The organism is Geodermatophilus sp. FMUSA9-8 (genome assembly GCF_037034165.1).
Taxonomy (GTDB): domain Bacteria; phylum Actinomycetota; class Actinomycetes; order Mycobacteriales; family Geodermatophilaceae; genus Geodermatophilus; species Geodermatophilus nigrescens.
Genome location: NZ_JBAGKE010000003.1, coordinates 339,981 through 450,097, shown reverse-complemented (window position 1 = coordinate 450,097; position 110,117 = coordinate 339,981). Strand labels below are relative to the sequence as shown.

The following is a 110,117-nucleotide window of genomic DNA, read 5'->3' as shown; positions in this document are numbered from 1 at the left end:
TCCTGTCGATGGCGTTCGCGCCGGCCACGCTCGTGTGCGTGGCCTTCGCCTCCGGCTTCGCGTCGGTGTGGGCGGGGACGCGCCGGGCGTGGAGCGTCACGGCTGCCCACACCGCCGTCGTCCTGGGGTGCGTGGCCGCCGCGGCCTGGTTCGTCACCCCCTTCGCCGAGGCGCTGGCCGGATGGCAGCTGGACTGACCGCGGTCAGTTGATGCAGCTCGTGTCGTCGGCGGTGCGGGCGGGCCCGGCGTCCTCCGCGGGCGCGGACGTCGTCGGCTCCGTCGGCTGCCCGATCGCGGTGAAGTCCGCGCCCAGGATGAGCTGCACGGTGCCCGCGGTCGCGTCGTCGGCCACCTCCGTCACCGCCCCCGGCACCTGCGCGGCGAGGGTGGCGGCGAGCGCCTCGTCGCCGGCGGCGTGCCGGATCACCGTGCGGTCGTAGTCGCTGGAGTCGGCGTTGCCGGTGGAGACGACGGGGAAGCCCGCCGCCTCGAGCGCCGCGGTGGCCGACGCGGCCAGCCCGCCGATGCCCGAGCCGTTGTAGACCGCCACCGACACCTCCGACGGCTCCACCGGGTCCGGCGCCGGGGCCTCGCCGGCGGGCGCCTCCGGCTCGGCCGACAGGTCGGCGAAGAAGGCGCGCAGCGTGGCGTCGTCGGCGAGCTCCACGATCGAGCTGCCGTTCTCGTCCCGGGCGTCCGGGTTCTCGATCGGCACGGTCTGGAAGTCGATGCTGCCCGCCGTCACCCCCTGCATCTGCGCGGCGAGGTCCAGCAGGTCGAGGTCCTGGTCGACGGTCAGCGACTCCGACGCCGCCTGCACCAGCCGGCGCTGCGTGCCGAGGTCGAGCAGCACGTCCTGCGACAGGAGCTTGCGCAGCACCCCGCTCAGGAACACCTGCTGGCGCACGATCCGGTCGAGGTCGCCGCGGGGGAGCGCGTCGGTGCCGTCCGGCCGCACGCCGTGCCGCTGCCGGACGAACCGCAGCGCGTCGACACCGGAGATCGTCTGCTCGCCGGCCGGGAACACCGCGCCGGAGTACTGCGAGTCGTCGACGGCGTAGCAGAGGTTCACCTCGACGCCGCCGATCACGCTGGTCAGCTCGAAGAAGCCGAGCAGGTCCACCTCGGCGTAGTGGTCGATGCGCAGCCCGCTGAGCTGGCTGATCGTCTGGATGAGCAGCTGCGCGCCGCCCGCCTGCCGCTCGGCCAGCGGCGCCGACTCGTCGACCTCCGAGTACCCGTACGCATAGGCCGCGTTGAGCTTGTCGGTGCCGTAGCCGGGGATCTCGACGTAGGAGTCGCGGGGGAAGGAGACGAACGACGCGCTCGACCCGTCGGCCGGCAGGTGCACCAGGATCATCGTGTCGGTGTTGACGCCGGAGTCCACGCCGGCGCTGAGCTCCGCGAGCTGCTCGGGCGTCAGGTCCGCGCGGCTGTCGTTGCCCACCAGCAGCAGGTTCATCGCCTCCGGCGCGTCCCCGGAGTCGGCGTTGCCGTCGTCGGGGATGGCGTCGGTGCGGTTGACCCCGGCCTCGGCCACCTGGCCGAGGTACCAGCCCCACCCGCTGCCGGCGAGCAACACCACCGACAGCAGCGCGGCCACCACCCGGGCGACGACGACCCCGCGGTGCGAGCGGACCCGCGGCTGCGCCGGGGAGGCCGGCGCCGCGTGCCGGGCGGAGCGGCCCGCGCGCGGGTCGAGCCGCGGCGGCAGCGGCCGGCCGGAGGGGTCGCCGGGCGGGGTGCGGTCGCTCACGCGCGGCAGGGTAGGGCCGCCCGGCGGCCCGTGGGTGCCGTCGGGACCCGGCTCGCCGAAGGCGGCTCAGCGCACGTAGGTGGTGCCGCCGCCGAGGGCGGTGAGCACGACCATCCCGATGAAGGCGAGTGCGATGAAGAGGACGACGGCGGCGAACAGCAGCCAGCTGCGGTCCTCGATGCCGCGCTTCTCCGCGGGGCGGGGCGGCGGCTCCTGGCCGGCCGGCTGCTCGGTGGGCGGATGGTCGACGGGTGCGGTCATGACGACTCCCGGGGGTGCGCCTGTGCCGCCACGCTAGGGCGGCCGCGGGTGCTCCCGGAGGGTCGGAGGTCCCTGGTCAGGAGGGCAGCGCGCCGGTCGTGCGGGCCTGCTCGGCGCCGCAGGCGAGCAGCAGGTCGACGTCGCCGAGGTCCAGCGGCCGCCAGCGCAGGACCGAGCAGGTCCAGAGCCCGCCGTGCACCGCGAGCCGCAGCCGGGCGCCGGGCACGTCGAGCCGGACGCCGCCGGGCGGGGTCGGCGCGGCGTCGCCCGCGGGGAGCACCAGCGCCGTCCGGCCGGTGTTGAGCCGCGGCACCGGCGCCTCGGTGTGCAGCGCCAGCCGGGTGGTGGGCGGCAGGCCGGGCAGGGCGCCGCGCAGGACCGCGAACGCGGTGCCCGGCACCGGGTTGGCCGGGAAGGCGGCGGTGTAGGCGCGCGGGTCCTCCGGCGTGAGCCGGAAGTGCGCGGTGAGCGCGGCGAGGGCGCCGGCCTGGGCCGCCGGCGGCACGAGCTCGGGCGGCAGGGGCTGTGCGCCCGGAGGCGGCAGCGGCTGCTCGGCCGGCTGCGGTCGGGCCAGCGGGCGGCAGGCGGCGGCCAGCGCGTCGCCGGCGTCGACGGCCATCCGCAGCAGCGCGTCGAGGTCGCGCTCGTCGGTGACGTAGCCGTTGCGCCGCAGCACCACGGTGCCGAAGCGGTAGGCCACCTCGAAGAAGGCGTTGCGGGCGCCGGCGCGCACCACCGCGGGGAGCGGGCCGCGGGCCAGCGCGTCGACGACGCCGTCGGGCAGCGGCCGCTCCGCGTCGAGCACCGCTCCGGTCGAGCCGAGCGGCACCGCCCGCCGCGACGCCGTCCGGGTGCCCGGGCCGCAGCGCACGGTGAACGCCGGCAGCAGCCCGGCCTCCGGCGTCAGCGTGGCCACGCCGGTGCACGGCACGCCGACGTACTGCTCCTCGTCGTCCCCGGTGAACCAGGAGCGGACGCTCGACCGGTACCTCGACACGACGCCGTAGAACGCCCAGGGGCCCAACGGGCCGTCGTCGTCCAGCGGCCACGGGAAGCGCCAGTGCCACAGGACGACGTCCCGGCCGCCGACCGTCCCGCGCACCACGTTCGACTGCAGCTCCGGCTCCATCGGCAGCGCCGCGGCGTACCCGCTGGGGTTCAGGCTGCCCAGCGGCTCGAGCCCGCGAGCGTGCGCGAAGGCGGTGAGGTCGGCGTCCGGTCCGCCCCGCTTCGCGTCGGCGCGGTCGCGCGGGTCGAGGGCGGCGCGCCCGCGCAGGCGCGAGGCGACCGTCGGTCGGGTCACGGGTCCTCCATCCGGGACGGGAGCGCGCGGCACGCTAGCGGCGCGCGGACTCCCGCGGGAGGCCCCGGCGGCTCAGCCGATCGTCAGGCCGAGCGCCTGCGCCAGCACCACCGCCTGCTCGGCGCGGATCCGGGCGCCGTCGAGGGGCACCTCCCGCGGGTCGAAGGCGGCCAGGTCGCTGCCGCGCAGGTCGGCACCCGACCAGCGGCTGCCGTCGAGGGCGGCGGCCGACAGGTCGCAGTCGGTCACCGTGGCGCCGGTGAGGTCGGCGCCACGGAGGTCGGCCTCGCGCAGCCGCACGCCCGTGAACTGAGTGCCCCGCAGGTCGGCGTCGACCAGCGACACGAACGACCAGTCGCCGCCGCTCACCCGCAGCGGCCGCAGCGAGCAGGAGGAGAAGACGCTGCCGAGCACCGCGCAGTCGGTGAACTCGGCGGTGGTGAACGAGCACGCGGTGAACCGGCAGCCGCGGAACGCCGAGGCCTCGTGCCGCCCGGCCGACAGCCGGCAGTCGGTGAACGAGCAGTCCTCGAACGTGGCGCCCACCGACGTCGTCTCCGACAGGTCGACGCCCAGCAGCGTGCAGCGTACGAACGACCGGCCGGAGAGGTCCTCGCCCCACCAGTCCTCGCCGCGCAGGGTCCCGTCCTCCACCGGGGTGGTCACGCCGGCGAACCTAGCCCGGGTGGCGCGGAGCACATCCCCAGGCACACTCGGTCGTTGTGTTGCACGAGCGCCCCCGACGACGCGGGCGCCCGACCGCGAGGAGACGCGACCCGCGATGACGAGGTCCCGACTGCTGGCCGCCCTGACCGCGGCCCTCACCGGCGCCACCGCCGCCGTCCTGCTCGGGAGCGGCACCGCCGGCGCCGCCCCGGCGCCCGCGACCGCCGACACCGGCGCGTTCGCCCCGCTCGACCGGCCCGGGCCGCGGCTGTCGGTGCCGCGCGACGCCCTCAACGCGAGCCTCGACTGCAACGGCCCGCTGCGCGGCGTCACGCAGGACCCGGTCCTGCTGGTGCCCGGCACCACGATGGACCCGCACGTGGGCTTCGACTGGAACTACGCCCGCGCCTTCGATCAGCGTGGTCTGCGGTGGTGCACCGTGACGCTGCCCTTCGACGCCACCGGCGACATCCAGGTGGCCGGCGAGCACGTCGTGCACGCGATCCGCACGATGGCGCAGCAGTCGCGCCGCGACGTCGACGTCGTCGGCTGGAGCCAGGGCGGGATGGTGCCGCGCTGGGCGCTGCGCTTCTGGCCCGACACCCGCGCTCTCGTCGACGACCTCGTCGGCCTCTCGCCGTCCAACCACGGCACCGCGCTGTCGGAGGTGACCTGCGGCGACTGCAACCCGGCCTTCCACCAGCAGGCCGCGGGCTCGGCGTTCCTCGCCGCGCTGAACAGCGGCGCGGAGACCTTCGCCGGCGTCGACTACACCGTGGCCTACACGGCGCTCGACGAGGTCGTCGTCCCCAACACCCCGGGCATCGCGAGCTCCGCGCTGCGCACCGGCGACGGCGCGGTCGCCAACATCGCCACGCAGGAGGTCTGCCCGGCCAACGCGGCCGACCACTTCGCCATCGGCAGCCACGACCCGGTCGGCTACGCGATCGCCCTCGACGCGCTCACCCACGACGGGCCGGCGGTGCGCTCGCGCATCCCGCTCGGCACCTGCCTGCAGCCGTTCCAGCCCGGCGTCGACCCGCTCACCTTCGGGCCCACCTACGCCGGGTTCCTCGCCTACGCCACGAACTCGGACGGCAACGCGCCCGACGTCCCGGAGGAGCCGGCGCTCGCGCCGTACGTGTACCGCTGAGGGAGGGGACGGCCGCCGCCGCTGCCGCCGCGGCGGCCGTCCCCGCCGCGGGTCAGCCGCCGCGCTCGACCTCGGCCTGCACGATCCCGCCGATCGCGGTGCGCAGCGCCTCGTTGCCCATGTCGCCCTCGGCTAGCGCGGCCCGGGCGTCCTCGGGCAGCAGCGCGGGGTCGACGTCGTCGAGCCAGGCCACGTCGTCGCCGTTGCGGCGGCCGATCTGCAGCCCCTCGCCGCCCTGCCGGACCACGTAGGTCTCGCCGTCGATCTGGATCGTCAGGTCGTCGCTCATGCGCGGCCCCTACCCGGCGCGGCCCGCGGCACGCACCCAGGATGGGCCGGTGGACGTCGTCGAGGTGGTGGTCACCGGACCGGACGCCGGCTGGCTGGCCGGCTACACGCGCACCGTGGTCGAGGAGCGGCTCGCCGCCTGCGGGCACCAGCTCGCCGCCATCCGCTCGGTCTACCGCTGGCAGGGCGCGGTGCACGACGAGCCGGAGGCGCGCGTCACCCTGCACACCCGCGCGGCCCTCGTCCCCGAGCTGGTCGCGCGCACCGCGGAGCTGCACCCCTACGACGTCCCGTGCGTGCTCGCGCTGCCGGTGTCCGGCGGCAACGACGACTACCTGCGCTGGGTGGTGGCCGAGACCCGCGAGCCGGGTGGGGTGGCCGCGCGCTGAGTCTCAGCCGGGCTCGCCGCGCAGCTTCCGCCGGGCGACGACGGCCAGGTCCACCAGCGCCACCGCGCCGAGGACGAACAGCAGCACCGCCGGCCACGCGGGCAGGTCGGTGCGCAGCCACAGGACCCCGGACACCACGCAGACGACCAGGCCGAACGCCGCCAGCACCAGCCGCAGGGTCAGCGCCGACTGCGCCGGGGCCGCGCCGAGCAGCCCCGCCGTCGGGTCGTGGTGGTCGGGCAGCCCCCGCTCGTAGTCCTCGCGGGTCAACCTGCGCCGCGGCTCGCTCATGGGAGCGGGGGTACCCGGTGCCGCCCCCGGCCACCCGGCCCGGCCGCTGCGAGGACGGCCGGGTGAGGATGGCCGGATGACGCCGCCCGCCCGCGACTCGACCGCCGTCCTGCGCGACCTCGGCGCCGCCCTCCGGGCCGCCGCGCCGGCCGGCGCCGCCCGGCTGCGCTACCGCGCCGTCGTCGTCGGCGACGTCCGCCGTGACCAGCTCACCGCTGAGCCGGGCACGGGGGAGGAGCTGCCCGTGCCCGCCGCCGTGCGCCGCGCGGCCGAGGAGCTCAAGCGCGCCATGTGGACGCCGGAGCGCGGCACCTGGCTGCAGACCGAGATGGTCCTCGACCTGGCCAGCGGCCGGCTGGTGCCGATCTTCAACGCCGAGGCCGCCCCGCCCGGACCGCCGCTGCCGCCCGGGGCGGTCGCCGCCGAGCTGCGCGCCTACCCGCGCCCGCCCGGCGCCGTGCCCGGCTGGATGGGCGAACCGACCGGCTGACCCCGCGGCGCACTACCCTGGATCGACGTGGCCGCAGACTTCTCCGTCGTCCTCGACGAACTCGACACGACCCTCTCCAGCATCGAGTCCGTCCTCGACGTCGACAAGCTCCGCCGCGAGGTCTCCGAGCTCGAGCAGCAGGCCGCCGCGCCGGACCTGTGGAACGACGTCGAGGCCGCCCAGGCGCTGACCTCGAAGCTGTCCTACCTGCAGGGCGACCTGCGCCGCGTCGAGGAGCTGCGCCGCCGGCTCGACGACGTCGGCGTGCTGCACGAGATGGCGCAGGAGGAGTCCGACGAGGCCACCGCCGCCGAGGCCGAGCGCGAGCTGGCCGCCCTGCGCACCGAGATCGACGAGCTCGAGGTCCGCACGCTGCTCAACGGCGAGTACGACTCCCGCGAGGCGCTGGTGACCATCCGCTCGGAGGCCGGCGGCGTCGACGCGGCCGACTTCGCCGAGATGCTCATGCGGATGTACCTGCGCTGGGCCGAGCGCCACCGCTACCCGATCGAGGTCTACGACACCTCCTACGCCGAGGAGGCCGGCATCAAGTCGGCCACCTTCGCCGTCAAGCAGCCCTACGCCTACGGCACCCTGTCGGTCGAGCAGGGCACCCACCGGCTCGTGCGCATCTCGCCGTTCGACAACCAGGGCCGCCGCCAGACGTCGTTCGCCGGCGTCGAGGTGCTGCCGGTCGTCGAGCAGACCGACCACGTCGACATCCCGGAGAACGAGATCCGCATCGACGTCTTCCGGTCCTCGGGCCCCGGCGGGCAGAGCGTGAACACCACCGACTCCGCCGTCCGGATCACCCACCTGCCCACCGGCATCGTGGTGTCCTGCCAGAACGAGAAGAGCCAGATCCAGAACCGCGCCGCGGCCCTGCGGGTGCTGCAGGCGCGGCTGCTCGCGGTCCGCCAGGCCGAGCAGCGCGCGGAGATGGACGCGCTCAAGGGCGAGGGCTCCAGCTGGGGCAACCAGATGCGCTCCTACGTGCTGCACCCGTACCAGATGGTCAAGGACCTGCGGACCGAGCAGGAGACCGGCAACACGACGGCGGTCCTCGACGGCGACATCGACTCGTTCATCGAGGCCGGCATCCGCTGGCGCCGCCAGCAGGAGAGCGTCCCGGCGTCCTGACGGCGTCGGACCCCGTCACAGTCGACGGGGGTTCGGCGGGCGCACCCCCGGGGTAGTGCGGCGGATTCGCGCAACGCGCCGGGTGCGTCTCGCCGCGAACCGCTCATGGTGCGGTCCCGGGCAGGTACCGTGGCCCCTCGTGATCGAATTGCAACACGTCACCAAGCTCTACCCGGCCAGCGCTCGGCCGGCCCTCGATGACGTGTCGACGGAGATCGACAAGGGCGAGTTCGTCTTCCTGATCGGCTCCTCGGGCTCCGGCAAGTCGACCTTCCTCCGGCTGCTGCTCAAGGAGGACGACCCGACCCGCGGCACGGTGACGGTCAACGGCAAGACCCTCAACGGCATGAGCAAGTGGCAGGTGCCGAAGCTGCGCCGCACGATGGGCTGCGTCTTCCAGGACTTCCGCCTGCTGCGCAACCGCACGGTGGCCGAGAACGTGGCGTTCGCCCTCGAGGTCATCAACAAGCCGCACCGCACCATCAAGCGCGTCGTCCCCGAGGTGCTGGAGATGGTCGGCCTCGACGGCAAGGCCTCCCGCCTGCCCCACGAGCTCTCCGGTGGTGAGCAGCAGCGGGTCGCGATCGCCCGCGCGTTCGTCAACCGGCCGCTGGTGCTGCTCGCCGACGAGCCCACCGGCAACCTCGACCCGGAGACCAGCGAGGGGATCATGCTGCTGCTGGAGCGGATCAACCGCACCGGCACCACGGTGATCATGGCGACCCACGACTACCACATCGTCGACTCGATGCGCCGTCGCGTGATCGAGCTCAACGGGGGCCAGATCACCCGAGACCAGTCGCGCGGCGTCTACGGCGTCGGCCGCTGACGGTCCGAACCCTCACCTGCACCTCACGCAAGGGAACCCATGCGCGTCAACTTCGTCCTCTCCGAGGTGGCCACCGGGCTGCGTCGCAACCTGACCATGACGGTCGCGATGATCCTGACCACGGCCATCTCGCTCGGTCTCATGGGGACCGGCCTGCTCATCGCCGGGATGATCTCCGACATGAAGGAGATCTACTACGACAAGGTGCAGGTCTCCATCTTCCTGGCCGACGACGTCACCGACGAGCAGCGGACCGCGATCGAGACCCAGCTGACCGACTCGCCGGAGGTCGCCACCTTCCTCTACGAGTCGAAGGAGGAGGCCTACGAGCGCTTCCGGCAGCAGTTCTCCCAGCAGCCCGAGCTGGTCGAGAACACCCCGCCGGACGCGCTGCCGGAGAGCTTCCGCGTGGAGCTGGTGAACCCCGAGCGCTACGAGGTCATCGCCGCGGAGTTCCCGAACGGGCAGAACGGCGTCGACCAGGTGCGCGACGAGGGCGACTTCCTCGACCGCCTGTTCAGCCTGCTCAACGGCGCCCGCAACGCCACCATCGCCGTCGCGGTGGTGCAGGCGCTGGCGGCGCTGCTGCTGATCTCCAACACGATCCAGCTGGCGGCGTTCAACCGGCGCAACGAGACGAACATCATGCGGCTGGTCGGCGCCTCGCGCTGGTACACCCAGCTGCCGTTCATCCTCGAGGCGGCGCTGGCCGGCCTGATCGGTGCGCTGCTCGCCGTCGGCGGCCTCGTGCTGGCGAAGGTGCTCTTCGTCGACAAGACGCTGGCCGGCCCGATCAAGGCCGGCATCATCCCGCCGGTCGACTGGGGCGCGATCGCCACGATCAGCCCGATCATCGCCGCGGCCGGCGTCGGCCTGGCCGGCATCGCGGCCTACGTGACGCTGCGCCTCTACGTCCGGCTCTGACATCGTCGGCCTCCCGGCCGACACCGCCACCACGTGCCGTCCCCGGTCGCGTGGAGCCCGCCCGTCGAACCCGTCGAGAGCCCTCCGGGCCCCACGCCGGGTCCGACATCGCCGCGCGCGGCGCGGGAGGCCGGGGTAGGACCGGGGCATGACGACCGACGAGGTGGCCCCGGCAGGCGACGTCGACAGCGGGCGGGCCGACGTCCGTGCCGCCCTGCGCAGGCTGGGCGCGGTGGGCGCCTTCGGCGACGACGGCGAGGACCCGACGACGGGGCTGCTGGCCGCCGTGCGGCTGGTGCGCGAGGTGGCCGCGGTCAGCCTCGCCACCGCCTTCTCGGCCTGGTCGCAGCGCATGGTCGTGGAGTACCTGCGCGCCGCCCGGCTCCCCGACGACGGCCTGTCCGCGGCGCTGCGCACCGCCGAGGTGACCGGCGCGACCGCGCTCGCCCCGGCGATCGCCGACCTCGCCGGCACCGGCACGATCCCGGTCACCGCCACCCGCGACGGCGCCGGCTGGCGGCTCACCGGCACGGTCGCGTGGGCGTCGAACCTCTTCGACGACGCCGTCGTCGTCGCCCCGGCGCGCACGTCCGACGAGGGCCGGCTCGTGGTGCTCTTCCGCCGCACCGACCCCGGCGTCACGCCCGAGGGGCCCTACGACCTGCTCGGCCTCAACGGCACCGGCGCCGGCGGCCTGCACCTCGACGGGGTCGCGGTCGGGCCGGACCGGGTGCTCACCGACGACCTGGCCGCGTTCCTCGGCACCTGCCGCCCGGCGATGCTGCTCATGCAGACCGCGCTCGCCCTCGGCCTGGCCGACGCCGCGCTCGCCGCCGTCGACACCCACCTGGTGCCCGGCGCGCTGCTGCGGCGCGACGCCCAGGACCTCTCCGACCAGCGCGACGACGTCGCCCGGCGCACCGAGGACCTGGCCGGCGACCGGGTGGGCCTCGCGCCCGGCGACCTCGCCCGGCTGCGGCTGGCCGCGATGGACGTGGCCGCCGAGGCGGTGCGGCTGGAGTGCTCGGTGGCCGGGGGAGAGGGCTACCGGGCCGGCAGCGACACCGCCCGCCGGGTGCGCGAGGCGGCCTTCCTGCCGGTGCAGGCGCCCACCGTCGCCCAGCTCCGCCGGGAGATCACGGCCGCCGGGGTGCGGCAGTAACCTGGGGACATGCCGCGGGAACAGGGGCGCAAGTTCATCGCCCAGAACAAGAAGGCGCGGCACGACTACTCGATCCTCGACACGTTCGAGGTCGGCCTGGTGCTCACCGGCACCGAGGTGAAGAGCCTCCGCGCCGGCCGGGCGTCGCTGGTCGACGGCTTCGCCACCGTCGACGACGGCGAGGTGTGGCTCCAGCACGTGCACATCCCCGAGTACACGCAGGGGACCTGGACCAACCACGCCCCGCGGCGCAAGCGCAAGGTGCTCATGCACCGCGAGGAGATCGACAAGCTGATCGGCAAGACCCGCGAGGGCGGCCTGACGCTCGTGCCGCTGGACCTGTACTTCAAGGACGGCAAGGTCAAGGCCACGCTCGCGCTGGCCAAGGGCAAGAAGTCCTACGACAAGCGCCACGACCTCGCCGAGCGCGACTCGCGCCGCGAGATCCAGAAGGCCTTCGGCCGCTACGTGAAGGGACGTCGTTGAGGGGCATGCGGTGAGGGGGATCGCCTACGACCGCTTCGGGGGCTCCGAGGTCCTGGAGCTGCGCGACGACCTCCCCGAGCCGCCCGTCGGGCCGGACACGGTGCTCGTCCGCACCCACGCCGCGGGCGTGAACCCGGTCGACGTCGGCATCCGCGAGGGGCACCTGTCCGGGTTCTTCCCGCACCGCTTCCCGATCGTGCCCGGCTGGGACCTCGCCGGGACCGTGGAGGCGGTCGGCCCGGCGATCCACGACCTCGCGCCCGGCGACGGGGTGTTCGGCTACCTGCGCCGCGACGACGTCCAGTGGGGGACGGCGGCAGAGCTCGTCCCGGCGCCGCAGCGCTGCCTCGCGCGCAAGCCGGAGTCGCTGTCGTTCGCCGAGGCGGGGGCGCTGCCGCTGGCCGGTCTCACCGCCTACCAGGCGCTCACCGAGGCGCTCGACGTCGGCGAGGGCGACCGGGTGCTGGTGCACCGCGCGGCCGGCGGCGTCGGGTTCTTCGCCGTGCAGATCGCCGTCGCGCTCGGCGCGCACGTCATCGGCACCGCGAGCCCGCGCAACCACGGCTTCCTCCGCGACGCCGGCGTCGCCGAGGTGCTCGACTACTCCGCCGGGCCGGTCAGCGCGCAGCTGTCCGAGCCGGTCGACGCCGTCCTCGACCTCAACGGCGGCGACGCGCTCGCCGACGCGCCGCAGCAGGTGCGCGACGTCGCCCGGGTCGCGAGCGTCGTCGACCCGGCGGTCAACGAGATGGGCGGGCGGTACGTGTTCGTCCGGCCCGAGCGGCACGACCTCGAGGAGCTCGGCCGGATGGCCGACGCCGGACAGCTGCGCGTGGCGATCGCCAAGGCCTTCCCGCTGGAGCGCACCGCCGAGGCCCACGACCTGGTCGCCGGCGGGCACGTGCGCGGCAAGGTCGTCGTCACCCTGCGATGAGCAGCGGAGCATGAGCGTCCCGCCGCCGGTCGACGACGACGACGTCCCGCGGTTCTGGCGCGCACTCGGGCTGCCCGGCCTGGTCGACGTCCACGTGCACTTCCTGCCGCCGCGCGTGCAGGCGAAGGTGTGGGCGTACTTCGAGGCGGCGCGGACGCACTACGGCGCCGAGTGGCCGGTGGCGTACCCGCTGCCCGAGGACGAGCGGCTCGCCGTCCTGGCGCGGCTCGGCGTCCGGGCGTTCCCGACGCTGCCGTACCCGCACAAGGCGGGCATGGCGGCGTGGCTCAACGACTGGTCGGCCGGCTTCGCCGCAGCGCACCCGCAGGTGCTGCGCTCGGCTACGTTCTTCCCCGAGCCGGAGGCGCCGCACTACGTCGCCGAGGCGCTCGACGCCGGCGTGCGGGTGTTCAAGGTGCACGTGCAGGTGGGCTCCTTCGACCCGCGCGACGCCCTGCTCGACCCGGTGTGGACGCGGCTGGAGGAGACCGGGACGCCGGTGGTCATCCACTGCGGCTCCGGTCCGCTGCGCGGCGAGCACACCGGGCCGGCGCCCATGGCCGGGCTGCTCGAGCGGCACCCGCGCCTGCAGCTGGTGATCGCCCACCTCGGCATGCCCGAGTACCGGGAGTTCCTCGACCTCGCCGAGCGGTACGAGCGGGTGCACCTGGACACCACGATGTTCGCCACCGACTTCACCGAGCGGCTGATGCCCTTCGACCCCGCGCTGCGGCCGCGGCTGGGCGCGCTGCGGGACAGGGTGCTCCTGGGCAGCGACTTCCCGTCGATCCCGTACCCCTACGCCCACCAGCTCGCCGCGCTCGCCCGGCTCGGCCTCGGCGACGACTGGCTGCGCGCGGTGCTGCACGACAACGGCGCCCGCCTGTTCGGGCTGCCGGCCTGATGCCCGCCGCGCAGGACGACCTGCGGGTGGACACCGCCATCGGCCCGCTGCTGCTGCGCCGCCCGGTGACCGACGACCTCCCCGCGGTGTGGGCCGTCCACGGCGACCCGCGGACCAACCGGCACAACCCGGCCGGCCCGGACGCCGACGTCGCGGCCAGCCGGGACCGGCTGCGGAGTGGCTCGACCACTGGGAGCGGCACGGCTTCGGCTACTCCGCCGTCGAGACCGGCGAGGGGCGCGTCGTCGGCTTCTCCGGCGTCCGGACGTCGGCCTGGGACGGGGTGCCGGTGCTGAACCTCTACTACCGCTTCGCCCCCGAGGTGTGGGGGAGGGGCGTGGCGACGGCGGTCGCGCGCGCGGTGGTGGCCGACGCCCGGCGGCGGCAGCCGGACGTGCCGGTGCTGGCGTTCACCACCGTGGACAACACCGGGTCGCGGCGGACCGCGCTGGCCGCCGGGCTGGTGCGCCGGCCCGACCTCGAGCGGGTGGTCGACGGGCACTGGGCGGTCGTCTTCACCGCGCCGCCGGCCGGGTAGCGGCAGCCCGTGACGATCCGACTCGCCGCCGCCGTCCTGGGCACCCCCGACCCGCGCGGGCTGGCGCGCTTCTACCAGCGGCTGCTCGGCTGGCCGGTCCGCGACGACACCGACGACTGGGCCACGCTGCGTCCCGAGGACGGCGGCACCGGGCTGTCCTTCCAGCTCGAGCCCGACCACGCGCCGCCGGTCTGGCCGCCGGAGCCGGGAACCCAGCAGATGCAGACCCACCTCGACCTGCTGGTCGACGACCTCGAGGCCGCCTGCGCGCTGGCCGAGAAGGCCGGCGCCCGGCGGATCGGCGGGTACGACGACCCGCAGGAGCTGGTGCGGGTCTACGCCGACCCGGCCGGGCACCCGTTCTGCCTGTTCGTCCGGCTCGGAAATGCGTCGCCGGGACCGGAGGGCGCCGCCTAGCCTCGGGTCCCGTGCCCGACCTGCTGCCCACCGACGTGACCGGCGACGTGACCGGCGACGTGACCGGCCTGCCCGAGGGCCTCACCGCCCGCCCGCTCACCCTCGACGACGCCCCCGCCGCGGCCGAGCTGCTCGAAGCGGCCGAGGCCGTCGACGACACCGGCGAGCACGAGGACGCCGCCGACCTGACCGAGTGGTGGGACCGCGAGCTGGTCGAGCTGCCCCGCGACGGCCGGGCCGTGGTCGACGCCGACGGCCGGCTGGTGGCCTGGGCGACGTCGATCGCCCCGCGCGGCGGCCGCGACGCCTTCCGCATCTGGACCGAGGGCCGCGTGCACCCCGACGTCCGCGGCCGCGGCGTCGGCCGGGCGCTGCTGTCCTGGCAGCTGCGGCGCGGCGCCGAGCAGCACGCCGAGTTCGGCCCACCCGGCCTGCCCGCCCGGCTGGTCACCTCCGTCTGGCCGGCGATGACGTCGCTGGAGTCGATGCTGCGGCACGCCGGATTCGAGGTGGAGCGGCTCTTCGCGTCGATGGAGCGCCCGCTCACCGGGCTGCCCGCCGTCGCGCCGCCGCCCGGCGTCGACCTGGTGCCCTTCACCTGGGACCGCGACGACGAGATCCGCCGGGCGCACAACGCCTCCTTCACCGAGCACCACGGCTCCACCGAGCGCGACGAGCAGGCCTGGCGGAACTGGTTCACCGGCCGGCAGTCCTTCCGGCCGGACCTGTCGGTGCTCGCGCTCACCGACGGCGCGGTCGCCGGCTACGTGCTCACCTACGAGTACGAGGCCGACACCCGCGCCACCGGCATCCGGACCGCGCACTTCGGCCAGATCGGCGTGCTGCCGCCCGCCCGCGGCCGCGGCGTCGCCTCGGCCACGATCGCCGCGGCGCTGGCCGCCGCGCAGGAGGCCGGGTACGCGCAGGCCGCCCTCGACGTCGACACCGAGAACACCACCGGCGCCTTCGCCCTCTACGAGCGGGTCGGCTTCCGGGTGGCACGCACCCACCACGCCTGGGCGTACGTCGTCCCGCCGGCCGCGGGGTGACCCGCCCGGCGCGGGAGGACGACCTGCCGCTGGTCGAGGACGCCGAGCGGGCCTACGTCCGCGACGTCGAGCCCGACCAGGAAGCCGGCTGGACGGCGGCGCTCGACCGCAACCGGGCGCTGTGGCGCGAGAACCTCGCGCGCACCACGGTGCTGGAGGACGGCGGCGCGCCGGCCGGGTTCGTCATGTGGACGCCCGACGGCGACGCCGCGCTCATCGTCACCGTGCAGGTGCTCCCGCCGCACCGCCGCCGCGGGCACGGCCGCCGGCTGCTGGAGGTGGTCGCCGCGCAGGCCCGCGCGGCCGGGCTGGCCGAGGTCCGCCTCGGCGTGCACCGCGACAACCCGGCCCGGGCGCTGTACGAGGCCGCCGGCTTCGCGCCGGCGGGGGAGGACGGCGACTACCTGCTGTTCCGCCGCCCGGCCGCCCCGGCCTAGGGTCGCCGGCATGGTCAGCGCCGATCAGCCCGTCCTCGACCCCGCTCTCGTCGCCCGCGCGTACCGCGCCGTCGAGCCCCTGCACAACCACGTGTACTTCGTGCCGGAGACCGACCAGCACCTGACGGCGGCCGGGCTGCGGCCGGGGCGGATGGTCTACTTCGCCGGCCGCGCCGCGCCGATGGGCGCCGTCGGCCCGGGCGTGGTGACGGCGACCTTCTCCAACTTCTCCCCGGCGATCGTCGCGCGGCACGTCCCGCGGGCGTGGACGCTGGCCACCCCCGAGCAGGTGGTGGCCGCGCGGTTCGCCGCCGCCCGCGCCTCGCTCACCCGGCTGCTCGGCGGCGAGGAGGCCGCGGCCGCGCCCGAGGTCGGCGAGCTCGGCGACCTGCTCGTCGAGGCCTGCACGGTGCTCACCGCCGAGGGCCGCCCGCTCTACGCCGGCCACGCCGACCTCGCGTGGCCCGCCGACCCGGTGAGCCGGCTCTGGCACGCCGCCTCGCTGCTGCGCGAGTGGCGCGGCGACGGGCACGTCGCCGTCCTCGTGCGCCACGAGCTGTCGGGCCTGGAGGCGTTGGTCAGCCACACCGCCACCGGCCGCGGCTTCCTGCCCTCCTCGGCCAAGGCCACCCGCGGCTGGAGCGACGAGGAGTGGGACGCCGCCGCCGCGCGGCTGGCCGGCCGCGGCCTGCTCGACGGCGACCGGCTCACCGACGCCGGCCTGCAGCTGCGCGCGGACCTGGAGACCGAGACCGACGCGCTGTCCACCGCGCCCTGGGCGCACCTGGGCCCCGAGCGCACCGCCCGCGTGATCGCCCTGGGCAAGGCGCTGTCGAGCACGCTGGTGGCCAACGGCGCCTACCCGGCCGGCGTCTTCGCCGGCCGGTGACCGCCCGGCTGCCCGAGGCGTCCGGCCAAGGGCCCACCGCCGACCTGCTGCGTGCGCGGCGCGGCGGCACGCTCACCGTGCTGGACCGGCTGCTGCTGCACAGCCCGCCGGTGGCCGAGGGCTGGAACGCGCTGCTCGGCGCCCTGCGCGGCGGCACCACGCTGCCGGCCGACCTGCGCGAGCTCGTCGTCCTGCGGGTCGCCGTGCTCACCGGGGCGGAGTTCGAGTGGACCGCCCACGAGCCGATCGGCCGCCGCGCCGGGTTGACCGACCTGCACCTGCGCCGGCTGCGCGCCGCCGAGCCCGCCGACGAGCCCGCCGCCGAGCCGGTGTGGACGCCCGCGCAGGCCGCCGTCCTCGCCTTCACCGACGCCTCCGCCCGCGCCGTCGACGTCCCCGACGCGGTGTTCGCCGCGGTGCGGGAGCACCTCGACGACCGGCAGGTCGTGGAGCTGTCCGTGCTGGTCGGCGGCTACTGCATGGTGTCGCGGTTCCTCGTGGCGATGCGCGTGCCGCCGTCGGACGGCGAGGTCGCCGGGTAGCGCCGTCGTCCCTATGGTGTGGATCACACCGACGGAGGAGTCGCCATGACGACGATCGACCGGCCGGGACGGTCCGCAGGACGCACCGACGTCGACGCCGCCTTCCGCGGGTCGGCCACCTACCGCAGCCTGGGCGAGCAGCAGCTCAGCCCGGCGGAGGAGCGTTTCGAGAAGGGGCGCCGCACGGTCGGGCTGTTCCTCGCCCCGCTCGTGACGGTCGTCTTCGCGCTGCTCCCGCTGGACCTGCCGCGCGACCAGCACCTGCTCGCGGCGATCCTGCTCGGCGTCATCGTCCTGTGGATCACCGAGCCGGTGCCCATCCCGGTCGGCGGCCTCATCGGCGTCGGCGCGATCGTCGTCCTCGGGGTGGTGCCCGCCGACGACGCGGTCGGCCCGCTCGGGTCGACGACGGTGTTCACCTTCATCGGCGCGTTCATCCTCGCCGCGGCGATGCTCAAGCACGGGGTCGCGCGGCGGTTCGCCATGGCGATCCTGTCGATGCGCTGGGTCGGGGCCTCCACCGCGCGGGTGGTGATCGCCTTCGGGCTGATCACCGCGCTGCTGTCGGCGTTCGTCTCCAACACCGCCACCGTGGCGATGCTGCTGCCCACGGCGATCGGCATCCTGTCGGTGATCGCCAAGCTCATGCAGGACAAGGAGATGGTCGCGCCGGACTTCGACCCGCTGCGGCTGCGGGTCGGCGTCGCGCTGATGCTCATGCTCGCCTACGGCGCGAGCGTCGGCGGGCTGATCACCCCGGTCGGGACGCCGCCGAACCTCATCGGTCGCGGGCTGATCGAGGAGGCGACGGGGGAGCGGATCGGCTTCCTCGACTGGATGCTCATGGCGCTGCCGATCTGCGCGCTGATGTTCGTGGCGCTGGCCGTCGTCCTGCTGCTGCTCAACCGGCCGGAGATCAAGCGCATCGAGGGCGTGCACGAGTACGTGCGGGCCGAGCGGGCGGAGCTCGGCCCGGTCTCGCGGGCGGAGAAGAACACGCTCATCGCCTTCGGCATCACCGTCGCGTGCTGGATCTTCCCCGGCGTCATCGCGCTCACCGCCGGCACCGAGTCCGACCTCTACACGACCATCAGCGACCGGATGGACGAGGGCATCATCGCCGTCCTCGGTGCCTCGCTGCTGTTCCTGCTGCCCACCGACTGGAAGCGGCGGGAGTTCACCCTCAACTGGTCCGACGCCGCGACGATCGACTGGGGCACGATCCTGCTGTTCGGCACCGGGATCATCTTCGGCTCACTGCTCGCCGACACCGGGCTGGCCGAGACCATCGGCAACGGCTCGGCGGACACCCTCGGGCTGACCAGCACCTTCGCCATCACGGTGTTCGCCGTGATCCTGGCGATCGTCATCAGCGAGACGACGTCGAACACCGCCTCGGCCGCCGTCGTCGTGCCGATCATCATCCCGGTGGCCGTGGCGGCCGGGATCAACCCGTTCGTGCCGGCGCTCGCGGCCACGTTCGCGGCGTCGTTCGGGTTCATGCTGCCGGTGTCGACGCCGCAGAACGCGATCGTCTACGGCTCCGGCGTCGTGCCGATCACGAAGATGATCCGGTCGGGCATCTCCTTCGACGTGCTCGGCGCGCTGCTGATCGTCGTCCTGCTCCCGGTGATGGTGGACCTGGTCCTCAGCGTCTGATCCTCCGGGTGAACGGAGAGGGAAGTCTCCGTCTCCGGCGGGCCCGCACGCCCGGCGGCGTGTCACGATGGACGACGGCCCGGACGACGACGGGCGCCGGTCGACGGAGGGAGGGCGAGCGCATGCGCAGCGAACCCCCCAGTCCCAGTCCCGAGGTCCTCCCCGCCTAGCTCCCGGTGCCGTCGCGCGCCCCGGGCCCGCGCGTGGAGGACCTCCGCTGTGTCCTCCGCCCAGCGTCCTCCCGGGAGCCCGTCATGGCCGACCGTCGCCTCGCGCCCCTCACCGCCCTGTCCACCCTGGGCCGCCGCCCGCGGCCGCCGGTGGTGCGCCCCGTCCCGCCGCCGCCCCCGCCCGCGCCGGTGGTGCGGCAGTCCAAGCTCATCGACAACGCCGTCTACGCCGGCGGCCGGCGCGTCGCGACCCCGCCGTCGGCGGCCGAGAGCCACGACTGGCTGACCGAGGGCTTCGACGACCGCCTCGTGTGGCTCGGCCTGTACCGGCCCGAGCCCGCCGAGCTGGGGGAACTCGCCGAGCAGTACGGGCTGCCCGAGCTCGCCGTCGAGGACGCCATCCAGGCCCACCAGCGGCCCAAGTTCGAGCGCTACGGCGACACGCTGTTCGTCGTCCTCAAGGCCGCGCGCTACCTGGACGCGGCGGAGGAGGTCGAGTTCGGCGAGCTGCACCTGTTCCTCGGCCGGCAGTTCGCGATCACCGTCCGGCACGCCGAGTCGCCCGACCTCGCGCGGGTGCGGCGCCGGCTGGAGAGCGAGCCCGACCTGCTCGGCCGGGGCAGCGAGGCGGTGCTCTACGCGATCCTCGACGCCGTCGTCGACGGGTACTCGCCGGTCGTCGCGGGCCTGGCCAACGACATCGACGAGATCGAGACCGAGGTCTTCCGCGGGGACCCGGGTGTCTCCCGGCGCATCTACGAGCTGTCGCAGGAGGTCCTGGAGTTCCAGCGCGCCGCGCAGCCGCTGACCGGCATCCTCGCGGCGATCACCGCCGGCTTCGACAAGTACGGCGTCGACGAGGAGCTGCGCAGCTACCTGCGCGACGTCGCCGACCACGTCACCCAGGTGACCGAGCGCATCGAGGCGTTCCGGCTGCAGCTGCGCGACATCCTCACCGTGAACGCGACCCTGGTGGCGCAGCGGCAGAACGACGAGATCCGCGAGCTCACCGAGGCCTCGATCGCGCAGGGCGAGGAGGTCAAGAAGATCTCCGCGTGGGCGGCCATCCTGTTCGCGCCGACCCTGGTGGGCACGGTCTACGGGATGAACTTCGACGACATGCCCGAGCTGTCGTGGCACCTCGGTTACCCGTTCGCGCTGGTGCTGATGCTGGGCGTGAGCCTGACCCTGTACGCGGTGTTCAAGCGGCGCGACTGGATCTAGGGCCGGCGCGCGCCGCCAACGCGCCGGGACGGCGGGGGAACAACCGGGTGGCCGTCCCGGTTACGATGGGTGCACAACTACACAGGGGGTGAATGGTCTCGACTGCGGTCGGGTGACCAGGGGAAGCGAGCCGAGGAAGCCGACGATGAGCTCGTTAACCACGCGTCGGAAAACACACAAGCGCCGACTCCAGTCAGCGCGAGTTCGCCCTCGCTGCCTAAGTAGCGAGGCGACTCTGTCAGCCCGGGCTCGTCATCGGCCCGGATCCTGGCATCAGCTAGATGACTCACCGTGAGCGCCGGTCGCGGGCGCCCACGGGAAAACAAACAGCGACTGGGCCTGTCATCTCGACGTGTTCGTGCGATCGGGAGGGCCGAGCAGAGGCAGAGCGGACTGCGCTCGGAGAAGCCCTGGTGATGCGTCGCAGGACGCGGGTTCGATTCCCGCCACCTCCACCCCGTGCGAGAGCCCCGGTCGGGTGTCCGACCGGGGCTCTCGTGCGTCCACGGTCAGGCGGGCGACGGGCCGTCCACGTTGACGACGGCCTCGCCCGACCCGGCCCGGAAGACGACGATCGCCGACTGCTCGCCCGCCGGGTTGCCCTCTCGGTGCACCGCGTGCGGCGCGACGTACAGGAAGTCGCCGGCCCGCGCCTCGAGGACCTCCTCGCCGCCGGGGCCGAACTCCATCCGCAGCGCGCCGGAGACGACGTAGATCGTCGACTCGTGGTCGCCGTGGTGGTGCCAGCCCGACGTCACCCCGGCCTCGGTGGTGACGTGCCCGGCCCACAGCCCGCCCGTCGCCACCGCCTGCTCGCGGTGCATGCCCGGTGTGGGGTGCCCCTCCGAGCGGTCCTCCGGGCGCACCAGCCGCACGTCGTCGCTCATCCGTTCCTCCCGGTGGCTCGGGGACCGCAGGTCCCGGCGGCACCTGATCATCCTCGCCGCGGCGGCGGGCGGCACCCCGTGTGGTGGGGGTGTGGGCACAGCACATCCCGGGCGGCCAGAGCGGTGGGCCCGCCACCTGTCGCCGTCGCCCGCCCGGTCCCAGCATGTGACGTGGACCACGGCCGATCGTCGCGCACGGAGGAGCCCTCGTGACACAGCGCAGAACCGTCCCCCTGATCACCCTCGGCATCGCGGCGGCGCTGGCGTTGCAGGCGTCCCCGGCCACGGCCGCTCCGGGCGGGCCGGGCGGCCCGGGCGGCCCGGGCGGCGGACCCCGGCCGTGCGCCGCGGACGACACGGTCGAGGTCCCGGGCGCCGAGCTCAGCGTCACCGCGTGCCTGCCCGACCTGACCACCGCGGGCCTGCAGACCGCCGCCCCGGGCCGCTACACCGACCCCGCCGACTGGACGGGCCTGCACGTGCCGGGCACGCGGAACCCGACCGGGGTGCCGGGCCTGCAGGTCGACGGCTACTTCCCCGACACCTCCACCACCAACACGCTGCACGGGTGGCACCACGACAGCCAGTTCGTCCTGCGCATCCCGGACGACTGGAACGGCGGCCTCGTGGTCAGCGGCGCGCCCGGCACCCGCAAGCAGTACGCCTCGGACTTCCTGATCTCCGACTTCGTCCTGGCCCAGGGCTTCGCCTACGCCTCGACGGACAAGGGCAACAACGGCGTCGACTTCTACCGGGACGGCGTCGCGCCCGGGGACGCCGTCATGGAGTGGCACGACCGGGTCACGCAGCTCGCGGTCGCGGCCAAGGGTGCCATCCGCGAGCACCTCGGCCGGGCGCCGGAGCGGACCTACATGGCCGGCATCAGCAACGGCGGCTACCTGGTGCGGTGGCAGCTGGAGAACCGGGCCCACCTCTACGACGGCGGCGTCGACTGGGAGGGCACCCTGTTCACCCCCGACGGGCCCAACCTGTTCACCTACCTGCCGACCGCCGTGCGGTACACGCTCGGGCAGGCGACCGCGGAGGAGATGTACGCCGCCGGCTTCGCCCGCGGGTCCGAGCCGCTGTGGGAGTACCACCGGACGGTGTACTGGGGGCTGACGCAGAAGACCTACCGGGCCGAGTTCGACCCCGGGTACGACCCGGCCTGCCCCGGGGCCACCGCCGGCACGACCCTGCCCGCGATCCTGGCGCCGTGCCCGAGCGACGCGGGCTACGACGCCTGGTTCGCCGACCCGCGCTCGCAGGCCGCGCACGACGCGCTGGCCCGGGTCAGCCTCACCGGCAAGATCAAGAAGCCGCTGCTCACCCTGCACGGGACCCTGGACACGCTGCTGCCCATCAGCACCGACAGCGACGTCTACGCCGAGATGACCGCCGACCGGAACCGGGACCGGCTGCACCGCTACTACCGCATCGAGGGCGGCAACCACGTCGACAGCCTGGTGCCGCTCGACCCGGCGCACCTGCGGCCGATGCTGCCCTGCTTCCGCACCGCGTTCGACGCGCTGACCGCGTGGGTCGAGGAGGGGGCGCGGCCGCCGGCGAGCACGACGGTCCCGCGCCCGGCCGGGGCCGGGACCGACCCGCTGCTGCTGGACACCTGCTCGCTCGGCTGAGGCCGGCCCCGCGGGGGCCCGGGGGACGTCCTCCGGGTCCCCACGGGTGTCCCGCTCAGCCGCCGGGCCGGACCGCCGCGGTGACCGCGGCCAGCACCGCGGGGTAGGCGTCGCGGGCCAGCCGGCGCAGCTCGTCGTCGGTGCGGTCCTGGATCGGGTGCGGCACGAGCACGTGCGGCACCTCCAGGCCGAGCGCGCGCGACTGGGCGGTCGCGGCGTCGGCGAACTCCGACGAGGCGAGGAAGACCCCCACCACGCCCCGGGCCTCGAGGTCGGCGATGTCGTGCACACTGCACGACGTGCACGAGCCCTAGTCGGCCAGTGCCTCGATGACCACCTCGCAGTGGGTGGCGATCTCGTGCCGCAGGTCCACAGGCGCCGGCCGGGCGAACGTCGGCTTGCGGTAGCGCAGGGTGCGCACGCCGTCGGCCCGCAGGAGTGCCTCCAGCTCCTCGACGACGACGTCGCCGCGGCTCTTGGAGATGTCCAGCAGGCCGACCGTCCGGCCCTCCAGCGACGCCGGCCGCGCGGTCAGCACGCGCTCCGCCGGCCGCCGCTCCGACGTCGGGTCGAGCAGCACCCGTGCCATCACGCCTCCTCGATCGGGACGGTGACCGGCGTGCTGCCGGTCGCGCCGCTGGCCCAGCCGCCGATGACGGCCGAGAACATGCCGGCCGGGCCGCCGGCGTAGGTGAGCAGGAGCCCGCCGGGCCGGAACTTCGGCAGCGGCCGGTCGAGCAGCGCGTCGGGCATCCCCTCGGCGATGCCCAGGGTGCCGCGCCGCAGCTCGTCGGGCTGCAGGACCAGCAGCGGCTCCAGCTCGGCGAGCAGCCGCTCGCGGTCCCACCCGGCCTCCCGGAACACCCGGCCGTGCTCGGGGCCGAGGACGACGAGGGCGTCCATGCCGAGCGCGGCCTTGGGGTGCCCGACGGTGCGCAGGACCAGCGCGAGCGTGCGGGTCAGCGACTCCGGCGTCCGGCTGAGCTGGTCGAGGAACGGGACGAGCCCGGCGCCGGCGAAGACGGTGAGCGCCGAGCCGGGGACGCCGCGGGACTCCGCGAGCGGCGGGAAGGGGCGCAGGCCGTCGTCGGCCTCGGCGAAGCACCAGCCGACCTTGCCGGGGTTGCCGAGGGTGGCGCGGTCGACCTCGCCGGGCCGTCCGCCGCCGACGTTGCGGACGACGAGCTGCAGTGCGCGGCCGATGGTCGCGTTGGCCCGGTCGCCCTGGCCGAGCACGTTGATGCCGGAGTTCATCCGCAGCCGCCGGGTGACCGGGCCGTTGACCACCAGCACCGGCCCCGCCGACCAGGTGGTGGCCAGCACGCCGTGCAGCGCGAACTCGTCGCGGCAGGCCGCCTCGACCGCAGCCAGCACCACCGGCAGGTGCTCGGGCAGGCACCCGGCCAGCACCGCGTTGACAGCGACCTTCTCCACCGTGCACTCGACGAGGTCGGGCGGGACGACGGCGACCACCTCGTCCGGCGACCGGCTCGTGCCGCCGAGCATGCGCAGCACCCGCTCCTCGGTGGGCGGCACGCAGGGCAGGCCGTCGCTCCAGCCGCGCGCGTACACCGCCTCGACGTCGTCCTCCAGGTCGGCGAGCTCGACCCGGCGGGCGGCGAGCACCGATCCGCCGTAGCGGCGGGCCAGCTCCTCCTCGACGCCCCACTCGACGCTGCGCGACCCGCAGCCCGGCCGGTGCTCGGGCAGACCGGGCCCGAGGTCCTCGACGCCGGTGAAGGTCTCCCAGGCGCTGCGCAGCCAGCCCTCGACGCGGCCGGTCTCGGTGCCGCCGTCGACCCGCAGCAGCGTGGGCACCGTCTCGATCCGCAGCCGCCAGCTCACCTCGAGCTCGCGGTCGTCGGTGACGGGCAGCCCGGCGGGGAAGCCCGGGTCGTCCTGGCTGACGACGGTGAGCGGGCCGGCGCCGGCCAGCTGCTGCAGCACGGGCTCGACCAGCGCGCACGTGGGGCAGTCGCGCTTGACGACCGCCACGAGTCCGTCGGGCACCGGTGCCACCGGTCGACTCTGACACGGGTGTCAACCCGCCCCTGGTCAGCGGCCGCCCGGTCGGCCAGAGTGAGCCGGGTCACCCAGACGAGGGGAGCCGTCGTGATCGAGAACGCCTTCTACACGCCCGAGGTGCAGGGCGCCTACGAGCTGCACCCGCTCGGCGGGTTCGACCTCGAGGAGGGCGGGCGCATCCCCGACCTGCGGCTGGCCTACGCCACCTACGGGGAGCTGAGCGCGGCGAAGGACAACGCGATCCTGATCCCCACCTGGTTCAGCGGCACGCACGCCACCTGGGAGCAGACCTACATCGGCCCCGGCCGGGCGCTGGACCCCTCCCGCTGGTTCATCGTCGTGGTGAACCAGATCGGCAACGGGCTGTGCACCTCGCCGCACAACACCGACGGCGAGATCGCCATGTCGCGCTTCCCGCGGGTGCGGATCGGCGACGACGTCCGCGCGCAGCAGCAGCTGGCCGCGGAGCTGTTCGGCATCGAGCGGTGGGCGCTGGTGGTCGGCGGGTCGATGGGCGCCCAGCAGACCTACGAGTGGGCGGTGCGCTTCCCCGACCGGGTGCTGCGCGCCGCGCCCATCGCCGGCACCGCGCAGAACACCCCGCACGACTTCCTGTTCACCCGCTCGCTCATGGACGCCATCACCTCCGACCCCGGCTGGAACGGCGGCGAGTACCGCTCGCACACCGACGTCGCCGACGGCCTGCGCCGGCACGCCGACATCTGGGCCGTGCTCGGCCTGTCCACGGAGTTCTGGAAGACCGAGTACTGGCGGAACATCGAGATCCCCGACGTCACCTGGTCGACGTTCGAGGAGTTCCAGGAGCGGTTCGTGCAGGCCACGTTCCTCGCGATGGACCCCAACGCCCTGCTCACCATGGGCTGGAAGTGGCAGCGCGGCGACGTCACCCGCTTCACCGGCGGCGACCTCGCCGAGGCGCTGGGCCGGATCACGGCGAAGACGTTCGTCATGCCGATCGACGAGGACATGTTCTTCCCCGTCCGCGACTGCGCCGCCGAGCAGGCGCTCATCCCGGGCAGCGAGCTGCGCGTGCTGCCGAGCATCGCGGGCCACTTCGGGCTGTTCGGCTTCGAGAAGACCTACCTCGACGAGGTCGACCGCAACCTCACCGAGCTGCTCGAGGCCCGGGTGTGACGCGCGGGCGGGCGGCGTCCCGGCGCCGCCCGCCCGTCACGGGTCAGGCGGGGACGAGCTCCGACCGGGCCGGCAGGACGGTCGGCCGGCGGAAGCCGCGCGCGATCAGGTACACCGCCAGCGAGATCTCCCACGCGGCCACCGGGACGGCGCCGAGCATGCCCCACACCGAGACCTGCTCGTAGACGCCGAAGAGGACGGCCGTCGACGAGAGGGTCACCAGCGGGCCGCCGACCAGGCCGAGCACGGCCACCGGCCGGGGCGCGAGCCGGCCGCGGTGGACGAGCGTGGCGAGCAGCAGCGTGTTGACGCCGATGACGAGGCCGGGGCCGACGAGGAACGTCGCGTCGTGCAGCGCGACCAGGCCCTGCGCGACGCCCACGAGCGGACCGCCGTCGGTCCCCGCGGCGTCCTGGCGCAGCGTGACCACGGCGAGGACGGCGACGATCCCGACGGTGATGACGGCGGCCTCCAGCAGGCGGCCGGCCACGTAGCCCAGCGCGAGCGCGCGGCCGTGCCGCTCGACCACCGGGAAGGCCGTGACGGCGGTCCCGATGACGGCGGCGACGAGCACCACCTCGAGGAACGCCCCCCACAGCACCCGGGTGTCCGCACCCGGGCCCAGGACGTAGCCCGGGTCGCCCAGCAGCGGCTGGTACAGCGCGAGGGCGACGACCGCGGCGACGGCCGCGACCAGGAAGAACACGCCGGTGACGACGGCGGCTGCGCGGGACTCCCGCATGGACGACCAGCTCCTCTACTCCGCGGTGTACGGCGTACACCAACGCCGGGGACGCTAGGTGTACGGTGTACGCCTGTCAAGGAGGGGAGATCAGGTGGCGCGTGAGCCGCTGTCCCGCGCGCGGGTGCTCCGGGCCGCCGTCGAGCTGGCCGACGGGTCGGGCCTCGACGCGGTGAGCATGCGCGGGCTGGCGCAGGTGCTCGGCGTCGTCCCGATGGCCCTCTACAAGCACGTGGCGAACAAGGACGAGCTGCTCGACGGGATGGTCGACGCCGTCATCGGCGAGTTCGAGGCGCCCGACCCGGCGCTGGACTGGCCCGACGCCGTCCGGGCGCGGCTGCTGTCCGCGCGCCGGGCGGTGCTGCGGCACGCCTGGGCGCGGCGGGCCATCGAGTCGCGCACCCGGCGCACGCCCGCGGTGCTCGGCTACATGGACGCCGTCGCCGGCACCTTCCGCCGCGGCGGCCTCTCGGTCGACCTGACCCACCACGTGATGCACGCGCTGGGCAACCGCATCTGGGGGTTCAGCCCCGAGCTGTTCGACGCGCCGGCCGGCCCGTCGGCGCCGCCTCCTCCGGAGCAGCAGCGGGCGATGGCCGAGGAGTTCGGCCGGCGCTTCCCGCACGTCCTGGAGATCGCCACCGCGGCGACCGGCGGGGACCTGTCCGCCGTCGGCGGCGGGTGCGACGAGCAGTTCGAGTTCGAGTTCGCCCTGGACCTGCTGCTCGACGGCGTCGCACGGCTGCACGGCCGCGGCTGGCGCTCGGCCTGAGCGGCCCGCCGGGCGTCAGCGCGGGCGGTGGTCCTCACGGGCCCGCTCGACCTCGGGCACGGCCTCCTCGAGCACGTCGGCGAGGTCGCGCAGTCGCGCGGCCACCCGGGCGCCGAGCGGCGTGAGCGCGTACTCGACCCGCGGCGGGATGGTGGTGACGACGTCGCGGCTGACCATGCCGTCGCGCTCGAGGGCCTGCAGCGTCTGCGACAGCATCTTCTCGCTCACGCCGTCGACCCGGCGGCGCAGCGCGTTGAACCGGTACCCGCCTTCGTGCAGCGCGATCAGGGTCAGGGACGCCCACTTGGCGGTGACGTCCTCGAACGCCGAGCGGGACGTGCAGTCGCGGGCGAAGACGTCGGCGACCAGCGCGGGGGAGGGGCCCGGCTCGCTCATGCCGCCAGCCTAGGACCACCGACGGAATGGAGGGCACTTTCTCCTGGTTAGTGCCCCCGACCGAGTTCCCGATCGAGGAGTCCCCGCATGACCACCTACGCCGTCACCGGAGCCACCGGCCACCTCGGCCGCCGCGCCGTCCAGGAGCTGCTCGACCGCGGCGTGCCGGCGGGCGACGTCGTCGCCGTCGCCCGCCGTCCCGAGGCCGCGGCCGACCTGGCCGGCCGCGGCGTGCAGGTCCGCCACGGCGACTACTCGCAGCCGGGCACGCTGCCCGCCGCGCTGGCCGGCGTCGACCGGCTGCTGCTGGTCTCCGGCAGCGAGCCGGGGCAGCGGGTCGCCCAGCACACCGCCGTGATCGAGGCGGCCGCGGCGGCCGGCGTGCAGCGGATCGTCTACACCTCGATCGCGCACGCCGACACGTCCACGAACCCGCTGGCCCCCGAGCACCGCGAGACCGAGGCGGTGCTCGCCCGCTCCGGCGTCCCGGCGACGGTGCTGCGCAACAGCTGGTACGCCGAGAACTACGCCGCCCAGGTCGACCAGTACCTGGCCACCGGCGAGGTCCTCGGCGCCGCGGGTGACGGCCGGGTCTCGATCGCCGCGCGCGAGGACTTCGCCGTCGCCGCCGCGGCCGCGCTGCTCGCCGACGGCGACGGTGGCGTCCACGAGGTCGGCGGGCCCGGCGTCACGCTCGCCGACCTCGCCGCCGCCGTCACCGAGGTGACCGGCACGCCGGTCGCCTACCGCGACCTGCCGGTGGACGAGTACGCCGCCGCGCTGCGGTCCGCAGGGCTCGACGAGGGGACGGCGGGCTTCGTCGCCGGCATCGACGCCTCGATCGCCCGCGGCGACCTCGACACCGGCGACGCCGACCTCACCGCCCTGCTCGGCCGCCCTGCCACCCCGCTGGCCGGCGCGCTGCGCGCGGCCCGCGGCTGAGCGCCCCGGTGCCCGCCGGGGCTCACCCGGCGGGCACCGAGTGGTGCTCGTGCACGACCAGCCAGCGCCCCTCCACGAGGCGCAGGCCCACCGTCAGCCGCACCTCGAACCCCTCGGTGCCGGCCGCGCCCACCCGCAGCAGCCCGTACGCGAACGCGACGTCCGGCCCGGCCACCACGGTCAGCCGCGTCAGGTCGAACACGCCCTCGCCCTGGGCGTCCCAGAACAGCCGCCACTGCTCGAGGTAGGCGTCCAGGCCGGTCACGGTCATCGGCGGCACGACGTCGAACAGCACGACGTCGGCGGTGTGCAGGGCGGCCACGGCGTCCACGTCGGCGCGCCGCACGGCCTCCGCCCAGACGTCGAGCGCGGCGCGTACCCGGTCCTCGTCGGTCTCCATGCGGTGCAGACCCCGCCGGGCCCGCGATCTCATCCCCCGGGGTGAGATGCGCCGCCTGACTGGAGCGACCACACCCACCTGCCGATCTCCTGTGCACGGACGACAGGAGGTCCCCCTCATGAACCCCATCGCGTGCCGCGCCGTGGCGCAGGCCGGCCTGGTGGCCGCCACCGCCTCGGCCGACGACGAGCGCCCCTGGCCGCTGCTGCTGGTGGCCGGCTGGCACTCCACCGCGGTCGACCTCGTGCTCGCCGACGGTCTCGTCGCCGAGGCGCTGGCCGAGCTGCCGGTCTGACCGTGTCCCCGCCCGCGCGGGGTCGTTGAGCCGGGCGTGATCCCGACCGGCACGCGCAGCACCGCCCTCCGGCGGGCCGACGACGTGCTGGCCTGGGCGCCGAGCGGCCGGGTCGCCGTCCCGCTCATCGTGGCGCTGGTCGTCGTCGCCGACCTCGTCGGCGTCGGCACCGTCACCCTGCTGCTGCTCGGCGTCTCCGACGACGGGGCGAGCGCCGGCCGCGCGCCGGTGCTGCTCGCCGCGCTCGGCTACCTGCTCCTCGCGCTCCCGCTGGCGACCCTCGCCGGCCTGCGCCGCCAACGCGCCACGACCACCTGGCTGGTCGCCCGCCGCACGCCCACCCCCGCCGAGGCGGCCTCCGCGTTGCGCCTGCCGGTGGACACCGCGCTGATCGCCGGCCTGGTCTGGCTGCTCGGTGCGGTGCTCGTCGGCGTCGTCGCCGCGCTCACGTTCCCCGAACCGCTCGTCGGCCTGCGGGTCGGCGTCGCCACCCTGCTCGGCGGCGCGGCCACCGCCGGTGTCGTCTACCTGCTCGTCGCGCGCGCCGCGCGCGGCGTCACCACCCGCGCGCTGGCCGCGCACCCGCCGTCGGGGCGGCTCGCCCTCGGCGTGCGCCCCCGCCTGGTGCTCACCTGGAGCCTCACCAGCGCCGTGCCGCTGCTCGGCGTGGTCCTGCTGTTCGTCGACCCGAGCAACCCCGGCGGCCCCGGGCGCACCGCGGTGGTCTTCCTCGCCGTCGTCGCGCTGCTGGTCGGCGGGCTGGCCACCGTGCTGCTCGCCCGCGCCGTCGGGGCGCCGCTGCGCGACCTGCGCGAGGCGGTGCAGCGGGTGGGGGACGGCGACTACGCGGCCGCGGTTCCCGTCGACGACGCCGGCGAGATCGGGCTGCTGCAGGCGGGCGTCACCGCGATGGCCGCGGGGCTGGCCGAGCGGGAACGGCTGCGCGACCTGTTCGGCCGGCACGTGGGCACCCCGGTGGCCGCGCGGGCTGGTCGACAAGTTCGAGGGCGACGCGGCGCTGTGCGTGTTCGGCGCGCCCACCGCTCACCCCGACCCGCCGGGCGCCGCGCTGCGGGCGGCCCGGCGGATCTGCGACGCCGTCCGGGCGGCCGGCGAGGTCGACGTCGGGGTGGGGGTGGCGTGCGGGCCGGTGTGGGCGGGGCAGGTCGGCACCGCCAGCCGGCTGGAGTACACGGTGATCGGCGACCCGGTGAACGAGGCCGCGCGGCTCACCGAGCTCGCCAAGGACGACACGGGCCGGGCGGTGGCCAGCGAGGCCGTGGTGCGGGCAGCCGGCGGCGAGGCCGCGCACTGGCGGCCCGCCGCGGAGGTGGAGCTGCGCGGCCGCGGCGAGCCGACCCGCACCTGGGTGCGCCGGGTGGACCGGGCATAGGAAGCGATGCGCACGTCCCGGGCCCCGGGACGTGCGCATCGCTTCCTATGCCTCGCGCCGCGTGCGGGCGAACGCGAACCAGCCGATCCCGCCGAGCAGGAGCAGCTGCAGGACGTAGTCGGCGAGCACCGCGGGCCGGCCCAGCTCCTGCACCGGGACCACCACGAACACCAGCACGTAGGCCAGCCCGGCGACCGGGAACCAGCGCGGGGCGGCCCGCCCGAGGAGGACGCCGACCAGGCCGGCCACCGCGCCGACGGCGATGGTGACCTGGCTCGCGACGATCACCGCGACCAGCGGCCCGAGCGAGTCGTTGAGGGTGTCGACCAGCGCGCGCCCGTCGGCCTCCGGGAGCACGGCCGGGTCGGCGGCGTAGGCGAAGGGCAGCGCCTCGGCGGTGACCGCCAGGCTGAACAGGACGCCCCCCAGCCCGACGAGCAGGGCCCCGGCCAGCGTCCACGGGGCGCCGCGGCCGCGTCCGAGCAGGACCAGCGAGAGGGCGGTGGCGACGAACGACACCGCGTAGGCCGGCCCGCCGAGGAAGAGGTTCACGGGCCAGTAGGCGCCCTCGAGGCCCCGCACGTCGTCGTAGCGGACCGACCCGTCGAACGGCGGCTCCCACAGCGCGAAGACGAGCCGGCCGGCCAGCGCCACGACGAGCAGGGCGAGCAGCACCCCGGCGGCGCCCGCGGGGGAGCGGCGGGTGACGGGGGACGCGGGAGCGGACAGGGCGGAGCCGGGCACGGGGACCTCCGGGAGGGGTGGGCGGTGCCGCAGACCCTCGCTCCGCGCGGCCCTCGAGCACATCGGTGTCAGCACCGATCCCGGGGAACGCGCAGGTCAGGAGCGGTGGCGGAACCAGATCCCGGCCGCCTGCACCCGGCGGTTCGACGCCGCCTCCCGGCCCAGGTCGAGCTTGCCGAACAGCGACCGCAGGTGGGCGTCGACGGTCCGCTCGGAGATCACCAGGCGGGCGGCGATGCCCGCGTTGCTCGCCCCCTCGGCCAGCAGCTCCAGCACCTCCCGCTCCCGCGGCGTCAGCCCGGCCAGCGGACCGGGCCCGGGCGCCGAGAGGGGCGCGGGTGCCGGCGCGGGCGACGGAGGAGTCCCGGACGGGACGGCGGCGGGGAGGACGTCGGCCGGCGGCGGCCCGGCGGGGGCGGTCAGCGCCGCGGCGAGACGCGCCGAGCCCCACCGGACACCGCCGGCCACGGCCACCGCCAGCACGGCGACGGCGAGCGCGACCGCCGTCGACCCCAGCCCGGTCCCCGGCGCGGCCAGCAGCGTGCCCAGCCCCGCCACGACCAGGGCGCCCGCGGCGGCGCCCACGGTGCGCACCGCGAGGAGCAGCCGGCCCGGTGCGCCGTCGCCGTCCGGCACGAGGCCGGCGCACCCGGCGGCGAACGCCGAGGCGGCGGCCAGCGCGACGAGGAAGGCGACCGACCCCAGCGACGGCTCGACCGCCCCGGGGTCGCGGGCGACGGCGAGCAGCAGGCAGAGGGCGACGGTCACCGGCGCGGCGGTGGCGCCCGCCGCGGCCACCCCGAGGCGGGCCCGCGCCGGGCCCGCGGACGTGACCGCCGCCCGCCACAGCCGGGCGGGGAGCAGCAGGACGGCGAGCAGCCCGAGGACGGTGGCCGCTGCGCCGACGGGGGACAGGGCCGCACCCCACGACTCCGGGGCGACGGTCGGCAGCCCCGCGAAGGGGTCGCCCGCCCGGGCCACGAGCAGGTTCACGACCGCGGTGACGCCGAGCGCCGCCGTCGCCGCCGTCTCGTCCCAGGCGGTGGCCGGCCGGCGGCGCGCCGAGGCCGACGCCACGAGCTGGCCGAGCAGCAGGGGCGGGATCCAGGCGGTGTTCCACACGGCGACGGCGACCGGGGCGCTCGCGGCGTCCGCCGACACGGCGGTGACGGCCCAGACCGCCGCCGCCGCGTAGGCCACCAGCGCGGCGGCGAGCCAGGTGGCGCGGGTGCCGGCGAGGACCTGCCCGCGGGCGGTCAGCCGCCGGCCGGCCAGCGCGCAGGCCGCGGCCCCGGCGGTCTGGGCGAGGGCGCCGACCGGGTCGGTGGCGAAGCCGCCGTCGCCGCCGAGGCGCAGCGCGAGGAGCAGACCGGCCGCGGCCACCGCGGCGACGACGACGGCGGGGAGCGCCAGGCGCCGGACGCCGGCCGCGCCGTCGACGGCGGTCACCGGCGGGGACCCCCGGGCCGCGTCACGCCCGGGATGGTGACACGGCGCTGGGAGGTCTGGGGAGGGTCGGGGCGAGGAGTGGGGGCCGGAGGCTCCCGCGATCGAGGCCCGGGTCCGGCTCAGCGCAGGTGGGGACGGCACGTGGCCGCGGTGGAGCCCGGTAGGGCGACAGATCACTCAGTGACTGCGGACGACGACGAGTACGTCCTCGCTCTGGAGCGTGCCGATGAGCGGGTCGTCGAAGCGCAGCGTGCGGCCGCCGCGGGTCACCGACAGCACGATGTCGCGCAGGTCGCGCGGGCCCAGGCCCACCTCGCCGGAGGTGACCACCCGCTGGGAGAGGTCGAGGCCCTGGCCGCCGGTGAGCAGGTCCTCGACCACCGAGACCACGCGCGGGCTGTCGGTGGACAGGCCCAGCAGCCGGCCCGACGTCGCTGAGGTGGTGATGACCGTGTCGGCGCCGGACTGGCGCAGCAGGCTCGCGTTCTCCTCCTCGCGCACGCTGGTGGTGATCGGCACGGTCGGGTTGAGCTGGCGCACGGTGAGGGTGATGAGCACCGCGGCGTCGTCGCGGTTGGCCGCCACGATCACCGCCCGGGCCCGCTCCACGTGCGCGCGGCGCAGCACGTCGGTGCGCCCGGCGTCGCCGACGATGCCGGTCAGGCCGATCGAGTTGGCCTCGTCGATGGCGCGCTGGTCGGCGTCGACGATGACGATGTGCTCCAGCGGCGTGCCGGTGGCCTGCAGCGAGCGGACGGCGCTGCGGCCCTTGGTGCCGTAGCCGCACACGATGACGTGCTGGCGCACGCGGGACCTCCAGCGACGGATGCGGAACTCCTCGCGCGAGCGCGTCGTCAGCGCCTCGAGCGTGGTCCCGATGAGCACGATGAGGAACAGCACGCGCAGCGGCGTGATGAACAGGATGTTGACCAGGCGGGCGCCCTCGGTGATCGGGGTGATGTCGCCGTAGCCGGTGGTGGAGAGCGTGACCGTCGAGTAGTAGATGGCGTCGAGCAGCGAGATGCCGACCTCGTCGCCGTCGCGGTACGAGTCGCGGTCGAGCCACACGATCAGCACGGTCAGCGCGAGGAAGAACGCCGCGAGCACGACCCGCTGCCACACCTGGCGGACGGGGGAGGGCTCCTCGTGGGCGATCTGCACCCCGGTGTGCGGGTCCTCGTTCGCCCCGTGTCCGCCGATCACGTCGCGGACGATAGCGAGCGGGGGCGGCGCCCACCGGGATGCCGGTGCGCACCGCCCCCGATCGGGTCAGCCCTGGGCCGCGGCCTCGCGCTCGCGGGCGGCCAGTTCGCGCTTGAGCACCTTGCCCGCCGCCGACACCGGGATGGCGTCGATGAACACGACGTCGCGCAGCCGCTTGTAGTGCGTGACCCGGTCGTTGACCGCGGCCATCACCGACTCGGCGGTCAGCGCGGCGCCGGCGTCGTCCGCCTTGCGCACGACGTAGGCGACCGGCAGCTCCCCGGCGGCCTCGTCGGGCCGGCCGACGACGGCCGCGCCGGCCACGCCCGGCACGCCGAAGAGGACCTCCTCCAGCTCGCGCGGGAACACGTTGTAGCCCTTGTAGAGCAGCATGTCCTTGGTGCGGTCGACGATCGACAGGTAGCCGTCCTCGTCGAGCACGCCGACGTCGCCGGTGTGGAACCAGCCGTCGGGGTCGATGCTCTCGGCGGTCGCGTCGGGCCGGTGGGCGTAGCCGCGCATGACCTGCGGTCCGCGGATGCACACCTCGCCGCGCTCGCCCACGGGCAGCGGCTCGCCGCCGCCGAGCGGGCGGATGGTGATCTCGGTGTCGAACACCGGGACGCCGACCGACCCGGCCTTGCGGGTGCCCGACCGGAACGACGGGTTGCCGGTGGCCTGCATGGTCACCTCGGTGAGGCCGTAGCCCTCGCCGATCACGGCGTTGGGCAGGACGGCCTGCAGCTTCTCGATGAGCGGCACCGGCAGCGGCGCGGCGCCGCTGGAGACGCCGCGCACGTGCGACCAGTCCTGCTCGGTGAAGCCGGGCACCTGCAGCAGCGCGACGAACACCGGCGGCGCCCCGCCGATGCTCGTGACCTCGTACCGCTTGGCGTCCTCGACGTACCGCACCGGGTCGAACCGCATGTGGATGACGGTCGTGGTGCCGCCGAGCACCATCCCGTTGAGGTAGCCGATCGCGCCCATCGCGTGGAACCAGGGCGTGAGGTTGATCAGCCGCGCCTGGCCGAGACGGATCGGGTACTCGTCCTCGCCGAGCACCTGCCGCACGGTGACGTCGCCGGCGTCGTCGAGCTCGGGCAGCGACCCCGACGTCCAGCACGCCGACTGCAGGACGTTGGTGACGACGTTGCGGTGCGGCAGCTCCACGCCCTTGCTGACCCCGGTGGTGCCGCCGGTGTAGGCCAGGTGGGCGAGGTCGGCGGCGGGGTCGACGCCGGCGTCGAGGTGCCGGTCGGTGGGGTCGGCGGCGAGCAGGTCGGCGAGGTCGACGTCGCCGTCCTCCAGGCCCTCGAGACGGGCGCCGAAGTCGAGGGTGTGCGCCTCGCCGGTGACGACGACGGTGCGCACCGGCGTGGCCGCCAGCGCCGAGCGGACGAACGGCAGCACCTGGTCCCAGGTGACGAGCACGGTGGCGCCGGCGTCGGAGAGCTGGGCGGCGAGGTCGGCGGCCGGCAGCAGCGGGTTGGTGGGGGAGAAGACGGCGCCGGCCATCATCACGCCGTAGTAGACGGCCGGGTACTGCCGGCAGTTCGGGATGTGCACCGCCACGACGTCGCCGCGGCCCACTCCGGCGTCGGCCAGCCAGTTGGCCACCGCGGCCGCCCGCGCGCCGAGCTCCTCGAAGGAGAGCTCGACGTCGTGGTCAACGAACGCCGTGCGCGTGCCCCACCGGCGCACCGCGGCCCGCAGGATCGAGCCGACGGGGACCGACGGGTACTCGAGCGAGCGCGGCAGCCCGGGCGGCCAGCTGGCGGCCGTCGGGCTCGGTGCGGACTGCGTGGCGGTCATGCGGGTCCTCCCTGTCGGGTCCTGGGCCACGACAGCGTGTCCCACGTCACACCGGCTGTCGAGGTGCGCCGTGCAGCGACCGGAGGCCCTCCGACGGTGCTCGGTGCACAGCGGTTCAGACGGCGGGGTCGCTCACCAGGGAGCCGGCCCGGTGCTCGGTGCGCAGCGACGTCTTGAGCACCTTGCCGCTCGGGTTGCGCGGCAGCGCGGGCACGAACGCGTACTCGCGCGGGTGCTTGTAGCGGGCCAGCCGCTCGCGGCACCAGGCGGTGAGCTCCTCGGGTGTGGGCGGCGCGTCGGCGTCCCGCGGCGCGATCACCGCCAGCGGTGCCTCGCCGTAACGGGCGTCCGGGACGCCGATCAGCGCGACCTCGGCCACGCCGGGGTGGGCGGCGAGCACGTCCTCGACCTCGGCGCAGTACACGTTCTCGCCGCCGGTGATGATCATGTCCTTCTTGCGGTCGACGACGTAGTAGTAGCCGTCCTCGTCCTCCCGGACCAGGTCGCCGGAGTGGAACCAGCCGCCGGCGAACGCCTCCGCCGTCGCCTCGGGCTTGCCCCAGTACTCCTTCATCACCATCGGGCTGCGGTAGACGATCTCGCCCACCTCGCCCACCGGGACGTCCTGCATCCGGTCGTCGACCACCCGGACCTCGACGTTGAGCATCGGGGTGCCCACCGAGCCGATCTTGCGCACCGAGTCCTCGCCGCGCAGGAAGCAGGTGACCGGGCTGCACTCGGTCTGGCCGAAGGCGGTGATGACCTCCGCCTGCGGGAACGTGTCGATCATCGTGCGCAGCAGCGTCGTCGACGCCGGGGCCGCGCCCCAGGAGATGCGCCGCAGGCTGGAGAGGTCGCGGTCGGCGATGCCGGGCACCGCGACGACGGCGGCCCACATGGCGGGCACCAGGAAGATGCTGCTCACCCGCTCGCGCTCGATGAGGTCGAGCGTGGCGACCGGGTCGAACCCACCGCTCTTGAGGATCACGTGGGTGCCGCCGAGCAGCAGCGGCGGCAGCCCGCCGGCGAGGCCCGCGATGTGGAACAGCGGGGCGCCGGGGACGCCGACCCGGTCGTCGTCGCCCCAGCCGAGGTGGGTGACCTGGCTGAACACGTGCATGAGCAGGTTGCGGTGGGTGAGCACGGCGCCCTTCGGGCGGCCGGTGGTGCCCGACGTGTACATGATGAACGCGGGCGCGGTCTCGTCGACCTCGACGCCGGGCGGCTCCGGCGAGGCGGCGGCCATGGCGTCCTCGAGGTCCCCGCCGAGCGTGAGGACCGTGGCCAGCTCCGGCGCCTGCTCGCGGGCCTTGGTGGCCACCTCGGCGAGGGCGGCGTCGACCAGCAGCGCGGTGGCGCCGGAGTCGGTGAGCACGTAGGCGACCTCGTCGGCGACCAGCCGGAAGTTGACCGGGACGACGATCGCGCCGAGCCGGACGCCGGCCAGGTAGGCCTCCCACACCTCCATCGAGTTGAGCCCGAGCACCGCCACCCGGTCGCCGGTGCCCACCCCGCGGCCGGCCAGCGCGTTGGCCAGCCGGGTGACCCGCTCGTCGAGCTGGGCGTAGGTGCGACCGCCGCCGTCGAAGCGCAGCGCCCACGTGTCCGGGGTCCGGCGGGCCCAGCGCGCGAGCTGGTCGGCGGCGGTCATGCCGCGGCCCTGGAGGGTGGGGATCGGCACGCTCACGGGTCCTCCTCGGTCGGGTGTGACCCGCGTCATGCTGGTGGCGACCTGACGCGGCAGTCAACCCTGACCGGGGCGTCTCGCGACCGCCCCGACGAGCAGCGGGTTGACCAGCACGGCGTCGGCCGCGGCGGCCTGCGCGCGCAGCCGCCGCCCGAGGTCCGCGGCGCCCACCTCGGCCGCGGTCGCCGTGCCGGTGCGCTCGAAGGCCGGCAGCAGGCTGACCGCGTCGCCGGCCACGACGGCCCAGCCCGTCGCGTCGCCGCCCCGCTCGAGCGGCTGGCCGCAGGTGAGCACGGGGTCGGGCAGGCCCGCCGAGCGGTAGACGGCGGTCAGCCGCAGCCCGGCGTCGACGGGGACGCCGAGCCGGCCGAACGCCGTCAGCAGCCAGCCGTTGAACGCGTCCAGCAGCGGCAGCGGCGGGTGCGCCGCCCGGGTGGGGAGGACGACGTCGGCGAACGCGACGACCCCGCCGGGCCGCACCAGCGATGCCGCCCGGGCGACGAGGGCGACCGGGTCGGGCAGGTGCAGCAGGAGCAGCCGGCCGACCACCGCGTCGAGCGGGCCGGGCGGCTCCCAGGTGGTGACGTCGGCCTGCACGAAGGCGACGCCGGGCCGCCCGGCGGCGCGGCGCCGGGCCACCTCCAGCGGGCGCCGCGCGGCGTCGACGCCGGTCACCCGCCCGCCCGCGCCGACGCGGTCCGCGATCGCGAGGGTGACCGCGCCCGGGCCGCAGCCGAGGTCGGCGACCGCCATGCCGGGCGCCAGGCCCGCGGTGTCGAGCCAGGCCCCCGTGGCCGGACCGTAGAGCGAGGAGAGGGCGTCGAGCCGGGCCATCTCGGGGTCGTCGTCGCCGAGCACGTAGCCGGTGGGGGCGGCGGCCGCACGGTCGTCCATGCCCGGTCATCGTGGCCCGCGCGGCCGCCCGGCGTCAGTCCTCCGGGCGCGCGAGGAGCATCCGCGCGGCGAGCCGCCGCCACAGCGCCAGGTGCGGGTCGGTGGCCGCCGGCCGCTCGGTGAAGGCGTACACGCAGGCCACCCCGCGCATGCTCGTGAACAGCAGCTCGCACAGTTCCGCGTACAGCGGGGCGGCGGCGATCTCCGGCCCCCAGATGCCGTCGGCCACCCGCCGGATCGCCGCGCGCAGCCGCCGCTCCTCCACCCGCAGCGCCGAGCGCAGCCCGGGGTCGGTGCGGGCCGCGGTCCACAGCTCCATCGCCGCCCAGAAGGGCGGCTCCTGGAACGTCGCCCACATGAGGTCGATGGCGCGGTCGACCCGTTCCTGGCCCGGCGGCTGGTCGGCCATGAGCGCCGCGGCGCGCTCCTCCACCTCGGCGAGCAGCGTCGTCGACAGGTGCCCCGCCGCGGCCACCAGCAGCTCGGCGCGGGACGGGAAGTGGTGCAGCAGCCGGCCGCGGGACACCCCGGCGCGGGCCTGGACGGCGAGCGTCGAGGCGCCGGCGTAGCCGTCCTCGACCAGGCAGGCGACGGCGGCGTCGAGGATGAGCGCGCGGCTGTCGGCCGTCCGCGCGGAGCGGGTGCGCGGCCCGTGCACGGCGGCGCTGTCCACGGGATCGGCGGTCACCCGGCGCAGGGTAGGCCGCCGCGCCCGCCCCGAACAGTCACCGTTGACCGTTCCGGGTGACCGGTGCCACGCTGCGCCCGGACCGCCCGACCCACACCCGACGACGCGGAGGACCGGCGTGGACTTCGACGACACCCCCGACGAGGCCGCCTACCGGGAGCGGGTGCGCACCGTGCTCGCCGACCGGGCCGGCGACCTGCTGCACGTGGCGCCCGGCGAGCCGGTCGACGCGCGCAGCCGGGAGGCCGACCTGCGCGCCACCCAGCGCGTGCTCGCCGAGGAGGGCCTGGTCGGCGTGACCTGGCCGCGCGAGTACGGCGGGCAGGGCGGCACGCTGGTGCAGCAGGCGATCGTGGCGCAGGAGCTCGCCCGCGCCCGGGTGCCCACGCTGATCAACCACATCGGCATCGGCATGTGCGGCCCCACGGTCATCGCGCACGGCAGCGACGACCAGCGCTCCCGCTACCTCGCCCGGCTTCTGCGCGCCGACGACGTCTGGTGCCAACTGTTCAGCGAGCCGGCGTCGGGCTCCGACCTCGCCGCGCTGCGCACCTCCGCCGTCCGCGACGGCGAGGACTGGGTGGTCAACGGCCAGAAGGTCTGGACGACGCTCGCCCACGTCTCCGACTTCGGCATCCTGCTCACCCGCACCGACCCGGAGAGGCCCAAGCACGCGGGGCTGACGATGTTCGTCGTCGACATGCACGCGCCCGGTGTCACGGTGCGGCCGCTGCGCCAGATGAGCGGCGGCGCGGACTTCAACGAGGTGTTCTTCGACGACGTCCGCATCCCCGACTCCGAGCGGCTCGGGGAACCCGGCGAGGGCTGGCGGGTCGCGCTCACCACGCTGATGAACGAGCGCGTGGCCATCGGCGGCGCCGGCAGCGACATCGGCCAGTCCGCCGAGTCCCTGGCCGCGCACGCCCGCGACCGGCTGCCGCACCTGGACCCCGAGCGGCAGGCGCTGGCCCGCCAGGCGGTGGGGCGGGCGCTGGTCGCCGCGCTCGCCGCCCGCTACACCGGCTACCGCCGCTTCACCACGCTGTCGCAGGGCGGCGTGCCGGGGCCGGAGGCCAGCGCCGGGAAGCTCGGCGGCACCGCCGCGGCCCGCCTGGTGGCCGACGCCGGCGTCCGGCTGCTCGGCGACGACGCCGTCCTCGGTGCCACCGCCGACGGCGACGAGACCTGGCAGAAGGCGCAGGCGTACGTGCCCGGCATCGCCATCGCCGGGGGCACCGACCAGGTGCTGCGCAACATCCTCGGCGAGCGGGTGCTGGGCCTGCCCGCGGAGCCGCGCACCGACAAGACCGCCCCCTTCTCCTCCTCCGGAGGCCGCCGGTGAACTTCGACCTGTCCGACGACCAGCGCGACGCCGCCGCCGGCGCCCGCGAGTTCTTCACCGGCTCGGTCCCGCTGTCGGCCGCGCGCGGCGCGCTCGAGGGCGACGGCGCCCCCGCGCCCGGCCGCAAGGCGCTCGCCGACATCGGCTTCCTCGGCATCACCGTGCCCGAGTCGGCCGGGGGCGCGGGCGGCAGCGTGCTCGACCTCGCCGTCGTCGCCGAGCAGGGCGGCGCGGTGCTCGCCGGGCCCTCGCTGGTCACCGCCGCGCGCGCCGCGGTGCTGCTCGAGGACGCGCCCGACCTCGCCGCGCAGCTCGCCGACGGGTCGGCCGCGGTCGCCGTGCTCGACGGCCCGCCGACCGGCTCGGCGCCGTCGGTCGACGCCGCCGACGCGACGCTGTTCCTCGCCCTCGACGGCGACACGCTCGTCGCGGGGGAGGGCGAGGTGGTGCCCGGGAGGCCCCTGGACGCCACCCGCGGCCTCGCCCGGGTGCGGCTGACCTCCCGCCGCGTGCTCGCCGAGGACGCCGGCGCGCTGTGGGCGCGGGCCCGCCGGGTGGGCGCCGTCGTGATGGCCGCCGAGGACCTCGGCGCCGCCGACCGCGCGGTGCTCATGGGCGTGGAGTACGCGCGGCAGCGCGAGGCGTTCGGCCGGGTCATCGGCTCCTACCAGGCGGTCAAGCACATGCTCGTCGACGCCTGGGTGGGCGTGGACCAGCTGCGCTCGCTGGTGTGGTGGGCGGCGTGGGCGGCCGACTCGGCGCCGGAGGAGCTGCCGCTGGCCGCCGCGGCCGCCAAGGCCTACGCCGCCGAGGTGTTCGAGCGGGCCGCGGAGACGGTCGTGCAGGTGCACGGCGGGATCGGGTTCACCTGGGAGCACGACGCGCAGCTGTACTGGCGCCGCGCCAAGACCGACCGGCTGCTGCTGGGCGACGCCGCCGAGCACCTCGACGCGGTCGCCCGCCTCGCGGAGGCCGGCGCCCTGGGATGACGTTCGAGCAGCTCCGGTACGACGTCGCCGACCGCGTCGCCACGCTCACCCTGTCCCGCCCCGAGCGGCTCAACGCCTTCACGCCGCGGATGGCGGTCGAACTCGCGCAGGCCGCCGCGGCGGCGGATGCCGACGACGGGGTGCGGGTCGTCGTCGTCACCGGTGCGGGGCGGGGCTTCTGCGCCGGCGCCGACCTCGGGGCGGGCGCGGGCACCTTCGCCGGCCGCGGGCGGGAGGACGCCCCGGCCCGCGGCGCCGTCGGTGGGGTCCCGCGCGACTGGGGCGGCATGGCCTCGCTGCCGTTCGCCGCGCTGCGCAAGCCGGTGATCGCCGCGGTCAACGGCCCCGCCGTGGGGATCGGCGCCACGATGGTGCTGCCGATGGACGTCCGGATCGCCGCGGAGTCCGCGCGCTTCGGCTTCGTCTTCGCCCGCCGCGGCATCACCCCGGAGGCGGCGTCGTCGTGGTTCCTCCCGCGGGTGGTCGGCATCAGCCAGGCGATGGAGTGGGTGGCCACCGGGCGGGTGTTCGACGCCGGCGAGGCGTTGCGCGGCCGGCTGGTCTCCCGCGTCGTCCCCGACGAGGAGCTGCTGCCCACCGCCTACGCGCTGGCGGACGAGATCGCCGGCAACACCTCCGGCGTGGCGGTGGCCGCCGCGCGGCAGCTGCTGTGGTCGATGCTCGGCCAGCCCTCGCCGTGGGACGCGCACCGCGCGGAGTCCCGGGCGCTGGCCGAGCTGGCCGGCGGCCCCGACGCCGCCGAGGGCGTGGCGGCCTTCCTCGACAAGCGCGCCCCGGACTTCCGGGCCCCGGTCGGTGACGGCGACGTCGCCGGGGTGGCGCGCTGGCCCGCGCCCCCCGGCGACGTCACCGACCCGGTCTGAGCCGGTCCGCCTCAGACCGCCGCGATCGCGGCGACCGGCGCGGTGCGGGCCGCCCGGCGCGCGGGCAGCACGCTGGCCAGCAGCCCGGCGACCGTGGCCACCACGACGATCCCGCCGACCTGCACCCACGGGACGTCGACCACCACGACGTCCTGTCCGCCGAGCAGCGACGCGGTGCCGATCAGCCCGTACGCCCCGCCGACCAGCACACCGAGCACCGCGGCGACGCCGGCCACGAGCAGCGCCTCCCACGCCAGCAGCCCGCGCATCTGCCCGCGGGTCAGTCCCAGCGCCCGCAGCAGCCCGTTCTCCTGCCGCCGCTCGACCACCGACAGCGCCAGCGTGTTGCCCACCCCGATCAGGGCGATGAGCACCGCGACGCCGAGCAGGCCGGTGACCACGAGGAGCATCGCGTCGAGCACCTGGTCGATCGCGGCGCGCTCGCTGGCCAGGCCGGTGACGTAGGCGTCGGGGGCGGCCGCGCCGGTGAGCTCGGTGACCTCCGCGATGGCGTCCCGCTGGCCGTCGCCGTCGGCCAGCCGCAGCCACAGCGTCGCCGCCGGGGCGTCGGGCACCAGGCCGCGCAGGTCGGCCGCGTACAGCAGCGGCGTACTGGCGTCCCCGCCGACGGTGGCGGTCAGCGTGCGGCTGTTCGCCCCGGCGGTGAGCGTCACCTCGTCGCCGTCGCGCACCGACCACACCTCGGCCGCCCACGGCGGCAGCACCACCTCGCCGAGCGCGGGCAGCGGCAGGTCGGCGGTGCTGCGCAGCACCGCGCCCGCGTCGGCCGGGTCCACGCCCTGGACCCAGGTCGGCTGCCCGTCGGGGCCGGTCAGGTCGGCGCCGGCGAGCGCCGTGCCGCCGGCCACGCCGTCGACCTCCTCCAGCTGCGGCAGCAGCGACGACGGCAGCTCGCCGTACGCGCCGATCTCCACGTCGGCCGGGTAGGCGGAGTCCAGCCCCGCCTGCGCGGTCGCCCGGGTGGAGGCCGCGCCGACGACCATCGCGGTGGTCAGCGTGACGCCGATGAGCAGCGCGGTCGCCGTCGCCGCCGTCCGGCGCGGGTTGCGGCTCGCGTTCCCGGCGGCCAGCCGGCCGGGCAGGCCGCCGGCGCGGCCCAGCGCCCGCCCGGCGGCGGCGACCACCGGGGGCACCGCGCGCTGGGCGAGCAGGACGACGCCGAGGAAGCTCGCCGCCCCGCCGGCCAGCGCCGGGTAGATCTGCGCCATCACCACGCCGAGCGCCATGAGCGCCGACCCGCCGAGCACCAGCACGAGGCCGGTGGCGAAGCGGAGCAGGCCGCCGCGGCTGCGCAGCGGGGCGGGGTCGGCCGGCCGCAGTGCGGCCAGCGGCGCCACCCGGGTGGCCGCCCGGGCCGGGCCGAGCGCCGCGACCAGCGTGGTGAGCGTGCCGACGGCGAGCCCCGCGGCGACGGCGTACAGCGGCACCGTGACGCCCTCCAGCGGGATCGGGGAGTCGGTGCCGACGAGCGCGGAGACGACGGCGGCCAGCCCGATGCCGGCGCCGACCCCCACCGCGGAGGCGACCAGCCCGGTGACCGCGGCCTCGGCGAGCACGCTGCGCCGGACCTGGCGCGAGGTGGCGCCCACGCAGCGCAGCAGCGCGAGGTCGCGGGTGCGCTGGGCGACCAGCACGGCGAGCGTGTTGGCGATGACCAGCCCCGCCACGAGCACCGCGACGGTGGCGAACACCAGCAGGACGGCGGTGAGCGCGAGCCGGTTGCCGGTCACGTACGCGACGGCGGACGCCGCGGCCTCCTCCCCGGTGCCCACCGTGACGTCGCGCCCGTCGAGCGCCGCGGCGACGGTCGCCACCAGGCCGGCGGGGTCGGTGCCCGGCGCCGCGGCGACGCGCAGCTCGGTCGGGTCGGTGGCGCCCCAGGCGGACACCTGCGCGGGCACGGCGTAGCCGTGGGCGAACACGCCCGCGGCCGGGTCGCCGGCCAGGTCGACCAGCCCGGTGACGGTGGCCTCGGCGGTCGCGGTGACGTCGCCGGTGGCCGGGTCGAGCACGGACACCGCGACGACGTCGCCGACCTCGGCGTCGGTCGGCATGCCCAGGGCGAGCTCGCCGGGACGGTCGGGCAGGGTGCCGTCGGTCACCCGCTGCCAGCGCAGCTCCGGGTCGGCGGCGACGCTGCCGACCTGCAGGTAGGCGGCCGAGCGGCCGGGGAGGGCGGCCTGCACGTCGGCGGTGGCGGTGGGGTCGACCGCGGCCACGCCGGGCAGCGCGGTGAGGGTCGCGACGTCGCCGGCCAGGGAGCCGCCGTCGCGGGCGGTGACCACGGCGTCGGCGCCGACGTACTGGGCGCCGGCGGCCCGCAGCAGCGTGGCGCGAGCTGTCTCGTTGAGCACGAGCGTGGCGGCGACGAACGCGGTGGCGATGACGACCGCGAGCGTGGCCGCGACCAGTCGCGGCAGGTGCGCGCGCAGGCCGGCCAGGGTGGTGGACAGCACCGGTCAGCCCCCGAGCCCGCGGAGCGCCTCGAGCACGGACGCGGCGGTGGGCCGGTCGATCTCGCCGGCCGGGCGGCCGTCGGCGAGCAGCACCACGCGGTCGGCGTAGGAGGCCGCGGTGGGGTCGTGGGTGACCATGACGACGGTCTGGCCGGTCTCGCGGACGCTGCTGCGCAGCAGGTCGAGCACCTCGGCGCCGGCGCGGGAGTCGAGGTTGCCGGTGGGCTCGTCGGCGAAGACGACGTCGGGGCGGGGGAGCAGCGCCCGGGCGATGGCCACCCGCTGCTGCTGGCCGCCGGAGAGCTCCGAGGGGCGGTGCCGCAGCCGCTCGCGCAGGCCGAGCCGGGCGACGACGGCGTCGAACCAGGCCGGGTCGGGACGGCGGCCGGCCAGCTGCATAGGCAGCACGATGTTCTCGCGAGCGTCGAGCACCGGGAGCAGGTTGAACGCCTGGAAGACGAAGCCGATGCGCTCGCGGCGCAGGCGGGTCAGCTGGTCGTCGCGCAGCCGGGTGAGCTCGGTGCCGCCCAGCCACACCTGCCCGGAGGTGGCGGCGTCGAGACCCGCGAGGCAGTGCATCAGCGTCGACTTGCCGGAACCGGACGGGCCCATGATCGCGGTGAAGCCGCCGCGCTCGAAGGTGACGTCGACGCCGGCCAGCGCGTGCACCGCCGTCTCACCGGAGCCGTAGACCTTGGTCAGGCCGGTGGCGCGGACGGCGGCGGACGACACCGGCGCCGGCGGCTCGCCGGGGACGGTCATGACGGGGACGGACACTGCGGACCTCCGCGGATCGCTTCTCGGGACAAGAGCACCATTGCTGTTCCGTCTCCACGGCGCGTCGTAGCCAAGGTGGATATCTAGTCCTGCCACGGTATGACCCGCTTGAAGCGACAGGTTGACGTCTTCCCGCGCAGCGTCGCTGCGTGAAGTCATCCCTCTCTAAAGAGCGAGCGAACATTCTGATCAGTTTCGGGAGTGGCAGTGCGGACCGTGGAAGTTCACGTAGTGCTTGAGGGCGCAGATGATGTGCAACGGGCGCTCGAGGTCGCATCGACAGCCTCCTTGGTGGTAACCGTCAGTTCTTTGGGGTCCCCGTCTTCCCCGCCAGTGGCGCTCCGGGTGACCCGCACCAGTGCCCTTTCGCGCTCGGCAGCTGCTCGAGAAGAAACGTCGTTCGTGCTGAAGTCGCTAGAGCAAGCAGGCTTCAAGGCTCGGCATGTGGCCACAGTCGTTGAGCCGCCTGCCTCCTTCTCTAAGGGGCAGTGGGTTGTCATCGGTGCCCCTGAGGAGTATGGGTACCTGCGGAATGGAATCGCTAAGAGAGTTATCCGCAGGGCAGAAAGCGCTAGTGGTCGCCTCAAGGCGCTCGATCGCTTTCTCGTGCAGCGAGTACTCGGAGCGCGGGCCTACCTAGCAGCTGGGGATCGTCCAGAAGCAGAGGCAATGGCGCGACAAGTGGATCCTGCGGGATTCGCGCAACGACGCATATCGATCGTAGAGTTCAACCAAGTGGTTGTCGCCAGGGTTCCGGAGGGAGGTCGCGTCTTCGGCTTCATAACCATTATTGCGGCGGGCTTAATCAGCGGCCTTCTTGGGATCCTTCAGGTTGAGTGGCCGGTGGCCTTGGGGGTGCTCGGTTGGCTTCTTCTGGAAACCTTGGTAGTGGCCGTCTCGTATCCGCCCTCTCCCGTTGAGAGTCGAGCCGATCGAGTTGGTGCCACGTTGCTCGCGGCGATCCTCGCTGCCTACGTATACATGTCCTTCAATTCCCTGTTCGAGGACTCGACTCAGGCGGCTATAACCGTGGCGATCGGGCTTGCGGTCATAGTTCTAGGTCTAGGCGCTCTCACGGAATGGCGCTCGCGTCGCCTTGGTCAGTCCTTGAACTGGACTCTGCCAATCTTCCTGTCGCTCGTCGGTGGGGCTACATATGCCTTTGGGGTTCTGGCGTATCGACTTCTGGAGGAGCAGCTTGACCTCCCGTCCGGAATCGTCACCTATGAAGCTTTCGACTACATCCTCGCAGGCATCCCGCCCGTCTTCTTGAGTGCGGTCGCTCTCTATATCATGATTTGATATTTTGGCCTCACGCGCTGGGTGACTGGGGCCACCGATTCGGGCGTCAGCTACATTGCATTGCTGGCGTTAATTGCTGTTCTTGTCAGCCTGACGACGGTTGCGACCGTCGCCACCTCTGTCGCGCGTGAGCTTAGGGCGGAGGGTGCGGTTGCATCGTCGTTCCCGTTCATCGGCCTACGAGCCGATTACGCCTGCGTCTCCCTCTTGACTGAGCAGGTTGCTACCGAAGGTGGGGGGCTCGACGATGAAGAGGCGTGGCTCCTGCTTGGGGAGAAGGACGACCGATACGTGCTTTGGACCAGCGACTCGGGCTACAGGCGCGTTGCTGTTGACCAGGTCATTCTGGACGTCAAGTCAGATGATGAACCTCGATGCTGAGGAACCTGGCGGCTGGGTCAGGCGTCGCGGAGCAGGTCGGCGGGGGAGACCAGGCCGGTCCGGTAGGCGAGGACGACGGCCTGCACGCGGTCGCGCGAGCCGGTCTTCGCCAGCACCCGGCCGACGTGCGTCTTCACCGTCGCCTCGCTGACGAACAACCGCCCGGCGATCTCGGTGTTCGTGGCGCCCAGGGCCATCTGCACGAGCACCTCGCGCTCGCGGGGGGTGAGCTCGCCGAGTTCCGCGCCTTCGCCGCCCGCCGGGGCCGCCGCCGAGCCGCGCAGCATCGGCGCCACGTGCTGCAGCAGCCGCCGGGTGGAGCTGGCGGCGATGACCGAGTCGCCGGCGTGCACCGTGCGCACCGCGGCGAGCATCTCCTCGGGCGGGGCGTCCTTGAGCAGGAACCCGCTGGCGCCGGCGCCGATCGCCGCGACCACGTACTCGTCGAGGTCGAAGGTGGTCAGCACGACCACCCGCGGCGGGTCGGGCAGCGCGGTCACCTGGCGGGTCGCCTCGATGCCGTCGGTGCCGGGCATGCGCACGTCCATCAGGACGACGTCGGCCGGCGTCGAGCGCAGCATCGCCACCGCGGCGGCGCCGTCGCCGGCCTCGCCGACGACGGTGAGGTCGGGCTGGGAGTCGATCACCATGCGGAACCCGGCCCGCACCATCTGCTGGTCGTCGACCAGGGCCACCCGGATCGTCACCGCGCACCTCCCAGGGGCAGGACGGCGTGCACGCGCCACCCGCCGCCGGCGCGCGGGCCGGCCTCCATGCGGCCGCGGTGCAGCTGCGCGCGCTCGTGCATCCCGCGCAGCCCCTGGCCCCGTCCGTCGCTCTCGGCCACGGCGGCCGCCGCGCCCCGCCCGTCGTCGAGCACCGACAGCTCGAGGGAGTCCGGCCGCCAGTGCAGCCGCACCCACGCGCGGCCGTTGGGGCCGGCGTGCTTGAGCACGTTGGTCAGCGACTCCTGCACGATCCGGTAGGCCGCCAGCTGCGGACCGGCGGCCATGGGGCGCGGCTCGCCCTCGACCAGCAGGTCGACGTCCAGGCCGCTGGCCCGCACGTCCTCGACGAGCGCGGGGACGGCCGCGACGTCGGGCTGCGGCGCGTACTCCTCGCCCGGCCCCTCGCGCAGCACGCCGAGCAGTGCCCGCATGTCGGTGAGCGCCTGCCGGCCCGTGGCGGCGATGGCCTCGAGTGCGCCGGTGGCGGCCTCCGGGTCGGTGCGCCCGGCGTAGCGGCCGCCGTCGGCCTGCGCGATCACGACCGACAGGGAGTGCGCGACGACGTCGTGCATCTCCCGGGCGATCCGGGCGCGCTCGGCGGTGGCGGCCAGCCGCATCTCCTGCTCGCGCTCGACCTCCAGCAGGCGCGCCCGCTCGGCCAGGCCGGCGACCTCACCCAGCCGGGAGCGGCGCACGCGGCCCAGCGCCCACGCCGCGACGACGGAGACGCCGATCGCGCTCGCCGTGACGAGCAGCGCGTCGCTGGAGTTCGCCGAGTACCAGCGCAGCGAGGCCAGGACCGCGCCGAACAACCCCAGCGCCAGCCCGGCCCGCGAGGCCCAGCGCTCGGCGTACGCGGCCAGGGCGTAGACCATCAGCAGCGCCGACACGTTGGCCGCGAGGAAGTCGGTGCCGAGCACCAGCTCCGCGAGGCCCGCGACGGTGACGACCGCCGCGGCCTGCACCGGGGCCCGCCGCCGCCAGGCGAGCGGGGCCACCAGCGCGACGCCGAGGACGAAGGCGATGCCCTCGGACGCGTAGTAGGAGGAGGCCGGCGCGACGACGGTGACGAGCCCGACCAGGCAGGCCAGGGCGACGTCGACCTCGAAGGGGCGGGCGCGCAGCCGGTCGAGGGCGTGCTCGAGCAGGGGTCCGTCCATGTCGGGACCGACCCTAGGCAGCGCCGGACGTCCCGTCGTCCACCCGCGGGAGGACCCCGTGTCGTGCCGCGGGCGGACCCTCAGCGCGAGGGGTCGAGGTGGCGCAGCAGCGTCTCGCCGAGGTCGCGCATCGCCGCGACCTGCTCCGGGGTGAGCTGGTCGAACAGGTGGGTGCGCACGCCCTCGACGTGCACCGGCGCGGCCGCCTCCAGGGCGGCGAAGCCCTCGTCGGTGAGGACGGCGAGCAGGCCGCGGCCGTCCTCGGCGCACTCCTGGCGGCGCACCCAGCCGCGCTCCTCGAGCCGCGACACCGCGTGCGAGAGGCGGCTGCGGGAGGACAGGCAGCGGTCGGCCAGCTCGCTCATGCGCATCTGCCGGCTGGGCGTCTCCGACAGCTGCACGAGGATCTCGTAGTAGGCGGTCGGGATGCCGGTGGCGCGCATGAGCTCGCGCTCGAGCCGGTCGTTGAGCAGCTGCGTGCTGTAGAGCCACGCCCGCCAGGCGCGCTGCTCCTCGGCATCGAGCCAGCGCGTCCCGCCCGCGGGGTGCTCGACGTCTCCCTCGCCGGGAGGGGACACCTGCGTCGTCATGCCCTCAGGGTACTGGCGGAATAGTCAAGCGCTCAACTACGCTACCGGCGGCACGGAAGTACAACGCTCAACCACCTGGGAGCCAGCAATGACCAGCACCACCGCCGTCCAGATCCCCGGCTACGTCGCCGGCACCTGGGACATCGACGCCAGCCACTCCACCGTCGGCTTCTCGGTCCGCCACATGATGGTGAGCAAGGTCCGCGGCTACTTCACCCAGTTCTCCGGCGAGATCGTCACCGCCGAGGACCCGGCGCAGTCCACCGTGAACGCCACGATCGACATGGACTCGATCGACACCCGCCAGGAGCAGCGCGACGCGCACATCCGCTCCGCGGACTTCTTCGACGTCGGCAACCACACCGTCATGACCTTCCGCTCCACCGGCGTCGTCGCCGACGGTGAGGACTGGACCGTCCAGGGCGACCTGACCATCAAGGGCATCACCAAGCCCGTCACCCTGGCCCTCGAGGTCAACGGCTTCGGCCCCGACGCCTACGGCGGCACGCGCGCCGGCTTCAGCGCCAAGACCTCCATCTCCCGCAAGGCCTACGGCGTCGACATCGACATGCCGATGGACGGCGGCGGCGTCGTCGTCGGCGACAAGATCGAGGTCGAGCTCGAGATCGAGGCCGTGCTCCGCACCGCCTGATCCCCGGACGCCGCACCCGCGGCGGACCCGACCGAGGGGCCCCGGACGCACCCCGCGTCCGGGGCCCTCGCGCGTCCCGGGAGCGCGTCCCGGGAACCAGGAGCGTCCCGGGGACGACCAGGGAGTCGTGCAGAGCGTCCGCAGAGCCCAGCCGTGGCTGTCGACCGCCGCCCGCCTCCTGCTCGGCGGCGTGCTCGTCGTCGCCGGCGCCCTCAAGCTGCCCGACCCGGCCGAGGCGGTGCGCGCCGTCCGCGCCTACCGGCTGCTGCCCGAGGCGCTCGTCGGGCCGGTGGCCTTCGGGCTGCCGGTGGTCGAGGTCGCCGTCGGCCTCGCGCTGCTGGCCGGGGTGTTCGTGCGCACGGCCGCGCTGGCCGCCTCCGTCCTGATGGCGGTGTTCACCGCCGCGGTGGCCTCGGCGTGGGCGCGCGGCCTGCAGATCGACTGCGGCTGCTTCGGCGGCGGCGGGGAGGTGGCCGCGGGGGAGACCGGCTACCCGGCCGAGGTGGCCCGCGACGTCGCGCTGCTGCTCGTGGCGCTCGCCCTCGCCCGCTGGCCGCGGTCGCGGCTGGCCCTCGGTGGCCCGGCGGCCGGCGTCCGGGAGCTCGCCCGTGTCTGATCCCCGGCGCACCTCGGCGCGGCGGCGCATCGCGGAACGGCGTGCCGCGGAGGCGGCGGCGCGGGCGGCCGCGCTCCGGCGCCGGCGCACCGTCGTCGGCGGGGTCGTCGCGGCGGTGCTCGTCCTGGTCGCCGTCGTCGTGGTGGTGGTCGTGCAGACCCAGCGCACGCAGACGTCCCCGGCCGCCGCCGTCCCGGCCGGCACCACCGACGGCGGCACGGCCGTCGCCCTCGGCCCGGACGACGCCCCGGTGACCGTGGACGTCTACGAGGACCCCCTGTGTCCCTACTGCGCCCGCTTCGAGGCCGCGGCCGGCGACACCCTCGAGCAGCTGGCCGCCGACGGCGCGGTCCGCGTGCGCTACCGCACGATCGCCTTCCTCGACCGTGCCTCCACCGACGACTACTCCACCCGCGCGCTCAACGCCGCCGGCGTCGTCGTCGACGCGGCCGGCGTCGAGGCCTGGCTGCGCTTCCACGACGCGCTGTTCGCCGAGCAACCCGCCGAGGGCGGGCCAGGGCTCGACGACGACCGGCTGGTCGAGCTGGCCGCGCAGGCCGGGGCCACCGGGGCGGAGGTCGAGCGGGGCATCCGCGACCTGCGCTTCGCCGACTGGACCGAGCAGGTCACCGACGCCGCCAGCCGCGCCGGGGTGACCGGCACGCCCACCGTGCTCGTCGACGGCGAGCCGCTGCCCGCCGAGGAGCTCACCGCCGACGGCGTCCGCGCGGCGGTTGAGGGCGCGGCGCCGTGACCGGCGGTGCGGGGACACTGGGCGCATGACGACGTCCGTGCTCTCCCGCGCCCGCACCCGGCTGTCCTCCGCCGCCCTCGTCGCCGTGGGACTGGCGGCCGGCTTCGGTGTCGCGCAGGGCACCGGGATCCGGGCGCTCGGCGGCGCGGTGTTCCTGGCCGGCGGCCTGGCAGCGGGGTGGCTGTGGCTTCAGCGGCGCGGCTGGGCGGTGGCGCTGGGCCTCGGCGCGCTCTACGTCGGGGCCTTCGTCCTGGCGCACGTGCTCGCGCTCGGCGTGGGCCTGCCGGCCTGGCTGGCCGTCGGGCTCGTGACCGTGGTCGCGGCCGGCGTGACCTTCGTCGTGGCCGATCGGGAGGTCCCCGGCGCATCGGTGCGCTGACCCGGGTGTCCGTCGGCGCGCGGAGGCCGCGGCCCGGCACACTGCGGGGATGACGACCCGAGCCGTCCGGGGATGGCCGTCCGACGTGCTCGTGCCGACCCTGCTCGGCGGGACCTTCTACGCGACGGCGATGCAGAGCCTCGACGTGCTCGCCTTCGACGAGGTCTGGAGCTGGGGCCGGGCCGCTGTGACGGGAACCGCCTTCGCCGCCGTCTTCGGCCTGGCGATGGCCGCGCAGTACCGGTTCACCGTGAGAGGACGCGAGCGCGCGGAGGTGGCGCGGGTCGTGGCGTCGGGGGTCCTCCCCGCGGGATCCGACCGCGAGTGGTGGGGACGGCTGGAGGCCGAGCGGCGGCGTCTCCGGAGCAACGGGACGGGCGCGCTGGCGATCTCGGTCCTCGGGGCGCTGCTGGTCGCCGTCGTGACACCTCTCCGGGACGGTCCGGGCGAATGGGGGTGGGGCCTCGCCCTCGCCCTCCTGCTCGTCGGCGGCGTCGCCGTCCGGCATCAGCGTCTGCGGTCGGCGGCAGTGGACCGGATGCACCGAGGACTGCAGGAGCGGCTCACCTCGGTCTGAGGCCGTGAGTCTGGTCACGATCGCCGCCGCCGGGGTGACGTACGCGGTGGCCGACCGCCCGTAGCGGGGGAGGGCCGGCGCGCGCAGCGCCTAAGCTGGGAAGGTCGCCGGGCCGGCGGCCGTTGTTCGTGGTACCGCGTGCGCCGCCGCCGCGGGATCCCCCTGACTCCCCCTGAGGTGCCCTTCCGCATGCCCACCCGCGACGACCTGCGCAACGTGGCGATCATCGCCCACGTCGACCACGGCAAGACCACCCTGGTCGACGCCCTCCTCCGCCAGGCGGGCGCCCTCGGGCGCGCCAAGGGCGAGGGGACGGACAACGACTCCACGCAGGACCGCGTCATGGACTCGATGGACCTCGAGCGTGAGCGCGGCATCACCATCCTCGCCAAGAACACCGCCATCCGGCTGGCCGACGAGGACGGCAACCCGGTGACGGTCAACATCGTCGACACCCCCGGCCACGCCGACTTCGGCGGCGAGGTCGAGCGCGGCCTGTCGATGGTCGACGGCGTCGTGCTGCTCGTGGACTCCTCCGAGGGCCCGCTGCCGCAGACCCGCTTCGTGCTCCGCAAGGCGCTCGGCAAGAAGATGCCGGTCATCCTCGTGGTCAACAAGACCGACCGCTCCGACGCGCGCATCGCCGAGGTCGTCGACGAGACCTACGAGCTCTTCATGGAGCTGCTCGAGGACAACGGCCTCGACACCGACGCGCTCGAGTTCCCGATCGTCTACAGCAACGGCAAGACCGGGCAGGCCTCGCTCACCCGGCCCGCCGACGGCACCAGCCCCGACAGCCCGGATCTGGGCCCGCTGGTGAAGACGCTGCTCGACACCATCCCGGCGCCGACCTACGACGCCGAGGAGCCGCTGCGCGCGCAGGTCACCAACCTCGACGCCTCGCCCTACCTCGGCCGGCTGGCGCTGCTGCGCATCCACTCGGGCACGATGAAGAACGGCCAGCAGGTGGCCTGGTGCAAGACCGACGGCACCATCCAGCGGGTCAAGATCACCGAGCTGCTCGTGACCGAGGGCCTCACCCGCACCCCGGCCGACAGCGCGGGCCCCGGTGACCTCGTCGCCATCGCCGGCATCGAGGACATCATGATCGGCGACACCCTCGCCGACCCCAACGACCCGCGCCCGCTGCCGCCGCTGACCGTCGACGAGCCGTCGATCTCGATCACCATCGGCATCAACACCTCGCCGATCTCCGGCCGCTCGGGCAAGAAGCTCACCGCCCGGCTCATCAAGAACCGCCTCGACCAGGAGCTGGTCGGCAACGTGTCGGTGCGCATGCTGCCCACCGAGCGCCCCGACACCTGGGAGATGCAGGGCCGCGGCGAGCTGGCGCTGGCCATCCTCGTCGAGCAGCTGCGCCGCGAGGAGTTCGAGCTCACCGTCGGTCGCCCGCAGGTGGTCACCAAGACCATCGACGGCTCGCTGCACGAGCCGGTCGAGCGGGTCACCATCGACACCCCCGGCGAGTACGTCGGCACGCTGACCCAGGCGCTGGCCGCCCGCAAGGGCCGCATGGAGAACCTGGTGCACCACGACACCGGCTGGGCGCGGATGGAGTACGTCGTCCCCTCGCGCGGCCTGATCGGCTTCCGCACCGAGTTCCTCACCGAGACGCGCGGCACCGGCGTCCTCAACCACAACCTCGAGGGCTACGAGCCGTGGATGGGCGAGATGCGCGCCCGTCCCACCGGCTCGCTGGTGGCCGACCGGCAGGGCGTGGCGACGTCGTACGCGATGTTCTCGCTGCAGGAGCGCGGCTCGATGATGGTGGCCCCGGGCACCGAGGTGTACGAGGGCATGATCGTCGGCGAGAACTCCCGGCCCGACGACATGGACGTCAACATCACCAAGGAGAAGAAGCTCACCAACATGCGGTCCTCGACCGCGGAGGAGCTCGAGCGCCTGGTGCCGCCGCGGATCCTCAACCTCGAGCAGGCGCTGGAGTTCTGTGCCGAGGACGAGTGCGTCGAGGTCACCCCGGCCGCCGTCCGCGTGCGCAAGGTCGTCCTCGACCAGACCGAGCGCGGCAAGGCGAAGAACCGCAAGCCCAAGGCCTGAGCCAGGCCGCCGAGAGCCCCCGTCCGGTCCGCCGGGCGGGGGCTCTCGCGCTACCCGGCCGCCAGCTCCCGCAGCAGGGCGGCGATCCGCTGCGCCCGGGTGGCCTCTCGGGCCGCGTTCTCCACCGGTGTGAGCAGCTGCCTCCGCCGGCCGGGCGTCAGCCGCTCGAACGCGGGCAGGCGGCCGCCGTCCGCCAGCGCCGCCCGCACGTCGTCGGGGACCAGGACGGCGTCGGGGTCGGCCGGCCGCAGCCGGCACGCCGCCGCGTCCCCGGGGGCGAGCCCCAGCCGGCGGCGCAGCCCCGGGCCGACGTAGACGAACGCGTCGGCCAGCACGGCCGGCTCGGCCCGGTTCAGCCCCAGGTTGACCTCGACGTCGTCGACGCGGCCCTCGACCCGCCGGGTCCGCTCCGCCCGGGCCGCCTCCTCCAGCGCGGCCGGGACGCGGATGACCAGGTAGACGTTGCGCCCCCACGGCAGGGGCTCGAGGACGCCGTCGAAGACGGACTCACGGGTCATGCGGCCTCCCCGGGACGGTTCCCTGCCGCATCTTCGCCGGACGGCGGCCTCCCGGATGCCCGTGACCGGATCGTGACCTCCCGTGACGGCGGGCCGTACGGGCTCGACAGGCCGGCCGCCGCCTCGCCGGGCCGCCCCGGCGCGCCGACCTACGGTCGCTGCGGTGGGTCCGGACGCGGGCCCGCCGCGGGACGAGCGGGAGGCGGGGACAGCAGATGACCCAGGCGGTGTGGGGACCGGAGGGCTTCCGCGGCGGCATCGACGTCCGGGTGAGCCTGCGCGCGGACGCCGGGTCGGGCGAGAACACCTTCGACGGCGCGTGGTACCCGCGCAGCCGCGACCTCGCCGTCGAGGTGCCGGAGCTGGTGGCCGCCCTCGACCGGCGCGGCGTGCGCATCGAGCGCTTCACCCATCCCCTCGACGGCTGGCAGCCCGCACCGCGCAAGGTCGTCGTCGACGGCCGGGTGGTGCGCACCGGCGGGTTCCGCAGCATGGACCCGGGCGTGGTGTGCCTGAGCTGGGCCGGTGGCAACCGCCGCGCCGACCTGCTCGTCGTCCCGCCGGAGACCGACGTCATCACCGGCGTGCGGGCGCTGCGGCTGTGCACCCGCCGTGGCCTGCCGCGCTCGCCGCAGATGGTGCTCGCCGCCGCCCGCTCCCAGCCGCTGCCCCAGGTGCCCGCCGTCCAGGTGTCCCGGGCCGGGCAGGTGTCCCCGGCCGGGCAGGTGTCCCGCGCCGGCTGAGGGGCGCGCGCTCCGCGCACCCGACGTTGCGCCGTCCGCGAACCGGCTGGACGGCGGGGGAGCGGCTCGGCTGGGCTGCGGGGCATGCGACTCCTCGTCCTCGGCGGCACCCGCTTCCTCGGCCGGCACGTGGTGACCGCGGCGCTCGCCCGCGGCCACGAGGTGGCCACCTTCACGCGCGGCGTGAGCGGCGCTCCCCCCGAGGGCGTCCGCGCGCTGCGCGGCGACCGCGACGACCCCGCGGCCCTGCCGCGTGCGTTGGACGGGTGGGCGCCCGAGCTCGTCGTCGACACCTCCTGCCAGACCCGCCCGGCCGCCGACAACGCCGCGGCCGCCCTGGCCGGGGTGCGCGGCTACGCCTTCACCAGCAGCCTCAACGCCTACTCCGGCTGGCCGCCGGGCCCGGTCCGCGGCGAGGACGACCCGGTGTGGGACACCCCCGACGACGACTACGGGCCGAACAAGGCCCACGCCGAGCGGGTGCTGGGCGCCGCGCTGCCCGGGCGGTTCCTCACAGCGCGGGCGGGGCTGGTCCTCGGCAGCCACGACAACGTGCGCCGGCTGCCCTGGTGGCTCGAGCGCATCGCCCGGGGTGGCCGGGTCGTCGTCCCCGACGCGCTGGAGCAGCCGATCGCCCTGGTCGACGCCCGCGACCTCGCCGGCTGGCTGGTCGCGATGGCCGAGGACGGCGTCTCGGGCCCGGTGAACGCCACCGGCCCGGCCGGGATGACGACCCTGGGCGGGCTGCTGGAGACATGCCGCGAGGCCACCGGCAGCGACGCCGAGCTCGTGCCGGTGCCGGAGGAGGACCTGCTGGCCGCCGGCGTGGAGCCCTGGCTGCACCTGCCGTTCTGGCTGCCCCGGGAGACGGCGGCGACGGCGTGGGACGTCGACACCACCCGGGCGCGGGAACTGGGGCTGCCGGTCCGGCCGGTGGGGGAGACGGTCGCCGACACCTGGGCCTGGCTCCGGGGCGCCCCGCCGCGGCAGCCGAGGCGGTCCGGCCTGCCCGAGCCGGGGCTGCCCGCCGAGCTGGAGGAGACCCTGCTGGCCGGCCGCTGAGACGCGAGGAGGCCCCGCCCGGCGGTGCCGGACGGGGCCTCCTGGTGAGCAGCGGCTAGTCGCGCGGGTCGGCGGGGCGGCCGGCGCGCAGGCTGCGCTCGAGGTCCGCGGCGTCGGCCGCGTCCGGGGAGTGCAGGTCCTCGGCCAGGCGGGCGGCCTCGGCGGCGAGGGCGTCGGCCGACTCCTGCGCCCGGTCCTTGCGGTACTGGCGGTAGGAGTGGGCGACGGCGGCGGCCCAGACGGCGTAGATGACCGCGTAGACCGCGTACCGGACCGGGTCGGAGGCGTCGATCCAGTCGCTGCGCAGCAGGGTGCGGCTGTTGGTCAGCACGATGATCCCGCCGACCAGCGAGCCGAGCAGCCGCGGCGGCACGTGGCGGACCAGCCACGCGGCGAGCGGGGCGGCCACCAGGCCGCCGAGCAGCAGCGCCGCGACCCAGGCGAAGTCGATGCCCTGCGAGCCGAGCGCGAGGAGGAAGCCGAGGCTGGCCGCCAGCGCCACGAGGAACTCGGAGGTGTCGATCGAGCCGATGACCTTGCGCGGCTCCATGCGGCCGCTGGCCAGCAGCGCCGGGGTGCCGACCGGGCCCCAGCCGCCACCGCCGGTGGCGTCGACGAAGCCGGCGACCAGGCCGAGCGGGCCGAGGAAGCGCTTGCGCACCGGCTTGCCGAGGTTGCGCCGGTCGATGCCGCGCAGCGTGAAGCGCACGAGCAGGTAGATGCCGAGCCCGAGCAGGATCAGCGACATCACCGGGGCCGCGACCTCGGTGGAGAGGTTGGACAGCACGGTGGCGCCGGCGAACGCGCCGGCCGCGCCGGGGACGCCGACCTTGGCGACGACCCTCCAGTCGACGTTGCCGAACTTCCAGTGGGACAGGCCCGACGCGAGCGTCGTGCCGATCTCGGCGAGGTGGATGGTGGCCGACGCGGCGGCCGGGTTGGTGCCGATGGCCAGCAGCAGCGTCGTCGAGGTGACGCCGTAGGCCATGCCGAGGCTGCCGTCGACGAGCTGGGCGCCCAGGCCGGCGAGGGCGAGCAGGATCAGGGTCTTCACGGGGGAGGGCTCCGGTCAGGAGGTGCCGGGCGCGCGTCGGCGCAGCTCTCGGCAGGGACGAGCGGGGAGGAGTGCGCCGGGGAGGCGCCGGGACTCGTCAGACCGGACAGGCGGCGGTGCACACACGCAGCAGGTCGACGTGGATCCGCCCCACCAGGAGCACCGCCGTCGCCGCCACGGGGTCTATGTCTACCAGATCGATCGACTATCGCCGACCGCGGGCCGGGGTTCCTCCGCTCAGCCGACGACGAGGTCGGTGACCAGGTACGCGAGCGCCGCGACCGCTCCCGCCGCGGGCAGGGTCACCACCCAGGCGACGACGATGTTGCCGGCCACGCCCCAGCGGACGGCCGACAGCCGGCGGGTCGACCCGACGCCCATGATCGACGTCGTCGTGATGTGCGTCGTCGAGACGGGCACGGCGAAGACCGTCGCCGTGGTGACCATGACGCCCGAGGCGACGGTCTGGGCGGCGAAGCCACCGGCCGGGGTGAGCTGGATGATCCGCCGGCCCAGCGTCCGCATGATCCGGAACCCGCCGGCGTAGGTGCCGGCGCTGATCGCGCCCGCCGCGGCCAGCACCACCCAGAAGGGCACCTCGAAGGAGTCGATCTCCCCGGCGGTGAACAGCGCCAGCGTGATGATGCCCATCGTCTTCTGCGCGTCCTGCAGGCCGTGGCCGAGCGCCATCGTGGCCGAGCTGACGATCTGGGCGTAGCGGAAGCCGCGGTTGGCGCGGCTGACGTTGGCCCGCCGGAACGTCCACAGGATCAGCAGCATGAACAGGTAGCCCAGGCCGAAGCCGACCAGCGGCGACACGACCATCGGGACGACCACCTTGTCGAGCACGCCCAGCCACTGGACGTCGTGCACCGCGGCCAGCGCCGCACCGACCAGGCCACCGATCAGCGCGTGCGACGACGACGACGGCAGCCCGAAGTACCAGGTGACGAGGTTCCACACGATCGCCCCCACCAGGGCGGCGAAGACGATCTCCAGTCCCTCGGTGCCCGACGGCGGCTCGATGATCCCGGCGCCCACGGTCTTGGCCACCTCGGTCGACAGCAGCGCGCCGACGAGGTTCATCACCGCCGCGAGGGCGAGGGCCACCCGCGGGGTGAGCGCCTTGGTGGAGACGGCGACGGCGATCGCGTTGGCGGCGTCGTGGAAGCCGTTGGTGTAGTCGAAGGCCAGGGCCACCGCGACGATGACGACCAGGGCGACGAAGGCCGCGTCCATCGGCGGTCAGGACTCCTTGACGGCGATGGACTCGACGACGTTGGCGACCTTCTCGAAGGCGTCGGCGGCCTCCTCGAGCTGGTCGGCGACCTCCTTGAGGCGCAGCACCTCGAGGGCCTCGAACTCGCCGCTGTAGAGGCGGGAGAGCAGCCGGCGGTAGAGCTTGTCGGCCTCGTTCTCGATGCGGTTGACCTCGATCCAGTAGTCCGGGAGGTCCCGCATGGTGCGCAGCCGCGGCATCGCCTCGGCGGTGGTCTCGGCGGCCCGCTGGAGCAGCGCCGTCTGCTGGCTCATCTCCGGCGGCAGGGTGCCCAGCCGGGTGAGGACGACGAGGTCGGCGGCGGCCTCGACGAAGTCCATGACGTCGTCGAGGTGGCTGGCGAGGCTGTAGATGTCCTCGCGGTCGAACGGCGTGACGAAGCTGGAGTTGAGCTGGCGGAAGACCGCGTGGGTCGACTGGTCGCCGACGTGTTCGAGCTCGCGCAGCCGGTCCGCGAGCTCGGTCCGGCGCCGGTTGTCGTGGATGAACTCCCCGAGCACGGTGGTCGCCTCGACCAGGTTCTGCGCGGAGGCCGTGAACAGGCCGTAGAAGGCGTTGTCCTTGGGGGTCAGGCTGAAGGGCACGAGGGAGCTCCGGGTCGGCGGTGGGGGAGGTCGCCGACGCGGGAGCGGTCGTACGGCCGTCGGGCAGCCTAGATACCCGTTCACCGGCCGTTCAGAGCGCGTTGGCCTCCGTGTCGTCCCCGAGGGCCGCCAGCAGGTCCCCGCGGGCGCGGGCGACCCGGGAGCGGATGGTGCCGACCGGGCAGCCGGCCACCTCGGCGGCCTCGGCGTAGGACAGCCCGAGCAACTGGGTGAGCACGAACGCCTCGCGCCGGTCGGCGTCGAGCCGGCTGAGCAGGTCGGTGACGGCGGCGCCCTCGCCCACCCGGTCGGCGCCGTCGGCGGGGCCCAGCGCCTCGAGGTCGGCGTCGTCACGGACCAGCGTCAGCCGGCGACGGCGGCGCGAGCGGACGGCGTCGGCGCAGACCCGGCGGGCGATCGACAGCAGCCAGGTGCGCAGCGACGAGCGGCCCTCGAAGCGGTGCAGCGAGGCGAACGCCCGCGCGTAGGTCTCCTGCGTCAGGTCGTCGGCGGAGTCCCGGTCACCGAGCGCCGCGCACAACCGCCACACGTCGGACTGGGTGGACCGCACGAGGGTCGCCGCCGCGAGCGGGTCGCCGTCGACGGCGGCCGCGGCGACCCGCGCGAGCTCGTCCACTGCACCCCTCCGGCTGCGATCCCCGTCTCACCGGGAACCGGACGGACCCCTTGCGACGACTATCTGACACATGCAGTGTGCACCGTTCCGCGAGGCGCTCTCCGCGCGACTCGACGGCGAGCCGCTCGGCATGCCCGCCGCCGACCTGGACCGCCACCTCGACGGCTGCCCCGGCTGCACGGCCTGGGCCGAGGCCGCGGGCGCGGTCACCCGGCGCGCCCGGCTGGCCCCCGCACCGCCGGTGCCCGACCTCACCGCGGCCGTCCTCGGTGCGCTGCCCCGCGAGCTCCCCGGCACCGCCGCGGCCGCCCGGGCCCGGCTGCTCGCGTCGGCGCTGCGCCTGGCGCTGCTGGCCGTCGGCGTCGCGCAGGCCGGCCTGGCCTGGCCGTCGCTGACCGCCGGCACCGCCGCGATGAGCGCCCCGGTGCACGTGGCGCACGAGACCGGCGCCTGGAACCTCGCCGTCGCCGCGGCCTTCGTCGCCGTCGCCGCCGTCCCGCGGCTGGCCGCCGGCGCGCTGCCCTTCCTCGCCACGTTCACCGTGCTGCTCGCGGTGGCCACCGTGCGCGACCTGCAGGCCGGGCACGTGCACGCCGACCGGGCGGCCGCGCACCTGCTGCTGCTCGCCGGTGTGGTCCTCATCGCGGTCGTCGCCTGGCGCGGCCGCCCGCGCCGCGCCGCGGCCCTCGTCGCCCGCGAGCGGGTGACCGCGTGAGCACCCTTGCCCGGCCCGCGCGCCCGGTCCTGCTGCTGCTCGTCCTGCTCGCCGGCTGGCTGTCCCTCGGCGTGGCCACCGCCGGGCCCGCCGCCGCGCACGCCGAGCTCGTGTCCACCGACCCGGGGGAGGGCGCCCGCCTCGACGAGGTGCCCGGCCAGGTCACGCTGACCTTCAGCGAGGGCGTCTCCCTCGGCGCGGGCTACGCGCGCGTCCTCGGCGACGGCGGGGAGCGGGTCGACACCGGCGCGGCCGAGGTGGACGGCGGCACCGTCACCGTGCCGCTGCGCGACGACCTCCCCGACGCCAGCTACGTCGTCACCTACCGGATCGTCTCGGCCGACTCGCACCCGATCAGCGGCGCCTTCGCCTTCGTCGTCGGCGACGGCGAGCTCGCCGACGCGGGCGCCGTGGCCGACGACGCCGACGTCGACCCGTTCGTGGCCGCCGCGCTCCCCGCCGCGCGCTCGCTCGGGTTCGCCGGGCTGGCCGCGGGCCTCGGCGTCCCGGCCTTCCTCGTCCTGTGCTGGCCGGCGGGCTGGGCCTCGGCCCGCATGCGGCGGATCACCTCCGCCGGCCTGGGCACGGCCGCCGGCGCCGCCGTCCTCACCTTCCTGCTGCAGGGCCCCTACGCCGCCGGCGCCGGGCTCGGCTCCCTGCTCGACCCCGCGCTGGTGTCCACGACGGCGTCGTCGTCCTTCGGGCTGACCACGCTCGGCCGGGCCGCGCTCGCCCTGGTGCTGCTCGGCCTGCTCGTGCCGCTGTGGCGGCGCGGCGCGCAGCCCTCGGCGCAGGAGCAGGCCGGCCTCGCCGTCATCGGCGCCGGGGTGGTGCTCACCACCGCGGCGGTCGGGCACCCGGTCGCGGGGCCCGTGCCGGTGTTCGCCACCGCGGTCACCGCCGTGCACGTCGCCGCGATGGCGCTGTGGCTGGGCGGCCTGGCCGCGCTGCTCGCCGGGCTGGTGCGGCCCGGCGCGGAGGCCGGCGAGCTGGCCGGCGCGCTGCCGCGGTGGTCGCGGATCGCGTCCGGGTCGGTGGCGGCGCTGGTGGTCACCGGCGTCGTCCAGTCGGTGCGCGAGGTCGGCTCCCCGCCCGCCCTGGTGTCCACGACGTACGGCTGGCTGCTGCTGGGCAAGCTGGCGCTGGTCCTGCTCCTGCTGGCCGCCGCCGGCGTCTCCCGCGTCTGGGTGCAGCAGCACCTCGGCGTCTCCCGGCCGCGGCCGGGCTCCCGGCGCCGGGTCACCGCGCACGCGTTCGCCGCGGGCGACCCCGACGGCCCCGTCGAGACCGCGGCCCGCGCCCGCGCGGCCGTGCAGGCCCGCGGCGCGGTGGAGGACGTCGGCCCGCTGCGCCGCTCGGTGCTCGTGGAGGCGGCCGTCGCCGCGGCGGTGCTGGTGCTGTCGGCGGTGCTCGTGGGCACCCCGCCGGCGCGCGCCTCGGTGGCCCAGCCGGTCGACGTCACCCTGCCCCTGCAATCGGCGGCGGGGGAGTCCGGCAGCGTCCAGGTCTCGGTCGACCCCGCGCGCCCGGGCGCCAACACGCTGCACCTCTACCTCTTCGACGACGACGGGCAGCTCGCCCAGCCCGCCGACCTCCGCGTGACGCTCACCGAGCCCGAGCAGGAGATCGGCCCCCTCGACGTGGACCTCGAGCCGGCCGGACCCGGCCACTGGGTGGCCGACGGGATGTCGATCCCGGGCGCCGGCACCTGGACGGTCGCCGTGAGCGTCCGGCTCGACGAGTTCACCGCCACCACCGCCAGCACCGACTTCCCGGTGCGCTGAGCCCGCGCGAGCGGGACGAGAGAAGGAGAACCGTGTCCCCCACCTCCCTGCGGCCGGGAGCCCGCGCCGGCGTCGTGCTCGCCGCGCTGCTGGCCGCCCTGGTCGCCTCCGTCGCGGGAGCCGCCGGCGCGTCGGCGCACGTGACGGTGTCCTCGGCCGACGCCGCGGCCGGCGGCTACGGGAAGCTCACCTTCCGGGTGCCCAACGAGAGCGACACCGCGAGCACCGTGGCGCTGCGCATCTCCGTCCCGGAGGACGCGGCCATGGTCTCGCTGCGCGCGCAGCCGGTGCCCGGCTGGACGGTCACGACGACGTCGGCGCAGCTCGCCGAGCCGGTGGAGGTGCACGGCCAGGAGATCAGCACCTACGTGTCGGTGGTGGAGTTCCGCGCCGACGCCGGCGGCGGCATCGCGCCCGGCCAGTTCCAGGAGTTCTCGCTGTCCGGCGGGCCGTTCCCGGACGCCGCCACGCTGTCCTACCCGGCCGTGCAGACCTACAGCGACGGCACGGAGTCGGCCTGGATCGAGCCGACGGTCGACGGCCAGGAGGAGCCGGAGAGCCCCGCCCCCGTGCTCACCCTCGCCGGCGGGGACGCCGCGACCGCCGCCGGCACGGACACCGCGGCCTCCGACGGTCACGGCCACGGCGGCCCGGTGAGCAACGAGCCGGCGGGCCTGGCGCTGTTCGTCGCGATCCTCGCCCTCGCGGTCGGGCTCGCGGGCGTCGTCCTCGGGTACCGGGCCGGCCGACGTACCGTGTCCTCGTGACCGCTCCCGTCCGCGGCCGGCTCGCCGCCCTGCTCCTCGCCGCCGGGCTCGGCCTCACCGCCTGCGGCTCCGACGACGGCGAGCAGGCAGCGGCCGCCGAGGGCCACGACCACGGTGGCGGCGGCGCCGTCGCCGAGCTCGAGGGCCCCGGCGACGACTACGCCGGCATCGACCTGCGCGACCCCTTCCAGCGGCCGTCGTTCACCCTCACCGACACCACCGGAGCGGAGTACGACTTCGCCACGGCCACGGCGGGGAAGCCGACGCTGCTGTTCTTCGGCTACACGAACTGCCCCGACATCTGCCCGACGACGATGGCCGACGTCGCCCTCGCCCTGCGCGACGTCGACCCGGCGCTGGCCGAGCAGGTGCAGGTGGTCTTCGTCACCACCGACCCGGGCTTCGACACCCCGCAGGTGCTCGGCGAGTACCTCGGCCGCTTCGACGCCGACCTGCCCACCCGGTTCGTCGGGCTGACCGGCGACCAGGAGGTCGTCGACCAGGCGCAGCTGTCGGCCGGCGTGCCGCTGGCGGAGGACGACGGCCGCCTGCACAGCTCGCTGCTGCTGCTCTACGGCGCCGACGACGAGGCGCACGTGGCCTTCGACGCCGGCAACACCTCGCGCGACATCGCCGGCGACCTCGAGACCGTCGCGGGCGCGTGATGGGCGGGCGTCCCGCGCGGGCGGCCGCCCGCCTGCTCGTCGTCGTCCTCGGCGTCCTCGCCGCGCTGGCGGTGGCCGGCCCCGCGTCGGCGCACGTGGGCGGCGAGGTGGCCGGCAACGACTTCGACGGCCGGGTGACCTCCGTGCAGCCGCGGGTGGGCGGCGTCTCGGTGCGCGTGCTGCAGTTCGGCGACGCCCTCGAGGTGGTCAACACCACCGGCACCGAGGTCACCGTGCCCGGCTACTCCGACGAGCCCTACCTGCGGATCGGCCCCGACGGCGTGTGGCGCAACGCGCACAGCCCGGCCACCTACATCAACCTCGACCGGTTCGGCCGGGTCACCCTGCCCGAGGGCGCCGACCCGCGCGCGGAACCCGAGTGGGTGCTCGTGAGCACCGAGCCGCAGTACACCTGGCACGACCACCGCACCCACTGGATGAGCGAGGGCGTGCTGCCGCCGGCGGTGGCCGCGGACCCGACGCACGAGCACACCGTCTTCGACTGGACCGTGCCGATGCGCCACGGCGACACCGCGTTCACCGTCCGCGGGGAGCTCATCTGGGAGCCGCCGCCGTCGACCGCGCTCACCTGGGTGCTGCACGGGGGCCTGTTCGCCCTCGTGGCCGCCGCCGGGCTGCTGGCCCGCGGGCCGCGGCCGCTGGCCTGGGCGCTGGGCGCCGGCGCCGCGGCCGCGCTCTGGCACGCCGCGGCCACGCCCGAGCCGCCGGTGACGGTGTCCTCGCACGCGGCCGCGCTGGTCTCCGCGTCGCTGCCGGCGGTCACGGCCGCGCTCGTGGCGCTGCTCGGCGTCCGGGCGGCCGTGCGCGGGCGCGGCGTCATGGCGGGCCTGTCCGCCCTCGTGCTCGGCTGGCTGCTGCTGGTGCAGGGCCTGCCCGACGTCGACGTGCTGTGGAGCGCAAACGTGGCCGGCAGCGGTCCCGCCGTCCTCACCCGGCTCGCCGTGGCGGTGCTGGTGGCCGGGGGAGCGGGGCTGGTCGTCGGCGGGCTGGCCGCCGTTCGGCGCTTCCGCGACCCGGAGCGCGCCGCCCCCGCGCCGGAGCCCCAGCCGGTCGGCTGAGGCCCCGGCGGGGACTCAGGGGCGGGTGCCGTCCGGCACCGGGTGCAGGCGGGGACGGCTGGTGGAGAACAGCGCGTTCGCCCGGTCGAGGTCGGCCTCGAAGTCGACCTCGACGGCGGCCCACCGGGAGATGTCCAGCGGCCGGAAGCGCAGCCCGGCCTCGGCGATGGCGGTCTCCATGCCGCGCTCGAAGTAGTCCTGGTCGCCGCACGCCTCGAGGTGCTCGACGAGCACGTCCTTGTCGGCGGAGGACACGAAGTTGATGCCCACGGCCTCCCCGAGGCCGCCGCGCACCGTCTTCGACAGCCCGTCGATCCAGCCCTCGGCGTCGAGGGTGTACTTGACCTCCTCGTCGCCGACCACCGAGGTGTCGACGCAGACGAAGCTCTGGTCGGCCTGCAGCTCCGGCAGCACGGACTCCAGGACGGCGGCGTCGAAGACGACGTCGCCGTTGAGCCACAGCACCCCGCCCGGGCCGGTCGTGCGCAGCCCGCGCAGCAGGCTCTTGGACGTGTTCGTGCGCGCGTAGTGCGGGTTGTAGGCGAAGCGCAGGTCGGGCGCGGCCTGCATGACCAGCTCGGCCTGGAAGCCCACGACGGCGGTGACCTGGGCGGCACCGCCGAACACGTCCTCGACGGTGTCGAGCTGGCGGCGCAGGATGCTGCGGCCGTCCACCAGCGGGGTCAGCGGCTTGGGCAGCGGGCGGCCCAGCCGGGTGCCCATGCCGGCGGCCAGGACGACCACCTGCAGGGGCCGCGGCTCCGGTGCGGCAGCCGGCCGGCTGCCCAGCGGCGCCAGGCCGGTGACCTGGGCAGTGGTGTGTGCGAGGTCAGCGAAGCGCATCGTCGTCCCCTCCTCGGGTCGTCGGGACCCCGGCGGCGGAGGTGCCGCGCGGGAAGAACAGGTCGAGGACGCGGTCGGTGGCGTGCCCGTCCTCGAGGGAGGTGTAGGTCTCCCGGAAGGCCGCGTAGCGGTCGGCGGAGGCGGCGCGGACGGCGTCGAGGTCGGCGATCGCGTCGAGCAGCTCGTCGCTGGTCGACAGGAGCGGTCCGGGGGCGATCTCCTCGATGTCGACGTAGAAGCCGCGCAGCCGGTCGCGGTAGTCGGCGAGGTCGTAGGTGAACAGCAGGATCGGCTTCCCGGTGACGGCGAAGTCGAACATCGTCGACGAGTAGTCGGTGACCAGCAGGTCGGCGGCGAGGTAGAGGTCGCGGATGTCCGGGTGGTTGGACACGTCGCGGACCGGCAGGCCCTCGATCGACTCCAGCCGGTCGGAGACCATGTTGTGCAGCCGCAGGAGCAGCACGTGGTCCTCCCCGAGCCGCTCGGTGAAGGCGGCGAGGTCGACCGGGAACTCGAAGTCGCGCTCGCCCTTCCCCTCGAACACCAGGTCGTCGCGCCAGGTCGGCGCGTAGAGGACGACGGTCCTGCCCTCGTCGATGCCCAGCTGCGCGCGCACCTCGGCCCGCACCTGCTCGCGCCGGGGGCTGCTGAGCAGGTCGTTGCGGGGGTATCCGGTCTCGTGGATCGGCCGGGGGAAGCCGAAGGCCTGCCGGAAGCGGCCGGTGCTGTAGGCGTTGGGGGAGAGCATCACGTCCCAGCGCGCGATGTCGTGCTCGAGGTGGGCCAGCCGGCCCTCCGGCGCCCACAGCACGTCGTTGTGGATGCGCTTGAGCGGGGTGCCGTGCCAGGTCTGCAGGTAGAAGGCGTCGGCGCGCTTGTCCCAGTCCAGCGGCACGTGGTCGTTGGAGACGACGACGTCGGCCGCCTCCAGCGCGGCGATCGACTCCGGGCTGCCGAACGGGACGGTCGCGACGCCGGCCGGGAACGCGTGCTCGGCGACCGGCGCGGTCAGCCAGGTGTGCTCGATGTCGTCGCCGCGGGCGACGAGCGCCTCGTAGACGGCGCGCGGGCTGTCGGAGAACAGGCCGCGGAAGCTGGTGTAGACGACCTTCATCGGCCACCTCCGGTCAGGACGGGGGAGAGCAGGCCGGCGAGCTCCTGCCAGGACGAGACGACGGTGAGGACCCCGGCCTCGCGCAGCGCGGCCTCGCGCTCGGCGCGCTCGGCGGGCTGGACGAAGAGCAGGTTCCCCACGGTGGGACAACCCGCGCGGACGGCGGAGAGTGCCCCGGGCACGGAGTCCTCGACCGCCAGGCCCTGCGCGGGGGTGATGCCCAGCTGCTCGCAGGCGTGCAGGTACACCGCCGGGTCGGGCTTGCTGGTGGGCGTGGGCAGGGAGTCCTCGGCGCTGAACCGGACCTCCGGCGGGATGAGCGCGTCGAGGCCGGTGGCCGTGAAGCAGGCGGCCAGCCGGGCCAGCGCGCTGGAGCTCACGGCGGCCAGCCGCAGGTGGGCGGCCAGCGCGGTGAGCGCCTCGGTGGTCGGCTCGTGCGGGCGCAGGTGCTCGCCGAGGTACGCCGTCACCGCGCGCCTCTCCTCGGCCACCCACGGCTCGACGTCGGCCTCCGGCTCCCCGGCCTCGGCGGCCAGGCGGCGCGACGTCGTCCGGAAGTTCATGCCGGTGGTGGCCAGCCGCAGCTCCTCGGGGGTGAAGCGGCGCGGGTCGCCGAGCTCGGCGAGGAAGCGGTTGGTGACCTCGGCGGAGGCGACGAACGCCGGCTCCTCGGAGGGGAACAGGTTGCCGTCGGCGTCGCACAGCAGCGCCGTCAGGCCGCGGACGACGCCGGCCGGCAGCGCCGCCCCGCCGTCGCGGGGCGCGCTCACCGGGCGCTCGCGGTCAGCGTCGCGACGGTCTCGCGGACGCCGTCGCGCCGCAGGCGGGTGAGCACCGCCGCCAGCTCGTCGGCGAAGCCGGGCACCTCGCCGAGGTCGCCGAAGACCGCCGTCTCGGCGAGCAGCGGGCGCGGGTCGGTGCCGCCGGCCAGCGCGAGCGCCTGCAGGCGGGGCCCGGCGTCGTCCTCGACCGGCAGCGGGACACCGGCGTCGTCGGTGCGCTGCAGGTAGGCGACCCACCCGGCCAGGGCGAGGGTCAGCAGGGCGTGCGGCCGGCCCTCGGCGAGCGCCTGGCGCAGCGAGGGGAGGAGGTGCTGCGGCAGCTTGGTGGAACCGCGGCGGCACAGCCGGGACAGCCGGTCGGCGATCGCCGGGTTGGCGAAGCGCTGCACGAGGATCGCCTTGTACTCGTCGAGGTCGATGCCCTCCGGGCACGGGACGAGCGGGGTGACCTCGGCGTCCATGAGCCGGGTCACGTACGCGGCGAAGACGGGGTCGCCCATGAGGACGTCGATGCGCTCGTGGCCGGCGAGGGTGCCGAGGTAGCCCAGCGCGGAGTGGCTGGCGTTGAGCAGCCGCGTCTTCATCAGCTCGTGCCCGGTGACGTCCCGGACGAAGCGGACGCCGACGGCGTCCAGCGGCGGGCGGCCGTTGCAGAAGTCGTCCTCGATGACCCACTGGGAGAACGGCTCGGTGACGACCGGCCAGCGGTCGTCGACGCCGTACCGGCGGGCCACCGCCTCCCGCTCCTCGGGCGTGGTCTGCGGGGTGATCCGGTCGACCATGCTGCTCGGGAAGGCCACCCGGTCGGTGATCCACCGGGCCAGCACCTCGTCGCGCAGCGCGGCGAACCCGACGACGGCGGCGCGGGTGGCGTCGCCGTTGCGGTGGAGGTTGTCGCAGGACACGACGGTGAACGGCGCGAGGCCCGCCCGGCGCCGGCGGTCGAGCGCCTCCACGAGGAAGCCGAAGACCGTGCGCGGCGCCGCGGGGTGGGCGAGGTCGTGCCGGACGTCGCCGTCGGGGGTGAAGGCGCGGGTGACGGGATCGAGCAGGTACCCGGCGTCGGTGATGGTCATCGTCACGACGCGGGTGCGCGGGTCGGCGAGCCGGTCGAGCACCGCTGACGGGGCGTCGGGGGCGAACAGGTAGTCGGTGAGGACGCCGACCACCCGGGCACGCTCGCCGTCGGGGCTGCGCTCGACGACGGTGTACAGGTTGTCCTGCGGCGCGAGGGCCTCCCGCAGCCGCCGGGCGCGCAGCCCGACACCGACGACGCCCCAGCCGGTGGAGATGCCCTGCTGGGCGATCTCGTCGAGGTAGATGAGCTGGTGGGCGCGGGAGAAGCCGCCCACGCTCATGTGCACGACGGCGGGGACCAGCGCGCCGCGGTCGTAGGTGGGGACGGTCAGCCGGGCCCCGTGCTGCTCGAGCGTCGCGCTGGTCAGCGGCCGGACGCGGTGGGGCGGCACTGCCGCCGGCACGCTCCGGCTCCACGGGACCTCCCGCAGAGGGCGCTCGGGCTGGGCCATCGAGGCATCGGTCCTTCCTGTCCAGGGTCGGTGCCCGACCGGTTCTCGCCGCCGAGGGGGCACCTGCGGACCGCGCCGGGGAACGATCATGGGACCACGAGGCGGTCCCCGGGTGCACATCCGGTGCACGGCCGGGGGCGGCCCCGTCCTGGCGGCAGGTCGCGGCCCGGCCGGGGGAGCGGGGGCACGCAGGGTGCGGGGCGTCGGCGGAGGCGTCGGCCCGGCGGGAGGTCACGTCGGACCGGCGCGGTGTGTTCCACGCCGGGAGGACCAGCATGCCCGGGCCGCCGTCACGGCAAACACAGGAGCCACTCGTGACGCAGGGCACATGGCGTGTCACCTTCAGACACGCCGCACGTGGGGTCACGAACGGGTCACGGTGTGTTTGGATCGGTGCGACTCGATCGGGCCCGCCGGGCCACTTCCCACGAACGAGCGGGGTTCACGCATTGGCCAGTCACCGGAGCGACGCGGGTCTCCTGTCCCGCCCCTCGAACGGCTCTCCCGCGGGCGTCCCCGCTCCGCGGTCCGGCGCCCACCGGCGCCCGGCGGGCCGGCCGGTGTCGTCGCTGCGGGGCTTCCCGCCCGTGCCGGCCGCCGACGAGGCCGTGCTCCCGGCCGTGCTCCCCGCCGTGCTCCCGGCCCCGCGCCCGGCCGCCGACGAGCTCGACCGTGAGTTCGCCGCCCTGGTCACCACGGTGCTGCCGGCGGAGCCCGCGCCTGCCACGCCGGCCGCCGTCGCCCCGCCCGCGCCCGCCGCTGAGATCGCCGCCCCTCCGACCGCGGCCGTGCCCGCCGTCGCGGCCGCCGCGCCCGCCGCCCGCCGGCCGCGCGCGTTGCGGGACCGCCGTCCGTACCTGCTCATCGCCGCGCTCGTCGCCGGCGCGATCGGGGCCGCCGTCGTCGGGGTCCCCGGCTCGCCGCAGGCCGCCGCGGAGCCCACCTCGGTGCTCGGTGCCCAGATGGAGCTCGCCACCGGCGAGGAGGTGCTCGAGGCCATGCCGATGGCCTCGATCACCGAGGCCGAGGCGCAGGCCCGCCTGCAGGAGGTCGCCGCCTCCCGCGCCGAGCGCGCCGCGGCCGAGGCCGCCGCCGCGGAGGCCGCCGCCGAGGCCGCCCGGCCCAAGACGGTGCTGCCGGTCAGTGGCGCCCGCTTCACCAGTGGCTACGGGTCCCGCTGGGGCACCTTCCACTACGGCATCGACCTCGCCGCCCCGATCGGCACGCCGGAGTACGCGGCGGCCGACGGCGTGGTGCTGCGCGCGGGCGCGGCCAGCGGCTTCGGGCTCGCGGTCTACATCCTCCACGAGAACGGCGACGTGACCGTCTACGGCCACATGGAGGAGATCCTCGTCGAGGTCGGCCAGTACGTGGACGCCGGCGAGACCATCGCGCTGCTCGGCAACCGCGGCCAGTCCACCGGCCCGCACCTGCACTTCGAGGTGCACCAGGGCGGCATGGACGGTCGCCGCATCGACCCGGTCGACTGGCTGGCCGAGCGCGGCGTCGAGATCTGACCCGCCCGCCCGGGCGACGCGCGGCCACCCCCCTCCACGGGAGCCACCGGGAGGCGATGTACAGTTCTCCCTGGCTCGAACGGAAGCGGTCGGGCCGGGAAACGGGGCTGTGGCGCAGCTGGTAGCGCACCACACTGGCAGTGTGGGGGTCAGGGGTTCGAGTCCCCTCAGCTCCACCCCGATGACCAGGCCGTTCTCCCTCTGGGGGAACGGCCTGAGTCGTTTGTGGTGCCAGTGTGGTGGCCACTGGAGCCACTACGGTGCCGGCGGTCCCCACAGCGCGTTGCCCATCCGGTCGGCGGCGTCGCGGCCGAGGGCGGGCATGACGTGGCTGTAGGTGTCCGTGGTGGTTCGCATCTGTGCGTGGCCGAGCACCTCCATCACGACTCGGGGGTGCACGCCCTCGGACAGCAGCAGGGTCGCTGCGGTGTGCCGCCCGTCGTGCAGTCGGACCTCGCGCACGCCCGCCTGGCGCAGGAGGGCCTTCCAGGCACGCCAATCCGACTTGCGCTCGATCGGCCGGCCGTTGGGCTGAGCGAAGACCAGGTCGTGGTCCTCCCAGAGGGGACCGGCGGCGATGCGCTCCTCGAGCTGGGCGGCCCTCTGCGCCTTCAACGCGTCGACGAGCTGTGCCGGCAGTGCCAGGTTCCGGCGGCTGCGGTCGGCCTTCGGCTCCTCGTAGACCAGGCCCTGCCCGCTGATCCGGTGCAGCCCACGCCGGACGCTCATCGTGCCGTTGTCCAGGTCGACGTCGCTCCACCGCAGGGCGAGCGCTTCGGACTGACGGAGCCCGACGGCCAGCGCCACGGTCCACCGGGCGGCGTTGCGATGCGTCTGCGCGGCGGCCATCACCTTCCTGGCCTCCTGCGCGCTCAGCGGCAGGGCGGTCTCCGGCCGCTTGACCGTGGGCGGATCGACGAGGGTGGCGACGTTGCGGGCGACCTTGGCGCGCTGCGAGGCGACGCGTAGAGCGCGGGAAAGCACCCGATGCGCGCGGAGGATGGAAGCCGGGCTCAATCCCTTGTCGGAGAGCGCGCCGTAGAGGCGTTCCAGGTGTTCCGGTTGCAGTCGGTCGAGCCGGTGGTGCCCGACGCCGGGGCGGAGATGCAGCCGCACGGTGCTGCGGTAGCTCTCCAGTGTCCTGGCGCGGACCTTGCGTGCCGCGATGTTGTCCAGCCAGTGGTCCAGCCACTCGCCGACCGTGGGTGCGCGGCCGGCCGCCTCCACGATCCCGGCGTCCCGCTTGGCCTCGAGAGCGCGGACCTTGGCCACCACGTCGGCGCGCTTGGCGCCCGAGACGTGGCGTCGGTCGCGCAGGCCGTTGTCCTTCTTGCCCATGGAGACGAAGCCGTGCCACCGACCGTCCTCGTCCCGGTAGATCGAGGACTCGCCGCTGGCGCGCTTCCCGTCCTGCGACGTCTTCCGACGCCGTGATGTCGTGCTGTCTCGTTCCTCGGCGTCCGTCATCGATCGCTCCCTGCGTCGCTGGTCCCCGGCTGGCGTCGAGTGTCGCGGTGCGCGCTGACTCCAGGTGCTGGGAATGCACAGGTCAAGCTCGCTCCACCGGGTCGGGGGTGAGCTCGAACAAGCCGCGTTGGTTCGTGCTGGTTCGCCGGTGTCGGCGCGGTCGAGCCGGAGCACTGGGTGGGGGAGTTTCTAGCCGACAGACGTAGCGCTCGAGCTCGGCCCGGGAGATCCGGCAGCTGCGGCCGATGTGGACAGGCCGCAGGTCGCCTGCCTTCATGAGGGCGTAGATCGTGGTGCGACCGACGCGGAGCAGCTCGGCGGCCTCCTCCGGGGTGAGCAGCAGCGGGTCGCTGGACACCGGCTCACGAGGTCGCTGCGCGTCGCTCATGTCGCCCTCCTGGTCCTATGGCACTGTGCACCGTCGTTCGGCGCGGCACGCCTACCGGAGAAGGCGCCGTTTTCGCCCGATTGGTGACACTGCCGCGGCAATCTCCTGTAGTTCTCCGGTCCTCCTCCTGTGCCAGGAGGCGGCGAGCTCCGTGCGGCCGCCGAGTCGGCGACAACAGCGGGACGGCCCGGGGTGACGTGGCAGGACACAGGTGACCGAGCGGTGTCACCCCGGAGGGCGGTGGGACGTCACCCCGGTCGATGGCAATGGATCGGCGCCTGCTCGGCGGGGTCGTGGCACCATCGGCTGCCGATCGCCAGCACGGCGTCGTGCCTGCCGGCGAGACCGCGGTGGCCGGGGCAGCGGACACCTTCGTCGCCAAGCGTCCGGACGAGCTCGTGGAGCAGGTCTGCCTCCTCCGCCCGGGCCGGTTGTGGCAAGAGCGGACCTGCATTGACGCTCCAGACCGCGTGCAGGTCGTGACCGCTCACCGGCGATCACGGGGCACTTCGCCTCGGCCGCTCCGCTCCTCGCCTGCGACCGGCTCCTCGGGCGCGGCCGTGCAGGCGTCTGGATGGGACCGCAGCGCCGCAGGCTGGCTCGCTGTCCGGGCCGCGCCGCTCACCACGGTCGCCAGCCGAGCAGCCCTTCTGCTGGACTCGTGCTGATGCCTCCCCATGCCGTCCGCCGAACCGCGCAGCAAGATCACGAGTCGACACACCTGGTGCATCCAGGCCGAGCGAATCCGTTGTGACGAGAAGTGCGCCAGCTTCGGGGGGCTCGTCGAGCGAGAAAGCGCCGGGGTGACGTCGGTGTGCGTCGACGACCCCGGACGACGCCGGTGCGATCGGTCGGCGGCTCGGTGCACCGGCTCTCCGGTCCCGTGCTCCACCGCAGTCGTCTCCTGGTGCTGGAGGAGGACTGGAGTTTCCCGGCTCAGCGCACGTCCGGGGCGCCGGTCCGGCAGGCCCGCCGGCGGTAGGCCTCCAGTACGGGCTGCAGTGCCCGACTGAGGCCGGGCAGGTCGCGGTCGTAGATGCGACCGTCGTCCAGCTGCCGGGTCAGCTCGCCGAGCAGCGTCGGCCAGTCCCGCCGACTCGGCTCCAGGGGGACGCGGACCTGGACCCGCCGTTCGACCACCTGCACCGCGGATCGGCCGGAGGCCGCGGCGCGGGCCTGCTCCCAGGCTCGGTGCCGGCAGGTGGCCGAGCACCACTTGGGAATCGGTCCCCGGCCGCGCGGCGTGATCGGCCCAGCACACCATCCGCAGGTCGTCGCCGTGGTGCGCCGATCGCGCCCTTCCGCCGAAGCGCCGGCCTGGTCTGCATCGGCGGGCCCGGCCGGTGTCTGGGCGACGTGCTGCCGCCGTTGCTGCTCACGAGCTCGGCGGCGGGCCCGGTACTCGGGGGTTCCGCTGGTTCCCATGGCACAGATTCTGCAGACGACCCTGCAGTAACTCGTCACCACGAGTTCTGAGACCCGCAGTGCATGAGGTGTGTGCCCTCGTGATCTTGTCGATCTCCTGCGGTAGGAAGGTGGTCCTGAGGGTCCGTCCCGTGGAGCAGACTCTGCAGCAGTCCCCGGCACCGCGGTTGCCACGACGTGGACCGGCGCACCGGCGCGGTGCCGGACCTATCGATTCACCGGAGCAGAAGTCGCTGCGCGGACGACCGCAGCGTCCCACTAGGCGAACCACCGCGACGCGCGTTCATCACTCGACGACTCTCGCCGCCGGGACCGTCGGCTCTGGCCTCAAGTCTGCGGGACCTGGCCGATCCCGATCTCGTTGCTGTCCGGATCGTGGAAGACGTACTTGCGCACCTCGCCGTAGTCTTCGAGTTTCGTCGGGTAGACGCCGCGCCCGCTCATCGCCTTGGCCGTCGCGTCGAGGTCGGCGACCATGATGGTGACAAGCGCGCTGCCGGCCTTGGGTGCGTTCTCGAGGAGATGGAACCAGCGGTGCTCGCCGACCGCCCAGACGGCCTCGACGTCACTGGGATAGAACGCGGGCTCACTTCCGAGGAGCCGTTCGTCCCAGGCGCGGGCCTCCGCGATGTTTCGAACACGCACGCCGGCGAAGAGGTCGGTGAAGTCCATGCTCGTGCGACCGCTCGTGAGCTGTGAACGCTGGCGACGCCGATGACCGGTATGGCCCACCGGGGACGCGCGGCGGCCGTTGGGTCGGTTACGACGTCGTCGAGTGGCGACGATTGCGCCGTTGTCAGGACGCTCATCAGCTTCTCTCCTTGCAGCTTCTCGCCGGCCCGCCTCCGTGTTCGATGGCAGCCGTTGAACGTGTCTGGGACGTCGCGCCCGCGATGACCTCGACGGGCCCGGTCGCGCTGGACGGACTGTCACCTCGAAGCACGGGCGCACCTACGCCTCCCGCCGCAGAGCGGAGCCGCAGCGAAGCCGGGTCGGTTCGCTGCGGTCCGCTGGCCCCGCACAGGCGGCCTGTGGCGCCGGAGCGCGGACGGGGGACGGCTACAGCGCGATCAGGACGGCCTTGGACTGCGTGTAGGCGTCGAGCACCTCGAGGCCGCCTTCGCGACCCAGCCCGGACTGCTTGTACCCGCCGAACGGCAGCGCGCCGGTGCTCATCTCGGCCCAGGTGTTGATCCAGACGGTTCCCGCCTGGATGCCTGCGGCCATCCGGTGGGCCGTGGTGAGGTTCGTCGTCCACACCGAGGCCGCGAGCCCGTAATCGGTGTCGTTGGCCTTGGCGATCGCGTCGTCGATGTCGGTGAAGGTCGCGACGACGCCCACCGGCCCGAAGATCTCCTCGCGCACCACGCGCATGTCCGGCGTCACCTCGTCGAGCAGCGTCGGCGCGAAGAAGTAGCCGTGGTCGCCGTAGCGGCCACCGCCGGTCACGACGTGGGCGCCCTCCTGGACGGCGATGTCGAGGTAGCAGGTGACCCGGTCGAATTGGGCCCTAGTGGACAGCGCCCCGACGAGGGTCCCCGGCGTCAGCGGGTCGCCCGGCGTGAACAGCGTCACCATCGCCTGCGTCAGCAGCGCGACAAACTCGTCGCGGATGCTCTCCTCGACGAAGATCCGCGACCCTGCGACACAGGCCTGGCCGGCGTTGCCGAGGAACCCGGCCGCCGCGCCGGTCGCGGCCTTGTGCAGGTCGGCGTCGGCGAAGACGACCGTGGGTGACTTGCCGCCGAGCTCGAGGGTGACCCGCTTCAGCGTCTGGCTGGCGACCTGCTGGACGTGCTTGCCGATCGCGGTCGATCCGGTGAAGTCGATCTTGGCGACGTCGGGGTGGGCGACGAGGGCCCCACCGGCCTCGGGGCCCAGGCCGGTGACGACGTTGACCACGCCGGCCGGCAGGTCGGTGGACTGAAGCAGCTCCGCGAGGCGCAGCGTGCTGAGTGACGCCGATTCCGCCGGCTTGAGCACGACGGTGTTGTCCGCCGCGAGGGCCGGCGCGAGCTTGCCCGGCAGCTGACCCATGGGGCCGTTCCAGCCCCAGATGATGCCGACCACACCTAGGGGCTCTCTCCGGGTGAAGCCCACTCTGTCGCCGGAGAGCGGCACGCTCGTGCCGAAGATCTTCGTCGGCCAGCCGGCGTAGTACCGGAAGGTCTCACTGGCCTCGGCGAGCATGTGGCCGGTCAGCGTGCGGGGTGCGCCCATGTTGACCGAGTCGATCGTGGCGAGTTCGTCGGCGTGCTCCTCGATGACGTCCGCGATCTGGTTGAGGATGCGGCCGCGCTGGTCGGGGGTGATCTGTGCCCAGGACGGGTCGGTGAACGCCCGCTTCGCCGCCTGCACGGCCTGGTCGACGTCCGCGGCTCCGCCCCGAGGCACGCGGGCCAGCGGTTCCTCCGTGGTTGGGTCGGTGTTGGGCAGCGTCTGCCCGTCGGCCGCGGGCACCCGTTGGCCCCCGATCCACTGCAGGTGCTCGTCCACACAGACGAACCGGGGGAAGTCGTGGCGGGCCGACTCCGCGATCGGCGGCGTGGTGGCGGGCGGGGACGGCAGCATGTGGGTCATGACGCTCCTCGAGACGTACCGGATAGGATGTCCACTGCGATAGTGGACAGGTTCTCCGGTTGTTCACCACCGCAGCCGAGGAAATGAAGAGGTTGTCCGGTAAGGTGGGTGCTTGCGTTTCCGAGTCGAGGGGTGTCGTCGTACGTCCACTGTCGCCTCCCGCCCGGCGGGTGGACGCCGAGCGAAACCGGGCGAGGATCCTCGCTGTCGCAGGGGAGGCCTTCGCCGAGGCCGACGAGGATCCGTCGATGGCAGAGATCGCGCGGCGGGCCGGGGTGGGGATGGCCACGCTGTACCGGAACTTCCCCGGCCGGCTCGAGCTCCTCGAAGAGCTGTACCGACACCTGGTCGACGAGATATGCGCCGCTGCCCAAGCAGCGCAAGGAGACACACCAGCTCAGGCCTTTTTTACCTGGCTGCTGGGTTTCCACTCGGCCGGCGCCAAGAAGGGACCGCTCGCGTCGCTGCTGGTGGCAGATTCCCGCGGTGACAGGTCCGTGCTGAACGAGAGCAGATCCCGCGTCATCGCCGCTGGAGAGCCCCTCTTCACCGCCGCACAAGCCAGTGGGGAAGTTCGCGATGACGTCTCCCTCGGGCAGGTCCTGGATGCGGTCGTCGCCTTGGATCGAGTCGACGAGAATCCGGACTCGCCCGCGACGATGGTCCAGGTGCTGCTCGACGGGTTGCGCGCCGGGCGCGAGTGACCGCCTCGGCCGTCGCGGCTGCCCATCCGCATCGCGGACCTCGTCCACGACGGGGTCATCGGAGTCCGTGCACGAGGTTGTCGACGAGCGCGTGCGCGAAGTTCTCGGCGAGTGGCCGCTCGGGCAGCAGCAGGCGGTGGTGGCACGCACCCTAGAGCTGGTCGACTACGACCTGGGGGTCGCTGTCGCCGCGTGGCTGCCCGCACTGCTGGGCGCGCGTGAGCGCTTATACTGCGAGGGCGCGGCGGGGAGCGGAGTACTTCTCCCGGTAGGCGGCGGCGAGGGCCGGATCGGTCTGGGCCTTGCCGATCAGCTGGCGACAACCCGCCCGGCGGGAGTGTCGCGGAGGAGTCGGATGAAGGAGCCGAGCTGGACCTTGAGGTTTGCCTCAATGTCGCCGGTGTCGGGAAAGGACAGCACCGCACCGGCGGTGGCGGAGTAGCCGTCGAGGGCGCGCGCGCCCCTGGACGCCCACCACTTTTGGAGGTCATCTTGCTGGCCCCGGCGAGCGCCGCCGCCCGCTCGAGGGTGACGTCGCGCATCCCCTTGGCCAGCAGTAGTCGACCCGCAGCGAGCAGCATGTTGCGGCGTACCTCGCCGGCCGGCCGGGGGCTTCGTCCGCGACGCGGAGGCGCGCGAAGAGGGCCGGCAGCGGCGAGCGCGCTCAGTTCGGCGAGGGACGGCAGGCCGTCCGCGTCCGTCGGTGGTCACTCCTCGTCTGCCTCCCCGAGGGGTTCGGCTCGACTTCTGAGACACCACGGCCTTCGACCGCCTCGAACGGTGGAAGTCGCCGACTTCCTTCACAGCTTTTCATCCAGTTACCTCGATGCCGATCCCCGTTGTCATGATATGGCCGTGTAGTCCACATAAGATGTTGTTCCCAAGGAGGACGCGTGACCAGGCATGCCGACCGACGGGATCGCCCTCGTGACGCGTGCCTCCGGCGGCATCGGCCGGGCCGTGGCCGCCCGGCTCGCCCGGGACGGCATGACCGTCGAGATCCACTACTCCGGCCGCGCCACCGCCCGAAGGAGGTCGTCGACGAGCTCACCGTCAGCGGCCGGTCGCGCCCTTCAGAGCAGCAGCTCCTCAGCGAATGGCTCGACCGCCTGATCGCCGACGGATAGCTCAAAGGCCAACTGAGTGCGCGGTCGTGAGGACGACCCGGTGCACGGCAGAGCTGGACCGAGGGCAGGAGCTCAGCTGGCGGGGTACGCCCGCAGGAACGCGCGGATGCCGTCGACGAGGACCGCGTCCACGCGCGCGGCGTCGGCGAAGGGCATGCTAGGGCTCACCCCTATGCCGGCACCTGCATCTGGGAGCTGCAGTGCCCCATTCCCGCTGACGTGGCCGACCTACCCGAACCGTCGCTGGAGCTGTACCAGGCGATGATCGACGAGCGTGCCGGCCAAGGGGTGGTGCGCTTCACCGACGCGTCCTGGCTGTCGATCTACCGGGCCAACGTCCGGATGGTCGACTGCTGCAGGCCGGCCGCGTCTTGCTCACCGGAGATGCCGCCCACGTGCACTCCCCGACCGGCGGCCAGGGGATGAACACCGGCATCCGGGACGCGTACAACCTGGGCTGGAAGGTGGCCGTGGTGCTCGTCGGCGCCGAACCGGCACTGCTGTCGACTTCGTCGACTGGGGCCAGGGATCGTCCGGGAATGCGCCGGGACACTCGGTCTCACCCCGGGTCGGGTACGCCCAGTTCTCTGGGCGGCGCCAACCACTGTCGGTCCTTGAACGCGTCGTGCTGCACGAGGACCCGGCCGACACCGTCCACTCGCGGTCTGCCGTGCGCGTCGTCCACGATCCGCACGGTGGTCCGTCGCCGGTGGGAACAGGTGGCGTACGGGTCGGCGGCCACCACCTGGTCCACTGTCACGAGCGCGGCGTCGGGGTCGTCCTCGGCGGGTGCGAGGTCCCTGAGGCGCTGCTCGATGTGCGCTTCGCTCCAGCCAGGACGCACGAGGTACTTCACCTCCTGCCCGAGGGCCACGAGCTCTTGGGCCGCCTTGGTCGGCCCGCTCGTGCATCGGGGCGGCCAGTGCGTCATGCTGCTCGTCGGACAGGTCGTGCAGGTCCACCGATCTCCGTCCACAGGCCGGGTGCGGCGGATGTCGTACCCGCGTACTGCTCCACCCTGGAGTCTGCCGTCCAAAGCCCGCGTGGGCGTCATTCCGTGGGTGGATCGCACCGTGCTGGTCGACCGGCGCGCCGCAGTCGGCCGCCGTGCCGACTGACGCGCGGCTCAGCTCAGGCCGTAGGTGACGTAGCTGATGACCGCGTGGGGCTCGACGGCGAACTGTCCGGTGTCGGCCAGGAAGGACAGCTCGGTGGACAGCACCGCGCCGGTGGCCGGGTCGAGGACGACGGTCCGGCGGGTGTCGCCGGCCGGTCCGCCGCCGATGACGTCCAGCGCGTAGGCCACCCCGGGCCGGCCGAGGCGGTCGGTGACGGCACCCAGGGCGGTGAGCCCGGGCTGCCGGGCGAGCCAGCCGGCGATCGCCGCGTCCTCCGCGGGCCCCGGCGTCCAGCGCAGCAGCACCCGCTCTAGGGCGGCGAGCAGCTCGGGCGGGTCCGCCGGCGCGGGTGCGGCGACGGCGGTCAGGTGGGCCGCCAGGGCGGCCGGGTCGGCGGGGGGCGGGATGCGGTCCTCGGGGGTCAGCGCGAGGTCGGCCGAGCCGACGGTGGAGACCTCGGCGCCTTCCGGCGCCGGGCGGTCGGCGCCGAGCCGGACCTGGCCGGGCCGGATGGGATCGGCGGGGACCCGGGTGAGCACCACGCCGCCGTCAGCGGTGGGCACGGACAGCTGCTCCTCGGGGTGCACGATGGCGGGGAAGCCCTCGCCGCGAGCGCCGAAGTCCAAGTACCAGGCACGCACGTGGCTCCCGCGGACGGCGGACGGCGGGCTGTCGGCTGCGCGCTGGGCGGCGGTCGCGGCCAGGTCGGCCAGGGAGGGCACCGGCGTGCCGGGGTCGACGGCCAGCGGCGCGGGTGCGGCGACGGGCTGCACGGCCACCGGGGCCGGCGTCCGTGGGGTCGATGTGCCCGGCATGCCGGGGCCGTCGGTGGCCACCAGCGCGAGCGTTGCGGCGATGCCGGCGGCGGCGGTGGCCAGCACGATCCGGCGGACCCCCCGCGCAGGTGCGTCGCCGCGGACGAGCGCGTGCAGGTGCGCCTCGGCGGCGGAGTCGAGGGGTCCGGAGGGCCAGCGCGAGGGTGGGGCGGGGTCGGCGGCGGCGAGCAGGCGCAGGTTGTCGGTCACGCGGGGCGCTCCTTGGTGAGATCGAGGACGGGGGAGGGCGGGGCGTCCGGGGCGGCGGAGGTGTGCAGGGCGGCCATGGCCTCGCGCAGGCGCACTCGGGCCCGGTGCAGCCGCATGGCCGCCGCCGACCGGGAGCACCGCAGGACGACGGCGATCTCGGCCGGGCCCAGCTCCTCCCAGGCCGCCAGCGCCAGCACCTCGCGGTCGGTGGGGGACAGCCGGGCCAGCGCGTCGAGGACGAGGGGCCGGTCGGCGTCCACGGGAGAAGTCGGCTCCGGTGCCTGCGTGAGGAGTCGGTCGGCCAGGCGCCGGCGGCGCTGGGAGCCCCGGCGCTCGTTGGCCAGCACGCGGCGGGCGACCCCGTACAGCCAGGGCAGCGGCTCCGGTGGGACGGCGGACCGACGGCGCCAGGCGGTGGTGAACACCTCGGCGGCGACATCGCGGACCTCGGCGTCGTCGGCGGGGCCCAGTCGTCGAGCGACGTATCGGCAGACGGCCGCGTGGTGGGCCCGATACATGGCGGCGAACGCGTCGTCGGTGCTCATCACCTTGTCTGTGTCCGGCACACCGGCCGCTGTCACACCGTGTCTGGTTCATCCACGTCGCGCCCCGGTTCGGCGTGGTCGCCGTAACGGTGTCCCGCGGGCAGGACTACGTCGGCGTCGCCGGGCCTCCGGGTGGCACCGGCTGCCCCGGGGTGTTGTATCCCGACAGGAGAGCGAGGATCGCGGGGAGTCCGATCAGGCAGCCCTGAAAGGGCGTGAGTTCGCGAAGGTCACTGCGCAACACCTCGGGGTCGACCCCACCGCCGGACAGGGCGGAGCCCATGCTGATCCACGTCGCATCGGCCGCAGCCGCGAGCACGGCGACGAGCACCCACCCCGAGACGAGGACGAACACTCCGGAACCACGTTCCCGGGCGCGGACGCCGTCCTCTGGCCCACAGCGTCGCTACGAGCACCACCGCGCCCAGCAGGAGCAACCCCAGGCCGATGTTGGCGTCCGCACGGTCGGTGACGCTGCCGAGGACCCTCGCCAGTCCCGATCCCAGCGACGACAGCAGCAACCAGGCCGACGGGGCGAACGGCGATGGACGAGACGAGAGTGCGCACTCCGGCCCCCCTCTTCCGCCTGACCGTCGAATGGTTTCTGCCGGGGTGCCGTACAGGTGGGCGACGTGGTGTGCATCCTCAGGGCACCGGTTCGACCGGCAGCTGCAGCTCGACCTCCGCGCGCGCCGGGTCGTCGGGGGAGTGCGAGGTGGACCTGGCGGGCGGGTTCGTTGAGGCGGTATCGGTAGCCGTTGTCGTGTAGCCACCAGGCCAGGGTGCGGGCGTCGGCGTCGGCGTCCTCGACCGCGCCGGTCACCACCAGGCACGCGGCCTCTGCGACGGCGGGCAGCCGGGTCTCTGTGACGTCGGCCGGCAGGTCGGCGTCCTCGGCGACGACGACACCGGCGTGCACTTGGACCCGCCTACCGCCTAGCGGCCGCTGGTAGGAGGTGCGCGGACCGGTGGCCGCCACACCGGCGTCCGCCAGGTGCCGGTCGAGCCGGGCGAGGAGCCCGGGAACGAGTGTTCCGGCGTCGGCGAGGTCGGCGACCGCGGTCAGCTCGGCGAGGCGGACCGGCTCGAGAGTCCGGATCGTGAACGGGGGGTGGGCACGGTCGTGGGTGCTGGTCGCGCCGTCGGCCAGCGCCCGCAGCCGCGACTCGACGCTAACCAGCCGGGCGGTGTCGGCCGCGATCCGCGCGCGCAGCTCGTCGCGGCGCAGGGACAGCACGCCGGGCAGGTCGGAGGCGGCGACCTCGTCGTCCACGATCGCCCGCACCTGCCGCAGCGGGAAGCCGAGGGGGGACAGGGTCCTGATGCGGTTGAGCCGCGGCAGCTGGCCGGCCGTGTAGGACCGGTGCCCGGTGGACGGGTCGACGTCGTGCGGGGCCAGCAGGCCCAGCGCGTCGTAGTGCCGGAGCATGCGCACCGACACTCCGCCCTGACGTGCGAACTCCCCGATGCTCAGCATGGGCTCACGCTGGGTCCTGACACGGTGGGAGGGACAAGTAGGCCGGCGGCGGGTCACCGATCTGGGGCCGCGAGGGCGTCGACCGCCCGGACGGCGGGGACCATCGGGAGCAGGGTCCGCTGCCGGGTGAGCGTGACCGCCTCGGTGCGCTTGCCCTCGGCGAGCAGGGCGCGCACCTGCCCGGCGAGCGGCTCGGGCAGCACGACCACCACCTCGGGACTCACCGGCCCGGCCATTCGGTCGAGGAGACGCTTGAGGCCCGCCATCACCACGTCTGTTCTCCTGGTTCGCTGGTCGACACGCCGGGACGATAGCCCGATCCGGACCGCTCCCTGGTCGGGCAGACGGGAGTGGGCAGCACGGAGGCCTGGCCGCGCTGCCCACCACCGGTCCGCGCCCGGGTCAGGACGCCGGCGCCGCCTCGACCGGGTGCCCGCCGCGGGCCGGAGCCGGCAGCCCGAGGCGGCCGCGGGTGGCCAGCAGCAGGACGGCGGCCACGGCGGTGGAGGCCAGCAGCATGGTGAGGGCGGTGTCGAGGTGAAAGTCCAGGTGCGGGAACGCCACCGGCCACACCAGGGTGTAGGTGCTGTTGATGCTGGCGTGCAGCACCATGACCAGCGGCACGCTCTGCCCGCTGCGGTTGAACGCCCAGGTCATGATGATGCTCAGCGGCACGCACCCGGCGACGAACACCACCGGCAGCACCCAGCTCTGCTCCGGGTACCCGCCCCACTCGGCGATGAGGAACAGCGGCAGGTGCCAGCAGCCCCACAGCAGCCCCAGCACGGTGGTGCCCAGCACCGGGCCAAAGGAGGCCTGCAGGCGGGGCAGGGCGAAGTCGCGCCAGCCGGGCTCCTCGGCCAGGGACGTGGTGAGGATCTGCAGGACCAGCATCGGCAGGTACGCGGCCAAGACCACCGGGCTGATCGGCTGGGCGCCGGCCAGCGCCCCGGGCAGCGCGACCGTGCTCAGCAGCACCACTGCGGGCACAGTGACCAGCACCGCGGCGTACCGCCGCCAGCCGACCCGCCAGTGCGTCAACCGGTGCGCCCAGGCGCGCAGCCCGGCGCGGCCCTCGACCAGCGCGGTGACGACGAATGCGGCCGCCAGCGGGCCGAGGTAGGCACCGGGCAGCCCACCGAGCAGTTGCGTGGTGCCCAGCACCTCGGGGAAGCGCAGGTCGAGCACCCCCAGGCCGTGCACGGACAGCACGTAGGGGGCCCACGCGGCCCAGCTGAGCCCGAAAGCCAGGGCGAAAAAGCTCGCGGTCGGAAAGCGCCGCACCAGGCCGCGCACGCCGCTGTCGCCCGACCGGGCGCGCGGCGAGGGCGTGAGGGTGCGCTTGTGGGGGCTGAGGCCGGTCAGGGTGCTCACGGGGTCCTCCGGTGTCAGGTCGGTTCGTCGGAGCACCGAGGACACCAGCCGCAGAATGGGTGGGTCTCTCCCGTAGAGGCCCGAGAGCAGGTGGTGCAGGCACCACCGCCGTCTGTGCAGGTCGGGGGATCGGCGAGGCGGCGGGCCGTCCCTAACGTCGACGGAGACCGCAACCCACATCGACTCCCGGACGGAGCTCACCATGACCGAGCAGCAGACCATCACGACCCCCACCCACGTCCGCCCGGACGACGACCAGCGAGCACCGGGCGCCGCGGCGGGCCGGGTACTACGGACCGCGCTGTGGGTGGTGCTGGTCGTTGCTCTCGTGGGTAACATGGCTGCCTCCGTCGCCGGCGTCGCCTGGAGCGGGCACGTCGCCCTCGGCGGACTGACCGCCGCGTGCGTCGGTGCACTGGCCGTCTCCCACCTGCAAGCCCGTCGGGGCGCACGGCCGTGACGACGGCCTCTCCGGCGTGACCCCGTCGCCGAACAAGAGAGCCGCGGGTGAGCAGGTGCCGGCCCATGCCGGAACCCAGCTCACCCGCGGAGCTGTTTGGGCAGGCGGCTTGCGATCAGGTGCGGCGGGTGTCCTCAAGATGTCGCAGGACGGCGGCGACCCGCCGGTCGACGTCGTCGGTGGGGGGCAGGTCGAGTTTGGCGAAGATGCTGCGGATGTGCTTGTGGATGGCGCCGTCGGTGACGAACAGCCGCCCGGCGATGGCGGTGTTCCCGAGCCCCTCGGCCATCAGGGCGAGCACGTCGCGCTCGCGGGGGCTGAGCCGGTCGAGTCCGGCGTCGGGGCGGGTGCGGGTGAGCAGCTGGGCGACGACGTCGGGGTCGATGGCCGTGCCGCCGGCCGCCACGCGGTGCAGCGCGTCGAGGAACTCCTGCACGCGTCCGACCCGCTCCTTGAGCAGGTAACCCAGGCCGGCGGTGCCGGTGCTGAGCAGGTCGGCGGCGAAGGCCTGCTCGACGTAGGCCGACAGCACCAGCACGGCCAGCCCCGGACGGCGACGCCGGGCCTCGACGGCGGCCTGCACCCCCTCGTCGGTGTGGGTCGGGGGCATTCGCACGTCGACGATCGCCACGTCGGGAGAGTGCGTATCGACGGCGTCCAGTAGGCCGGAGCCGTCGCCGGCGGTGGCCGCGACGTCCAGCCCCTCGGCGCGCAGCAGCAGCGCCAGGCCCTCGCGCAGCAGCGCGTCGTCCTCGGCGATCACGATCCGCACGGCAGCTCCACCTCCACCACGGTGGGCCCCCCGAGCGGTGAGGTCACGGTCAGCGTGCCGTCGTGCGCCTCCACCCGGCGGCGAACCCCGGCGAGACCGGACCCTGCCGCGTCGTCGACGCCGTCGGCGCCCCCGCGCCCGTCGTCGACGATCCGCACGGACAGCCGCTCGCCGAGCCGGCGGACGGTGACCTCGACCCGGCCGGCCCGGGCGTGCTTGGCGGTGTTGGTCAGCGCCTCGGCGACGACGAAGTACGCCGTCGCCTCCACCGAGGCCACGCACCGGCCGTGGTCCAGCAGTGGGTCGAGGTCGAGGGAGCAGGGCACCGGGCAGGTGGCGGCCAGACCGGTGAGGGCCCCGGCCAGCCCCCGGTTGGCCAGTACCGGCGGCAGGATGCTGCGGGCGACCGCGCGCAGCTCCTCCAGCGCCTGCTCGTTCGCGCTGTGCGCCCGCTCGAGGAGCTCCCGGGCGGTGGCGGAGTCGTCGCGGTCCACCGCGCGGCGGGCCGCCCCGAGCAGCACGGTGGCGGCGACCAGGCGGTTCTGGGTGCCGTCGTGCAACGAGCGCTCGATGCGGCGCAGCTCGGCGGCGTGGGCGTCCAGCGCCGCGGCGCGGGTGGCGGTCAGCTGCGCCACCCGCAGCGACAGGTCCACCTCGGGGCCGGGCGGCAGCAGCCGCCGTCCCGGCGCCGCCTGCACCCGGGCCATCCCCGGACTCAGCCCGACCATGACCGCGACCCACCCCACGCCCAGCAGGACCGGCGCGATCACGTCGGACCAGCCGTCCGCGGTGCCCCAGCCCAGGGAGGTGCTCGTCGGGCCGTCGGGCAGCAACCACCAGTACAGCGGGAACAGCAGGTCGCGCGTGGCGAGGACCGGCAGCAGCGCACCGACCAGGCCCAGCAGCAGTCCTCCGGTCGCCTGCCAGCCCAGCCACCCCAGCTCCCGCCGGGTCGTCGCCTCGGCAACGGCCGCGCGCAACCCGTTCCGCGCCGGGCCAGGCAGCACGATCTCGGGGCCCTCCCGGCCGAGCCGGGCGCGCTCAAGGTCCGCCACCGCGCGGACCGCGCGCAGCGCGGCCGGCACCCCGAGGAGCCCGACGCCGAGGAGGCACAGCACGGAGGTGACCACGACCACCACCACGACCAGGACAGCCAGCAGCGCGGTGCCCAGACCACCGACGAGCCGGCGGACCGCCGCCAGTCCGCTCCCGGCAGCACGGAACACGACCCCCGCGGCGCCCGGCGCGTCAATCCGCCGGGCGGTGGGTGTCTCGCTCTGCTGGACCGACATCGTCACCTCCTCGGCGGCGACCCTAGGTCGCCGACCGGGCACCGTCAGCACACCGGGCCGAGGAGCGCGCTGCCTGCGCTGCCTGTACGGGCACGTCGCGGACGCATGCGACCGGCGTGGTCGCGCCGGTGGACCCCTGCCGTGGCGTTCCCGACGGTGACGGTCACGAGGCGCCTCCGCCGGCACCTACAGCGGTCACCGTCCGAGCGAACTAGGCCTCGGGTGACGATGAGCGGGTCCACTTCCAGTGGAGCACACGCTGACCAGCTTATTCCCTCACGGCTACTCCTACGCCAGATCCACGGGCCGCACCTGCAGCTTGGCGGCGATGCGGGCCAGCGCCTGTCGGTCGGTGGCAGTGAGCGGGTCGAGCACGAACTGCCGCACCGCGCACACGTGCGTGGGCGCGGCGGCAGCCACCACCTCGTAGCCGGTGTCGGTAAGGGCAGCGATGGTGTATCGCCCGTCGTCGGGGTCGGGCGAGCGCTGCACCCATCCCCGCTGTTCGAACCGCTTGACGACGTTGGACAAGCGCGAGAGGGAGCCGTTGGCCAGGTAGGCCAGTTCGCTCATCCGCAGGCGGCGCCCCGGGGCCTCCGAGATGTGGCTGAGGGTCAGGTAGTCGAAGAGGCTCAGGCCGGACTGGTGTTGCAACGGCGACTCCAGCCGCCCCGGCAACAACAGAATCAGCGAGACCAGGCCGGTCCAGGCCGCCTTCTCGTCCGCGGTCAGCCACAGCGTCCCCTCGGAGGCGTCTTCGCCAGGATCCGGAACTGCGGCGGTGGCCATTGGGGTCCTCCCTGTGAGACCTCGTCACTTCACGCGTGAAGCATGCGTGCTACTTTCACTTTACGCATGAAGTCAATCGAGAGGGTCACCATGAGCAAGCCAGAGTTCTTCGCCACCCCCGGATACGGCGAGACGCAACTAGCCGCCATGCACTACAACCAGGCGGTCCGCGTCGCCGACCGCGTCGAGACCTCGGGTCAGGGCGGCTGGGACGACGAATGGAACTTCCCGGAGGCCCTCGAAGACGAGATTGTCCAAGCGTTCGACAACGTGGAGCGAACTCTCGCCTTGGCCGGCGCCACCTGGCGTGACGTCATCGCCGTGGACTCCTACCACATCCCCGACTCCGCCGACTTCATCGGAGAGGTGCACAACCGCGTCATGGTGGAGCAGTTCCGCCAGCGGATGGGCGAGCGATCGCCGATCTGGACCGAGACCGGCGTTGCAGCCCTGGGTGCACTCAAGATGCGCGTCGAGATCCGCGTCACCGCCGTCGTCGAGCACGGCGACTGACCGACACACCGCCAGATCCCTCGCGCGTGTTACGGGGGAGCCGCACAGGCTTCAGCAGACGACTGCGGTACGAGCGGCGGCGGCCCAGTGAGGTGCGCCCACCCGGTGGGCCAGGGTGGCCGCCGCAGCCAGGTGCGAGATGGCGGCGTCCGTTAGCCGTCGGTGCAGGCGCCGGCCAGCGGCAGGTCTGCGTCGACGGCGGCGGCGTGCCGGTCGGCGGCGTCGAGGTCGGCCAGCGCGGCGCGGGCCTGCAGCGCGACCAGGTGGCCGACCACCTCGACCGGGAGCAGGCCGGGGGAGCCGACAGCCAGCTCGACCAGCTGCTCGCCGATCTGCGCACGCTCGCACGCCAGGCCAGCCTTGCCGAAGACTGCAGGAACCGGCCGTTGAGTGCCACGGCCAGCAGCCGCCGGTCGCCGAGCCGGCGGGCGATCTCCTCGGCCTCCCGTGCGGCGGCCCCGGCTTGCGGTCCGGGTTCGGCGCGCCGCTCCATGGCGATCGTGGCCAGCAGCCGGGCCCTTTCGGCGTCGTGCCCGGCCGGCAGCGCGGTCAGCGCCCGCTCGGCCGCGGCGACCAGGTGGGCGGAAAGGTCTTCGTCGTCATTGGTGGTCCACACCGCCGGGATGTCGTAGGCGCCGAGCACCCGCGCGGTGAGCACCGGGTCGCCGACCGTCCCGGCCCGTCGACCGCCGCGGCCTGGTGCTGGCGGGCCTGGTCGAGGCGTCCGCCGACGGCGAGCGTCCGTGCCAGGCCTGTGAGCAGGGGAGCCGGGTCCCGGCGTCGTCCTCGCTTGCTCGGTCGAGCGCGTGCAGCGTCGCCTGCCAGAGGCGGGCTGCCGCGGAGAACGCGGTGCGCTGCTCGGCCCGCTCGGCCGCAGCCCGGGCGACGAGGGCGACCTCGGCGGGGTCGGCGCGGCCCCCGGCGGCGACGAGGTGGTGGGGGAGCGTCTCGACGTCCCCCGGCCGGTGGGCGGCGAGCCACCGGCGGCGGCGGCGTGCCAGCGCGCCCGTCGCAGGGCCGGCACGTCGGCGTAGAGCGTCTCGTGCACCAGGGCAAAGGAGAAGCACAGGCGCCGTCCTCCTCGAGAAAGCCGGCGAGCAGCGGGCCTCGACCGCATCGAGCACCGCGTCCTCGTCACCGGCGATCGCGGTGAGCGGGTCGACGTCGGGCCGCTTGCGGAGGACGGCGGCCTGCCGGAGGAGCAGCTGCGTCGCCTGGGGCAGCTGGGCGAGGCGGAACCGGAGGAGGTCGCGGACACCGGGGGGCACGGCCGCCAGCGCGGCGGCTCCGCCGTCCTCCCACAGCCAGACGAGCGCGCGGACGAAGAACGGGTTGCCGGCAGTTCTACACCCAGGTCGTCGCCTACTGGCGACCCGGCGGGGCGGCGTAATCAGCGAGCGGTACGCGACCGCCATCTGGCCCGACGAGCCCGACGTCGTCGGCAAGACCAAGGTTCGCCAGTCCATCTCCGTGGTGCGAGCCTGGCTCGGCGCCGATCCGGCAACCGGCGCCGAGTACCTGTCCTCTGGGCTCATCGCCACCTCGGCCGTGCGGCACCGGGTCAACGGCATCCTCGTCGACGCCGAACTTTTCCGCCGCCTGCGCGTCCGCGGCTTCGCCCGCGGAGCCGACGGCATCGCCGACCTCGGTGCAGCGCTGAACCTGGTCACCGGTCGCCCCTTCCGCCTCCCAGCGCAACGGCGGGGCGCTGGCGGCTACAGCTTGCTGGTGGACGACAACGCTCGACTCGATCATGAGTACGCCGCGATGATCGTCGACGTGGCGCCGCCGGCGGCCGCCCGGTCGGCTTCAGCGCCGCTCGCTACGCCCGCCGCAACGTCGTCAAAAGCGGCTTCTGCCAGGTCAAACAGAGGCGCAGGTTGGCCACCCGCTACGACAAGCATTCCCGCAATTACGCCGGCGTTTCATCCTCGCCGCGCTATCGACTTGGCTTCCATGATCCGGCCGACACTTCCGAGGCGTCGATCCTCCAGGTCGCCCGCGATCTCGGGATCTCGGAGTCCTATCTGCAGCGCTGGCTGAGGATCGCCGACCGAGGCGATGGGCTGGCGCCACCCGTGGCCGGTGACCGCGGCAGCGGCGGGTCAAAGGAGGAGTCGGCTGGGGTTCGTGAGCTGCGCCGGCGGACAAGCGGCCTCGGCAGGAGAACGAGATCCTGCGCCGGGCGACGGCCTACTTCGCCCGTGACTGCTCCCAGAATGACGCCCGCTGGTCCAGGGCTCGCCGTCGAGAAAATCCCCGTCGCGGTGGCCTGTCAGGTGCTGGGCTTCTTCCCAGCAGGCGTTCTACAAGTGGCGCGCCAACCTGGTCAGCCAGCGCGACTGGGCATGCGGGCAGAACGACTCCTCTGCTCGAACCGATGCCGACCAGCCGCTGCAGGGCTGGTTGTCGTCGGTCTGCAGCAAGGAATCACCCGCCAGTGACTGTCCGTCCCCGACGGTGTCGACATGCACTAGGCCCGACAGGACGTCTCACCGACAGGTCTGCCGAAGCTGCTGTACAGGCCCCCACGCATCCCTGCCGGGCGTTTGAGACGTCAGGTTTGGTCGGCGAGCTGCTGCGTACCGAGAACTGCGAGCAGAGCCAACGCGTCAGCGTCCGGGCTGCCTGGTGCCGCGCTGTTAGTGACGATCCTCAGGTCGCTGCCGGAGACCGTTAGCACATCGCAGTCCAGGGTGACCGCGCCGACCTGCGGGTGCTCGACGGTCTTCCGAGCGGACTGGTGCCCACCGACAACACCGGACGCCCACAGCTGGGCGAAGGCGGTGCTGCGGTCACGCAGCCGCACGACGAGATCAGCCAGTGCCTCATCGGCAGGGTAGCGGCCGGTCGCCGCTCTCAAGTCGGCGACGAGGGAAGCCGCGAACCAGCCTTCTTGCTCCGGGGTGTGCTTCATGCGGGTCCCCGGGCCGACGAAGTGCGACCACGCGAGATTCCGCTCTCCCGCAGGACGTTCCGTGGGGTCGCCATGTAGAGCAGCGAACAGAGAATTCCAGGCCAGCAACTCCCACTTCGCGTCATAGACGGCTACCGGCATCTCATCCAGTCGGTCCAACAGCCGCTGGACCCCGGGGGGCAGATGCGCCCGGATGCGCCCGGAAGACGGCGGCCCCTGGCCGGCCACCCGGAACATGTGATCGCGCTCGTCGTCGGACAACCTCAGACTCCTGGCGAGCGCGCCGAGCACCTGCGCCGATGGCGCAGTGGCCCGGCCCTGTTCCAATCGAGTGAGGTAGTCCACCGACACGCCGGCGAGGAGAGCCAGCTCCTCGCGCCGCAGCCCTGGCGTCCGGCGCGGAGCATGCTCCGGCAATCCAACTGACTGCGGTGACACCCGATTCCGCCAGCTCCGCAACAGGTCACCCAGGTCGGTCACGGAACCAAGTGTGCCTCCCCCCGGCTGAGCCAGCCTGGTACTGCCAGACCCAGGAAGAAGGGACTACTGCCGGGGCTCGAGATGTCAGCGGACGGTGGAGACATGACCACAACACTGATCACCGGAGCCGCCAAGGGCCTCGGGATGGAGACCGCCATCCAGCTGGCCGCCGCAGGCCACACGGTCTACGTCGCCGCTCGGGATCTTGCCAGGGCGCGGGCCGTCGCCGCCGCGATCGGCGGTCGCCCCGTCCAGCTCGACGTCACCCGAGACGATTCGGTAGCCGCTGCCGCAGCGCAGGTCGCATCGGAGACCGACAGCCTCGATGTGCTGGTCAACAATGCCGGCATCTCGGTACCCACCCCAGCGGCTGAGGTGACCGCCACCGACTTGGAGCAGGTCTACGCCGTCAACGTCTTCGGGCCGGTCCGCGTGTTGCATGCGTTCCTGCCGCTGCTACGCGCGAGCGACGACCCGCTTGTGGTCAACGTGAGCAGCGGTCTCGGCTCGCTGCGTCGCACCACCGATCCCGAAGCCATGGAGTCGGGTTTCACCGTTCCGGCCTACAACTCCTCCAAGGCGGCACTGAACATGCTCACCTCTCAGTTGGCGGTGGCCATCCCCGACGTCCGGCAGATCGCCGTCACGCCCAGCTTCACTGCCACCGACCTCAACGGCCATCGAGGCACCGACGCCCCGGAGCATGGTGTGCGCGCCATCGTGCGAGCGGTCACAGGAGAGATGGCCGTGCCGACCGGCTCCTTCGCCGACTCCTCTGGATTGATCGCTTGGTGACCCGGGCCTTGCCCGGCCGCCCCGGTGCCTCATGCCCCTGATGGCCAGGCGGTGGTCAGCACGCGGAATGGGCTGAGTGGAGTTGTTCGATGCGGGGCCTGCGGGCGTGCTGCGTAGCGACGGCAGTCCTCACGGCCGTGGGCTGCGCTCTGCTGGCCCGGTCGCTGCCGGCATCGGGACACTCGGTGGTCCGGACGACGCGTTGCCCCAACCGCAGTCCGTCCCGGGCTCAGAGGCGAGGGGTGCACCCAGCGGCCGCCATGTCTTGCTGCTGCCCTTGCTGGCGACCTCACCCACCGGTGCACTTCGGCCAGCCTAGCTTGTGGTCAAGCGCAATCGGCCGACTGCGGCTGGCCGCATGGGGCGCGGCGACGACGGGCCCAACCCGATCACGGTCTCCGCCTCTTGGGCTGCACACGGGTCATAGCCGTGGTCGCCTCGTCGGCACATTCACAAGAACGGCAGGATCGGAGCTAGCCGACGCAGGCCGGGCGCGAGGCCGGCCGGAGAGGTTCGCGAGGCAGCGCCTTGCGGGACCGCATCGTCATCGCGGCATCCAGGCGAAGCGATATTGACGGGTCGCTGGCGACGGCTTGGTATCTGCGACCCCAAAGCTCATCGAGCAGTCCTCGGGGATCACCCACGGCGAAGGCCCGCCAACAGATGGGTGACCAGCAGGCGGGCGTCGTAGCGCGGGTCGTCGTCGCCGATGCAGAGATTGCCCACGCCGTACATGAGCTGCAGCGCGTTCATCCTGGTGTCAACCTCCCCGGACGCGATCGCGGCGTCGAGCAGCAGCGCACACGCGGGTACGAGCCGATCGATGAAATAGGCATGCAGCGTCTCGAAGCCAGCCGCGTCGGAGTGCATCGCTGCCGCGAGGCCGTGCTTCGTCACCAGGAAGTCGACGAACAGATCGATCCACCGCACCATCGCGGCGTACGGCGTCTCCTCCTCGGCCAGCAAGATCTCACCGGCAGCCGCACAGGCCTCCACCTGGTGGCGATAGACAGCGACGATCAGGTCCGTCCGGGTGGGGAAGTGGCGGTAGATCGTGCCCACCCCGACGCCGGCCTCTGTCGCGATGTCCCGTACCGGCGCCTCCACGCCGGCCCGAACGAACACCGCCGCCGCTGCGTCGAGCAGTACGCCGTTGTTCCGTACGGCGTCAGCCCGCCTGCGCGGTACCTCGTTTCCGGCCGCGACGTCGGTCACGTGCCCTCCCTCGACAGTGCCTTGTAAGCGGATCAATGTTCCGGTACGGTAGAGGAGCACGGTTCCGCTTAGGTCATCATGTCAGACCCGGAGCGCACCTCTCCCCGAAAGGCGCCTGTCCATGAGCAGCACAACCTCTCCCATCATCTCCGTGCGACCCGTTATCATCCCCGCTCCGGACCGCGGCGTTGACCTGCAGGTCAGTGTCTCGGCGCCGACAACTGGCGTCGACCTGCCAGTTGTCGTCTTCGCGCACGGCTTCGGTCACTCGATGAACGACTACGCCCCGCTGGCCGACGCCTGGGCGAGCTCGGGGTTCGTGGTCATCCAGCCCACGCTCCTCGACTCGCACACCCTCGGCCTCACGCCCGCCGACCCCCGCTACCCTGAGATCTGGCGCATACGGGTCGAAGACGTCACCCGCGTTGTGGACTCCCTGGACCTCATCGAGGCCGCCGTTCCCGGTCTCGCCGGACGCGTCAGCCGCAGCCGCATCGCCGCAGCCGGCCACTCCTGGGGAGGCCAGACCGTGGGCATGCTGCTGGGCGCTCGAGTGCTCGACGCCGACGGCATCCCGGGTGACAACGTTCGCGACCCCCGGATCACTGCCGGGGTCCTCCTGGCCACCACTGGCACCGGTGAGGACCTGACGCCGTTCGCGGCAGAGAACTTCGCCTTTATGCGCCCGGACTTCACCGGGCTGACCACCTCGACCTTGGTGGTGGCCGGTGACGCCGACCAATCGATGTTGTCCACCCGGGGGCCGGACTGGTTCACCGACGTCTACAGGCTCAGTCCGGGCGCCACGGATCTGCTCACCGTGGCAGGTGGTGAGCACTCGCTCGGTGGAATCACTGGCTACGGAGTCACCGCGACGACGGATGAGAATCCTGAGCGGGTCGCCCTCATCCAACGGGTCACCACTGCATGGCTGCGCACCGCCCTCAAGCTCGATGACGCTGCTTGGCCCACAGTCCGCGCAGCCGACGCCGCGCCGGTCGGTCGGACCGTGTCCAAGTGAACCCGAGCTTCGGGATCATGACCGTTCCGATGCAGGTCGAGTACGCCGACCTGCTCAGCGTGTGGCGCGAGGCCGACGGCATCGCAGAGCTCGAGCACGCGTGGCTGTTCGACCACCTGATGCCGATCAGCGGCAACCCGAAGGGACCGGCGTTCGAAGGGTGGACCTTGCTGTCGGCCTTGGCCGCGCACACCGAGCGGCTGCACCTGGGCCTGCTGGTGACGAGCAACCGCTTCCGGCCACCGGCCATGCTGGCCAAGATCGCTGCGACCGTGGACGTCGTCTCGAATGGGCGACTGCAGTTCGGCATCGGCGTCGGCTCCCGCCCGGAGCCGGCGGCCCACCGCGAGTACGCGGCGCACGGACTGCCCTTTGCTGATCCTGCCGACGCCGTCGCGAGCCTCGCCGAGTCGCTCACCGTCATCCGAAGGTTGTGGACCGAGGACGAGCCGTTCGACTTCCCGGGTATCCATGTGCAGCTCACCGGGGGGTTCTGCAACCCCAAGCCGGTGCGTCGTCCGCCGGTCCTGGTCGGTGGACGGGCTCGGGCGACGCTGCGCGTGGTCGCCGAGCACGCCGACATCTGGAACTACCCGGGCGACGATCTCGCCGACGCCGTTGCCAGGGGTGCCATGCTGGACGCGCTCTGCGCCGACATTGGCCGTGATCCGGCCACGATCGCCCGCTCGCTAGTGCTACCGGCCTCCTACGACGATCCCGGCAGTACCAGAGATGCAATGCAGCGAGCCATCGATGCTGGCTTCGCGCACATCGTCTTCATGCTGCCGGCCCCCTACCCGGTGAGCGTGGCCAGCTGGCTGGCAGAAGAGGTCATCCTCAAGGCGACCTGACGTGTCAACCCGATGCCAGCGCTGCTCGTCCGGATGCAAGCGCTTTTATTCTAGGTCGTAAGCCTCATAGCTGATCACCGCGTACGGCTTGACGTCGTACTCCCCGGGGTCGTCGAGAAAGGACAGTTCCATGGACAGTACGGCGCCCGTGAACGGGCTCAGAACAATCGTCCGCCTCGTCGCGGCAGCTCCCTCGCCGTTGGTGGCGTCCATCCTGTAGGCCACTCCAGGCCGGCCGAGACGGTCGGTCACGGCGCCCAGTGCGGTCAAGCTGGGCTGCTGAGCGAGCCAACTCGCTATTGCTGCGCTTTCTGCTGGCCCTGGCGTCCAGTTGGTCAAGACCTGCTCGAGTGCTGCCGTCATGGCCACTGCGTCGTTCGAGGGAGCGGTAGCTGCGGCGGCGGACAGGTATGCGGTCAGCGCTTCCGAGTCGGTCGGCGGCGGGGCGTTCGGAATGGCATTGGCTGCCACATCGGCCGCCTGGAGGACCGTCACTTCAGCGTCGTTAAGGGCTGTGCGTCCCGGGTGCAGCCGGACCTGCTGGGGGAGAGTGGGGTCGGCGGGCACTCGCGTCACTGTCAAGCCACCATCCGCGGTGGGAACGGCCAGTTGCTCGTCAGGTAGGACGATGGCGGGGGTGCCTTCCCCTGCAATTCCGAAGCTCAGGAACCACGTGCCCAGGTGCCCGCCCAGGACGGCCGAGGGCCGTCCACCGGCGGCCCGCTGCGCTGCGATGGTCGCGAGATCGGTTAGGGCTGGCACCGGCGCGCTCGGGTCGACGACAAGCGGAGCGGGTGCCGCAACGGGCTGAACCACCACGGGGGCCGGAGATGCTGTGGTCTGCGTCGGGTAACTGGCCACGAGCACCATCGCCGCGAGGATGCCGGCCGCTCCAGTCGCGCTCGCGGTCGCCCAAACCCTTCGGCCTGTTAGCGAGGGATGCTGACCGCTTAGGAGAAGCCTTCGCAACTGCCATTCCGCGGCCTCGTCGAGTGGCTGCTGGGGCCAACGGCTCGCTGGCGCTGGATCGGCAGCGGCGAGCAGGTTCAGGTCGTCGTTCACAGGGAGCACTCTTGGCGTGGACGTGGGCGGAACGTGAGGTCGAGGGCGGAGCGAGAGCCGTTAGGGCCTCGCGGAGGCGCGCCCGAGCCCGATGCAGGCGCATGGACGCGGCCGACCGGGAACACCGCAGGACGACAGCAATCTCAGCGGAACTCAGCCCTTCCCACGCAGCGAGAGCGAGCACCTCGCGGTCTGACGGGGACAAGCGTTCCAGCGCGTCGAGGACCAGGGGGCGGTCGCTGTGCAATGGCTCGGTGAGTGACTCGCCTGCACCGGAGATCAGTCGGCTGGTCAACCGCTGGCGGCGTTGCGAGCTGCGATGCTCGTTGGCCAGCACGCGTCGGGCGACGCCGTACAGCCAAGGCAAGGGGTCCAACGGCACTACCGACCGGCGGCGCCAGGCCGTGGTGAAGACATCCGCCGCGACGTCCCGCACTTCGAGATCGTCGGAAGGGCCGAGTCTCCGCGCGATGTACCTGCAGACGGCCGCGTGATGGGCCCGATACAGGTCGGCGAAAACGGCGTCAATACTCATCACCCCGTATGTGTCCAGCACCGCCGCTCATGCCACACCGGGCAGAGGCTGGGTTCTGCAGCCGATGACGCGGCCGACCATCGAGCAACACGGAAGCAATCGGGGAGGCTGGCCGCTCCGGTGCTCGACCGTAGCCCCGGGCCGACTGGCAACACTCCCCAACTGGCTCGCCACAGGTCGCCCACGGCCGCCAGCGCTCCTCGGTCGCGGCCGAGGGCGACAGTCCGGCCGTAACCGTTCTTCCCATTGAGGGGGCACGTCGCAGGTGCCCGTGAGGTCATCACGGTCCCGTGCGATGTGCCGATGTCACCGCGTCGTGCTGGCGGTCTGCTCCGACGACCGCAACCAACTGATTGCGCTCGTCGGGATCCGCGCCCCCGAACCCGCCGGTACTGTCCGACGGAGCACGCCCGAACTGTGGGCCCTACTCGTCGGGTCGGCGGCGGGACCACCAGCGGTACACGAGTGTCACGATCGCGGCGAGTGAGACGGCGGCGACGGATTGCATGAGTTCATCGTCGACAAGCTCGCCGAGCAGGGCGGAGAGGCCGCTAGGTCCCGCAGCGTCGGGGACGTAGATCAGCAGGTCACCCGGCGAGGACAAAACCATGGCTTCACGTTAGGAGCTACACCGCCCGGACGAACACTCGGCCGGCCACCGTCGCAACCTTGGAGCGCGTCGCCGTCGACTCAACGTGAGCGCTGGGACCCTGGAGTCAGCGATAAGGCCGCCCGAGCGCTTTCAGTGCCATGTCCAGCGCGCCGATGCCATACGGAGGGGACACGAGTGCAACAACGACGATAGAGAGTGCAACAACGACGCGAGAGCTTGCCTAGCAGGAGTGGTCGTGGGCTCGTCACCAGGTCTTGCCTGGTTGGCCTTGGCGATGAGAGCACGCTGGGGAGATAGTTTCTCTGGCGGCCATCGTGTCGAACACTTTTCGACTAGTGATACCCGACGTCATCGGCGACAAGCTTCTTGGAAAGGTGGAGTGCGCTCACTGGCACCCTGAGTGCGGATGCCAGTGAGCAGACCTCGGTGGTGAATGACTCGTGTTCAGCTCCAGCCGCCGAGCTTGATCACGGCTGCGGCGAGCAGGACGGTGGGCGCGGCCCACCACAGGCTTCGTTCGGTGCGAGTGGTCGTCGGGGATACTCCTTTGGCAGGTTCAGCCGGTACAGGTCGACCCTGCAAGCGCTTTCTCGCGGGTGACCGTGACAGCGTCGTAGCCCTACTGCCAGGCGAGGAACATCGTCACGTCGAGCGCGGCGATGGGCACCAGCGATGACCAGCGCAACAATCGAGAGCTCCCGCGGTGTACCTCCTTCCGAGAGGATCTCGGCGTGCGGTGGGAGACCGGACTGCTTTGTCGCGCGTTGATCATGCATCGCGGCGTGTCAGGCGGATGATCGCCGCAACGAGGGCGATGCCGATCCATCCCACGAGCACGGCTGATCCGACAGTCGGGCTCAGTGCGTCCGCACCTGAGTCGCTGACGGCCAGGGACTGGCCGGCCAAGCTGGGGAGATACGGCGCGATGGTTCGGCCGAACGCACCTAACAGTGTCTGCGTCAACACGGGAGCGACGAGCAGCAGACCTGTCAGCACCGCAATACCGGCGGCGGTGTTGCGCAGCAGCCAGCCCATGGCGCTGCCGAGCAGGCCGATGAGGGTCAGGTAGACGGCGGTGCCGAACACCACCCGTACCGCACCGGGATCAGTCAGGGAGTGCCCGTCGGCGCCCAGGACCACCTGCGCGCCGAGGAATGTAGCCAGCGAGGCGGTGGTCATGGTGGCCAGGACGAGGCCAGCCAGAACGACCGCCTTGGCGAGCGGTACCGGCCAGCGGCGGGGGACGACGGCCAACGTGGAGCGAATCATGCCGGTGCCGTATTCAGCGGATACGAAGAGCACGCCGAGCACGCCGATCAGCAGCTCGGCCAGCAGGTAGCCCTGCAAAGTGCCGGACAGTGCGGCGTCCTCGGCTTCCAGCGCTCCTCCGGTGCGCGTGTTGATCGCGACGACGGCTCCGAAGATCAACATCCCGGCAACAGCGGCAGCGAGAATCGACCAGGTGGAGTGCAGCGATCGCAACTTGATCCACTCGGAGTGGACGACGCGCGGCAGCGTGACGACGCGAGCGTCGGCACTCATTGGTCGTGAACCAGTCGACGGCGGGATCTCCGCAGCGGTTGCGGTGCCGGCGGGCGTCACGTGGCTGGTGATGCTCATGCTGCGACTCCAGTTCGGAAGGCGACCTGCGAGGGGCCGGTGGGCACGGGGGGAGGGGTCTGTTCAGGGCTCGGCGAGCCGCCGCCGCGGTACTCGACGGCTTCGTCGGTGAGGTTCATGTAGGCCTGTTCCAACGGCACCGGGACGGGGGTGAGCTCGAGCAGGGTGATCCCGGCGGCGGACGCCCGCATGCCGATCTCGTCACAGGTCAGGCCTTGGACCTGAAGGTCGTCCGGCCGGGAGGTCGTCACGGTGACGTCGGGACCGACGAGCACGTCACTCAGAGCGCCGGTCTGCGGGCTGCGGACCCGCACGGTGCCGGGACCCGCCTGGGCGATGAACTCGGTGAGCGGCATGTCGCGGAGCAGTCGGCCCTGACCGATGACGATCAGGTGGTCGGCCGTCAGTGCGAGCTCGCTCATCAGGTGCGAGGACAGGAAGACCGTGCGGCCTTCGGCGGCCAGGCTGCGCAGCAGGTTTCGGATCCAGCGGATGCCGTCCGGGTCCAGGCCGTTGACCGGCTCGTCGAGCATGAGTGTCTGCGGGTCGCCCAGCAGGGCTGAGGCGATTCCGAGCCGCTGGCCCATGCCGAGGGAGAACGAGCCGGCTCGCCGTGAGGCGACGTCGTGGAGACCCACCAGGTCGATGATTTCCGCGACCCGGCGTCGGCCGATTCCGTGTGTGGCGGCGAGCGCCCGCAGGTGACTGGTCGCGGAACGCCCGGTGTGCACGGCGCGCGCTTCAAGGAGGGCGCCGATCTCGTGCAGTGGCGCCGGATGGTCGGTGTAGCGGCGGCCGTTGACCGTGACGCTGCCCGAGGTCGGGGCGTCCAGGCCCAGGATCATCCGCATGGTGGTGGATTTGCCGGCGCCATTGGGCCCGAGGAAGCCGGTCACGATGCCGGGTTGCACGGTGAAGCTCAGATCTGCAACGGCGGTTCTAGGCCCGTAGGACTTGGTCAGTGCGCGTGCCTCGATCACATCGATCAGCTCCTGAGTCTCTCGTGCGGATGGGGGTCAGGCGGTGGGAGCAGGGGGCAGGAGAACGACCTTGCCGACGACGGTGCGTGACTCGGCGAGCCGGAGCGCGGCCGCGGCCTGGTCCAGCGGTAGCCGGGCGGCTACCTGGGCCGTGAGCACGCCCGCGGCGAGCAGGTTGAACACCGCGGTAAGGTCCGACCGGAGCCGGGCCTGAAAGCGCTCGCGGCGGCGTCGGCCGGCCCAGATGTTGAAGAAGGAGGCGTGTCGGCCGTTGGGTAGCAGGTTCCAGATCAGCAGCCGGGCGAACAGCGTCAGGATCGGGAGCCGGGAGTTGCCGGCGTCGTCCTTGGTGGCGGCGCTGCCGTAGGACACCAACGTCCCACCTCGGGCCAGCAGCGAGAAGGAGTCGACCAGGCCGGGGCCGCCGACGTGGTCGAAGACGGCGTCCACGCCGCCCGGAGCCAGTTCACGGACCCGGCCGGGCAAGTCGGGATCGTTGTAGTCGACCGGCTCGGCGCCCAGCGCCTGGACGGCGTCGGTGTGCCGGGGCGAGGCCGTGCCGATCACCCGCACACCGGCGTGCCGGGCGAGTTGGACCAGCGTGCTGCCGACGCCGCCGTTGGCGCCGTGCACGAGAACCGTTTGGCCGGCCCGGATGTGTGCCTTGCGGTGCAGCATCTGGAAGGCGGTGATGCCGTTAACCACCACGGTCTCGGCCTCGGCTGGGTCGAGTGCGGCAGGCACGGGCACCAGATCAGCGGCGTCCACCAGCAACGTGCTGGCCCAGCCGCCGGTCTTGGTGAGCACCGCGAATCGCCGGCCGACCAGCGTCGGGTCGAGGTCTGGGCCGACCGCGGTGACGGTGCCGACGACGTCGTAGCCAGGCACAAACGGGAACGGCGGCTGGTCGAAATACTTGCCGCGGCGCATCTGCTGCTCCGCGAAGGAGACGCCGGTGGCCTCCATCGTCAGGTGCACCTGCCCGGTACCGGGCGGCGGCAGCCGGCGCCGGTGCACGTGCAGTCCGTCGGGCTCGACGATGCCGGGCAGCACGACCTCGGTGGCCGTGACCGTGGTCGGGTCGACCTCGCTGGTTGGGTTGGGGGTGGCGTGGACGGACATGGTGAGCCTCTCGGTGGGTCGGACTGGTCGCAGGGCGGGTGGTCGGGTCGGTGGTAGCGGTCGGGCCGACAGCGGGGTTATGCGCTAGCGCTCCGCCGTGGGGAGGCTGCGTTCGTGAGCCGCCGGGGTTCCAGGGCGGCTGCGACCCCGTAGCCGCCGGTGCCCGCGATGGCCAGGACGGCGTACAGGCCAGGAGTGTCGAGGAAGACGGCCGCGGTGCCGATGATGGCGAGCCAGCTGCCCAGCGCGTACTGCAGGCGGTCGCCGGTCACCGCTCCGCCGGCCAGGTAGAGCAGCCCGACGACGAACGCCGAGCCGGCCGGCCAGATGACCGTCTGCAGGTGGTCGTGCTCCAGCACGCGGTCCAGGGCGGTGATCATCACGAACAGAGCCGTGAAAGCGATCACCCACGCGGCGCCGATCATGGTGCCGGCGGCCTTGGCCGCCGGGGAGGCGCCGCGCTGCGCCCGGGCCGTGGTGAGGCCGGTGACTACGGCCGCCGCCAGCAGGCCCACGGCCAGCAGCACCGGCGGCACGATCGACGGGAGGTCCAGCACGAAGCTCCCATCTAGGGCCATGGCGCCGTAGCCGACCAGCCATGCGGCTCCCCAGGCCAGGTAGACGGGCCGGTTGTCGTTCGGCGGCGCCGGATCGGGCTCGCCGTGGCTAACCGCCGCCAAGGGGCGGGTGATCGCTTGGGTCACGGGCATGGACTGCTCCTTGCACTTTGTGGTGGCGGTCGATGGAGGACGCATGTCGGAGTCGGGGTGGATGTTGCGAAGCGTCGAGCGGGTCTGTTGCTCGTTCAAGCAGGCTCTCGCGGTGACTCGGTTAGAAGCTATAACGAAGTTAGAGCACCTCGCAACTCAACTACCCGTTACAGTTTCTTCATGGTCGAGATGCACACACCCAGCCGCCGTGCCCGGCTGCGCGCGCAGACGTTGGGGGAGATCAAGCAGCAGGCGCTGGAGCAGCTGGCGCTCGGTGGCCCACAGGCGGTGTCGTTGAACGCGATCGCGCGGTCGATCGGCACCACCGGCCCGGCGCTCTACCGCTACTTCGCCTCGCGCGACGAGTTGATCGCCGACTTGGTTGCGGACGGCTTCAACGAACTCGCGGACGCCCTGGAGCAGGCTGCGGTCGGCGGTGGCGATGGCGTTGGCCGGATGCGTGCCGTGGCTGCCGCCTATCGAGACTGGGCACTGGCCCATCCTCACCGGTACCGGCTGCTGTTCGCCAGCGCCTACGGCTCGGGCCGGATGGCGCCCGAACAGACGGTGGCCCCGTCGCACCGAAGCATGTCCGTGCTGCTCGATGCCATCGGCCGCATCAATGAGAACGAGAACGGCTGGGCTCCGAAAGGCGAGGATGACGCCCAAGCCACGGCGCTGGATCGCCAGCTGGGGGACTGGGCGCAACGGCGTCGGGAAGACCGGGGGCACTCGGCAGAGACCTTGCAGATGGGCGTGCTGGCGTGGACGCGCCTGCACGGCATCATCAGTCTGGAGATCGAAGGCGTGTTCGCGGCCATGGGCGTCGATGCCGCACTGCTCTATGCCAGCGAGGTGACGGAGCTGACCGGGCGCCCTAGGACGCCGCACTAGATCCGCGTCCAGCAGGGCGCGTCACGCTCAAGGCGGTGCCACGTTGCGGAAGGTGGGGAGGGGAAAGCTGCCCAGACTTCAGCTGACTCGGTTGCCCGGTCGTTGCCGGCGCTCAAGGTGACCGTCGCGGAGGCGCGCCGGTGACGCTGCCGTCTGGTCGGCGATGGTCAGTCAGCGTTGCAGGCAGGACTCGCAGACCCAGCAACGTCGGGCGGACCTGCGCGACGGACCGGCTGCCCTGCCGGGCGACCGCGATTAGGTCGGCCCGAACTCGGGGGAACGGCTTGGCGCGGTGAGGCTCCTCCCGGTGGGGCCGCGGCCTCACGGGGTGAGGAGTCAACTAGACGACAGTCCCTTCCGCTGGTTGCTGACGACGCCGTCCTGATCCGAGGACCGAGATCTGCCATTCCTTGCCGCGATGCCGATGCCGATGCCGAGGCCGCTGTCGGCGGCTGTGGCCTCGTCGTAGAACCTTCGCCGCGCCCGGCATTGCAGCGATACTTCAAGTTCGCGATTCTGCTGTCCGTCAATGCGTAGTTGCCAGCGTGAGCGGCGGAAGTGTCGACGTGGACACTCGTTGCCGCGGGGGCGGCGGGGCAGTCCTCTGTAGCCTCTGGCCGGTCATCATGACCCAACGATGGGCCGGCCTCACCGCTATTGTCGGTGCGTGGCGTATGCGGTGGTTTGCAGAGTTTCGGCCAAGCCTGGCCGGCGTGAAGACTTGGTGGAGCACATGCTGCGCGTAGCCGCTGCGCTGGAGGACCGGTCGGAGAATCTCAGCTGCCTCGTCGCCACAGCCGATGACGATGCTGACGCGGTGTGGACCTGGGAGTTGTGGGCGACTCGGGAGGCGCACGACGCATACCTCGCTGAGGCGTCGACCGATCCGGCGACGTATGGCCTGGCGGTCAGTGGTCGTGAGTTGATTGCTGGCATGTCGCCGGTGCAGCCGCTGACGGTGCGGGGCGGCGGGGGTCTGTCAGGCTGACTTGGTCGCGATCGGCGGTCAGTTCGACGGTTGCCTCGGACGTGTCTGGGTGATGCCGGTCAGTACGTTGCGCAGCAGTGCGTCGGCGAATGCGGCGTCGAGTGGCTGGTCCGGCAGCAGCAGCCGGTGATAGCAGGCGCCCCATAGCTGATCGACGACGACTTCGGGATCGACATCGGCGGCGATCTGCCCCTGCTGTTGCCCGCGGCCGATGCGTTCGACCGCCAGCCGGCGCCGGGGCAGCGAGTAGGTGGCGGCGAAAGCCGCCGCCAACGGCGGATCAGTCTGGGTTCGGCCGATCAATTCGGCGATCACCCGCCCTACCCGGCGGTCGGTGAGCAGGGCGACAAAGGCGTGCAGCTGGTCGGACAGGTCGCGGGCGACGTCCCCGCTGTCGGGGAAGGCGAGCTGGGCTTCCACCGCGGAGAAGTAAGCCTCCAGGGCGAGCGCTCCGGGGGAGGCCCACCACTTGTACAGCGTCATCTTGCTCACCCCCGCGGTGGTCGCGATCCTCTCGAAGGTCATCGCCGGCATCCCGTGCTCGAACAGCAGGTCCGCCGCCGCGCGAAGCACATCGCTGCGTACCTCCGCTGCCGGCCGGCGCCCTCGCCCCCGTCGTCGATCGACTGGCGCGTCTGTCATCACGGCTCCCGTCGGTTGCAGGTAATGGACGGTCAGTCTACATTAGAGATGTGGACGAACGGTCCATATTATCCGCGAGGAGGAACTTCATGAACGCCCCCACTCAGTCCCGCGTCGCCATCGTCACCGGCGGCTCCGGCGGTATCGGCCAGTCAGTCGCCGAGCGACTCGCTGCCGACGGCATGCAGGTCGTCGTGCACTACGCCGGCAACGCTCAGCGTGCCGAGCAGGCCGTGCAGACCATCACCGACGCCGGCGGCACCGCCACCGCCCTGTCCGCCGACGTCGCGGACGAGACCCAGGTCGCCGCACTGTTCGATCAGGCGGAAGAGGTCTACGGCGGCGTCGACGTGGTGGTGAACACGGCCGGGATCATGCTGCTGGCACCGCTGGTCGAGCTCGACCTGGCCGACTTCGACCGCATGCACCGCACCAACGTGCGCGGCACCTTCGTCGTGTCCCAGCAGGCTGGGCGTCGACTTCGGTCCGGTGGTGCGCTGGTCAACTTCTCCACGTCGGTCACCCGGCTCCAGCAGCCCACCTACAGCGCGTATGCCGCCACCAAGGCCGCCGTCGAGGGGATGACGCTGATCCTGGCTCGCGAGCTGCGCGGCCGGGACATCACCGTCAACGCCGTCGCCCCCGGACCCACGGCGACCCCGCTATTCCTCGACGGCAAGCCGCAGAAAGTCATCGACCACCTGGCCACGTTGTCCCCGCTGGAGCGTCTGGGCCAGCCGGATGACATCGCCGAGATCGTGGCCTTCCTGGCCGGCCCGGGCCGCTGGATCAACGGCCAGGTCCTCTACAGCAACGGCGGCATCGCCTGACCCTCACCCGACCGCCGACTCGACCAGCAATCAACGGAGACATCATGACTAGCAAGATCATCGTCATCAGCGGCGCCAGCAGCGGCTTCGGTGCACTGAGCGCCCGCGCACTCGCCGACCAGGGCCACACCGTCTACGCCGGCATGCGCAACACCGCCGGCCGCAACGCCCCCGCCGTACAAGCGGCTCAGCAGTACGCCGGCGACAACGGCGTCGATCTGCGGCCGCTGGAGATGGACGTCGCATCGACCGAGTCGGTGCAGACCTCCATCAATACCGTCATCGACGAACAGTCACGCATCGACGTCGTGATGCACAACGCGGGACACATGGTCACCGGCCCCACCGAAGCCTTCACCCCCGAGGAACTGGCCCGGGTCTACGACACCAACGTGCTGTCCACCCAGCGGCTCAACCGTGCCGCGCTGCCGCACTTGCGCGCCCAAGGTCGTGGCCTGGTCCTGTGGGTCGGCAGCTCCAGCACCAAGGGTGGCACCCCGCCCTACCTGGCGCCGTACTTCGCGGCCAAGGCCGCCATGGACGCCCTCGCCGTCAGCTACGCAGCCGAGCTGGCGCGCTGGGGCGTGGAGACCACGATCGTCGTACCGGGCTCCTTCACCTCCGGGACCAACCACTTCGCCAACGGAGGCCACCCCACCGATGACGCGACGGTCGCCGCCTACGAGACGCGATACGCAGGCCTGATGAGCCAGGTCTCCGCCCGACTCGCGGAGCTGGCGCCGCCGGACGCCGACGCGTCGCTCGTCGCCACCGAGATCGTCCGCATCGTCGGCCTGTCAGCGGGGCAGCGACCCTTTCGGAGCCACATTGATCCGGCGGACGATGGTTCCGAGGAGGTCAGCGACGTCGCCGACCGCATCCGCGAACAGTTCCTCACCCGCATCGGACTGGCCGACGTCCTGCACGCCACCGTGTGACGTGCTCAACCGTGAGGCGGCGAGCCGAGCGCTGGTCCTGGCATCAGGCCGCGCAGGGCTCGCCGCCTTTGGCAGGTTGCCGTGGCACTGCCGCGACGGCGGAGAGGCAGTTAGGCCCATTCATCCAAGGCGAAGGCGCCTGCTCCGTGCTTGTCGCTAACGGTGCAACCCGCCCCACGAGGCCGAACGCAGCGGTGCACCGTGCCGTGGTCGCCGCTAGCAGATGACGGCGCTCGTGATATAGGGCCAGTTCGGGGCCAATCATGGAGAGGACGACGAGGGCATGCCCGGCGTGGACGGCATCACCGGTACGGCCCGCATCCTCGCTGCCTGACCAAGCATCCGGGTCCTGGTGCTGACCACGTCCAACGACGACGGCCACTTGCATCCCGCGCGCTCGGCCGAAGCCTGCGGCTTCCTCGCCGAGAACGCCCGCACCGGAGGCAGTCCCGATGCGGTCCGCCGCGTCACCACCGACGACTCGGCTGCAGCGCAACGGTCCTGCGCTGCCTGGTGCAGGCCGCGAGCACCGGTGATCTAGTCTGCGTCCACCCCACACCGTCCCATCGTGCCGAGACCGGCAGGAGCAGGCGGGGCCGGGCCCGTACTCATCTAGGGTTCGGCCATGGCCACCGCCGAGGCGAACCACGAACTCGGCCGCGAAGGCGTGTTCAAGGTGAAGGCGTGGCTGGAGGCCACCACCCACCTGACCATGCCGTGGAACGTCTACGACCACACGGCCGTCTGTACGCGGCTGCGGCTCGACGGCGGGGTGAAGAGGTACGACCTGAGCGGGCAGTTCATCGGCGAGCGCCAGCGCCCCGCGGTCGTGGAGGGGAAGGCCTACACCACCGTCGGCCACCAGGCCGCTGAATACGACGAGTTCCTGGCCAACGCCTACAGCACGACCGCCCAGGAGATCGCCACCGTGGGGGACACCGGGACCGAATTCATCTGGGTCACCACGCACCCGTTCAGCCAGAGCAAGTGGGCGCAGCTGACCAGCCGCGCCGAGCTGGCCAAGGCCGTGGAGACCCACCGCAAGTGGCTCGGCGAGGACCACGAGGTCGACCAGGACCTTCTGGTGACCGTCGCATCCAGGCTGTGGCTACTGGTCCGCCACGACCGGCAGTCCGAAATCAGCCTGACCAGCTCCGAGCTCTTCAAGATCTACGACCTCATCGGGAGGAAGCCGTCATGAGCGCCCCCATCCTGTCCAGTACGCAGACCGCCATCGATGAGGCGATGACCGCCACGCGGCCGGAGGACATCATCCGGGGCGTCAAGCAGGCGGTGCACCAGGAGCTCGAGGAGCTCGACCCGCGGGCGAAGGTGGAGAGCACCGCCTACTTCAGTCACTCCTTCGTCCCCGACTTCGTCGTGACCTGGTACGAAGGTGGTCGCGGCCAGCGGCGGGATGTCTACCTCCGGCCGAGCCTGGAATCGACCTTGGCCGCGCACGACGTTCAGGCGCTCGGCGAGCACGCCCCCGTGTTGCTGTCGCTGCGTCGACCAGAGGCGGAGGCCGTCGAAGAGGCCGCTCGTCGTGACGTCGACGTGCACGCCCCCGACGTCCTGGTGACGGGCGTGTCGGCGCTCGATGCGTTCACCAGTGCCCCCGCGGTGGACGCCCCACTGCAGGCCCTGGTTCGTCCAAACCTAGTGCGCGGTGGTCGTGGGGTCATCTCAGGGGACACCGCCGCGTCCCTGCACACGCCGCTCACCGGCACGTTGGACGACGTCGCCCGGCTGGAGGCATTCGGCGAGCTCGTACGGGACCTATTCGCGCCGGCCGCCGCCACCCGGCTGGAGCGGGCGGCGCAGATCCTGGAAGTCGGTCTCACCGGCGACGTCTCCGCCCTCGTGCTGGCGCTCGACGACGACCCCTCCGAGCAGTTGCTGCGCGGGCGGTTGTCCGACGCCGAGGTGGACGTCCTGTTGCCTTACCTGCTCGGGCGCGCGGACGTCACCCGGCAGCCGGCCTTCTGGGCGCACGTGGGCGGGATGCTCGACCTCCCGCGTCTGGAGGACATGGGTGGCGCCCTCCGCGGTTTGGATCTCACGCCATTGCTCGACGCGAACATCGACACGTGGACGGCGACCCGGGCGGCGCTCGTGCTCAACGCCGAAGACAGTGGGGCGGCCGAGGGCGGCCAGTGGCGACTGGTCGGCAAAACCATCGCCACTGTCCAGGGGCCATGGCGTGTACACGTGACAGCAGACAGCCGGAAGCTCCGCGGGCGCGACGACTCACTGGCCGCACGCTGGGACGAGCTCGCGCCCGCGCTGCGTGACCGGCCGGTGACGGCGGTGGCCCTCCATGGCGTCCAGCGGCGCGTGAACGTGACCGCAGACCAGGCCGCCGACGTCCTGAACGACGTCACGGCCATCCGGGAGTCGATTCCGGACGACTTCTTCGTGCCCGCAGTGACCGTGAGGTCCTCTGACGAAGAGGACGCGACCCGCGTGGACCTGGACTTCAAGAAGATGCTGGCCACGGCATCCGCGCCCACCTCCCTCGCCGCTCTCGTGGACGTGACCGTGCAAGTCCTCGGGCATCGGTTGTCGACTTCACCCGCGGACGAGGCGTCCGGCGAGCCGCCGGTCCTCGGTGATGCACCGGCGAGCGAAGGCGACGAGGAGTAACCGCTGCTTCCAGCGTGCGGGACGTGCGGTCAGCGCGCGCTGATCGGCAACCTCCGAAGCGCACCGGCGCAAGCCGGGAGTTCGCGCGCGGCCCCTCCCTGCGCTCGGCTGCTCGACCTGCCGACGAGGCGGAGCCGGCCAGGGTCGTCAAGCTCGGCTTGGCGTCAACAGGCCGACGGTCTTCCCTTTCTCGGAGGTGGGCTGTGCCAGTTTGTGTGCCACAGCAAACTGTCCACGGCCATCCGCAGCCGTCCGCCGACGACCGCTCTCCCTGGTGACCTGCGTGTCCGTATAGCAGCGGACCACCACGGACCTCGTACCCGTGAACTCGCAATCTGGCGGTTAGTGGTTCTGTCCTCGGCAGTAACGTAGCGACAGGTGGTCAATGGCCGGAGCGATACGCATTTCGGCGGTGGGCGACATCGACGACGGTCACCGTGTGACTGTCGTCGTCGATGCGGTAGATGACCCGGTAGGTGCCGCGGCGCGCGCTGTGCCGGTCCTCCAATGGGGGACGAAGCCGCTTGCCGACCCGATGTGGGTTGTCCAGCAGCGGGCCGGTGATGAACTCGTAGGCGGCCGCGGCGACTGCCTCGGGCAGATTCTCGGTGAGCTCTCGGCGAGCGGTCGGCGTAATCGCCAGGTCGTAGTCCGCCGGCTCCTCGGTCACGAACCCGAGCTGAGGCGCCGACGCATGGCCGCGCCCAGCTCCTCGCGCGTCTCTACTTCGCCACGGGCCAGCTCGGCATCCGAGGCGTGGAGTCGCCGCATCGTATCGGCATCGGCCAGGATCTCGATCGTCTCTTCCAGGGACTCG

General features: G+C 73.6%; 119 protein-coding genes, 1 tRNA gene, 1 other RNA gene and 4 pseudogenes (2 of these 125 cut by a window edge). 63 read left to right on the top strand and 62 right to left on the bottom strand.

Annotated elements, in window-relative coordinates; all coding sequences use genetic code 11:
* A protein-coding gene (locus tag WA616_RS09445) for a hypothetical protein (protein ID WP_336029177.1) crosses the window boundary here: on the top strand, positions 1 to 197 show its 3' portion. Its footprint begins 205 nt before the window's first position; 197 of the gene's 402 nt are visible here — the last part of the coding sequence; its start codon lies beyond the left edge, outside the window; the stop codon is at positions 195 to 197.
* 6 nt (positions 198 to 203) lie between these two features.
* Here the strand turns inward: WA616_RS09445 and WA616_RS09440 are convergent, their stop codons facing one another.
* The 4 genes from WA616_RS09440 to WA616_RS09425 form a co-directional block, all read right to left on the bottom strand.
* Entirely contained in the window at positions 204 to 1,757 is a 1,554-nt protein-coding gene (locus WA616_RS09440; RefSeq protein WP_336029175.1) for an LCP family protein, read from the bottom strand.
* Between the two features lie 66 nt (positions 1,758 to 1,823).
* Positions 1,824 to 2,018, bottom strand: coding sequence for a hypothetical protein (locus tag WA616_RS09435; protein WP_336029173.1), 195 nt, complete (start codon positions 2,016 to 2,018; stop codon positions 1,824 to 1,826).
* Positions 2,019 to 2,094: 76 nt separating this feature from the next.
* Complete coding sequence (locus WA616_RS09430; protein WP_336029172.1) at positions 2,095 to 3,321, bottom strand: hypothetical protein; 1,227 nt, start codon at positions 3,319 to 3,321, stop codon at positions 2,095 to 2,097.
* A 72-nt stretch (positions 3,322 to 3,393) separates the two neighbouring features.
* On the bottom strand, positions 3,394 to 3,987 hold the full coding sequence (locus WA616_RS09425) for a pentapeptide repeat-containing protein (RefSeq protein WP_336029171.1): 594 nt from the start codon (positions 3,985 to 3,987) through the stop codon (positions 3,394 to 3,396).
* Between the two features lie 115 nt (positions 3,988 to 4,102).
* Here WA616_RS09425 and WA616_RS09420 point away from each other — a divergent pair, with 115 nt between their 5' ends.
* The gene (locus WA616_RS09420) at positions 4,103 to 5,140 is read left to right on the top strand and encodes an esterase/lipase family protein (protein WP_336029170.1); all 1,038 of its coding nucleotides are present in this window, start codon (positions 4,103 to 4,105) and stop codon (positions 5,138 to 5,140) included.
* Positions 5,141 to 5,192: 52 nt separating this feature from the next.
* Here WA616_RS09420 and WA616_RS09415 read toward each other — a convergent pair whose 3' ends face one another.
* Positions 5,193 to 5,429, bottom strand: a complete 237-nt coding sequence (locus tag WA616_RS09415; protein ID WP_336029167.1) for a hypothetical protein — start codon at positions 5,427 to 5,429, stop codon at positions 5,193 to 5,195.
* A 49-nt stretch (positions 5,430 to 5,478) separates the two neighbouring features.
* On the opposite strand from WA616_RS09415, the gene cutA reads away from it, so the two are divergent.
* The gene (gene cutA, locus WA616_RS09410; protein WP_336029165.1) at positions 5,479 to 5,817 is read left to right on the top strand and encodes a divalent-cation tolerance protein CutA; all 339 of its coding nucleotides are present in this window, start codon (positions 5,479 to 5,481) and stop codon (positions 5,815 to 5,817) included.
* 3 nt (positions 5,818 to 5,820) lie between these two features.
* On the opposite strand, the gene WA616_RS09405 is transcribed toward cutA, so the two are convergent.
* Complete coding sequence (locus tag WA616_RS09405) at positions 5,821 to 6,108, bottom strand: DUF6343 family protein (RefSeq protein ID WP_336029163.1); 288 nt, start codon at positions 6,106 to 6,108, stop codon at positions 5,821 to 5,823.
* 76 nt (positions 6,109 to 6,184) lie between these two features.
* On the opposite strand from WA616_RS09405, the gene WA616_RS09400 reads away from it, so the two are divergent.
* From WA616_RS09400 to ssrA, 17 genes are all read left to right on the top strand, one after another.
* Complete coding sequence (locus tag WA616_RS09400) at positions 6,185 to 6,598, top strand: hypothetical protein (protein ID WP_073418859.1); 414 nt, start codon at positions 6,185 to 6,187, stop codon at positions 6,596 to 6,598.
* Positions 6,599 to 6,625: 27 nt separating this feature from the next.
* Positions 6,626 to 7,738, top strand: a complete 1,113-nt coding sequence (prfB, locus tag WA616_RS09395) for a peptide chain release factor 2 (protein ID WP_073418861.1) — start codon at positions 6,626 to 6,628, stop codon at positions 7,736 to 7,738.
* Positions 7,739 to 7,877: 139 nt separating this feature from the next.
* Complete coding sequence (gene ftsE / locus WA616_RS09390) at positions 7,878 to 8,567, top strand: cell division ATP-binding protein FtsE (RefSeq protein ID WP_073418863.1); 690 nt, start codon at positions 7,878 to 7,880, stop codon at positions 8,565 to 8,567.
* Between the two features lie 39 nt (positions 8,568 to 8,606).
* Positions 8,607 to 9,491, top strand: a complete 885-nt coding sequence (ftsX, locus tag WA616_RS09385) for a permease-like cell division protein FtsX (RefSeq protein WP_073418865.1) — start codon at positions 8,607 to 8,609, stop codon at positions 9,489 to 9,491.
* 148 nt (positions 9,492 to 9,639) lie between these two features.
* Entirely contained in the window at positions 9,640 to 10,653 is a 1,014-nt protein-coding gene (locus WA616_RS09380; RefSeq protein ID WP_336029159.1) for an acyl-CoA dehydrogenase family protein, read from the top strand.
* 9 nt (positions 10,654 to 10,662) lie between these two features.
* Positions 10,663 to 11,139 (top strand): SsrA-binding protein SmpB, encoded by a 477-nt coding sequence (gene smpB / locus WA616_RS09375; RefSeq protein ID WP_073418869.1) that lies wholly within the window; start codon positions 10,663 to 10,665, stop codon positions 11,137 to 11,139.
* 10 nt (positions 11,140 to 11,149) lie between these two features.
* Entirely contained in the window at positions 11,150 to 12,073 is a 924-nt protein-coding gene (locus WA616_RS09370) for an NADP-dependent oxidoreductase (protein ID WP_336029155.1), read from the top strand.
* Between the two features lie 10 nt (positions 12,074 to 12,083).
* Positions 12,084 to 12,977, top strand: coding sequence for an amidohydrolase family protein (locus tag WA616_RS09365; protein WP_336029152.1), 894 nt, complete (start codon positions 12,084 to 12,086; stop codon positions 12,975 to 12,977).
* 88 nt (positions 12,978 to 13,065) lie between these two features.
* A complete protein-coding gene (locus tag WA616_RS09360; protein WP_336029150.1) occupies positions 13,066 to 13,515 on the top strand; it encodes a GNAT family N-acetyltransferase in 450 nt (149 codons plus the stop codon).
* A 9-nt stretch (positions 13,516 to 13,524) separates the two neighbouring features.
* On the top strand, positions 13,525 to 13,932 hold the full coding sequence (locus tag WA616_RS09355) for a VOC family protein (RefSeq protein WP_336029148.1): 408 nt from the start codon (positions 13,525 to 13,527) through the stop codon (positions 13,930 to 13,932).
* A gap of 11 nt (positions 13,933 to 13,943) precedes the next feature.
* Entirely contained in the window at positions 13,944 to 14,981 is a 1,038-nt protein-coding gene (locus WA616_RS09350; protein ID WP_336029144.1) for a GNAT family N-acetyltransferase, read from the top strand.
* Entirely contained in the window at positions 14,978 to 15,418 is a 441-nt protein-coding gene (locus WA616_RS09345) for a GNAT family N-acetyltransferase (protein WP_336029142.1), read from the top strand. The genes WA616_RS09350 and WA616_RS09345 overlap by 4 nt, the downstream gene beginning before the upstream one ends.
* Before the next feature lie 10 nt (positions 15,419 to 15,428).
* A complete protein-coding gene (locus WA616_RS09340) occupies positions 15,429 to 16,307 on the top strand; it encodes an SCO6745 family protein (RefSeq protein WP_336029140.1) in 879 nt (292 codons plus the stop codon).
* Positions 16,304 to 16,849, top strand: a complete 546-nt coding sequence (locus WA616_RS09335) for a carboxymuconolactone decarboxylase family protein (RefSeq protein ID WP_336029138.1) — start codon at positions 16,304 to 16,306, stop codon at positions 16,847 to 16,849. Before WA616_RS09340 ends, WA616_RS09335 begins: the two co-directional genes overlap by 4 nt.
* Positions 16,850 to 16,894: 45 nt before the next feature.
* Entirely contained in the window at positions 16,895 to 18,508 is a 1,614-nt protein-coding gene (locus WA616_RS09330; protein WP_336029135.1) for an SLC13 family permease, read from the top strand.
* Positions 18,509 to 18,762: 254 nt separating this feature from the next.
* Positions 18,763 to 19,902, top strand: a complete 1,140-nt coding sequence (locus WA616_RS09325) for a magnesium and cobalt transport protein CorA (protein ID WP_336029133.1) — start codon at positions 18,763 to 18,765, stop codon at positions 19,900 to 19,902.
* 84 nt (positions 19,903 to 19,986) lie between these two features.
* Positions 19,987 to 20,360, top strand: a transfer-messenger RNA (tmRNA) gene (gene ssrA / locus WA616_RS09320).
* A 51-nt stretch (positions 20,361 to 20,411) separates the two neighbouring features.
* On the opposite strand, the gene WA616_RS09315 is transcribed toward ssrA, so the two are convergent.
* A complete protein-coding gene (locus WA616_RS09315) occupies positions 20,412 to 20,789 on the bottom strand; it encodes a cupin domain-containing protein (protein ID WP_073418887.1) in 378 nt (125 codons plus the stop codon).
* A gap of 209 nt (positions 20,790 to 20,998) precedes the next feature.
* Between WA616_RS09315 and WA616_RS09310 the strand changes: the two genes are divergently transcribed.
* A complete protein-coding gene (locus WA616_RS09310; protein WP_336029131.1) occupies positions 20,999 to 22,429 on the top strand; it encodes a tannase/feruloyl esterase family alpha/beta hydrolase in 1,431 nt (476 codons plus the stop codon).
* 55 nt (positions 22,430 to 22,484) lie between these two features.
* Here the strand turns inward: WA616_RS09310 and WA616_RS09305 are convergent.
* Positions 22,485 to 23,018: pseudogene (locus tag WA616_RS09305) on the bottom strand (UGSC family (seleno)protein).
* Entirely contained in the window at positions 23,018 to 24,448 is a 1,431-nt protein-coding gene (locus WA616_RS09300) for a thioredoxin family protein (RefSeq protein WP_336029129.1), read from the bottom strand. Before WA616_RS09300 ends, WA616_RS09305 begins: the two are co-directional and overlap by 1 nt.
* A 93-nt stretch (positions 24,449 to 24,541) precedes the next feature.
* Here WA616_RS09300 and WA616_RS09295 point away from each other — a divergent pair, with 93 nt between their 5' ends.
* Positions 24,542 to 25,609 carry an alpha/beta fold hydrolase gene (locus tag WA616_RS09295; RefSeq protein ID WP_336029127.1) on the top strand — a complete coding sequence of 356 codons (1,068 nt, stop codon included), beginning with the start codon at positions 24,542 to 24,544 and terminating at the stop codon, positions 25,607 to 25,609.
* 43 nt (positions 25,610 to 25,652) lie between these two features.
* On the opposite strand, the gene WA616_RS09290 is transcribed toward WA616_RS09295, so the two are convergent.
* Positions 25,653 to 26,351, bottom strand: a complete 699-nt coding sequence (locus WA616_RS09290; protein WP_336029125.1) for a DUF4386 domain-containing protein — start codon at positions 26,349 to 26,351, stop codon at positions 25,653 to 25,655.
* 94 nt (positions 26,352 to 26,445) lie between these two features.
* Between WA616_RS09290 and WA616_RS09285 the strand changes: the two genes are divergently transcribed.
* On the top strand, positions 26,446 to 27,123 hold the full coding sequence (locus WA616_RS09285; RefSeq protein WP_336029124.1) for a TetR/AcrR family transcriptional regulator: 678 nt from the start codon (positions 26,446 to 26,448) through the stop codon (positions 27,121 to 27,123).
* 15 nt (positions 27,124 to 27,138) lie between these two features.
* Here the strand turns inward: WA616_RS09285 and WA616_RS09280 are convergent, their stop codons facing one another.
* Positions 27,139 to 27,519 carry a winged helix-turn-helix transcriptional regulator gene (locus tag WA616_RS09280; protein WP_073418896.1) on the bottom strand — a complete coding sequence of 127 codons (381 nt, stop codon included), beginning with the start codon at positions 27,517 to 27,519 and terminating at the stop codon, positions 27,139 to 27,141.
* 87 nt (positions 27,520 to 27,606) lie between these two features.
* Here WA616_RS09280 and WA616_RS09275 point away from each other — a divergent pair, with 87 nt between their 5' ends.
* Positions 27,607 to 28,461, top strand: a complete 855-nt coding sequence (locus WA616_RS09275; RefSeq protein WP_336029119.1) for an SDR family oxidoreductase — start codon at positions 27,607 to 27,609, stop codon at positions 28,459 to 28,461.
* 22 nt (positions 28,462 to 28,483) lie between these two features.
* On the opposite strand, the gene WA616_RS09270 is transcribed toward WA616_RS09275, so the two are convergent.
* Positions 28,484 to 28,861 carry a YybH family protein gene (locus tag WA616_RS09270; protein ID WP_336029117.1) on the bottom strand — a complete coding sequence of 126 codons (378 nt, stop codon included), beginning with the start codon at positions 28,859 to 28,861 and terminating at the stop codon, positions 28,484 to 28,486.
* Between the two features lie 118 nt (positions 28,862 to 28,979).
* Here WA616_RS09270 and WA616_RS09265 point away from each other — a divergent pair, with 118 nt between their 5' ends.
* The 3 genes and pseudogenes from WA616_RS09265 (at position 28,980) to WA616_RS24480 (ending at position 30,549) form a co-directional block, all read left to right on the top strand.
* Positions 28,980 to 29,156, top strand: coding sequence for a hypothetical protein (locus WA616_RS09265; RefSeq protein ID WP_175562787.1), 177 nt, complete (start codon positions 28,980 to 28,982; stop codon positions 29,154 to 29,156).
* A gap of 36 nt (positions 29,157 to 29,192) precedes the next feature.
* Positions 29,193 to 30,068, top strand: a pseudogene (locus WA616_RS24485) (HAMP domain-containing protein); the annotation flags it as partial.
* A 112-nt stretch (positions 30,069 to 30,180) separates the two neighbouring features.
* Positions 30,181 to 30,549, top strand: a complete 369-nt coding sequence (locus WA616_RS24480) for an adenylate/guanylate cyclase domain-containing protein (protein WP_442901986.1) — start codon at positions 30,181 to 30,183, stop codon at positions 30,547 to 30,549.
* A gap of 45 nt (positions 30,550 to 30,594) precedes the next feature.
* Here WA616_RS24480 and WA616_RS09255 read toward each other — a convergent pair whose 3' ends face one another.
* From WA616_RS09255 to WA616_RS09225, 7 genes are all read right to left on the bottom strand, one after another.
* Positions 30,595 to 31,293 carry a hypothetical protein gene (locus tag WA616_RS09255; protein WP_336029115.1) on the bottom strand — a complete coding sequence of 233 codons (699 nt, stop codon included), beginning with the start codon at positions 31,291 to 31,293 and terminating at the stop codon, positions 30,595 to 30,597.
* Between the two features lie 96 nt (positions 31,294 to 31,389).
* Positions 31,390 to 32,742, bottom strand: a complete 1,353-nt coding sequence (locus tag WA616_RS09250) for a response regulator transcription factor (protein ID WP_336029113.1) — start codon at positions 32,740 to 32,742, stop codon at positions 31,390 to 31,392.
* A 177-nt stretch (positions 32,743 to 32,919) separates the two neighbouring features.
* Entirely contained in the window at positions 32,920 to 33,945 is a 1,026-nt protein-coding gene (locus WA616_RS09245; RefSeq protein ID WP_245794282.1) for a potassium channel family protein, read from the bottom strand.
* A gap of 66 nt (positions 33,946 to 34,011) precedes the next feature.
* Positions 34,012 to 35,757 (bottom strand): class I adenylate-forming enzyme family protein, encoded by a 1,746-nt coding sequence (locus tag WA616_RS09240; RefSeq protein ID WP_336029111.1) that lies wholly within the window; start codon positions 35,755 to 35,757, stop codon positions 34,012 to 34,014.
* A gap of 115 nt (positions 35,758 to 35,872) precedes the next feature.
* Entirely contained in the window at positions 35,873 to 37,444 is a 1,572-nt protein-coding gene (locus tag WA616_RS09235) for a long-chain-fatty-acid--CoA ligase (protein ID WP_336029110.1), read from the bottom strand.
* Between the two features lie 57 nt (positions 37,445 to 37,501).
* Positions 37,502 to 38,338 (bottom strand): class I SAM-dependent methyltransferase, encoded by an 837-nt coding sequence (locus tag WA616_RS09230; protein WP_336029109.1) that lies wholly within the window; start codon positions 38,336 to 38,338, stop codon positions 37,502 to 37,504.
* A 34-nt stretch (positions 38,339 to 38,372) separates the two neighbouring features.
* Positions 38,373 to 39,026, bottom strand: a complete 654-nt coding sequence (locus WA616_RS09225) for a TetR/AcrR family transcriptional regulator (protein ID WP_217651125.1) — start codon at positions 39,024 to 39,026, stop codon at positions 38,373 to 38,375.
* 118 nt (positions 39,027 to 39,144) lie between these two features.
* Here WA616_RS09225 and WA616_RS09220 point away from each other — a divergent pair, with 118 nt between their 5' ends.
* The 3 genes from WA616_RS09220 to WA616_RS09210 are packed head-to-tail and all read left to right on the top strand — an operon-like array spanning position 39,145 to position 42,241.
* Entirely contained in the window at positions 39,145 to 40,368 is a 1,224-nt protein-coding gene (locus WA616_RS09220) for an acyl-CoA dehydrogenase family protein (RefSeq protein WP_073418907.1), read from the top strand.
* Positions 40,365 to 41,357: an acyl-CoA dehydrogenase family protein gene (locus WA616_RS09215; RefSeq protein WP_336029103.1), complete on the top strand. Its 993-nt coding sequence runs from the start codon at positions 40,365 to 40,367 to the stop codon at positions 41,355 to 41,357. Before WA616_RS09220 ends, WA616_RS09215 begins: the two co-directional genes overlap by 4 nt.
* Entirely contained in the window at positions 41,354 to 42,241 is an 888-nt protein-coding gene (locus tag WA616_RS09210; protein WP_336029101.1) for an enoyl-CoA hydratase-related protein, read from the top strand. Before WA616_RS09215 ends, WA616_RS09210 begins: the two co-directional genes overlap by 4 nt.
* Positions 42,242 to 42,252: 11 nt before the next feature.
* On the opposite strand, the gene WA616_RS09205 is transcribed toward WA616_RS09210, so the two are convergent.
* Both WA616_RS09205 and WA616_RS09200 read right to left on the bottom strand, forming a co-directional pair.
* Entirely contained in the window at positions 42,253 to 44,718 is a 2,466-nt protein-coding gene (locus WA616_RS09205; protein WP_336029100.1) for an ABC transporter permease, read from the bottom strand.
* Positions 44,719 to 44,721: 3 nt separating this feature from the next.
* On the bottom strand, positions 44,722 to 45,495 hold the full coding sequence (locus WA616_RS09200) for an ABC transporter ATP-binding protein (protein ID WP_245794283.1): 774 nt from the start codon (positions 45,493 to 45,495) through the stop codon (positions 44,722 to 44,724).
* Between the two features lie 402 nt (positions 45,496 to 45,897).
* Between WA616_RS09200 and WA616_RS09195 the strand changes: the two genes are divergently transcribed.
* Together WA616_RS09195 and WA616_RS09190 are read left to right on the top strand one after the other, a co-directional pair.
* Positions 45,898 to 46,797, top strand: a complete 900-nt coding sequence (locus tag WA616_RS09195) for a hypothetical protein (protein WP_336029094.1) — start codon at positions 45,898 to 45,900, stop codon at positions 46,795 to 46,797.
* A gap of 21 nt (positions 46,798 to 46,818) precedes the next feature.
* A complete protein-coding gene (locus WA616_RS09190) occupies positions 46,819 to 47,178 on the top strand; it encodes a hypothetical protein (protein ID WP_336029091.1) in 360 nt (119 codons plus the stop codon).
* A 17-nt stretch (positions 47,179 to 47,195) separates the two neighbouring features.
* On the opposite strand, the gene WA616_RS09185 is transcribed toward WA616_RS09190, so the two are convergent.
* The 3 genes from WA616_RS09185 to WA616_RS09175 all read right to left on the bottom strand — a co-directional run bounded on the left by WA616_RS09185 (position 47,196) and on the right by WA616_RS09175 (position 49,656).
* Complete coding sequence (locus WA616_RS09185) at positions 47,196 to 47,885, bottom strand: response regulator transcription factor (protein ID WP_336029089.1); 690 nt, start codon at positions 47,883 to 47,885, stop codon at positions 47,196 to 47,198.
* A complete protein-coding gene (locus WA616_RS09180) occupies positions 47,882 to 49,066 on the bottom strand; it encodes a sensor histidine kinase (protein WP_336029088.1) in 1,185 nt (394 codons plus the stop codon). The genes WA616_RS09185 and WA616_RS09180 overlap by 4 nt, the downstream gene beginning before the upstream one ends.
* Positions 49,067 to 49,146: 80 nt before the next feature.
* Entirely contained in the window at positions 49,147 to 49,656 is a 510-nt protein-coding gene (locus WA616_RS09175) for a MarR family winged helix-turn-helix transcriptional regulator (protein ID WP_336029086.1), read from the bottom strand.
* Between the two features lie 88 nt (positions 49,657 to 49,744).
* Between WA616_RS09175 and WA616_RS09170 the strand changes: the two genes are divergently transcribed.
* The 6 genes from WA616_RS09170 (at position 49,745) to typA (ending at position 54,713) form a co-directional block, all read left to right on the top strand.
* Positions 49,745 to 50,308: a YceI family protein gene (locus tag WA616_RS09170; RefSeq protein WP_073418922.1), complete on the top strand. Its 564-nt coding sequence runs from the start codon at positions 49,745 to 49,747 to the stop codon at positions 50,306 to 50,308.
* A 127-nt stretch (positions 50,309 to 50,435) separates the two neighbouring features.
* Positions 50,436 to 50,924: a MauE/DoxX family redox-associated membrane protein gene (locus tag WA616_RS09165; RefSeq protein ID WP_336029082.1), complete on the top strand. Its 489-nt coding sequence runs from the start codon at positions 50,436 to 50,438 to the stop codon at positions 50,922 to 50,924.
* The gene (locus WA616_RS09160) at positions 50,917 to 51,678 is read left to right on the top strand and encodes a DsbA family protein (protein WP_336029080.1); all 762 of its coding nucleotides are present in this window, start codon (positions 50,917 to 50,919) and stop codon (positions 51,676 to 51,678) included. The genes WA616_RS09165 and WA616_RS09160 overlap by 8 nt, the downstream gene beginning before the upstream one ends.
* 25 nt (positions 51,679 to 51,703) lie before the next feature.
* Complete coding sequence (locus WA616_RS09155; protein WP_336029079.1) at positions 51,704 to 52,057, top strand: hypothetical protein; 354 nt, start codon at positions 51,704 to 51,706, stop codon at positions 52,055 to 52,057.
* Between the two features lie 49 nt (positions 52,058 to 52,106).
* On the top strand, positions 52,107 to 52,634 hold the full coding sequence (locus WA616_RS09150) for a hypothetical protein (protein ID WP_336029076.1): 528 nt from the start codon (positions 52,107 to 52,109) through the stop codon (positions 52,632 to 52,634).
* A 189-nt stretch (positions 52,635 to 52,823) separates the two neighbouring features.
* Positions 52,824 to 54,713 (top strand): translational GTPase TypA, encoded by a 1,890-nt coding sequence (gene typA / locus WA616_RS09145; protein WP_073418928.1) that lies wholly within the window; start codon positions 52,824 to 52,826, stop codon positions 54,711 to 54,713.
* A gap of 50 nt (positions 54,714 to 54,763) precedes the next feature.
* Here typA and WA616_RS09140 read toward each other — a convergent pair whose 3' ends face one another.
* Positions 54,764 to 55,231, bottom strand: coding sequence for a YdeI/OmpD-associated family protein (locus WA616_RS09140; protein WP_073418930.1), 468 nt, complete (start codon positions 55,229 to 55,231; stop codon positions 54,764 to 54,766).
* A gap of 215 nt (positions 55,232 to 55,446) precedes the next feature.
* Here WA616_RS09140 and WA616_RS09135 point away from each other — a divergent pair, with 215 nt between their 5' ends.
* Both WA616_RS09135 and WA616_RS09130 read left to right on the top strand, forming a co-directional pair.
* The gene (locus tag WA616_RS09135; protein WP_336029072.1) at positions 55,447 to 55,974 is read left to right on the top strand and encodes a DUF5994 family protein; all 528 of its coding nucleotides are present in this window, start codon (positions 55,447 to 55,449) and stop codon (positions 55,972 to 55,974) included.
* 84 nt (positions 55,975 to 56,058) lie between these two features.
* Positions 56,059 to 57,036 (top strand): NAD-dependent epimerase/dehydratase family protein, encoded by a 978-nt coding sequence (locus WA616_RS09130; RefSeq protein ID WP_336029071.1) that lies wholly within the window; start codon positions 56,059 to 56,061, stop codon positions 57,034 to 57,036.
* A gap of 55 nt (positions 57,037 to 57,091) precedes the next feature.
* On the opposite strand, the gene WA616_RS09125 is transcribed toward WA616_RS09130, so the two are convergent.
* From WA616_RS09125 to WA616_RS09110, 4 genes are all read right to left on the bottom strand, one after another.
* Positions 57,092 to 58,090, bottom strand: coding sequence for a sulfite exporter TauE/SafE family protein (locus tag WA616_RS09125; RefSeq protein WP_336029070.1), 999 nt, complete (start codon positions 58,088 to 58,090; stop codon positions 57,092 to 57,094).
* 237 nt (positions 58,091 to 58,327) lie between these two features.
* Complete coding sequence (locus tag WA616_RS09120; RefSeq protein ID WP_073418935.1) at positions 58,328 to 59,329, bottom strand: inorganic phosphate transporter; 1,002 nt, start codon at positions 59,327 to 59,329, stop codon at positions 58,328 to 58,330.
* A 6-nt stretch (positions 59,330 to 59,335) separates the two neighbouring features.
* Positions 59,336 to 59,953, bottom strand: coding sequence for a DUF47 domain-containing protein (locus WA616_RS09115; protein WP_073418937.1), 618 nt, complete (start codon positions 59,951 to 59,953; stop codon positions 59,336 to 59,338).
* A 91-nt stretch (positions 59,954 to 60,044) separates the two neighbouring features.
* Entirely contained in the window at positions 60,045 to 60,590 is a 546-nt protein-coding gene (locus WA616_RS09110; protein ID WP_336029068.1) for a sigma-70 family RNA polymerase sigma factor, read from the bottom strand.
* A 70-nt stretch (positions 60,591 to 60,660) separates the two neighbouring features.
* On the opposite strand from WA616_RS09110, the gene WA616_RS09105 reads away from it, so the two are divergent.
* The 5 genes from WA616_RS09105 to WA616_RS09085 are packed head-to-tail and all read left to right on the top strand — an operon-like array spanning position 60,661 to position 65,600.
* Entirely contained in the window at positions 60,661 to 61,305 is a 645-nt protein-coding gene (locus WA616_RS09105) for a zf-HC2 domain-containing protein (RefSeq protein WP_336029066.1), read from the top strand.
* A complete protein-coding gene (locus tag WA616_RS09100) occupies positions 61,302 to 63,089 on the top strand; it encodes a copper resistance CopC/CopD family protein (protein ID WP_336029064.1) in 1,788 nt (595 codons plus the stop codon). Before WA616_RS09105 ends, WA616_RS09100 begins: the two co-directional genes overlap by 4 nt.
* A 32-nt stretch (positions 63,090 to 63,121) precedes the next feature.
* Entirely contained in the window at positions 63,122 to 63,856 is a 735-nt protein-coding gene (locus WA616_RS09095) for a YcnI family protein (protein WP_336029061.1), read from the top strand.
* Positions 63,853 to 64,521 (top strand): SCO family protein, encoded by a 669-nt coding sequence (locus tag WA616_RS09090; RefSeq protein ID WP_336029060.1) that lies wholly within the window; start codon positions 63,853 to 63,855, stop codon positions 64,519 to 64,521. Before WA616_RS09095 ends, WA616_RS09090 begins: the two co-directional genes overlap by 4 nt.
* A complete protein-coding gene (locus WA616_RS09085; protein ID WP_336029059.1) occupies positions 64,521 to 65,600 on the top strand; it encodes a hypothetical protein in 1,080 nt (359 codons plus the stop codon). The genes WA616_RS09090 and WA616_RS09085 overlap by 1 nt, the downstream gene beginning before the upstream one ends.
* 15 nt (positions 65,601 to 65,615) lie before the next feature.
* On the opposite strand, the gene WA616_RS09080 is transcribed toward WA616_RS09085, so the two are convergent.
* Genes WA616_RS09080 through WA616_RS09065 form a run of 4 tightly spaced genes read right to left on the bottom strand, consistent with a single transcriptional unit; the run spans position 65,616 to position 69,820 of the window.
* Positions 65,616 to 66,443 carry a phosphocholine cytidylyltransferase family protein gene (locus WA616_RS09080; RefSeq protein ID WP_336029058.1) on the bottom strand — a complete coding sequence of 276 codons (828 nt, stop codon included), beginning with the start codon at positions 66,441 to 66,443 and terminating at the stop codon, positions 65,616 to 65,618.
* On the bottom strand, positions 66,430 to 67,557 hold the full coding sequence (locus WA616_RS09075; protein WP_336029056.1) for a CDP-glycerol glycerophosphotransferase family protein: 1,128 nt from the start codon (positions 67,555 to 67,557) through the stop codon (positions 66,430 to 66,432). The genes WA616_RS09080 and WA616_RS09075 overlap by 14 nt, the downstream gene beginning before the upstream one ends.
* Positions 67,554 to 68,327: an HAD family hydrolase gene (locus WA616_RS09070; RefSeq protein ID WP_336029055.1), complete on the bottom strand. Its 774-nt coding sequence runs from the start codon at positions 68,325 to 68,327 to the stop codon at positions 67,554 to 67,556. The genes WA616_RS09075 and WA616_RS09070 overlap by 4 nt, the downstream gene beginning before the upstream one ends.
* A complete protein-coding gene (locus WA616_RS09065; RefSeq protein WP_336029053.1) occupies positions 68,324 to 69,820 on the bottom strand; it encodes a mannitol dehydrogenase family protein in 1,497 nt (498 codons plus the stop codon). Before WA616_RS09065 ends, WA616_RS09070 begins: the two co-directional genes overlap by 4 nt.
* A 608-nt stretch (positions 69,821 to 70,428) precedes the next feature.
* On the opposite strand from WA616_RS09065, the gene WA616_RS09060 reads away from it, so the two are divergent.
* On the top strand, positions 70,429 to 71,385 hold the full coding sequence (locus WA616_RS09060; protein WP_336029051.1) for a M23 family metallopeptidase: 957 nt from the start codon (positions 70,429 to 70,431) through the stop codon (positions 71,383 to 71,385).
* A gap of 103 nt (positions 71,386 to 71,488) precedes the next feature.
* Positions 71,489 to 71,561: transfer RNA gene (locus WA616_RS09055), tRNA-Ala, on the top strand.
* A gap of 79 nt (positions 71,562 to 71,640) precedes the next feature.
* Here WA616_RS09055 and WA616_RS09050 read toward each other — a convergent pair.
* From WA616_RS09050 to WA616_RS09030, 5 genes are all read right to left on the bottom strand, one after another.
* Positions 71,641 to 72,852, bottom strand: coding sequence for a tyrosine-type recombinase/integrase (locus WA616_RS09050; RefSeq protein ID WP_336029050.1), 1,212 nt, complete (start codon positions 72,850 to 72,852; stop codon positions 71,641 to 71,643).
* An 82-nt stretch (positions 72,853 to 72,934) separates the two neighbouring features.
* Entirely contained in the window at positions 72,935 to 73,240 is a 306-nt protein-coding gene (locus WA616_RS09045) for a helix-turn-helix domain-containing protein (RefSeq protein ID WP_336029048.1), read from the bottom strand.
* 936 nt (positions 73,241 to 74,176) lie between these two features.
* Positions 74,177 to 74,386: a hypothetical protein gene (locus WA616_RS09040; protein ID WP_336029047.1), complete on the bottom strand. Its 210-nt coding sequence runs from the start codon at positions 74,384 to 74,386 to the stop codon at positions 74,177 to 74,179.
* A gap of 606 nt (positions 74,387 to 74,992) precedes the next feature.
* Positions 74,993 to 75,337: a VOC family protein gene (locus WA616_RS09035; RefSeq protein ID WP_336029046.1), complete on the bottom strand. Its 345-nt coding sequence runs from the start codon at positions 75,335 to 75,337 to the stop codon at positions 74,993 to 74,995.
* 387 nt (positions 75,338 to 75,724) lie between these two features.
* Entirely contained in the window at positions 75,725 to 77,245 is a 1,521-nt protein-coding gene (locus WA616_RS09030) for an aldehyde dehydrogenase family protein (RefSeq protein ID WP_336029045.1), read from the bottom strand.
* Between the two features lie 83 nt (positions 77,246 to 77,328).
* Here WA616_RS09030 and WA616_RS09025 point away from each other — a divergent pair, with 83 nt between their 5' ends.
* The 3 genes and pseudogenes from WA616_RS09025 to WA616_RS09015 form a co-directional block, all read left to right on the top strand.
* Positions 77,329 to 77,949, top strand: a complete 621-nt coding sequence (locus WA616_RS09025; protein WP_336029281.1) for a TetR/AcrR family transcriptional regulator — start codon at positions 77,329 to 77,331, stop codon at positions 77,947 to 77,949.
* Positions 77,950 to 78,016: 67 nt separating this feature from the next.
* Positions 78,017 to 78,391, top strand: a complete 375-nt coding sequence (locus WA616_RS09020; RefSeq protein WP_336029044.1) for a hypothetical protein — start codon at positions 78,017 to 78,019, stop codon at positions 78,389 to 78,391.
* 996 nt (positions 78,392 to 79,387) lie between these two features.
* Positions 79,388 to 79,594: pseudogene (locus WA616_RS09015) on the top strand (FAD-dependent monooxygenase); the annotation flags it as partial.
* Positions 79,595 to 79,635: 41 nt separating this feature from the next.
* Here WA616_RS09015 and WA616_RS09010 read toward each other — a convergent pair.
* From WA616_RS09010 to WA616_RS08980, 7 genes are all read right to left on the bottom strand, one after another.
* A complete protein-coding gene (locus WA616_RS09010; protein ID WP_336029042.1) occupies positions 79,636 to 79,950 on the bottom strand; it encodes a hypothetical protein in 315 nt (104 codons plus the stop codon).
* A 252-nt stretch (positions 79,951 to 80,202) separates the two neighbouring features.
* Positions 80,203 to 81,219, bottom strand: a complete 1,017-nt coding sequence (locus WA616_RS09005) for a hypothetical protein (protein ID WP_336029041.1) — start codon at positions 81,217 to 81,219, stop codon at positions 80,203 to 80,205.
* Positions 81,216 to 81,764 carry an RNA polymerase sigma factor gene (locus tag WA616_RS09000; protein WP_336029039.1) on the bottom strand — a complete coding sequence of 183 codons (549 nt, stop codon included), beginning with the start codon at positions 81,762 to 81,764 and terminating at the stop codon, positions 81,216 to 81,218. Before WA616_RS09000 ends, WA616_RS09005 begins: the two co-directional genes overlap by 4 nt.
* Before the next feature lie 106 nt (positions 81,765 to 81,870).
* Positions 81,871 to 82,119 carry a hypothetical protein gene (locus tag WA616_RS08995; protein ID WP_336029038.1) on the bottom strand — a complete coding sequence of 83 codons (249 nt, stop codon included), beginning with the start codon at positions 82,117 to 82,119 and terminating at the stop codon, positions 81,871 to 81,873.
* A gap of 51 nt (positions 82,120 to 82,170) precedes the next feature.
* A complete protein-coding gene (locus tag WA616_RS08990) occupies positions 82,171 to 83,241 on the bottom strand; it encodes a MerR family transcriptional regulator (RefSeq protein WP_336029037.1) in 1,071 nt (356 codons plus the stop codon).
* Between the two features lie 53 nt (positions 83,242 to 83,294).
* Positions 83,295 to 83,513, bottom strand: a complete 219-nt coding sequence (locus WA616_RS08985; RefSeq protein WP_336029036.1) for a hypothetical protein — start codon at positions 83,511 to 83,513, stop codon at positions 83,295 to 83,297.
* Positions 83,514 to 83,643: 130 nt separating this feature from the next.
* Positions 83,644 to 84,615 (bottom strand): CPBP family intramembrane glutamic endopeptidase, encoded by a 972-nt coding sequence (locus WA616_RS08980; protein ID WP_336029035.1) that lies wholly within the window; start codon positions 84,613 to 84,615, stop codon positions 83,644 to 83,646.
* Positions 84,616 to 84,817: 202 nt separating this feature from the next.
* Between WA616_RS08980 and WA616_RS08975 the strand changes: the two genes are divergently transcribed.
* A complete protein-coding gene (locus WA616_RS08975) occupies positions 84,818 to 85,075 on the top strand; it encodes a hypothetical protein (protein WP_336029033.1) in 258 nt (85 codons plus the stop codon).
* A gap of 115 nt (positions 85,076 to 85,190) precedes the next feature.
* On the opposite strand, the gene WA616_RS08970 is transcribed toward WA616_RS08975, so the two are convergent.
* From WA616_RS08970 to WA616_RS08960, 3 genes are all read right to left on the bottom strand, one after another.
* Complete coding sequence (locus WA616_RS08970) at positions 85,191 to 85,847, bottom strand: response regulator transcription factor (protein WP_336029032.1); 657 nt, start codon at positions 85,845 to 85,847, stop codon at positions 85,191 to 85,193.
* Positions 85,835 to 87,139, bottom strand: a complete 1,305-nt coding sequence (locus tag WA616_RS08965) for a sensor histidine kinase (protein WP_336029030.1) — start codon at positions 87,137 to 87,139, stop codon at positions 85,835 to 85,837. Before WA616_RS08965 ends, WA616_RS08970 begins: the two co-directional genes overlap by 13 nt.
* 288 nt (positions 87,140 to 87,427) lie before the next feature.
* Entirely contained in the window at positions 87,428 to 87,928 is a 501-nt protein-coding gene (locus tag WA616_RS08960) for a MarR family winged helix-turn-helix transcriptional regulator (protein ID WP_336029029.1), read from the bottom strand.
* Between the two features lie 66 nt (positions 87,929 to 87,994).
* Here WA616_RS08960 and WA616_RS08955 point away from each other — a divergent pair, with 66 nt between their 5' ends.
* The gene (locus WA616_RS08955) at positions 87,995 to 88,441 is read left to right on the top strand and encodes a Rid family hydrolase (protein WP_336029028.1); all 447 of its coding nucleotides are present in this window, start codon (positions 87,995 to 87,997) and stop codon (positions 88,439 to 88,441) included.
* Between the two features lie 152 nt (positions 88,442 to 88,593).
* Here the strand turns inward: WA616_RS08955 and WA616_RS08950 are convergent, their stop codons facing one another.
* On the bottom strand, positions 88,594 to 88,716 hold the full coding sequence (locus tag WA616_RS08950) for a hypothetical protein (RefSeq protein ID WP_336029026.1): 123 nt from the start codon (positions 88,714 to 88,716) through the stop codon (positions 88,594 to 88,596).
* On the opposite strand from WA616_RS08950, the gene WA616_RS08945 reads away from it, so the two are divergent.
* On the top strand, positions 88,705 to 89,073 hold the full coding sequence (locus WA616_RS08945; RefSeq protein WP_336029025.1) for a hypothetical protein: 369 nt from the start codon (positions 88,705 to 88,707) through the stop codon (positions 89,071 to 89,073). The genes WA616_RS08950 and WA616_RS08945 overlap by 12 nt on opposite strands.
* Positions 89,074 to 89,247: 174 nt before the next feature.
* Positions 89,248 to 89,475 carry a hypothetical protein gene (locus tag WA616_RS08940; RefSeq protein ID WP_336029023.1) on the top strand — a complete coding sequence of 76 codons (228 nt, stop codon included), beginning with the start codon at positions 89,248 to 89,250 and terminating at the stop codon, positions 89,473 to 89,475.
* A 328-nt stretch (positions 89,476 to 89,803) separates the two neighbouring features.
* On the opposite strand, the gene WA616_RS08935 is transcribed toward WA616_RS08940, so the two are convergent.
* Both WA616_RS08935 and WA616_RS08930 read right to left on the bottom strand, forming a co-directional pair.
* Positions 89,804 to 90,196, bottom strand: coding sequence for a hypothetical protein (locus WA616_RS08935; protein ID WP_336029022.1), 393 nt, complete (start codon positions 90,194 to 90,196; stop codon positions 89,804 to 89,806).
* Between the two features lie 802 nt (positions 90,197 to 90,998).
* The gene (locus WA616_RS08930) at positions 90,999 to 91,838 is read right to left on the bottom strand and encodes a helix-turn-helix transcriptional regulator (protein ID WP_336029021.1); all 840 of its coding nucleotides are present in this window, start codon (positions 91,836 to 91,838) and stop codon (positions 90,999 to 91,001) included.
* A 102-nt stretch (positions 91,839 to 91,940) separates the two neighbouring features.
* Between WA616_RS08930 and WA616_RS08925 the strand changes: the two genes are divergently transcribed.
* On the top strand, positions 91,941 to 92,633 hold the full coding sequence (locus tag WA616_RS08925) for an SDR family NAD(P)-dependent oxidoreductase (protein WP_336029019.1): 693 nt from the start codon (positions 91,941 to 91,943) through the stop codon (positions 92,631 to 92,633).
* Between the two features lie 636 nt (positions 92,634 to 93,269).
* Here the strand turns inward: WA616_RS08925 and WA616_RS08920 are convergent.
* Entirely contained in the window at positions 93,270 to 93,848 is a 579-nt protein-coding gene (locus WA616_RS08920; RefSeq protein ID WP_336029018.1) for a TetR/AcrR family transcriptional regulator, read from the bottom strand.
* Between the two features lie 121 nt (positions 93,849 to 93,969).
* Between WA616_RS08920 and WA616_RS08915 the strand changes: the two genes are divergently transcribed.
* On the top strand, positions 93,970 to 94,869 hold the full coding sequence (locus WA616_RS08915) for an alpha/beta hydrolase family protein (RefSeq protein ID WP_336029017.1): 900 nt from the start codon (positions 93,970 to 93,972) through the stop codon (positions 94,867 to 94,869).
* On the top strand, positions 94,866 to 95,720 hold the full coding sequence (locus WA616_RS08910) for an LLM class flavin-dependent oxidoreductase (RefSeq protein WP_336029016.1): 855 nt from the start codon (positions 94,866 to 94,868) through the stop codon (positions 95,718 to 95,720). The genes WA616_RS08915 and WA616_RS08910 overlap by 4 nt, the downstream gene beginning before the upstream one ends.
* A 45-nt stretch (positions 95,721 to 95,765) precedes the next feature.
* Here WA616_RS08910 and WA616_RS08905 read toward each other — a convergent pair whose 3' ends face one another.
* From WA616_RS08905 to WA616_RS08875, 7 genes and pseudogenes are all read right to left on the bottom strand, one after another.
* Positions 95,766 to 96,782, bottom strand: a complete 1,017-nt coding sequence (locus tag WA616_RS08905; protein ID WP_336029288.1) for a hypothetical protein — start codon at positions 96,780 to 96,782, stop codon at positions 95,766 to 95,768.
* A gap of 73 nt (positions 96,783 to 96,855) precedes the next feature.
* A pseudogene (locus tag WA616_RS08900) lies at positions 96,856 to 97,317 on the bottom strand (RNA polymerase sigma factor); the annotation flags it as partial.
* A gap of 424 nt (positions 97,318 to 97,741) precedes the next feature.
* Complete coding sequence (locus WA616_RS08895) at positions 97,742 to 97,927, bottom strand: hypothetical protein (RefSeq protein ID WP_336029014.1); 186 nt, start codon at positions 97,925 to 97,927, stop codon at positions 97,742 to 97,744.
* A gap of 771 nt (positions 97,928 to 98,698) precedes the next feature.
* Positions 98,699 to 99,550 (bottom strand): ABC transporter permease, encoded by an 852-nt coding sequence (locus tag WA616_RS08890; RefSeq protein WP_336029013.1) that lies wholly within the window; start codon positions 99,548 to 99,550, stop codon positions 98,699 to 98,701.
* On the bottom strand, positions 99,547 to 100,530 hold the full coding sequence (locus tag WA616_RS08885) for an ABC transporter ATP-binding protein (RefSeq protein ID WP_336029012.1): 984 nt from the start codon (positions 100,528 to 100,530) through the stop codon (positions 99,547 to 99,549). The genes WA616_RS08890 and WA616_RS08885 overlap by 4 nt, the downstream gene beginning before the upstream one ends.
* 36 nt (positions 100,531 to 100,566) lie before the next feature.
* Positions 100,567 to 101,652 (bottom strand): medium chain dehydrogenase/reductase family protein, encoded by a 1,086-nt coding sequence (locus WA616_RS08880; RefSeq protein WP_336029010.1) that lies wholly within the window; start codon positions 101,650 to 101,652, stop codon positions 100,567 to 100,569.
* Positions 101,653 to 101,729: 77 nt separating this feature from the next.
* Positions 101,730 to 102,362, bottom strand: a complete 633-nt coding sequence (locus WA616_RS08875; RefSeq protein WP_336029008.1) for a hypothetical protein — start codon at positions 102,360 to 102,362, stop codon at positions 101,730 to 101,732.
* A 180-nt stretch (positions 102,363 to 102,542) separates the two neighbouring features.
* Here WA616_RS08875 and WA616_RS08870 point away from each other — a divergent pair, with 180 nt between their 5' ends.
* Together WA616_RS08870 and WA616_RS08865 are read left to right on the top strand one after the other, a co-directional pair.
* Positions 102,543 to 103,256 carry a TetR/AcrR family transcriptional regulator gene (locus tag WA616_RS08870; RefSeq protein WP_336029007.1) on the top strand — a complete coding sequence of 238 codons (714 nt, stop codon included), beginning with the start codon at positions 102,543 to 102,545 and terminating at the stop codon, positions 103,254 to 103,256.
* Positions 103,257 to 103,923: 667 nt separating this feature from the next.
* Positions 103,924 to 104,244, top strand: a complete 321-nt coding sequence (locus WA616_RS08865) for a putative quinol monooxygenase (protein ID WP_336029005.1) — start codon at positions 103,924 to 103,926, stop codon at positions 104,242 to 104,244.
* A gap of 18 nt (positions 104,245 to 104,262) precedes the next feature.
* Here the strand turns inward: WA616_RS08865 and WA616_RS08860 are convergent, their stop codons facing one another.
* A complete protein-coding gene (locus WA616_RS08860) occupies positions 104,263 to 104,886 on the bottom strand; it encodes a TetR/AcrR family transcriptional regulator (RefSeq protein WP_336029279.1) in 624 nt (207 codons plus the stop codon).
* A gap of 89 nt (positions 104,887 to 104,975) precedes the next feature.
* Between WA616_RS08860 and WA616_RS08855 the strand changes: the two genes are divergently transcribed.
* The 4 genes from WA616_RS08855 to WA616_RS08840 all read left to right on the top strand — a co-directional run bounded on the left by WA616_RS08855 (position 104,976) and on the right by WA616_RS08840 (position 109,300).
* Positions 104,976 to 105,716 (top strand): SDR family oxidoreductase, encoded by a 741-nt coding sequence (locus WA616_RS08855; protein ID WP_336029004.1) that lies wholly within the window; start codon positions 104,976 to 104,978, stop codon positions 105,714 to 105,716.
* Between the two features lie 44 nt (positions 105,717 to 105,760).
* The gene (locus tag WA616_RS08850) at positions 105,761 to 106,654 is read left to right on the top strand and encodes an SDR family NAD(P)-dependent oxidoreductase (RefSeq protein WP_336029002.1); all 894 of its coding nucleotides are present in this window, start codon (positions 105,761 to 105,763) and stop codon (positions 106,652 to 106,654) included.
* Positions 106,655 to 107,279: 625 nt separating this feature from the next.
* Positions 107,280 to 107,855, top strand: a complete 576-nt coding sequence (locus WA616_RS08845; RefSeq protein ID WP_336029001.1) for a hypothetical protein — start codon at positions 107,280 to 107,282, stop codon at positions 107,853 to 107,855.
* Positions 107,852 to 109,300, top strand: coding sequence for a hypothetical protein (locus WA616_RS08840; protein WP_336028999.1), 1,449 nt, complete (start codon positions 107,852 to 107,854; stop codon positions 109,298 to 109,300). Before WA616_RS08845 ends, WA616_RS08840 begins: the two co-directional genes overlap by 4 nt.
* A gap of 382 nt (positions 109,301 to 109,682) precedes the next feature.
* On the opposite strand, the gene WA616_RS08835 is transcribed toward WA616_RS08840, so the two are convergent.
* Positions 109,683 to 109,970, bottom strand: coding sequence for a type II toxin-antitoxin system RelE family toxin (locus tag WA616_RS08835; protein ID WP_336028998.1), 288 nt, complete (start codon positions 109,968 to 109,970; stop codon positions 109,683 to 109,685).
* Positions 109,967 to 110,117: the 3' portion of a type II toxin-antitoxin system Phd/YefM family antitoxin gene (locus tag WA616_RS08830; RefSeq protein WP_336028997.1), read on the bottom strand. Its footprint extends 134 nt past the window's final position; the window shows 151 of its 285 coding nt (coding positions 135-285); its start codon lies off the right edge, out of view; its stop codon occupies positions 109,967 to 109,969. Before WA616_RS08830 ends, WA616_RS08835 begins: the two co-directional genes overlap by 4 nt.

Excerpts from the sequence above, each read along its gene's own strand:
- WA616_RS09075 (WP_336029056.1), bottom strand. The coding sequence starts at position 67,557 with ATGAAGGTCGTCTACACCAGCTTCCGCGGCCTGTTCTCCGACAGCCCG.
- WA616_RS09280 (WP_073418896.1), bottom strand. The coding sequence starts at position 27,519 with ATGAGCGAGCCGGGCCCCTCCCCCGCGCTGGTCGCCGACGTCTTCGCC.
- WA616_RS08955 (WP_336029028.1), top strand. The coding sequence starts at position 87,995 with ATGAAGTCAATCGAGAGGGTCACCATGAGCAAGCCAGAGTTCTTCGCC.
- WA616_RS08850 (WP_336029002.1), top strand. The coding sequence starts at position 105,761 with ATGACTAGCAAGATCATCGTCATCAGCGGCGCCAGCAGCGGCTTCGGT.
- WA616_RS09105 (WP_336029066.1), top strand. The coding sequence starts at position 60,661 with ATGCAGTGTGCACCGTTCCGCGAGGCGCTCTCCGCGCGACTCGACGGC.
- WA616_RS09035 (WP_336029046.1), bottom strand. The coding sequence starts at position 75,337 with ATGGACTTCACCGACCTCTTCGCCGGCGTGCGTGTTCGAAACATCGCG.
- WA616_RS09420 (WP_336029170.1), top strand. The coding sequence starts at position 4,103 with ATGACGAGGTCCCGACTGCTGGCCGCCCTGACCGCGGCCCTCACCGGC.
- WA616_RS09155 (WP_336029079.1), top strand. The coding sequence starts at position 51,704 with ATGACGACGTCCGTGCTCTCCCGCGCCCGCACCCGGCTGTCCTCCGCC.
- WA616_RS09180 (WP_336029088.1), bottom strand. The coding sequence starts at position 49,066 with ATGGACGGACCCCTGCTCGAGCACGCCCTCGACCGGCTGCGCGCCCGC.
- WA616_RS09150 (WP_336029076.1), top strand. The coding sequence starts at position 52,107 with ATGACGACCCGAGCCGTCCGGGGATGGCCGTCCGACGTGCTCGTGCCG.
- WA616_RS09405 (WP_336029163.1), bottom strand. The coding sequence starts at position 6,108 with ATGAGCGAGCCGCGGCGCAGGTTGACCCGCGAGGACTACGAGCGGGGG.
- WA616_RS09030 (WP_336029045.1), bottom strand. The coding sequence starts at position 77,245 with ATGACCCACATGCTGCCGTCCCCGCCCGCCACCACGCCGCCGATCGCG.
- WA616_RS08855 (WP_336029004.1), top strand. The coding sequence starts at position 104,976 with ATGAACGCCCCCACTCAGTCCCGCGTCGCCATCGTCACCGGCGGCTCC.
- WA616_RS09085 (WP_336029059.1), top strand. The coding sequence starts at position 64,521 with ATGGGCGGGCGTCCCGCGCGGGCGGCCGCCCGCCTGCTCGTCGTCGTC.
- WA616_RS08960 (WP_336029029.1), bottom strand. The coding sequence starts at position 87,928 with ATGGCCACCGCCGCAGTTCCGGATCCTGGCGAAGACGCCTCCGAGGGG.
- smpB (WP_073418869.1), top strand. The coding sequence starts at position 10,663 with ATGCCGCGGGAACAGGGGCGCAAGTTCATCGCCCAGAACAAGAAGGCG.
- WA616_RS08990 (WP_336029037.1), bottom strand. The coding sequence starts at position 83,241 with ATGCTGAGCATCGGGGAGTTCGCACGTCAGGGCGGAGTGTCGGTGCGC.
- WA616_RS09275 (WP_336029119.1), top strand. The coding sequence starts at position 27,607 with ATGACCACCTACGCCGTCACCGGAGCCACCGGCCACCTCGGCCGCCGC.
- WA616_RS09170 (WP_073418922.1), top strand. The coding sequence starts at position 49,745 with ATGACCAGCACCACCGCCGTCCAGATCCCCGGCTACGTCGCCGGCACC.
- WA616_RS09140 (WP_073418930.1), bottom strand. The coding sequence starts at position 55,231 with ATGACCCGTGAGTCCGTCTTCGACGGCGTCCTCGAGCCCCTGCCGTGG.
- WA616_RS09230 (WP_336029109.1), bottom strand. The coding sequence starts at position 38,338 with ATGGACGACCGTGCGGCCGCCGCCCCCACCGGCTACGTGCTCGGCGAC.
- WA616_RS09130 (WP_336029071.1), top strand. The coding sequence starts at position 56,059 with ATGCGACTCCTCGTCCTCGGCGGCACCCGCTTCCTCGGCCGGCACGTG.
- WA616_RS09325 (WP_336029133.1), top strand. The coding sequence starts at position 18,763 with ATGGCCGACCGTCGCCTCGCGCCCCTCACCGCCCTGTCCACCCTGGGC.
- WA616_RS08925 (WP_336029019.1), top strand. The coding sequence starts at position 91,941 with ATGACCACAACACTGATCACCGGAGCCGCCAAGGGCCTCGGGATGGAG.
- WA616_RS09175 (WP_336029086.1), bottom strand. The coding sequence starts at position 49,656 with ATGACGACGCAGGTGTCCCCTCCCGGCGAGGGAGACGTCGAGCACCCC.
- WA616_RS08935 (WP_336029022.1), bottom strand. The coding sequence starts at position 90,196 with ATGATCGAGTCGAGCGTTGTCGTCCACCAGCAAGCTGTAGCCGCCAGC.
- WA616_RS08860 (WP_336029279.1), bottom strand. The coding sequence starts at position 104,886 with ATGACAGACGCGCCAGTCGATCGACGACGGGGGCGAGGGCGCCGGCCG.
- WA616_RS09380 (WP_336029159.1), top strand. The coding sequence starts at position 9,640 with ATGACGACCGACGAGGTGGCCCCGGCAGGCGACGTCGACAGCGGGCGG.
- typA (WP_073418928.1), top strand. The coding sequence starts at position 52,824 with ATGCCCACCCGCGACGACCTGCGCAACGTGGCGATCATCGCCCACGTC.
- WA616_RS08975 (WP_336029033.1), top strand. The coding sequence starts at position 84,818 with ATGACCGAGCAGCAGACCATCACGACCCCCACCCACGTCCGCCCGGAC.
- WA616_RS09330 (WP_336029135.1), top strand. The coding sequence starts at position 16,895 with ATGACGACGATCGACCGGCCGGGACGGTCCGCAGGACGCACCGACGTC.
- WA616_RS08890 (WP_336029013.1), bottom strand. The coding sequence starts at position 99,550 with ATGAGCATCACCAGCCACGTGACGCCCGCCGGCACCGCAACCGCTGCG.
- WA616_RS09120 (WP_073418935.1), bottom strand. The coding sequence starts at position 59,329 with ATGGACGCGGCCTTCGTCGCCCTGGTCGTCATCGTCGCGGTGGCCCTG.
- WA616_RS09000 (WP_336029039.1), bottom strand. The coding sequence starts at position 81,764 with ATGAGCACCGACGACGCGTTCGCCGCCATGTATCGGGCCCACCACGCG.
- ftsX (WP_073418865.1), top strand. The coding sequence starts at position 8,607 with ATGCGCGTCAACTTCGTCCTCTCCGAGGTGGCCACCGGGCTGCGTCGC.
- WA616_RS09080 (WP_336029058.1), bottom strand. The coding sequence starts at position 66,443 with ATGCGCTTCGCTGACCTCGCACACACCACTGCCCAGGTCACCGGCCTG.
- WA616_RS09315 (WP_073418887.1), bottom strand. The coding sequence starts at position 20,789 with ATGAGCGACGACGTGCGGCTGGTGCGCCCGGAGGACCGCTCGGAGGGG.
- WA616_RS09050 (WP_336029050.1), bottom strand. The coding sequence starts at position 72,852 with ATGACGGACGCCGAGGAACGAGACAGCACGACATCACGGCGTCGGAAG.
- WA616_RS09435 (WP_336029173.1), bottom strand. The coding sequence starts at position 2,018 with ATGACCGCACCCGTCGACCATCCGCCCACCGAGCAGCCGGCCGGCCAG.
- WA616_RS09135 (WP_336029072.1), top strand. The coding sequence starts at position 55,447 with ATGACCCAGGCGGTGTGGGGACCGGAGGGCTTCCGCGGCGGCATCGAC.
- WA616_RS08880 (WP_336029010.1), bottom strand. The coding sequence starts at position 101,652 with ATGTCCGTCCACGCCACCCCCAACCCAACCAGCGAGGTCGACCCGACC.
- WA616_RS08870 (WP_336029007.1), top strand. The coding sequence starts at position 102,543 with ATGGTCGAGATGCACACACCCAGCCGCCGTGCCCGGCTGCGCGCGCAG.
- WA616_RS09400 (WP_073418859.1), top strand. The coding sequence starts at position 6,185 with ATGACGCCGCCCGCCCGCGACTCGACCGCCGTCCTGCGCGACCTCGGC.
- WA616_RS09290 (WP_336029125.1), bottom strand. The coding sequence starts at position 26,351 with ATGCGGGAGTCCCGCGCAGCCGCCGTCGTCACCGGCGTGTTCTTCCTG.
- WA616_RS09270 (WP_336029117.1), bottom strand. The coding sequence starts at position 28,861 with ATGGAGACCGACGAGGACCGGGTACGCGCCGCGCTCGACGTCTGGGCG.
- WA616_RS09340 (WP_336029140.1), top strand. The coding sequence starts at position 15,429 with ATGGTCAGCGCCGATCAGCCCGTCCTCGACCCCGCTCTCGTCGCCCGC.
- WA616_RS08965 (WP_336029030.1), bottom strand. The coding sequence starts at position 87,139 with ATGTCGGTCCAGCAGAGCGAGACACCCACCGCCCGGCGGATTGACGCG.
- WA616_RS09365 (WP_336029152.1), top strand. The coding sequence starts at position 12,084 with ATGAGCGTCCCGCCGCCGGTCGACGACGACGACGTCCCGCGGTTCTGG.
- WA616_RS09265 (WP_175562787.1), top strand. The coding sequence starts at position 28,980 with ATGAACCCCATCGCGTGCCGCGCCGTGGCGCAGGCCGGCCTGGTGGCC.
- WA616_RS09240 (WP_336029111.1), bottom strand. The coding sequence starts at position 35,757 with ATGACCGCCACGCAGTCCGCACCGAGCCCGACGGCCGCCAGCTGGCCG.
- WA616_RS08895 (WP_336029014.1), bottom strand. The coding sequence starts at position 97,927 with ATGGTTTTGTCCTCGCCGGGTGACCTGCTGATCTACGTCCCCGACGCT.
- WA616_RS09045 (WP_336029048.1), bottom strand. The coding sequence starts at position 73,240 with ATGAGCGACGCGCAGCGACCTCGTGAGCCGGTGTCCAGCGACCCGCTG.
- WA616_RS08915 (WP_336029017.1), top strand. The coding sequence starts at position 93,970 with ATGAGCAGCACAACCTCTCCCATCATCTCCGTGCGACCCGTTATCATC.
- WA616_RS09415 (WP_336029167.1), bottom strand. The coding sequence starts at position 5,429 with ATGAGCGACGACCTGACGATCCAGATCGACGGCGAGACCTACGTGGTC.
- WA616_RS08840 (WP_336028999.1), top strand. The coding sequence starts at position 107,852 with ATGAGCGCCCCCATCCTGTCCAGTACGCAGACCGCCATCGATGAGGCG.
- WA616_RS09210 (WP_336029101.1), top strand. The coding sequence starts at position 41,354 with ATGACGTTCGAGCAGCTCCGGTACGACGTCGCCGACCGCGTCGCCACG.
- WA616_RS08875 (WP_336029008.1), bottom strand. The coding sequence starts at position 102,362 with ATGCCCGTGACCCAAGCGATCACCCGCCCCTTGGCGGCGGTTAGCCAC.
- WA616_RS09025 (WP_336029281.1), top strand. The coding sequence starts at position 77,329 with ATGAAGAGGTTGTCCGGTAAGGTGGGTGCTTGCGTTTCCGAGTCGAGG.
- WA616_RS08845 (WP_336029001.1), top strand. The coding sequence starts at position 107,280 with ATGGCCACCGCCGAGGCGAACCACGAACTCGGCCGCGAAGGCGTGTTC.